Source organism: Leeuwenhoekiella aestuarii (genome assembly GCF_004104055.1).
GTDB classification, from domain to species: Bacteria; Bacteroidota; Bacteroidia; order Flavobacteriales; family Flavobacteriaceae; genus Leeuwenhoekiella; species Leeuwenhoekiella aestuarii.
Genome location: NZ_QOVJ01000006.1, coordinates 1 through 115,343 on the forward strand (window position 1 = coordinate 1; position 115,343 = coordinate 115,343).

Sequence of the window (115,343 nt, forward strand, 5' to 3'; positions counted from 1 at the left end):
CAGTTAGTACCACCTCAAAGGTCTCTGATGATTCAAATAATTCATCTTCAAGGGTGCTTACCAGGATATTAGCACTGGTGTCACCAGCAGGGATCACTACACTAAGCGGATTAGGATCGGTATAGTCCACACCTTTGGTAGCTGTCACTCCTGCAGTGGTAAAGGTTACCGTCACATCCTCACTACTAGGTCTGTTCAGGTTCACTGCAAAGACTGCATTCTCTCCTTCAGTTACAGCTGCTGCATCAGCTATACTTACTGTCAATACTTTAGAGGCATCATCTAAAATTGTTCCCACTGCCGAAAGTGTACTCTCACTTATATTTATATTATCTCCTACAGGAGTAAGATTTAAATTAAACGTCTCATCAAGTTCGTAAATATCATCTTCTAACGTTGCAATTGATATATTTTCGCTAAATAAAGAACCTGCCGGAATAGTTATTTGACTAGAGTTCTGAGAATAATCTTCTCCGGCTACAGCACTAGAAACAGTTAAAGGATCATCATCAGCAGTAGCATAATCAACAATTATATCTTCAGAACTAGCTCGAGATAAAGTAATTTTAAAATTAGCTTTCTCACCTTCATTGACAGTAACATCCTCAATTTTAATAGAAGGATCTAGAGCATCTACAAAATTGTTATTACAAGATGACTGAAGATTGATCTTTCTAATAATTTGGTTATCATTTTCACCATCTACATCTGATATAGAAAAATAAGCATCTAAATCAGTTTGAGTAATCGTATAGGTGACATCATTAAAAGCATCTAAATCTGAGGTAACATATCTATAACTACCACTAGAATCTGTAGTTAAAACCTTTGAGGCACCGTTATTCCCTTCTATCTTAATTTCGACTTTTGAAAGAGGTTTGCCGTCTTCATCAAAAACATTACCACAAATAACAGGTGCGGTAACTATAGTTGACTCAGGGTTTTTATAATTGGCATTACTAAATGCCAGCGAGTAATAACGATCTATATTTCCATTATCTTTTCCGATAATATATTTTAAAGAAGATCTTCCTTCGTAATATGTACTAAATGTATAGCGAGGATCAACAGAAATATCCCCCCCTGGAGCTGTACTTGCATTACGAGCAGTTCCTCTTACTGAGTTTGCCTTTCTCTCAATATTTATTAGGTTATTCTGGGATTTATAATAGGCATCAGAAAGTGTTAACTCTGCATATTCTCTGGTTCTTTGGCTATCTCCATCAATATCAAAAGGAGTTGCAAAGAAAGAAATTAAAACTTCATCACCATAAGAACCACCCGACTCAACAAAAGTTATGTCAAATTCTATATTTTGATCTCCACTATTAGAACTTCTCAGTTGTGGCTGAAAATTATTATTAACACCTAAGCCTCCTGATCCTCCAGGCACATCAATACTTTGAAGTGTTGCCCCATTGCGAAGCGCCTCAATCCTCACTAGTGCATCAATAGTATCTGGGCTGTCAGTAAAAACATTAGAAAATCTATAAACCGCTCCCTCTTGCCCTGCTGTACCAGAAATCAAGGTTGGGTTTAAGAATCTTGTCCCTCCATACAAAGGAGCACAGTCACAACCGCGTTCTCCGGGAGGCACTACGATAACATCCTTAACATCTACCTCTACAGTTGCATCACTTTCATCTCCATCTAAATCAATGATTTTATATTTTAATGTATCTATACCAGTATAATCCTGATTTGGCGTATAGATAATCGTATCATCAGAAAAATCACTTGGAGTATCGTTATTATAAATAACCACCGACCCATTATTGGGCTGTTGTGTGATTATTAAAGGCTCACTTGCTGACGGACCATCATTACCAAAGTCATCATTAGCAAGCACATCTATATTTAAAGCTGTGTTTAAGCTAACCTGTCTAAAGTCATCTACTGCTGTTGGCGTGTAACAAGCAGAAATAACACGATCAATTACCGCCTGAGTATTTGCCTGAGGAGCCCCGGCAATAGTTGGCACTCCATTTTCATCAACTCCAGCAGGAGTATTTGCTAAATTTAAATCAGCCGTAAGATCATTTTTATTAAATGTACCCGCTCCCTCAATAGCATCAGGACAGCCATCACCATCAGAGTCTTTATCTTTTGAATCTACGACACCATCACCATCTGTATCTCTATAGGTTTCAGTAAGGACTCCAAAAATAAATCCATGTGGATCACGCCCTTTAAACTCTATTTCAAAACTCGCAGCATCTCTTGAAACATAAAAGAACGTATACCCGTTACTTCTAATAGAATATGGCGGACTGGTAGAAACAGTATTACCTATTTGATTTTTCTCAGGGGGATTCTGCCCGCTAAAATCACTATACAAACCCGTTGCATAGACATCCACATTTCCAATTACTCGTAACGGGACACTTGAAATATCAACTCCAAACTCACCTCCCTGCGATTGATATTCATACCCTCCAAGGCCAGCAATACCTATGATATAAGTGTATTCTTCCGTAGAATCACTGGATAAATCTTGTGCCGCTAAACCATAATCAATTTTTATCTTTCGCTCATAGGCTCCCCGAGGAACCCCTCTGAGGTCTAAATATTTGGTAGCAAACTCAACATCTCCTCCGTTTATATTAATAGTACTATTAACAACCGGTGGCGGCTGATAAATTCTCCACTGTTGCTCATCTCTACTAGACGTGGTAGGTTTAAAGCCTTCAAGCATACTTAAAGTAACTCCTCCATTTGGCAGGCTTTTACTACCATTTGGTTTTAATGGAAAAACACCCATTCCGGTTTGGTTCAGACCATCAACTGTTCGCTGGCTAGGATTTGCCAAAACAGCCGTAGATGCATTACCTTCATCTGCATCAAGTATTCCGTCATTATCATCGTCATCATCACAATTATCTGGAATCCCATCACCATCTGTATCTACACCAGAACAAAAATTATTTAAAAATACATCAGAACTATCTGAGTCAGTCACTTCATTATTTAAGTCATCAACACCACGCACTGTAGCCTTATTAGAGACATAACCTGCTACCAGATCTGTACTTTTTACAACATAGGATCTTTCAACAGTTTTACTCTGACCTGGACTTAAACTACCAGAAACACTAATAACTCCTAACCCCAGTCTATCATCCTGAATCTTAAGAGCACTTAAAGTCTTTTTACCAGTATTTGTTATTACAAATGTATATTTTATGGTCTCGTTTAATTGAGTTCTGGAATCTCCATTTTCATCCTGAAGAATACCGGTTTTACTTAAAGAAATAGCCGGAAAATTACCTGAAAGGTCTGGACATGGAAGGCCGGAAGTTACTTTTTCAGCACTGCATTTTCCTGATTGACAATCATAAACCACTCCACTTTTATAAGTTAGAGAACGATTATTCCCGCCAAAAACAGTACCCGCATTAGAAGTCCCGGTTTTCCTTTTGAAATTTAAATTAGGACCAACGGTACCGCTATTTAAGGTAGAAGCATTACCTAATTCAAAATACCCCAACTTAGAACTATCATCAGGCCCCATTATATTTCCAGAGGACTGAAAGTTATTGTCAAGCACAACACTTCCCTCATTATAAAATCCACCATAAAGCGCATTATCTACTCCAGAAAAATTAATTTGCTCAACCTGTACCACCCCATAGTTTTCAAATCTTGAAGTCGCACTACCAAAATCTATAGAACCATTACCGGAAATAAATGAACCTGTGTTTACTACACGACCTCCACCTAAATTAAATCCTGTAATCGTTTCTATTCTACCACAGTTAACATAGACTGTTTTAGCGTTACAATTAAAACTCGCCCCAACAAAAATGTTCTTTTGATTACGAAATTCCGTATCTCCTGAAATATTGATGTTTCTATTTATAACTAAATTACCGTTGTTATCTATTGTGTTTTTAGCTGAACCATTATTAAAAGTCAATACACCAACCTTAATCGTTCCGTTATTTAAAATTTCATTTGTTCCAACCCCACCTAAACTAAAATCAGTAGTCCCAGTATTTCCTGTTTGAAAAAGACCTCCTTCAGCAATAATCATATCAACGTTAGCACTGATATTTACAGATTGATTAAATTGAAGTTCACCCTCTACATTTATTGTTATCGAGCCAGAAGAGTTGACATTATTCTGTATAATCAGTTTAACATTTGGTCCCACACAAATAGCACTTCCGTTTTCAAAGTTAACATCACCCAAGTTAACTGTCTTTGGGCTAGCGCTTTTAAAAGCGTATTTTTTTCCTGATCTAAATGTGAAGTTACCAGAGTTTGGAGCAGCATCCGTATAGCCATCGCACTGAGCATATAAATCACCGCCAGCAAACCAGCCTAAACTAAGTGAGACTAAAAACAACAAAGAGTGAATTTTACTCTTCAAATTATTCATTGTAATTTTATATTTCATATGGTATTCTATTTGAAGTTGGACTTACCAGTATTCATTTTATTTTTAAAATAAACTAAGCTTGACGGAGTTTATAAAAACTCTGAATTTGAAATCCTCTATAAATATTCTTTGTGATATTTCAAATGATTCTTCTTCACCCATAAAATAAATTGGTGTTTTCGCAGTTATAGTATTATAAAAAATTGATAAAATAGTATGTGAAAAAATCACATGACTAGCAATCGCTGCTCTAAAAATGCTAGAAAGACCTTCTAAACTAATGCTTAGCACAAATATTAAGAAGAAGTAAAAGAAGTAATTGATCATAATAGATATTTAGCTGGGTATACGTAAATGCAATTGCAAAAGTTTTAAAAACTGATACTTAAATTATATAAACTCCTAAAGAGCTAAAGCTAAATCCATTAACAATGAAAAGAACCCACTACAACTCCATTAAAAACATGTAAGCATTTTTTTTTAAATGACTTAGGGGATTATTGATGTTATAAGTTGGGGTGACAAATATATTAATCGATTAACTCTTAATTTATTGAGTTAAAGTTTTTTAGATTAAAAACAAAATAAACCGTAAAAAGGTCCTTTAAAGACATTTTTAAATCACAACCTACAAGTAAAATCCTACAATTAATCGAATTAGTAGTTTCACAAACTTTAATATAACGGGGAAACACTTTTCAAAATGACTCAATAATGTCGTTTCAAGTAAAGCATCGGAAACATTTAAACCAATAGATTCTAAAGCGCTTTACTAAAATATACTCACCCATATTTGTCTAGAAATACTCTAACAAAAAACAAACTACAAATGGTATATTTGCCGTCTTAAATTTTATGTATGAGTATCAAAAAGGAAATTGCGCGTAGACGTACTTTCGGTATCATTTCTCACCCGGATGCAGGTAAAACAACCCTTACTGAAAAGCTTTTATTATTTGGTGGCGCTATTCAAGAAGCAGGCGCAGTAAAATCTAATAAGATTAAAAAAGGAGCAACGAGTGATTTTATGGAGATTGAGCGTCAACGGGGAATTTCGGTTGCAACGTCTGTTCTTGCATTTGAATATAACGGCACCAAAATTAATATCCTTGACACTCCGGGACATAAAGATTTTGCTGAAGATACATTCAGAACACTTACTGCAGTAGATAGCGTTATTGTCGTTATCGACGTTGCTAAAGGTGTCGAAGAACAAACCGAAAAACTCGTTAAAGTGTGTAGGATGCGTAAAATTCCTATGATAGTTTTCGTCAATAAATTAGATCGGGAAGGAAAAGATGCTTTTGAACTACTTGATGAGATTGAACAAAAACTAGATTTAACAGTTACTCCTTTAAGTTTCCCTATTGGAATGGGATATGATTTCAAAGGAATCTATAATATTTGGGAGAAAAATGTAAACCTTTTTAGTGGTGATAGCCGCAAAAATATCGAAGAAACTATTGAGATTGAAGACCTCAATTCCAGCAATTTAGACCAATTAACAGGAACTAAATCTGCGGAAACCTTAAGAGAAGAACTTGAATTAGTAACAGGGGTTTATCCTGACTTCAACCAAGAAGCCTATTCAAAGGCCGAGCAACAGCCGGTATTTTTTGGCTCTGCATTGAATAATTTTGGAGTACGAGAGTTATTAGATTGCTTTATTAGTATTGCTCCTCCTCCCCGACCTAAAGAAAGCGAGGAACGAATTGTTAAGCCTGATGAAAAGGACTTTAGTGGTTTTGTTTTTAAAATTCACGCCAATATGGACCCTAAACACCGAGATAGACTGGCTTTTGTTAAGATTGTTTCCGGAGTTTTTGAACGTAATACGCCATATTTACATGTTAGAAATGGTAAGAAATTAAAGTTTTCCAGTCCTAATGCATTTTTCGCAGAGCGGAAAGAAATCGTAGATATCTCCTATCCCGGTGATATAGTAGGCTTACACGATACCGGAAACTTTAAAATTGGAGACACCCTTACACAAGGAGAAGAAATACATTATAAAGGAATTCCTGCATTTTCACCCGAACACTTTAGATACATTAATAATGCAGACCCTATGAAATCTAAGCAATTAGAAAAAGGGATTGATCAATTAATGGACGAAGGTGTTGCTCAGTTATTTACATTAGAACTTAATGGCAGAAAAGTAATTGGCACTGTTGGAGCCTTACAATATGAAGTAATTCAATATCGATTAGAACATGAATACGGGGCAAAATGTACCTACGAACCATTAAGTGTCTATAAAGCTTGTTGGGTAGAACCCAAAGATCCTAAGAGTGAGGAATTCAAAGAATTCCTGAGGGTCAAACAACGTTTTATGGCTAAAGATAAAAGAGGCCAATTAGTATACCTGGCAGATTCCCAATTTACATTACAAATGACGCAACAAAAATATCCTAATGTTAAGCTTCATTTTGTTTCAGAGTTTAATTAACTTAATAAAAGAATTTTAAAGCCACTATAGCATTAATCTCTTACTACTTGTTTAAAAATCAAAAAAAGCCCTTTAAAATAAAGATAAGAGCATTGAAAAATCAGTTGGTATTTTGATAATTTATAGAAAACCTACAACCCATAATATTTTATGATATAAAAAAACCTTGAAGTCAACTTCAAGGTTTTTTTTGTTTAAGCTTGACCTGTTGGTCCAAAATTTAGAGGAATAGGATGTTTCTCATAATCCTTAATTTCTCCGTGTGCTTTTTCAAATCGTTTTACGTTTTCTTGTAAAGCCTTAGCTAAACGTTTAGCGTGCTGTGGTGTTAAAATTATACGCGACTTGACTTTACTCTTAGGTGTACCGGGCATAATATTTATAAAATCAACCACAAATTCTGAAACTGAATGGTTTATTATAGCTAGATTAGAATACTGCCCTTGAGCTGTAGCCTCATCAAGCTCTATATTTAATTGACCATTTTGGTTCTTTTCATCTTCAGCCATATCAGTAAATATTGGGTATAAAAAAACAGCTTCATTTCTGAAGCTGTTTTATATATAATAAATTAATTAAAGTTTACTTCTTCTCGAGCTGCATTGAGTTCTTCAAGTTCTTGCTTGCTACCTACGATGATTTTATCATATCGACGCAGACCAGTACCAGCAGGAATTCTATGTCCTACAATAACATTCTCTTTAAGACCTTCTAAACTATCTACTTTACCGCTTACAGCTGCTTCGTTAAGCACCTTAGTAGTTTCCTGGAAGGAAGCCGCAGAGATAAATGATTTTGTCTGAAGCGAAGCTCTTGTAATACCTTGAAGAACCGGTGTTGCAGTAGCTGCAACTACGTCTCTTGCTGTTGCAAGATTTTTATCTTCTCTTCTTAGTATAGAGTTCTCATCACGTAAATCACGAGGTGAAATAATCTGACCAGGTTTAAGGGTCGCAGAATCACCAGCATCTTCAATAACTTTCATTCCGAAAATTGCATCATTTTCTGTAATAAAGTCATCTTTGTGAACTAGTTGATTCTCTAAGAAAATAGTATCACCTGGATCCTGAATACGCACTTTACGCATCATTTGGCGAACAACTACTTCAAAGTGCTTATCGTTAATTTTTACACCTTGTAAACGGTAAACTTCCTGAACTTCGTTTACCAAGTATTGCTGAACAGCGGCAGGTCCTTTAATTGAAAGAATATCTTCCGGAGTAACAGAACCATCAGATAATGGCATACCTGCTCTGACAAAGTCATTCTCTTGAACTAAAATCTGGTTAGACAACTTAACTAAGTACTTCTTAACCTCTCCTAATTTAGACTCAACAATAATCTCGCGGTTACCACGCTTAATTTTACCGAAAGAAACAACACCATCAATCTCACTTACAACAGCAGGATTAGAAGGATTACGTGCTTCAAACAACTCCGTTACTCGTGGAAGACCCCCTGTAATATCACCAGCCTTAGAAGACTTACGTGGTATTTTTACAAGAATCTTACCTATCTTGATTTTTTCCTCATCATCAACCATCAAGTGAGCTCCTACCGGTAAGTTATAAGAACGAATAACTTCATCCTTTTTACCCATAATATGTAATGTAGGAATCATTCGTTTGTTACGAGATTCAGAGATTACTTTTTCTTGGAAACCAGTTTGCTCATCTGTTTCAACCTGATAAGTAACACCTTGTTCTATATTTTCGTATTTGATCTTACCTGCAAATTCAGATATAATCACACCATTAAATGGATCCCAAGAACATACTGTATCACCTTTAGTTACTTTATCGCCATCCTTCATAAACAACTGAGAACCGTAAGGAATGTTATTAGTACTTAATAAAATTCCAGTCTTTGCATCTACGATTTTAGCTTCAGAAGTACGAGAAATAACTATCTCTGAGATAGAACCATCTGGTGCTTCTCCTTGAACAGTTTTAAGATCCTCAATCTCTAGACGACCATCAAATTTAGAAACAACTTTGTTTTCTTCAGAAATGTTACCTGCAATACCCCCCACGTGGAATGTACGCAATGTAAGCTGTGTACCAGGCTCACCAATTGACTGAGCAGCAACAACACCTACGGCTTCACCCATTTGGACCATTTTATTGGTTGCAAGGTTACGACCATAACATTTAGAACATATACCTTTAGGAGCTTCACACGTTAATGGTGAACGAACTTCAACACTTTCAATAGGAGCTTTAGTAATTTCTGCAGCTAATTCTTCAGAAATTTCTTCACCAGCCTTAACAATAACCTCACTGTCTAATGGGTTGATTACATCATTCAATGCAATACGACCTATTATACGTGCTTCTAGAGTTTCAACAATCTCTTCGTTTTTCTTTAATGCAGAAACTTCAACACCTCTTAAGGTATCGCAATCTTCACTGTTTACAATAACATCTTGAGAAACATCAACAAGACGACGTGTTAAGTAACCAGCATCTGCAGTTTTAAGAGCCGTATCCGCAAGACCTTTACGAGCACCGTGGGTAGAGATAAAGTATTCAAGAATTGAAAGACCTTCCTTAAAGTTAGAAAGAATCGGGTTTTCAATAATCGCTCCACCTCCATCATTAGATTTCTTAGGCTTAGCCATCAATCCACGCATACCGGTCAACTGACGAATCTGTTCTTTAGATCCACGAGCACCAGAATCAAGCATCATAAATACGGAGTTAAATCCTTGTTGGTCCTCACGAATATTCTTCATAGAAAGCTCCGTAAGTGATGCGTTAGTTGATGTCCAAACATCAATAACTTGATTATAACGCTCTGAGTTAGTAATAAGACCCATATTATAGCTAGACATAATTCCGTCTACCTGAGTATTTGCCTCATCAATCATATCGTATTTTTCAGCAGGAATAATAATATCCCCTAATGAGAAAGACAATCCACCTCTAAATGCGAATGTATATCCAAGTGTCTTAATACTGTCAAGAAACTCAGCAGTACGAGGAACACTCGTTAATTTTAAAATTCTAGCAATTACATCACGTAAAGACTTTTTAGTCAATACTTCGTTAATATAACCTGCTTCTTCAGGAACACTTTCGTTAAATAAAACACGTCCTACTGTAGTATCAACAATCTGATAAACTAATTCACCAGCTTCATTGAAATCTTTAGTACGTATCTTTATCATTGCGTTAATGTTCACACGCTTCTGGTTGTGAGCAATAACAACTTCTTCTGCACTATAAAAAGTGATTCCTTCACCCTGTATAGGATGTTCTGGAGTACTCTTACGCGCTTTAGTCATATAATAAAGACCCAATACCATATCCTGAGAAGGTACTGTAACTGGAGCACCATTTGCAGGGTTAAGAATATTGTTAGAAGCAAGCATTAGCATCTGAGCCTCTAATATAGCTTCTGGTCCTAATGGCAAATGAACCGCCATCTGGTCACCATCAAAATCGGCGTTAAATGCTGTACATACTAACGGGTGTAACTGTATCGCCTTACCTTCAATAAGTTTTGGCTGAAAAGCCTGAATACCTAATCGGTGAAGCGTAGGAGCACGGTTTAGCAATACTGGGTGTCCTTTAAGAACGTTCTCCAAAATATCCCAAACTACAGGCTCTTTTTTATCTATAATCTTTTTAGCTGACTTTACTGTTTTTACAATTCCACGTTCTATCAACTTCCTGATAACAAATGGCTTGTAAAGCTCTGCAGCCATATCCTTAGGAAGACCACATTCGTAAAGTTTTAATTCGGGCCCAACAACAATTACCGAACGTGCAGAATAATCAACACGCTTACCAAGTAAGTTTTGACGGAAACGACCTTGCTTACCTTTTAATGAATCAGAAAGTGATTTTAAAGGTCTGTTAGAGTCTGTTTTTACTGCTGAAGATTTACGTGTGTTATCAAATAATGAATCAACAGCTTCTTGAAGCATACGTTTTTCATTACGTAAAATAACCTCTGGAGCTTTGATTTCCATCAAACGCTTTAAACGGTTGTTACGTATAATAACACGACGGTATAAGTCATTTAAATCAGAAGTCGCAAAACGACCACCATCAAGAGGAACAAGAGGACGTAATTCCGGCGGAATAACTGGAACTACTTTCATTATCATCCACTCTGGTAAATTTTCGCGATTCTTATTAGCATCACGTAAAGATTCTACCACTTGAAGACGCTTTAACGCTTCAGTTTTACGTTGTTTTGAAGTCTCATTATTTGCTTTATGACGTAAGTCATAAGACAACTCATTAAGATCAATACGTCTTAATAATTCAATAAGACATTCTGCACCCATTTTAGCGATAAACTTGTTAGGATCGCTATCTTCCAGATACATATTTTCTTGTGGAATAGACTCCAGAACATTCAGATATTCTTCCTCAGTAAGAAAGTCCATCTTCTTCAATTCATCTCCTTCTTCGTTCTTAGCTATACCAGGCTGAATAACTACATAGCGCTCATAATAGATAATCATATCTAATTTCTTAGATGGAAGACCTAAAAGATACCCTATTTTATTTGGCAAACTTCTAAAGTACCAGATGTGTGCCACAGGAACAACCAGGTTGATGTGACCCACACGATCTCTACGCACTTTTTTCTCAGTAACTTCTACACCACAACGGTCACAAACAATACCCTTGTAACGTATACGCTTATATTTACCACAAGCACACTCATAATCCTTTACAGGACCAAAGATACGCTCACAGAACAAACCATCGCGCTCAGGTTTGTGCGTACGGTAGTTTATAGTTTCTGGTTTTAACACCTCTCCGCGCGATTCAGCCAAAATCGCTTCAGGAGATGCAAGACCAATAGAGATTTTATCAAATCTCTTTACTGCATTCTTATCATTATCTCTTGCCATAATACCTTATGTCGAAAATTATTCTTTTTTAACTTCTGTGATACTGTAAAATAAGGTTACGCTTCCGCAGAAGCGTAACCCATTAGTATCTATTCTTCTAGACGAATGTCTAGTCCAAGTCCTTTAAGCTCGTGCATCAATACGTTGAATGATTCTGGTAAACCTGGCTCTGGCATTGGCTCACCTTTTACGATACTTTCGTATGTTTTAGCTCTACCAATAACATCATCAGACTTCACAGTTAAGATCTCACGAAGAGTAGCTGAAGCTCCATAAGCCTCAAGTGCCCAAACCTCCATCTCACCAAAACGCTGACCACCGAACTGTGCTTTACCTCCTAATGGCTGTTGTGTAATTAATGAGTAAGGCCCTATTGAACGAGCGTGCATCTTATCATCAACCATATGTCCAAGTTTAAGCATATAGATCACACCAACAGTTGCAGGCTGATCAAAACGATCACCAGTACCACCATCGTAAAGATAGGTGTGCCCAAATCGTGGAATACCTGCTTCATCTGTAAGCTCATTAATCTGATCTAAAGTAGCACCATCAAAAATTGGAGTTGCATACTTACGACCTAATTTCTGACCAGCCCATCCAAGAACAGTCTCATAAATCTGACCAATGTTCATACGAGAAGGTACACCAAGTGGATTCAATACAATATCAACAGGAGTTCCGTCTTCTAAGAAAGGCATATCTTCTTGACGAACGATACGCGCAACAATACCTTTGTTACCGTGACGACCCGCCATTTTATCACCTACTTTCAGTTTGCGTTTTTTAGCAACATAAACTTTTGCAAGCTTGATGATACCAGCAGGAAGTTCATCCCCTACCGAGATTGTAAACTTCTCACGACGTAAATTACCTTGAAGATCGTTCTCTTTGATTCTGTAATTATGCAACAGATCTGCGATCATTACATTAGTTGCATCATCAGTCGCCCAAGTGCCTTGGTTTAAATGTGTATAATCTTCAACAGCATTAAGCATTTTTAGCGTAAACTTCTTACCTTTTGGAAGAACTTCTTCACCTAAATCATTCTTAACACCCTGAGCAGTTTTACCATTAACTAATTGAAATAATTTATCAACTAATACTGCTTTAAGATCATCAAATTTTTGATCGTATTCTGCTTCTAATGCAGAGATATCTTCTTTATCTTTTGCGCGTTTGCGCTTATCTTTAATTGCACGAGCAAAAAGTTTCTTCTGAATAACAACTCCTCTTAAAGATGGAGAAGCTTTTAAAGAAGCATCTTTTACATCACCTGCTTTATCACCAAAAATTGCGCGAAGTAATTTTTCTTCCGGAGTAGGATCAGACTCTCCTTTTGGAGTAATCTTACCAATTAATATATCGCCAGGTTTTACTTCTGCACCAATACGGATCATACCGTTTTCATCAAGGTCTTTTGTAGCCTCTTCAGAAACGTTAGGAATATCATTGGTTAATTCTTCATTACCCAATTTAGTATCACGAACATCTAATGAATATTCATCGACGTGAATAGACGTAAAGATATCGTCACGAACAACTTTTTCAGAAATCACGATCGCATCCTCAAAATTATACCCTTTCCAAGGCATAAAGGCTACTTTCATATTTCTACCCAAAGCCAGCTCCCCAGCTTCAGTTGCATAACCCTGACAAAGAACCTGACCTTTATTAACGCGATCACCTCTTCTTACAATAGGCTTCAGGTTAATAGAAGTACTTTGGTTTGTCTTACGGAATTTAATTAATTGATAGGTTTTGCTATCCCCATCAAAACTCACCATACGTTCTTCATCGGTACGGTCATATTTGATAGTAATTTCGTTAGCATCTACATATTCAACTTCACCATCACCTTCAGCATTAATCAATACACGAGAATCAGAAGCTACTTGACGCTCAAGACCTGTACCTACGATAGGTGCGTCTGCGCGTAAAAGAGGAACTGCCTGACGCATCATGTTAGACCCCATCAATGCACGGTTCGCGTCATCATGTTCTAAGAACGGAATCAAAGAAGCCGAAATAGATGCAATCTGGTTAGGTGAAACATCGGCATAATGAACTGTATTAGGCTCAACAACCGGGAAATCACCTTCCATACGTGCAATTACACGTTCTTCTTGTATCTGACCAGAATCATCCATAGGGTTGTTTGCCTGAGCAATCAACATACCTTCTTCTTCCTCTGCACTCAAATATCTTGGTTCAGTCTCTAAGTCAATTTTTCCGTCAGTAACTGTGCGGTATGGAGTTTCAATGAAGCCCATATTGTTAACTTTAGCATATACTGCTAAAGAAGATATCAAACCAATGTTTGGACCCTCAGGAGTTTCAATAGGACAAAGACGACCATAATGTGTATAGTGGACATCTCGAACCTCAAAACCTGCACGCTCACGAGAAAGACCACCAGGCCCTAATGCCGAAAGACGACGCTTATGCGTAATCTCTGCAAGAGGATTGGTTTGATCCATAAACTGAGATAACTGGTTTGTACCAAAGAAGGAGTTGATCACAGACGAAAGTGTTTTCGCGTTAATCAAATCGATCGGAGTAAACACTTCGTTATCACGAACGTTCATACGCTCACGAATGGTACGAGCCATACGAGCAAGACCTACACCAAACTGAGTAGATAACTGCTCCCCTACTGTACGTACGCGACGGTTAGAAAGGTGATCAATATCATCAATCTCAGCTTTAGAGTTTATAAGCTCAATTAGATACTTAACAATAGTGATGATATCTTGTTTGGTAAGCACTTGCTTATCCATACCGATATCAAGACCTAATTTCTTGTTCATTCTATAACGACCAACTTCACCTAAGTTATAGCGTTGATCACTAAAGAATAACTTGTCAATAATACCACGAGCAGTCTCTTCATCTGGCGGCTCTGCATTACGTAATTGACGGTATATATGTTCTACAGCCTCTTTTTCTGAGTTTGTAGGATCTTTTTGAAGTGTATTATGAATGATCGCATAATCACCAAGTTGATTATCTTCTTTATGAAGTAAAATCGTCTTAGCTCCAGCTTCTAAAATTTCTTCTATATGTTCTTTTTCTAAAACGGTATCACGATCTAAAACAATCTCGTTACGTTCTATAGAAACAACCTCCCCAGTATCTTCATCTACGAAATCCTCATGCCAAGTATTTAATACACGAGCGGCTAATTTGCGACCTAAATATTTTTTAAGTCCGGTTTTTGAAACTTTAACCTCTTCTGCAAGGTCAAATATTTCTAATATATCCTTATCACGCTCAAAACCGATTGCACGGAACAGAGTAGTAACAGGTAATTTTTTCTTACGATCGATGTATGCATACATCACACTATTGATATCTGTAGCAAACTCAATCCACGAACCTTTAAAAGGAATTACACGTGCAGAATAAAGCTTGGTACCGTTAGCGTGAAAAGACTGACCAAAGAATACACCAGGAGAACGGTGTAACTGAGAAACAACAACACGTTCTGCACCGTTGATACAAAAAGTACCGCTAGGTGTCATATAAGGAATAGTACCAAGATAAACATCTTGAACTATCGTTTCAAAATCTTCGTGCTCATCATCAGTACAGTATAATTTTAAACGGGCTTTTAAGGGTACACTATAAGTTAAGCCTCGCTCGATACACTCTTGAATAGAGTATCTAGGTGGATCTACAAAGTAGTCCAAGAATTCTAGTACAAAGTTGTTACGGGTATCCGTAATAGGGAAATTCTCTAGAAAGGTGTTGTAAAGTCCTTCATTTCCTCTTTCTTCAGACTTAGTCTCTAATTGAAAGAAATCTTGAAAGGATTTAATCTGTATATCCAAAAAGTCAGGATATTCAGGTCTGTTCTTTACCGATGAGAAATTCAGTCTTTCAGCTTGTTTTGCTTGCATCTTCAACGAACGGAATTTAATTAAAATAAATTGAGAACCAGATTTTTCAGGTTCTGAGATCTCTTAACATAAGAAATCTAAGGCAATAATAGTCGTAATAATTAAGAAAACCTTATATACGACAAATGGTTTAGGCCTATTTCGAACAAACGAACAGACCTAAACCCTTGTATTTATAGTAGCTAAGCTTACTTAAGCTCAACTTCAGCTCCAGCTTCTTCTAATTGAGATTTGATAGCCTCTGCTTCATCTTTAGCGATACCTTCTTTAATTGGGCTTGGCGCGTTATCAACAAGCTCTTTTGCATCTTTAAGACCAGCTCCAGTTAATTCTTTTACAAGTTTTACAACTGCAAGTTTAGAACCACCAGCGGCTTTAAGGATTACATCAAATTCAGTTTGCTCTTCAGCAGCGTCATCACCACCTCCAGCAGGACCAGCCATAGCTACAGCTGCTGCTGCAGGCTCGATACCATACTCATCTTTTAAAATAGTAGCTAACTCATTTACTTCTTTTACAGTTAAGTTAACTAGTTGTTCTGCGAAATCTTTTAAATCTGCCATTTTTCTATCGTTTTAAAAAAAAAATTCTTTATTATAATTATTAAGTGCGTACTATATTAACCTTCTCTTTCTTGAAGGGTTTTAACAAGGCCAGCGATTGTTGAACCTCCTGATTTAAGAGCGCTAATAACGTTCTTAGCAGGCGATTGAAGTAGACCAACGATCTCCCCAACAAGTTCTTCTTTCGACTTGATATCTACTAAAGCGTCTAATTGCTCGTCACCTATATAGATAGCCTCTTCAATAAACGCCCCTTTGAGCAAAGGCTTATCAGATTTCTTACGAAATTCTTTAATCACCTTAGCTGGTGCGTTACCAGTCTCAGAAAGCATAATTGAAGTATTACCTTTTAAAGTAGTAGGTAATTCACCAAAATCTTTATCTGAGCTCTCCATTGCCTTTGCTAGCAATGTATTTTTAACCACGGCTAGTTTTACGTTTGCTTTAAAACATGCTCTTCTCAACCTAGAAGTAGTTTCTGCATTTAAACCAGAAATGTCTGCTAAATATATATGAGCACTATCAGCCAACTGCGCAGTCAAATCTTCTATTACTTGTGATTTTTCTTCTCTTGTCATAATTTAACTTTTACTGCTCAGCAAAACGTTTTGAATCTACTTCAACGCTAGGACTCATAGTACTAGACATAAAGATGCTTTTAATATAAACACCCTTCGATGCAGTAGGCTTCAATTTTACTAATGTGGTTATCAATTCTCTTGCATTAGCTGCAATTTTATCAGCATCAAAAGACGCTTTACCAATCGCTGCGTGTACAATACCCGTCTTATCAACTTTAAAGTCAATCTTACCAGCCTTAACATCAGATACAGCCTTTGCCACATCCATAGTTACAGTACCGGTTTTAGGGTTAGGCATCAAGCCACGAGGACCTAACACACGTCCTAAAGGACCTAACTTCCCCATAACGCTTGGCATAGTGATGATCACATCAACATCTGTCCAACCGCCTTTGATTTTCTCTAAATACTCATCAAGACCTACAAAGTCAGCTCCCGCTTCTTTAGCTTCAGCTTCTTTATCTGGAGTTACCAGAGCAAGAACCTTCACATCTTTACCAGTTCCGTGAGGAAGTGTTACCACTCCACGAACCATTTGATTCGCTTTACGCGGATCTACGTTAAGACGCACAGCCAAGTCAACAGAAGGATCAAAATTTACTTTGCTTACTTCTTTTATTAAAGCAGAAGCTTCAGCCAATGTATAGGTAGAACCTGTATCTACTTTAGCCCGTGCTTCTTTTTGCTTCTTTGTTACTTTTGCCATTTTAAATTGCTTTTTTGGATGTTAAAAAGGAGCCTGCCCTTTTACAGTTATTCCCATAGACCTTGCAGTTCCCGCAACCATTCTCATCGCGCTTTCTACTGTAAACGCGTTAAGATCTGGCATTTTGTCTTCAGAGATAGCTCTAATTTGATCCCAAGTTACACTAGCAACTTTTTTACGGTTAGGCTCACCAGAACCTCCTTTGATCTTAGCTGCTTCCATTAATTGGATGGCAGCTGGTGGTGTTTTTACCACAAAGTCAAAAGACTTATCACCATAAACAGTAATAACTACAGGAAGTACTTTACCGGCTTTATCTTGAGTTCTAGCATTAAACTGCTTACAAAACTCCATAATATTAACTCCGGCAGCACCTAAAGCTGGTCCAACAGGCGGGGAAGGATTTGCTGCACCTCCCTTAACTTGCAACTTAACAACCTTACTTACTTCTTTTGCCATTTTTAAAAATTTAGTTTGATATGTTCTTTAGTGGAAGCAGAAGAACGATATCTAATATATGTGTAACACTTATACTTTCTCAACTTGCATATAACTCAACTCTAATGGAGTCTTTCTTCCAAAGATCTTAACCATTACCTCAAGCTTACGTTTTTCCTCATTGATGTTTTCAACAGTACCGTTAAAACCATTAAAAGGACCATCTATAACTTTCACCGTCTCTCCAAGAACAAAAGGTATTGCTACGTTATCTGTTTTAACAGCTAATTCATCAACCTTACCTAACATCCTATTAACCTCTGATGTTCTAAGCGGCACAGGATCTCCTCCTTTTACCTCACCTAAAAAACCAATCACACCGTTTATAGACTTAATCATATGCGTTACTTCACCTCCAAGGTTCGCATGAATCATGATATAACCAGGAAAGTAAACACGCTCTTTATTAATTTTTTTACCGTTGCGGATCTGAACAACCTTTTCAGTAGGAACAAGAACCTGCTCAATGTAATCTTCAAGATTAAAACGAGATATCTCTTGCTCGATATACCCCTTAACCTTGTTTTCTTGACCACTTACGGCCCTTACCACGTACCAGTCTTTATCTTTGGTATTGTTTGTTATAGCCATTGTGATTAATTTAAGCTCCTACCAGATTAAAATACGCCTTAATAGCTCTACTAAAAACAGTATCAACCCCCCAAATTGCTAATGAAAAAATGATAGTGAAAACCACTACAACAACAGTAAGACGTTGAGCTTCTGAAAGCGGAGTCCAAGTAACGTGATTTTTCAATTCGTTGTAAGACTCCTGAAGGTAATTAATTAATCCAGCCATATTATTTAACTCTATAAAAAGACACTTTGCCTTTTAAATTAAACCGCTAAGCAGCTTTATTATTGAAATCGAAGAAATTCGATCATTGCACGGGTTGAGAGGCTCGAACTCCCGACACCTGGTTTTGGAGACCAGTGCTCTACCAACTGAGCTAAACCCGTATAACAAGGCCTTCAAAAAAGAAAACCTTATTCTTTATTATAAAAATCAAGGCATTCGCTTACACGAACGCCTTAATTCTTTAAAACTTATAATTCGTGATTATTCAAGAATCTCAGTTACCTGCCCTGCACCTACTGTTCTACCACCTTCACGGATAGCAAAACGAAGACCTACATTCATTGCAATAGTCTGAATCAACTCAACAGTAATAGTTAAGTTATCACCCGGCATCACCATTTCTACACCATCAGGAAGAGAGATATTACCAGTTACGTCCGTTGTACGCACATAGAATTGCGGACGGTAGTTATTGTGGAATGGCGTGTGACGACCACCTTCTTCTTTCTTAAGGATATAAACCTCAGCTTTAAACTTAGAGTGAGGAGTTACAGAACCTGGCTTAGTAATAACCATACCGCGAGTGATCTGTGATTTTTCAATACCTCTCAATAAGATACCTACGTTATCCCCAGCTTCACCTCTATCTAGTATCTTACGGAACATCTCAACTCCAGTAATAGTAGAAGTAAGTTTTTCTGCCCCCATACCTATGATCTCAACAGGATCTCCAGTGTTAGCAACACCAGTTTCGATACGACCAGTAGCAACAGTACCACGACCAGTAATAGAGAATACATCTTCAATTGGCATTAAGAAAGGCTTATCAACATCACGAGCAGGCAATTCAATCCAATTATCCACAGCATCCATAAGCTCCATAATCTTATCAACCCATTTTTGCTCACCATTCAATCCACCTAAAGCAGACCCCTGAACAACAGGACCATTGTCACCATCATACTCATAGAAACTAAGAAGATCTCTAACCTCCATCTCAACTAGCTCAAGAAGCTCCTCATCATCAACCATATCCACTTTATTCATGAATACAACAATACGAGGGATACCTACCTGACGACCAAGCAGGATATGCTCACGAGTTTGCGGCATAGGACCATCAGTCGCAGCAACAACAAGAATAGCACCATCCATTTGAGCAGCACCAGTTACCATGTTTTTTACGTAATCCGCGTGACCCGGACAGTCAACGTGTGCATAGTGACGGTTAGCCGTAGCATACTCTACGTGAGAAGTGTTAATAGTAATACCTCTTTCTTTTTCTTCAGGAGCGTTGTCAATAGAGTCAAAACTTCTTAATTCAGAAAGACCTGCGTTAGCAAGTACAGTAGTAATAGCAGCAGTTAAGGTAGTTTTACCGTGGTCAACGTGCCCTATAGTACCAATATTTAAGTGAGGTTTGGAACGATCAAATGTTGCCTTTGCCATGATTTAAATAATTTTAATCTTAGTTATTATTAGTGTTTAATTTTAAACTTACCTGACACGCCAGCTATATGGTTTTACTAAAACGCACAAAAAACTGAGCGCTATAGGCACCCGTTTAAGTAGCAGCGACTGCTATTGAGCCAACGACGGGATTTGAACCCGTGGCCTCTTCCTTACCAAGGAAACGCTCTACCCCTGAGCTACGTCGGCTTATAAATTTCCCATTCAAAACGACCGAAGTCTGAATTGCCCGGGCTGACCTACTCAGCTAAAGGGCTAACAAAAGTCATAAATGACTAAAACCAAAGCCTATCAGGTTTGGTTTAAACAAATCGAAAAATCCGATTTCAAATACCCTCAACAAAAGAGGCTATTTAGAGCGGGAGACCGGGTTCGAACCGGCGACATTCAGCTTGGAAGGCTGACGCTCTACCAACTGAGCTACTCCCGCATTGCGGCGCCAAAATTAATAAAATTTATTAATTAGCACAAAAAAAAATAATTGTGGGGAGAGCAGGATTCGAACCTGCGAAGTCTAATGACAACAGAGTTACAGTCTGTCCTCGTTGGCCGCTTGAGTATCTCCCCAATATTGGTATTATCAGTATTTCAAAAAACGCTTCGACTGCGCTCCACGCAAGCTCTAGAAACAATCTTTACTTCGATCTAAAAGAACTTTAAAAAGAGCCGATGGAGGGACTCGAACCCACGACCTGCTGATTACAAATCAGCTGCTCTAGCCAGCTGAGCTACATCGGCCTTTATCACTTTTCTAAGTGTAAAAAACTCCGCTATTTCTAACGGAGTGCAAATGTAGAATAAATTTATAATCCACAAAACTTTTTTTTATTTTTTTTCAGGCTGTAGCCCTAATTTTTTGTTTTCGCTTAACCAATAATCGCTCTAAAGATTGCGCACAGCTATCTGCTCCTTCCTCAAATGATTTTGCTTGTTTTTTCACTATCAATTCGTTACCCGGAACACTTAGCAAAATTTCGACGATTTTATTCTGCCTAGTGCTTGTGTTTTCAACTTTCAAAAAAACATCTGCATAAATTACGTGATCATAAAATTGTTCAAGCTTATTCATCTTTTTCTGAATAAAATTAATCAGCTTTTGATCTGCTACAAAATGGGGTGTTTGCACATTTACTTTCATAGATCCACATATTAAAGGGTTACTAATTGGTTAAATTCTACTGTTATTTAGAATTTCTAGGATGCGCTTTTTGATAGACCCTTCCCAACTCTGCCATACTCGTATGCGTGTAAACCTGGGTAGCAGCTAAACTAGCGTGCCCTAATAATTCTTTAACAGCATTTAAATCTGCCCCATTATTAAGTAAATGAGTCGCAAAGGTATGCCGAAGCACATGCGGACTCGTTTTGGTTTTTTGGGACACCTTACTAAAATAGCGATTTATCGTTCTGTAAACAAACGTTTCATACAATTTAGCACCCTTATCTGTGAGCAATAAATTCTCTTCATTTTTATCAAAGCCTTTGTTTAAAAGCAATTCTTGGTATCGTTTTATTCCATCTTCTAACCAACTGATCATAGGAATAATTCGCTCTTTGTTACGTTTTCCTAGTACTTTTATAGTGTGCGTATTAAAATCAATATCAGAAGTTTTTAAATCAATCAACTCACTTCGTCTTATTCCCGTAGCGTAAAACAACGACACAATCAGGAAATCACGAGATTCAGAAAATTCCTGAGCATTGGCTAAATTATTTATAACTGAATCTATTTCCTTATTAGAGAAAGGAACCTGTATCTCTTTTTTAATTTTTAAAGATTTATGTTTTGCTAATGGGTCAACCTTTATACCTCCCGTTCTCTGCAAAAATTTAAAAAAAGCTTTCAAAGAAGCTATTTTTCTATTTATACTTCTATGCGTCAAACCAGAATCAGAAAGCGTCACAATCCAAGATCTCACATAGGTGTACTCTACTTCATTTGCAAGCCCTACACCAAACTCCCCTTCAAGAAAGCTGAAAAAGGATTCGAGATCATTTGCATACGCCAACAGAGTATGCTTGCTGTATTTCTTCTCCAGCTCTAAATAGTCAACAAACGATTTGATCTGCATAATTTGGTTTTAAAGAAAGATACTCATTTCCCAAGTAAAAGCATAATGACACCACACTGAAACCACAGTCCAACCACACTCCAACCACACTTTACCACAAAATCCGTAGGTGAATATGGTATGAATATGGACTGACTTTTGACTCACCAATAAGCACAACTACCTTTTAAATAGTTTATTTATAAACCCAGAGAATCACGAATAACTTTTAATAAGATGCTTTCAGAATTCGATTTAAGGAGTAAAAAATCCAGCGCTCTATTTTATACAGATTAACCAGGATATTTGCTTAAACACAACAACTAAGCTAGATTCTTTTTGAATCGATTCTAATGATTATATTCCAGCTAAACTTTATCACACAAAAAAAATCTGCTAAGATTGCTCTTAGCAGATTTAATATTTTGAAAGAGGATTAGTCTCTCTGTTAATAATCCCTGGCAAGAACTAATCTCACCGACGGAATATTAAATATTCTCTTGATCGCGAAGCCCTTGAATATAAGATGCTTTCTGAATTTCTCTTCTACGTGAAACAGAAGGTTTTGTGAAAGCTTGACGATCACGCAGCTTACGCATTGTTCCCGTTCTATCAAATTTTCTTTTGAAACGCTTCAGCGCTCTATCGATATTTTCTCCGTCTTTTACTGGTATAATTAACATAGTGGTACCTCCTTTCTTTAAAATTCTTTTCAGTTTTCAGACCGCAAAGATAGTTTAAACTTTAAAACTAACAAGCGGTTTTAAATTTAATTATTTCGCTGCAGGCTTATATTCTTTTTTATCTATCACCATCTTAGCAATAATTTCTTTTAAAATCTCAGAGGTACCGCCACCTATAGGACCTAACCTACTATCTCTAAACATTCTCGCTAGCGGATAATCTTCCATATAACCATACCCCCCTAACATCTGCAAGCATTTATAAATCACCTCATCTGCAATTTTAGTTGCAAGTAATTTAGACATGCTAGCCTCCTTAACTACATAATCGCCACTATTGAGATTATTAGCAATTGCATAGTTAAATGACTTCACCATCTCCACTTCACTTGCCATCTCAGCCACAGTATGCCTCAATGCCTGAAATTTATCTAAGGTTTTGCCAAAAGCGATACGGTCTGACATATATCCTAATGTATACTCTAAAGCATACTCAGCACGTGCGTGTGCATTTACACCCATTATCAAACGCTCTAAAGCAAAATGCTGCATAATGTAAGAGAAGCCTTTATCCTCTTCTCCCATTAGATTTTCAACAGGAATTTTCACATCAGAAAACGCTATTTCTCCGGTATCTGAAGCTCTCCAACCCAGTTTATCTAATTTTGTAGCGCTTATTCCTTCTGTGTCTCTATCTATTACAAAAATACTCAGACCTTTATTTCCCTTCTCAGGAGTTGTCTTTGCTGCAACAATTAAATAATCTGAATAGACACCGTTTGTAATAAATGTTTTTGAACCATTTAAAACATAATGATCTCCATTTAAGACAGCTGTACTACGCATTCCTGCAACATCAGAACCACCAAAGGGTTCTGTGATACATAAGCAGCCTATCTTTTCGCCAAGAATACTAGGCGTTAAAAATTTTTCTTTAATCGCTGATGAACCTTCAACTTTTAAATGCGTCATCGCTAAATAGGCGTGTGCCCACATTGCAGCAGCAAAACCACCACTATTGATGCGTTGTAATTCTTCAAGAAAAATAACAGTGTAGAAAATATCAAGATCGAGCCCACCATATTCTTCAGGAGCAGCTAAACCAAAATAGCCCATCTCCCCCATCCTTGTCCAGATAAAGCGATCTATATTACCCGTCTGCTCCCATTTTTCAATATGCGGAACAACTTCCTTTTGCAAAAATTCTCTCAGACTTTCTCTAAAGAGCTGATGCTCTTCCGAAAAAAAAACATTATTCATCTAGTATACTTTAATTTAATATAAGGCAATCGGAAAGGAAGCTTTACAAGTCAAATATGCGTAATTCTCAGTAATGCCTTCTCAATTTTGGTTGGACGACAAATATAATTTAATTCGCTCTAATTTATAGGAGGTTACTCCGTCTATTTTGAGAAGCTCATCAAGATCACTAATTCCCTCATGCAGCACACGGTAATCTATAATATCTCTTGCGATTTCAAAAGTTATAAATGGAACTGTTGAGAGATCTGATGCATTAGCGGCATTCACGTCAATCAACTGTATGTATGGTTTTGACTGAACCGTAAACTGATCTTTAATGGCGTATACCTGACTTTTTGAAATACCATAAATGTCATAAAGCTGATTATCCTCAAGAAAACCTCCCAGTTTTTTCCTATAACTCAACAGGCGTTTTACAACAACCTCATCTAAATCTTTAATAGCCATTAAAGATTTAAAATCTGCCTTATTTAAATCGCTTTTAGGTTTTTCTTCTGAATATGAAAAACTAGTTTTTGAAGCTTTAGGTTTGGAATTTGTAACCCATTCCGGAAATTTAAAGTATGGTGCGATTGTTTGTAATAAAGAATCTGAAACACCAGTTACTTTCTGAAAATCTTCAGCAGAATTAATCCACTGATCCTTTTCACGAAAGCGTAATAACTTATCTATTTCAACCATACTCATTCCTAAAGTATAGCCCTTGTAATCAGTTATGAAATTAGGATTGAATGGATAGATTTTCGGCTGGGATTCCGCTAACTTTAATTGCCTCAATGAATCTATACGCGCTTCAAATATCTGAAGCTCTTCATCGGTTAATGCTTCGGATTCATACGAAGCATTAGGAGTTATCAAAAAATAGACTCCCCAACAAGCAATTAAAACCAGTACCAAAAGCAAAATCCCACTTCTTTGTCTGCTATCCAGAAAGAAATGGGATTTTAAATTCATAAGAGAATTGTTTTGTTAAGAAGCTTCTTTAGTCTTTTTTGAATCTTTATCTATAACAGCATCCATTCGGCCAATTTTAATGGCATTAAGATATGCTTGTAATTCTTTTCTAACTTTAGGAGACAGTAATACCAAACCGATAATGTTAGGAAAAACCATCGCAAAGATCATTGCATCTGAGAATGCGATAACTGCTCCTAAACTCGATGAAGCACCTACTACTATAAAGGCTAAAAATAATACTTTGTACGTAATATCCTGAACCCTTCCTTTTCCAAATAAATATTTCCAAGATTGTAATCCGTAATAAGACCAAGAAATTGCAGTTGAAATTGCAAATAATACAACTGCAATAGTAAGAACAATAGAGAAGTATGGAATAGCAGAGTCAAATGCTACTGAAGTTAAATCCACTCCATTGATAGGTTCGTTAGTTGCATTAAGCATTACGTTACTTGCTGCATCGAGATTACCATATGTAAACAGATTGTGCTTTGCATTTGTGATAATAATAACAACCGCAGTCATTGTACAGATGATCACGGTATCTACAAAGGGACCAATTGAAGCCGTAAGGCCTTCACTAGCCGGGTAACGTGTTTTAACAGCAGAATGCGCAATTGCAGCAGAACCTACACCAGCCTCATTAGAAAACGCTGCTCTTTGAAAACCTACAATAAGAACTCCTACCACACCACCAAAGGCTGCATTAGGGTTCATTGCGCCATCCCATATCTGACCTAAAGCAAAGCCCACCATGTCTATATTAATAGCAATGATAATAAAACCTGCAAGAACATATACAATAGCCATAAATGGTACCACTTTTTCAGTAAAAGAACCAATACGCTTTATACCACCTATAATCACCAAACCAATAATTGCAGCCATTATCAAACCTAGGTACACTCCTGCGTTAGGATTATCCCAACCGGTCATTTGTATCAACTGTGACGAAGCCTGATTAGATTGAAACATATTTCCGCCACCAAAAGAACCTCCAATACAGAAAATAGCAAATACTACCGCAGTCACTTTACCAAGACCGCCTAGCCCTTTTTCCTTTAAACCTTTAGAAAGGTAATACATAGGACCACCGTAGGTTTTACCATTTTCATCTATTTCACGATATTTTACACCTAAAGTACACTCCACAAACTTAGAAGCCATACCTAAAAGCCCTGCTACGATCATCCATATCGTAGCTCCCGGACCACCCAGTGCAATTGCAACCGCAACACCAGCTATATTACCAAGACCTACCGTTGCAGAAAGAGACGCTGTTAAAGCCTGAAAATGTGTTACCTCACCTTGAACTTCGCCAGTAAGCTTAACAGTATCTTTTACTTTTCCGTCTTCAACAGTGATTTCTTCATCTGCAGGCACATAATGATCTAAATCATCATATTTCCCCCAAGCTGTTTTAATACTATCTTTAAAGTATCTAAGGTTAACACCCTTAAAATAAATTGTAAAGAATAAAGCCCCTAAAAGCAAAATAAGAATTACGATAGGTAATTCTTTTCCGGCTATAACTATAGGATACATTATGGTGTCTACAATGGGCGTCGTATATTTTTCGAAAGCTGCATTTATAGATTCCCCCATGCTCATTTCTTCTTGAGCAAATGTTAGAAAGGGAAAAATTAGACAACAAATTGAAAAAATAATTTTCTTCATAAGAATATTTTTAAAATAAAATTTGGAGTAAAAAACCTTGAGGAAAACCCACAAAGCATTAAATAAAAAACAAATTACTTCAAAGCATCAAAACGCTATCGGGATGCTTTGAAGCCATAATCTCGATTTTTCGAGTAAAGCCAGCAAGATGATAAAAAAATAGCCTTTTTCAAAGGTAAACCTCGTTAAAAAAGAAGAGAAAGTCTCCATTTACAAAGAATCATTCAACGAATCATTCAGCTTATTACTTAAAATTATTGTTTAGACACTATTGTGTAAGAATGCAAAAAAGCCCTCTTTGATACTAATCAAACAGGGCCTTAAAAATTGTAATTTTTATTAATCGAAATTAATTGATTGCTTCTTTTTTCAATTTAATTGCGGCGAGATATCTGTCTAACTGTTTCTTTACCACAGGGAATAAAAAGAATAATCCTACCATATTTGGAAAGATCATTGCAAAAACCATAGCATCAGAGAATGCCCAGATCGACCCCATATTTGCTGCAGCACCAATTACTACAAATATTAGAAATAACACCTTATATACAAGATCAGCGGCCTTACCTCTTCCGAAAAGAAATTTCCAGGACTGCAAACCATAGTACGACCAAGAGATCATGGTAGATACTGCAAATAAAACCACCGCTATTGTTAAAAATACATTTGAAAAAGGAATATACTCGTGGAAAGCTTTTGATGTAATACCAGCTCCTTCATAAGAAAGACCATCAATAATTACAGCTCCTGAGCCATCACCACCGTATTCAAAGTAACCGCCAAAATTAAAAATAATGATAACTAGCGCAGTCATTGTACAAATCACTACAGTATCAATAAACGGCTCTAATAAAGCAACTAAGCCTTCACTTGCGGAGTACTTCGTACGTACTGCTGAGTGTGCGATAGACGCAGAACCAGCTCCCGCTTCATTAGAAAATGCTGCTCTTTTAAAACCTACTAAGAGAACACCTATAAACCCACCTACACCTATTGCTGTAGGTTTGAAAGCCTCTTCCATTATTAAAGTAAAAGCATCATCTATCAATGTATAATTAGATCCCACGATATAAATACAAGCTCCTAAATACATAATTGCCATAAATGGAACTACTTTTTCAGTAACCTGTGCAATACGCTTGATCCCACCAATAACGATAACACCAACTAAAACCGCTATCACAACACCAATCCAAAAACCGGCACCTGCACTTTGCAGATTAAACAATTCTTTCAATACAATTGTTGCTTGATTACTCTGCGCGGCATTACCACCACCAAAAGAATTACCGATACAAAAAACAGCAAAAATCACTGCTGCTATTTTCCCTAAGGTCGCAAAGCCTTTTTCTTTTAATCCTTTAGTCAGATAATACATTGGCCCACCATATACTGTACCATCTTCACCTATATCACGGTATTGAACTCCCAAGGTACATTCTACAAACTTGGTTGACATCCCCATCAGTCCGCAAACAACCATCCAGAATGTTGCTCCGGGGCCTCCTAAAGCAATTGCAAGGGCTACACCCGCAATATTACCGTTACCAACTGTTCCAGAAACTGCAGTTGCCAAAGCCTGAAAGTGGCTCATTTCTCCTGCAGAAGATTCATCTCTAATGGTATCAACAATATCCCCATCAATGGCCAAATCATCATCAAGCGTTTCTATATGCTGCTCAAGATCTACTTTGTTTAAATCAACCCCGTTTGCAATACCATTTTCACCATATAAAACCTGAGCGCCATGATTTTCTATATCTTCATATTTACCACGTACTGTCTGAATTGCACGCCAGAAATATCTGAAGTTTGGAAAACCGAAACGAATAGTAAAGAAAAATGCACTAAAAACAAGAAGAATTAGCACGAAAGGAATTCCAAATACATTAAAGAAAATTATATTTGAAAAGAAATCTGAAATAGGCGCAAAAGCCTGATCAATTTTTTGATCTATTCCAACCTCAACCTCTTGAGCTGCAACCTGGAAAACCGAAAAAAAGATAAAAACGGAAGCGAATAGGTGTTTCATAAAAAAAGCAAAATCGTTAAATTAAAACTAGAATAAAGCGAAAAACGTTACATTATTTTCACCGCTTTCTTCGACAAGCTGTAAACATACTACTAAATCGCAAATTCTTTATGTAATTTTTCAATCTGTTCTGGTCTTCCTATTACAATAAGTATAGAATCTCTTTCGAGCATTAAAGAAGCTTCGGGGTTTATGATATAATTTCCGTCAGGTGACTTATAGCCTATGATAGAACAACCCGTACGATTTCTTAGGTCAATATCTCGTATAGTACGACTCTCGTGATCAGGACAAACAGCATCATAATTTATTTGTTGAACATTTACCCGCCCACCTGTCGCTACCTGCAAATGATCTATAAACTCCAGCAAATCTGGCACAACAACCAGTGAGGCCATATGATCTCCACCTATCTTATCTGGCATTATCACATTGTTTGCGCCAGCAAATTTTAGTTTTTGATACGTCGTCTCTTCAGAAGCTCTACTTATAATTTTCATTTTAGAATTAATTTGCCGTGCAGAAAGCACCACAAATAAATTATCAGAATCATTAGGCAGTGCAGATATTAAAGTTGCAGCGCGCTCCACTCCTGCTTTTATAAGAATCTCATCTTCGTTGGCATTACCGGTAACAAAATTTACTTTTTCAGATTGAAATTTATGTACCACCTCTTCATCTAACTCTATGATTACAAAAGGCTTGTGATAGGTCATTAACTTTTGTGCGGCTTGCTTACCATTACGGCCATAACCTACGATGATCACATGATTATTGAGTTTATCTATTTTCTTCTGCACACTGCGCTGTTTTATAAGTTCAAAATTACTTCGGCTTAAAATATATTCTGTTATAATAGAGATCGCATAACCCAGAACGACCACACTTACCAAAATTAATATTACTGTAAAAATTTTTGCGGTATCGTTGAGGGGCTGCACTTCTCCAAATCCTACGGTGCTAATGGTAATCATGGTCATATAAACCGCATCGGTCCAAGTATACTCTGCAAAAAACCGAAAACCAAAAACTCCCATAGCCAACATACTTACAATAAGCAGTAAGGCAATATAAATTCGGTTTTTAAAAATGGTGAGCATAGGCTTTTACAAATCAAATACAGAAGTACGTTTTGTATAAACCAAGTCTTTAAGCTTGAGCCAGAAGGCTAAAACAAGATAAAAAGCAAATCCCAAACCTGCAGTAGCAAATGAAAGATAAATGAAAAACAAACGCACATTCTTAGCACGTATCCCCATTCGGTCTGCCAGTCGAGACGAAACGTAAAATCCGTTTCTTTCAAAAAAATGACGCAATTTATGCATAACAACTACTCTTATTTACAAAACGTATATCTGCTAAAATAAAGCCTTTGGTTCATTATATCACTTCATTAAGCAAATAATTACCTATCTGACAATGCAAACATTGATTTTGATCACAATACTTTTTTTTTAGCTGAATCAACGCCTGACTGTGCAAGGCATCTTTCTTAGTTTCTCTCAATTTTGAAAAGCCATTAATTATGGAATTTTTCTCTTTCGGAAGGTTGAGCATTAATTTAACTAATTCTTCTTCTATTAATTGACCCTGAGCTTTTGCGTATGCAAACTTTATAGGTATCAGAGTATTAATTATTAAGATATCTATAAATGCCGGAGTGATTTTTTTAGATCGCTTTTTATGAATCTTGCCAAAGTTATAATGCGTTTCCCAATAGAAAGAAGTCTCTATTTTAAATAACTCTTGCAATTGGTCTCTCGTTTTTGCAGCTATAACTAAACTGAACAAATTAGTACGCTGCTCATACAATTGAGCCAGTTGAGACAATCGAATAGTAGGAAAATTAGGCGGTCGCAATTTGTAGAACTGCACTTTTTGATTAATTCCAGAAGTTAGCTGATACTTATGTTTATTGTACTCATATTCTTCCTTCCAGCTTCGTGGCTCTTGTTCTTCAGCTGTTTCCGGCAATAATCCTGCAAGTCCTAGCAGCACAGTCTCCAATTGATCTTTTTGTGAACTTAATTTTCTTATGACTTTAAAATCTAAAACTGAAGCTAAAGCTTCAAAAGCATCTGCATTGATTACTGTACCAAAGTTACGGGCAAGCATTGCAAACAAAACTGCTTCCCAATTACCATTTTTGCTAGCGATCAAGTTTTCGACCTGCAAAACCTTTCGCTCTAAGCGCTCAAAAAATAAGCGTTCTATCCAATTATCAAATAAAAAATCAGGAACTTCTTTAAATCTAGATTCACAATTGATAAAATTATAGATCTTCGATTCTAGTAAATGTTGGTAATTATTCAGCAATTCATCACTCACCTTATCGTTGAGAATAAGCGTTGGGATTTGTGCGTCAACTTTATCAAAAACAGCACAATCATCTTCCCAAACTACGTGCAGGATTACATTTTCATAAGCGGGATCCTGCTGGTGATTATGTAGATACCAATCCGAACCTTTTATGTGAATCTCAACGTTACCCGCCCATAACTGATCATCAATTCTCACCTGAGCATTAAAAAAATCAGGGCCTGCAAGTTGATTATGCATACCTGTTTTTATGATCTGAAGTTTTTTACCACAAACTGTTTGAAGCTTTGAAGTTGAAGCTGCACCGTCAAATTTTCGGTATTTCCAGAGATGATGTAAAAAGGCCTCTTTCATTAGCTTAAAGTTAAAGTAATTTTAGCATAACCTTAATAGCTTCAACGCTTAAGCCTCTGTAATTTTAAAAAAACAAAAAAAACTATGAAAAATTCAATTCTAACTTTAGCATTTGCTACAACCCTAATTTTCACATCTTGTGTAGATCGAAAAACTTCAGATAATGGGGAGGTAGAGATCAAATCACAGTCTGAACAAGTTACGCCAGAAGACATGTATCAAACCTCAGGAAAAGAAGATGCTGAGAACCCTGAAGATCTTACAGAAATCAACAGCGCTAAAAAAGTAATCAATGATTATTTTGATGCATTAAGTCGCGGAGAAACTGCCGAAGCTTACGAAGAAATGTCTCAGACAAGTGATCGCGGTACATCTTCTGAATTTGCTGAAAAGCATTCAAATATTGAAACAGTAACCTTAAGTTTTACTGAAGATCCAAAAGTAACCTCTGGAGCAGAAGGTACCGATGTAAAAATGCCCCTTAGATATACTATTAAAACCAAACAGGGAAATACTGAAACCTACAACGGCTCTGTAATGGTCGTAAAAAAGAACAAAGAAGATGCTGACTATAAAATACAAGGCATGACTATGACGCGGGAAGACAGTTAATACATTAATCTATAAATCCTTTTTCGCGCATCCAGTTGTCGTTATACATTTTGCCAACATAGCGGCTGCCATGATCGTGAAAAAGGATTACTACAACATCACCTTCTTTAAAATGTTCTTTTAACTGCAGTAAGCCTTTAATCGCTGCCCCTGCAGAATTACCTAAGAAAAAACCTTCTTCTTTTGCCAAACGCTGTGTATAGACTGCGGCATCTTTATCAGTTACTTTGGTAAAGCCATCAATGATTTTAAAATCTACATTTTTAGGTAAAATATCTTCTCCTATTCCTTCGGTTATGTATGGATAAATTTCATTCTCATCAAAAATTCTGGTTTCGTGATATTTTTTAAATACTGAACCGTAAGTATCTACCCCCCATATTTTGATATCGGGGTTTTTCATTTTTAAATACTTTCCCACACCAGATATTGTTCCTCCAGTGCCTACACCAGCTATAAAATGGGTTATTTTACCAGCTGTTTGTTCCCAAATTTCAGGTCCTGTGGATTCAAAATGTGCCTCAGCATTCGCGGGATTATCATATTGATTCACATACCAAGAGTTTGGCGTTTCTTGTGCTAAGCGCTTCGAAGTACTATAATACGATTGGGGATCATCTGGCGCTACATCTGTGGGACAAACCACAACTTCGCATCCTACCGCTTTAAGAATGTCTATTTTTTCTTTGCTCTGCTTATCAGAAATTACACAAACCATTTTATAGCCTTTTACGATAGCGACGAGTGCGAGGCCCATACCTGTGTTTCCAGAAGTCCCTTCAATAATTGTTCCGCCAGGTTTTAGATCTCCAGAAGCTTCAGCGGCTTCAACCATTTTTAAAGCCATTCTATCTTTAACAGAATTACCCGGATTAAAGGTCTCATATTTCGCCAAAACCAAACACGGTAATTCTGCGGTAAGCTTATTTAATTTTACGAGTGGAGTATTGCCTATTGTCTCTAAAATATTTTTGGCATAATGCATAAAAATGGGATTTTTAAGTAGGAATTGTTTTAAGTACTTTTTAACCAAAACGACCTTCTGTTATCTATTTTCAAAAAATAGATATTAAAAACGAAATTTTATACCGATTTAACAACATTTTGATTTTTCAACCTGAAACTCAATAAAGAGTTTCTTCCCTATTTAGAACCAAGCTTTTGCTTTGATCCTGCACTGCCTCTTCTCACTTTAATGACGTAATAAATAATAAAAGTATTTCCTATAATAGATGGCAAAATCCAAGCCCACAATCCCGGTATTCTCATACCTGCAACTAAAAATGCCGTCACTGATGCGATATAGGCACCTGTAATTTTACCTATATGCTGTGTGAGCCACGCTGTTTTTGTACGAAAAGGATTTTTCAAAAATCGATAATCCTGAAAGCATAATGCTAGAGCCAAAATCCCAAAAAAGATAAAAAGGATTTTATTACCAAAAATCTCCAGCATCCCGCTTACAATCATCAGAACTGCAAGCACTGCCATACTAATGGTTAGGCTCCAGTCAGTTTTAGACACTTTAGCTTTTCTAGATTTAAAACGCAAAGTTCTATTTCCTACCAAAACCATATAAATGGTAAACAAACCGATTAAAAATAAGAAAGAATTATAATGCCCAGGCATACTCGCTATCGGTAAAGAAAGCCCGGAACTCACTAGCATTCCAATTGTAAAAAACTTACCTGATTTTCTGTGAATTTTGCTTCCTTTCTTAGTAACTAAACTCAACGTGCCCGAAAGAAGACCTATACCGCCAAAGAATGCGTGAATATAAATAACGATGGTGATTGCTGTTTCCATAATTGAGTGGTTTGATTGTTTTCTTCAAAAATGAAAACATTTGAGGAAGCTAAATATTCAAACTAACCCAACTGTAAAATATCAATACTCAACTGTAAAATGAAAAGGTTTTCTTTTACAGAAGCTCAAAACTTAATCAAACTTAATAGTCTTTACCGGGGAAATACGGGTAATAACATAAGAAGGTACCAATAACATTACCGCACATAAAAGAAAGGTACCCATATTGAGAAGCAAAATATAATACCAATCTATATAGACCGGAGCCTCGCTTACATAATAGGTTTCAGGATTGAGGGTAATGAACCCAAAATACTTTTGAAGAAATAACAAACCAAGACCTATGACATTTCCCCAAAATAAGCCAACGCCAACTAGATAAAGTGCATTGTACATAAATATCTTGCGAATACTCCAATTATTTGCCCCCAGCGCTTTTAGAATACCTACCATAGGTGTACGTTCTAAGATCAATACCAGAAGCGCAACAATCATATTGATACCGGCAACTATTATCATTACAACAATGATCAATGCGATGTTGAAATCAAACAAAGATAACCACTCAAAAATGCTGTAGTATTTCTGTGTAATGGTCATCGTATTTAAAAATGAATCTGTGTTCTGATAGATTTCCCTGCCTATTTCATCGAGGCGATCAAAATCGTTTACAAACATCTCAAAAGCACCCACCTGATCATCTTCCCAGTTATTGAGTTTTTGAATATGACGAATATCTGCAAACAAAAAACTCTCATCAAACTCCTGAAAACCGCTATTATAAATACCAACGATATCAAATCTTCGGTTTAAAAATCCTCCATCTTCTTTTAGAAAAAACACAATGACTTTATCGCCATTTTTAAAACCTAACCGGTTGGCTAGATATTGACTAATGAGTATTTCAGTATTTAATTTATTTTTATAATCTGGGATTCTTCCTTCTACGAGAAAATCTTCCATATAATCCCAGCGGTAATCGTCACCAACCCCTTTTACAATAATGCCCTCAAAATCTGTAGGAGTTCTAATCACACCGGCTTTAGTAGCAGTAACCTGCACGTGTGTAACTTCTGGCACCGCATCAAAATCAGGATAAAAAGGTTGATCTTTAGGAATAGGATTGAGCGTGATATCGCTATTATTTCCATCAAATTGAGAGACGATCACATCTCCATTAAAGGCAGAAACCTTTTCTTTTATCTTTTGCTGGAGCCCCACACCGGTAGCAATGGTAATCATCATCATAACCATCCCCAGAATAATGGCGATAATTGCGATTTTAATTATAGGTGTCGAAGCAGTACTTTTATACTTCTTAGCGCCAATTATGCGTTTAGCTGTAAAATATTCAAAATTCAATCGTCCTATGGCGTTTCGTTTGCTCAAAAGTACCCTTTTTTTAGTTTTTGTAATTGCTATTTCCTGCGGAAACCGTACCGGGAATAAAAATCAAATTCAAAACAAGTCAAGTAAAAACTCTATACCTGGAGATTCAACTTCAGTTATAGAAAATAAAAGATTGGTCTTGGGAGCCAATCGTACCGAAGCATATTTACCACTTATAGCAGATAAACGCGTAGCGGTTGTAGGAAACCCGAGCTCACTTATCCTAAAAAAAGAATTGCCTAACGGCGAAAAGATATATGTACACTTAGTAGATTCTCTCTTAAGCTTGAATCAAAATCTGGTTAAAGTATTTTCTCCTGAACACGGTTTTAGAGGAAAAGCCGATGCCGGGGAAGCCGTTAAAGACGGTAAAGATCCTAAAACCGGACTGTCAGTAATTTCTCTTTATGGAAGTAATAAAAAACCAAAAACCGAACAATTAAAAGATGTTGACATTCTTGTTTTTGATATTCAAGATGTGGGTGTGCGTTTTTATACGTATATCGCCACACTACATTATGTAATGCAGGCTGCTGCTGAAGCTAATATACCTGTGGTTGTTTTAGATAGGCCTAACCCTAATGGAAGCTATGTTGATGGACCAGTGATGGAAGCTGCTCACACCAGTTTTCTGGGAATGCACGCCGGTGTTCCGCTTGTTCACGGAATGACACTAGGAGAATATGCACAGATGATGGCAGAAGAACACTGGTTGAAAACCGAAAAAACAGTGGGCCTTACCATTATCCCAATGAAAAACTATGTTCACGAAATGCAGTATTCGTTACCGGTACGCCCTTCTCCTAATTTACCAAATGATCAGGCTGTGATGCTTTATCCCAGTTTAGGACTTTGCGAAGGAACTACTCTAAATGCTGGTCGTGGTACCGAAATGCAATTTCAAATAATAGGTTCTCCTTATCTACCAAAGGAAACTTATAAATTGAATTATACGCCCGCTCCTAATTTTGGTTCTAAGAGTCCTAAGTTTAACGGCGAACTTTGTCACGGACTAGACCTAAGAACTGTAGAACCATTACATGAAGTTGACCTTACCTTTATCATAAATGCGTATCGTGATTATACTAAGAAAGAAGCCTTTTTTAATACAAAGAATTTTACGGCACATGCGGGTACCGCACAATTACAAAAACAAATTGAGGCCGGTGCTTCTATGGAAGAAATAAGAGCTAGCTGGCATTCAGCCACGCAAGACTTTCTAAAAATTCGATCAAAATATTTGCTTTACGACTAGATCGAGCTGTATTACTGCTTTTTTGGCAAATATGAAACTTGAGCTACACTTTTAATTCACAATCAACCATTGATAACCGTACAACTAGAAAGTACAAAATCTCCGAAAACGTTGTTCTAACTTAAATTACCTCAAATAAGTTTAAAATTAACTTTTTAAACGATTCAGTTTATTTAAATTTAACCTCCTACATTATAAACATTTAGCGCACAAAGCTGCCTTATTTTAAAATTCGATATAATGAAATCGTTTATTATACTAATTTTCGCCTTGTTTTTCACAAGTGCTTTTTATGGACAACGTTTATTTGGTACCGTAACAGATGCCAAAACTGATGAACCTATAGCCGGTGTTAATGTATTTATCAAATCAATTAAAAAAGGTGTAACCTCAAAAAATAACGGTATTTTCTATTTTGAACAGGCTCACGGTCTAACAAAACAAGACACTATACTTTTTAATATGGTAGGGTATCAAACACTTAAGCTAACACTTGAGGAATATGAGATGCTTGATAAAAAAGTAAAACTTGTTGAAGAGAACTTCACACGCAATCGTTCTAGTAACGCAACGGGTCGTATTATAACATTAGGTAAATCTAATAACAGCATAAAATAATATTGTTAACTATAGTACTGAATGCTATTTTAAACATTCCTCAGTAAATTTAAGCCTCGGTCGTACCGAGGCTTTTCATTTAAATACATCTTATGAAAATCCAATTAACTAACGCTTTTCTCTTCTTTTTCTTAAGTATTAGCTCATCACTAACTGCTCAGCAAAGTCAGGTATTACCCAAAGTAAATCCAGAAGAAGCAGGTATGAGTTCAAACCGTTTAGCTTATTTAGATAGCATTGCTATCGTAGCAATTAAAGATCAGCAAGTACCGGGTTTAGTAGCCTTAGTCGCGCGCAATGGCAAGATCGTATATCATAAAGCTTTTGGCACAGCCAATGCCAAAGGAGAACTTCTGGATTTCAATTCAATTTTTAGAATTGCTTCCCAAACCAAAGCCATTACTTCAACAGCGGTAATGATGTTATGGGAACGAGGAGAATTTCAGTTAGATGATCCTATTTCAAAATATATTCCTGAATTTGAAAACGAACAGGTTTTAGATTCCCTGCTACCTGACGGAACATACACTACTAAGCCTGCAACACGCCCTATAACGATTAGACACTTACTTACTCATACTTCAGGTTTGGGTTACGGCGAGATAGATGGAGACCCGCGTTTTAAACAAATATATAGCGATGCCGGAGTAACAGACCTCTTTACAACTGAAGGAATACAAATTGAGGAAAGTGTAAAAAAACTTGCCAAATTACCATTGCATCATAATCCCGGTGAGAAATTCACCTATAGCGAAGGACTCGATGTTTTAGGATATTTTGTAGAAATCATATCGGGTAAACCGCTTGATAAATTCTTTAAGACAGAGATTTTTGAGCCGCTTAAAATGCAAAACACCTATTTCTATTTGCCAAAAGAAAAACGTGATCAGTTGGTTTCTGTACAAACCAAAAATGAGGGCAATTGGGTAGATTTCCCCACTACTTTTTACGATCCTGATTATCCTAAAAAAGGTAAAATGACTTTCTTTTCTGGTGGTGCTGGTTTATCAAGTACTCCAGTTGATTATGCACAGTTTTTGCAAATGTACCTTAATAAAGGTACACTCAACGGACATCGCTTGTTGAGCAGAACAACGGTAGATTTTATCCTGAGTAATCAGATAGGTGACATCTGGAAAGGTAACGGATCGTATCACGGTTTAGCCTTTAGCGTAGTCGATGATTTGGGCGCTGCCAAAGGTGGGAAAGGAAGTCCCCGCACATTTGAGTGGGGTGGTTATTTCAACACTCAGTATTTCGCGGATCCTGAAGAAAACCTAATTGGTATTATTATGAAGCAGACTCAAAAAGTAAGCGGAGATGAAACCAGTTGGAAATTCAGAAATATTGTCTTTTCATCAATTGATGATTAATCCTATTTTTTCGCCTCTTTTTTTGATTACCTGATAATAATTCAATTTATAAGGGTTAAATCCACGACTTCTTTCGATACGTTTAAAATTGATACCTAATTTTAGGCCATAACTAATAAAAGCACTCAAAAACATTCAAATGAGAAAAACGTTTTACTTTTTAACCCTTTGTGCGGGTTTAAGCACCAGTATTTTTGCTCAGGATCAAAAAGAAACTGTAGAAAAAATAGTTAAAGAAGCCACTGAAAATTCACAGCTAAAAGTATTAGCTCACGAACTTCTTGATGTTGTGGGACCGCGCCTCGTTGGCACACCAGAATTAAAAGAAGCCCACGATTGGGCAGTAGAAACCTATACCGATTGGGGGATTTCTGCAGAAAACCAGCAATGGGGCGTATGGAAAGGTTGGGATCGCGGTATCACGCATATAGACCTTGTAAACCCACGTAGCGTAAGTCTTGAAGGTATGCAACTAGCCTGGAGCCCTTCAACTTCTTCTAAAGGTATTGAAGCAGAAGTGGTCATTCTCCCGAAAGCTAAAGACTCTTTAAGTTTTCAGAAAATGATCAATCAGGTTAAAGGTAAATTCGTTTTAGTATCTATGCCGCAGCCTACCGGTCGACCTGATGAAAATTGGGAAGAATGGGCAACACCAGAATCTTTTGAAAAAATGAAAAAAGATCGTGATGCACTTAATGATGCTTGGGATGCCCGAATAAAAGCTACGGGTTACTCATCTCGAGAATTACCTAAAATTTTAGAAGAAGCCGGTGCAGTAGGTATAATAACCAGCAACTGGTCTCGTGGTTTTGGCGTGAACAAAGTTTTCTCTGCGTATACCGAAGATATTCCGATGGTTGATATTGCTTTAGAAGATTATGGATTACTTTATCGTCTTGCTGAATATGGTGACAAGCCAAGCATAAAGGTTGTTGCTCAATCTAAAGATCTGGGTGAAGTACCTACATTTAATACCATAGCTCAAATTAAAGGAAGTGAAAAGCCTGACGAATATGTGATTCTTTCTGCTCATTTTGACTCTTGGGATGGTGCACAAGGTGCTACAGACAACGGTACAGGAACTTTAGTTATGATGGAAGCTATGCGCATTCTCAAAGAAGTTTATCCTAACCCAAAACGTACCATTCTAGTAGGTCACTGGAGTAGTGAGGAGCAAGGTCTTAATGGTTCTCGTGCATTTGTAAAAGACCATCCAGAAATTGTTGCAGGCGTTCAAGCTGTATTCAATCAAGATAATGGAACAGGTCGTGTTGCTAACATTTCTGGCAACGGATTCTTAAATGCATATGATTATTTAGGCAGTTGGTTAAATGCAGTACCTGATGAAGTAGCAGATATAGAAACGCATTTCCCGGGAGCTCCTGGTCGTGGGGGGTCTGACTATGCTTCTTTTGTAGCTGCCGGTGCTCCAGCTTTTAACTTAAGTTCATTAAGCTGGAATTACTGGAACTATACGTGGCACACCAATCGCGATACTTACGACAAGATAGTTTGGGATGATTTACAAAACAACGCTATTCTAACTGCTGTTCTTGCTTATATGGCTAGTGAAGATGACGAAAAAACGTCTCGCGAACAAATTGTTTTACCGGTAAATAAAAGAACCGGAGCACAAATGACCTGGCCAGAACCTCGTGATGGTAACCGTCGCGGCGGACTGGATAATTAAATCTGAATTCTCAAAATTAATGCTATAAAATGCCCTGATTGATCTCAGGGCATTTTTTATTTCAACTTAATACGTTCTTTCATTTTTTCTACAATATTATAAGCTGCAGGACAAATAGCAACATTCTTCAACGTAATATTTGTGATCTGCTGAAATTTCTTCCGGTCTGTATGTGGGAATTCTGCACAGGCTTTAGGCCGCACATCATAAATCATGCAGTAATTATCTGCTCCCAGAAAAGTGCATGGTACCTTTTGAAGTACATAATCGTTGTCTTCATCTATACGCAAATAGGTCTCAATAAACTGTGCATCTTTCATCCTAAAATGCTTTGCAATGCGGCTGACATCCCGGTCTGTAAATAAAGGTCCGGTTGTTTTACAACAATTAGCACATTTTAAACAATCTGTTTCTTCAAATTCTTCATCGTGTAATTCCTGCATCTGGTAATCCAGATCTTTAGGCGGTTTACGCTTCAGCTTTTTAAAATAGGCAGCATTCTCTTTATGCTTATCTTTGGCAAGATTAGGCAACTGCTCAATAAATTCATCCATAGCGCAAAAATACGCATTTAAATTCCCTTGATTTTATGACCAAAAGAGATTCTGAAAACCCTGATATTTTTGGTCAGGCATTACTCGATTTCTACACCGGTAATCACACCGAAGCTATTACAGTCATCTCGTCGCTTACCGAAGATGATGAGATACCAGTTCCTTATCTTTTTAGGGGGTTTGATGCTATGCCACTGGTTGAACAAGAAGCTTTAAGACTTGCCCAAGGAAAAACATTAGACATAGGCTCTTGTGCAGGAAGCCATAGTTTGTATTTACAAAATAAAGGTATCGACGTCACTGCTCTTGATGTTTCTAAAGGAGCAATTAACGTCTGCCATAATCGCGGGATATCAAAGACTATTGAATCTGATATTCTAAGCCATACCGAAAAGAATTACGATACTTTACTGCTTATGATGAATGGCAGCGGAATTTTTGAGACCTTAAAAAACACGCAAAACTATTTAAAGCATCTAAACAGTCTTTTAAAAACTGGTGGTCAAATTCTTATTGATTCTTCAGACATTGCGTTTATGTATGAGGAAGAAGATGGCAGTTACTGGCGTGATGCAAGCCGTGATTATTATGGCGAAGTAACGTTTAAAATTCAGTATAAAAATCAAACTTCTGAAGCTTTTGACTGGTTGTATATTGATTTTAAAACCCTAAAAACTGAAGCTGAAAAAGCGGGTTTTAGTTGTAAAAAAATTATTGAAGGTCCACATTACGACTATTTAGCTCAACTCATTAAACTATAATAAAACTAGAGTGCTTTAAAAACCGTACATAGTATTAAACTGCTTATCCTAAAAACATCATAAACTAAATACAACAAGACCCAAAAGTTAAACGTTTAGTTATTTTTGAAAACATTCAAATTATTTTTAATGGCACTTAATAGAATTACCCCCTACATTACTCTTTTTTTTTCATTTTTAATACTTTCCTGTTCAAGCGACAGCGATTCTTCGGGAACTAACACTACTGACCCTACCTTAGCCAATAAGCAAGCTTTGGGCGCTTCAGCAAGAGATTTTTTAAGTGCTGAAGAATTCACCTCTATGAATGTTGAGATTGCATACGTGGATGGCTTTAGACCCTCTGATGCGACCTTAAGTAATTTGAGAGCATTTTTCTCTGAACGTTTAAACAAACCTGACGGTATTACTTTTACCGAAACTGTGGTATCTGCTTCTAAAGTAGGTTCTTTAAACCGCGATGAGTACACTAAGATAGAAGAAGATAATCGAACCGTTTTTAATGTTGGAGATGAACTTGGAGTTTGGGTTTTCTTTACCAATGAAAACTCAGAAAGCGATGAAGGAAACAGCCGTATTTTAGGTACTGCTTATCGTAATACTTCTTGTATTATTTTTGGTGAAACACTTAGAGATTTTAGTAGTGGTTTCACAGGGCCAAGTCTTACCCAACTGGAAACTGTTACTACTGAGCACGAGTTTGGTCACCTTTTCGGGTTGGTAAATCTAGGCACTCCAATGGTACGCGATCACGAAGATGAAACCGCTGATGATGACGGAGAAGAAACTCCTAACAAGCATTGTGATCAAGAAAACTGCCTGATGTACTTTCAGACCGTAGCAGATGCAACAAGTACTACTATGAATGGCTTGCCTACTTTTGGAGAATTTTGTTTAGAAGACCTAAGAGCTAATGGTGGAAAATAGACTTAAGCAACCTGCTTAAAAAAACAAAAGCTTCGGGAAATCCCGAAGCTTTTTTAGTTTATAGAAAATCTTATACTAGTCTAAAACCAGATTTGTAGTAGCGATCATTTTACCACCATCAAAAATATTGATCTTATAAAGTCCTTTTGAGAAGTCTTCCCCTTTAGGTGTGATGTTTTCACAAATATCTAAAGCTGTTTTCTCGTAGTAAAATTTTGAAATTGCACTATAAGTAACACTAGTTACGCTGTCAATAGCAATAGTTTTATTTGCTCCTAAAATGTTGTTCTGAGGATCTAACACTTGGACGTATAATTCACGGTCTCCGGCATCGGCAATCCTGTTTTGTGGCACAGTATAACATGCTCTAATACGATCTACACGACGCGCTTTGTCATTTTCTACGAGTTTCCCACTGTTTCTTACAATTACCCCGGTACCTACTAATTTACTAGCAGACAAACTCGCTCCTAAAGCTACTTTTTCAGCCAATTCATCTTTTACCATATTAAGACTATCGCGTTTCATTTTAGAAACCTCTAATTCATAAGTAGTACTATCTACCTGCATAGCCAGCATCTTATTCATTCCTTTTAAGCTGTCGTTCTGAGCAAAAAGATATTCGCGTTCTTTTTTAAGCTTATAGACCTCATCACGATAACGACGTAAAACAGAAATGTTCGCATCCATTTTTTGAACAGAATCAATTAAAACCTGTATACGATCACGAGCCTGATTCAATTCTGTATCTTTAAGATTATTCTCTTCAATTACTGCGTCATATTTGGTGACCATTTGTTTAAGGTCATTAAGAACAAGTTCTTTTTCTTCGGTCAATTCTGCTTTTGTGTTCTTCTCTTGATTGTAAAGTTTAATTGCAAAAGCACCGGCTACAACAAGAAGAACGGCAAGTATTCCCGTAACTATCTTTATACCCGTATTTTTATTCTCATTTTCCATAAATAACTATTGTTTGATTAGCTTAGGCTTGTACCTATTATTATATTTTAACGTTAATGCTCATTCAAAAGTGTGTAAAAGTGTAAAAACAGCTACTATAATTTACTGTTTTTTAACGAAAAAAAGGATTTACAACTGCTCTAAAAAAGCACCCAAACATACAAAAAAGACAAACACTGCATCTTTAATTTTTTATTAATAACTCAGCCAGAAAATCACATAACCGTATCTTTGAGGTATGAAAGAAAATCACAAACGTGCAGCTATACTTTTTGGAGTGCTTGCTGTAATTGCTATTCTCATTTTATTCATCAATGCAAGTTTTGGCAAAGGTCTTTTACTAGGGTTACTTCTTGCAGCTATCATTTATATCTTACGCAGCTTTTTACCCAAACGACAATAAGAACGTTCTAGATCATTTTGATCTGCTCTATTTTTATAAGATATCTAGTAATTCTTTAGCATTAGTTAATGCCCTAAACTTAGAATGATTGATTTCATCATCTACTTGCTCATGAGTCCACGTGGTATGAAACGGAATATGAAATGCATAACCACCCATCGCCAGTACCGGTATCACATCAGATTTTAAGGAGTTACCTATCATTAAAAATTCTTGCGGTTCTATATCAAGATGTTTAACCAGTTTTTTATACTGCGTTTCTTTCTTGTCTGAAACTATCTCTACGTGGTGAAAATAATCTATTAGTCCACTTTTGATGAGTTTACGCTCTTGATCAAGCAAGTCCCCTTTTGTAGCCACAACCAACTTATATTTTTTAGAAAGCTCTTCAAGAACTTCTTCAATATGTGGTAAAACCTCAACCGGTTCTGCAAGCATCTGTTTTCCTTTATCTAGAATGAATGATGTTGTTTCGGCATTCATCTTATCTCCCATTAATCGATGTGCAGTTTCAAGCATAGAAAGCGTAAAGCCTTTTATCCCGTAACCATATGTATCAAGATTACGAATTTCGGTATCCAGAAGCATACGCACGATATCTTCTTCATCCCCATAATCTAAAAGGTGTTTTGCAAATGCAATTTCTGCATCTCTAAAAAACGTTTCATTTACCCAAAGTGTATCATCAGCGTCAAAAGCGATGACTTTAATTGTATTTAAATCCAAATTCTCAAAATTAGAAGTTGTTTAAAAATACTTAAAAAATAAGACCTCACTGTTTAAACAGTGAGGTCTTATTTTTTAAGTATTACAGAAAGATTATTTCTTTTTTTTCATTTTATTGAGCCAGATCAAAGTTCCGGTTACTGGTAAACTGGTACCTATCAAACACGCCAAGAAGTAAATTAATTTAGAAAAGAAGCCAAAAACTGCTCCTGTATGTATTGGTTTTACTAAAGATGCCACTTGCACATTAAACGGCTTATCACTAAATTTTTCAACAGCAAGCACCTCTCCTGTTTTTGAAATGTAAGCCATATCAGAAGTAGAAGGTGACCACCCGTTAGCATTACGCTTTCTTATACTAAAGAAATCATTTCGTGCTCCTGGTAAGCTTATTGAAATAGCTCCCGGATAATCAAAAATTGTGTCTGCAGTATTTAATAGTTCAGAAAGAGTAATTGTTGCTGCCTCTGAGTTTTCTGTAATTTGAAATTCCGGAGAAGAACGATTAAATATTTTGGTTCCTATAAGGTTCCCTAAACCTTCTCTATACCCTTCAAAAGACCAACATAAACCAGTGATTCCCATAATAACGATAAAGATCAACGAGTAAAAACCAAGCGTGTTATGTAGATCGTGATTTACGCGTTTCCAATTGGCTCTAGTTTTGATCTTAAAACCGCTTTTTACATTTTTCCATTTTACTTTCTTCGGAAACCATAAAACAAGACCAGTGATAGAAAGAATTAAAAAAATGATTGTAGCTACACCTACTATTGGTCTACCTATTGCTGAATCTAAAAGTAACCAACGGTGCATTTTGAAAAAGAAAAAACAAAAAGCATCTGCAGGATTTGCAGCAGGCTTTAAACTTTCACCGGTATATGGATTTACCATAAAGCTTGTACCACGACGCTCTTTAGGATTTTCTTCTATTGTAAAAACATAAGGCTCGTCTAAAGCTTCGGGGATACCTATACTGGTTAGTACTCCACTATTCTCTGTTGTGATTTTTTCTTTTAAATCTGCTATACTTATTTTTTCGCCTTTTGGTTCTACAACTAATTCATCTGAAAACACATCTTTAATTTCGTGCTCAAAAGCCAAAATGGTTCCGCTAAGACAAACCAGAAACAAAATGATCCCACTAGCTAGTCCTAGCCAAAGATGCACGTCATTAATAAATTTTCTAATGGTGTATTTTTTATTTTTCTTCATTTTTATAGATCAAGGTTTATCTAGATTTTTTTAATGCACACTAATTCACAAATAGCTGCAAATATAAAACGGAAAATGACCTTATGCTATTTAGACTTAATAAAAATTAAAATAATTTATTCTCATAAATTTGTGATGACCACATAAAGAAAAAGCCTCTTCAATATGAAAAGGCTTTTTGTGTATAAATAGACTTAGGTTCAATATCTACCTAACTAGTTTTTTGTATTTAATACGTTTTGGCATCAAGTCACCACCTAGACGTTTCTTTTTATTTTCCTCATAATCAGAGAATCCACCTTCAAAGAAATAGACTTGACTATCGCCTTCAAAGGCTAAAATGTGTGTACAAATTCTATCTAAGAACCAACGGTCGTGAGAAATAACAACAGCACAACCCGCGAAATTTTCAAGCCCTTCTTCTAGAGCACGCAGCGTGTTTACATCCAAGTCATTGGTTGGCTCATCAAGTAACAAAACGTTTCCTTCTTCTTTAAGCGTCATAGCGAGATGCAGACGGTTACGCTCACCGCCAGAAAGCATACTTACTTTTTTATTTTGCTCGCTTCCACTGAAATTAAAACGACTCAAATATGCTCTACTGTTTACCTGGCGACCACCCATCATAATCAACTCTTGCTTGTCGCTGAAGTTTTCCCAGATGGTTTTCTCAGGGTCAATATTACTATGAGACTGATCTACATATGCGATCTTAGCAGTATCACCTACTGTAAAATCACCTTTATCTGGCTCTATCTCGCCCATGATCATTTTAAAGATCGTGGTTTTACCAGCCCCGTTAGGACCTATAACACCTACAATACCTGCCTGAGGAAGCACAAAATTGAGATCTTCATATAATAACTTATCACCAAAAGCTTTACTTACACCATTAGCATCAATCACATTAGTACCCAAGCGTGGACCATTAGGAATATAAATCTCTAATTTCTCGTCTGTTTGCTTCTGGTCTTGAGATAAGAGTTTGTCGTAATTGCTCAAACGTGCTTTTTGCTTCGCTTGGCGACCTTTTGGAGCCATACGCACCCACTCTAATTCGCGTTCTAATGTTTTTTGACGTTTACTTGCTTGCTTTTGTTCCTGAGCCATACGCTTAGATTTCTGGTCTAACCAAGAAGAGTAATTTCCTTTCCAAGGAATACCTTCTCCTCGATCTAGTTCTAGAATCCAGCCTGCTACATTATCTAGAAAATAACGGTCGTGCGTTACTGCTATAACCGTTCCTTTGTATTGTGCCAGATGATGCTCTAACCAGTGTACACTTTCTGCATCTAAGTGGTTAGTAGGCTCATCCAATAATAATACATCTGGCTCTTGCAAAAGCAAACGACATAGAGCTACCCTGCGACGCTCTCCTCCAGATAGCACTCCAATTTTTTGATCTGCCGGCGGAGTGCGCAACGCATCCATTGCTACTTCTAATTTGTTATCTAATTCCCAAGCACCGCGCGCATCAATCTCATCTTGCAAGACAGCCTGACGGTTCATCAACTTTTCCATCTTATCAGGGTCGCTGTAAACTTCTTCCAGACCAAATTGATCATTTATGCTGTTGTACTCATCAAGAATAGCTACAGTGTCAGCAGCTCCTTCTTTTACAATTTCCAATACCGTTTTCTCGTCATCTAATTGAGGCTCTTGCTCTAAATACCCAACAGAGAATTCCTTATCAGAAGTAACATCCCCTTGAAAGTTCTTGTCTATCCCTGCTATGATCTTAAGTAAGGTAGATTTACCAGAACCGTTAAGTCCCAAAATACCAATCTTTGCCCCATAGAAAAAACTCAAGTAAATATTCTTTAAAACAGGCGTATTAGCACCGGGATAGGTTTTACTCACCCCGGTCATTGAAAAAATTATCTTTTTATCGTCACTCATAATGTATTCAGTATTAAAAAATTGTTCTATAAAAACACCCAAAAGAACAGGTGAATCGTTTCAAATTAAGTTAAGAGAATTTATTGGCTATATCAAGCCCAGAAGCCTAAGAATAATTGCAAGCTGACCAGCGTGATACGCATTATGTTCTATAACCAGCATTAGCTCGCGCAAAACACTTTGTTTGTCACCGTGCTTAACTACCTGTAGTAAGTCTGTTTTTTCATCTTCAATAAAAGCTATAAGAACGTTTCGATCTTCAAAAAAATCAGAAACTAAAGATTTCCATTCCTCTTTAGTTTCAGCCCTATTTTCTGTGGGCCAGTAATCTTTAGGCCAACTCGGTGTTACATACGATTCGGCTAAGCAAAAATTCAATATATCTTTTTGGGCATAAACCATATGGTAAAAAACTTCATAAAAAGAATAAGGCAAACCCACAGGACGCTCTCCACTTTTCTTATAAGAAATATCTTCAAGAAGATCTTCTACATTTTTAAAAGCCTCCCCACCTTGAAGATGTCTTAAAAGCTGTTCTTTAAGTAATGTTTGTGTCATTAAACACGTCCTTTTAGTGCATTAAAAACCCAGGCGATTGCAAAAAAACCAATCCCTACTGAGGCAAAGCCCCAACCAGCGACTTCATTGTATCTAAATGCACCCAGAAATATAAGACCGAGTCCTACCACAATCATTATAAAAGTAGCCCAACCCAATACAGTATTTTTATTCATCATAGTTTTTATTTTTTTGCGTCTTGTAAAAGCTATGAAGCTTTTACAACCAGGCTATCCGCTATATCTTTTTATATTCCTTTTCAAAAAAAGCCTCAAAAAAGGATGCCGCTGCTATCCCTTACGCATCGAAGCATAGAGCGCAAATATCGCATTTTTCATATAAATAGTAGCGTGTATTGATATAACGATTTCGTATTTTCGTTACCACACTATGCTCCGTTTTACTTATTCTGGTCTACTATCTATTTAAATAAAGACCAGTTTTTAAGAGCGTTTAAATTTTATAGATGGATATCAAATTCAATAAAAACGAAGACCATAATAAGCTTCTTGTTTCAGACTTAAAAAGAAAATTTGCTCAGGTAAAACTGGGCGGAGGTGAAAAGCGTATCGCAAAACAACATGAAAAAGGCAAGCTTACTGCTAGGGAACGCATCGATTTTTTACTCGACAAACCCGAAAAAGCTATTGAAATTGCTGCGTTTGCCGGCGAAGGCATGTATGAAGAACACGGCGGCTGCCCAAGCGGTGGTGTTGTTGTTAAAATGGGGCACATTAGCAGAAAACAATGTATTGTAGTAGCTAACGATGCCACTGTAAAAGCAGGTGCCTGGTTCCCTATAACCGGAAAGAAAAACCTGCGCGCACAAGAATTGAGTATAGAAAACAAGCTTCCTATAATTTATCTAGTTGACAGTGCAGGGGTATATCTGCCGATGCAAGATGAGATTTTTCCAGATAAAGAACATTTTGGCCGAATCTTTAGAAATAATGCGGTGATGAGTAGTATGGGAATCACACAGATCAGTGCAGTAATGGGTAGCTGTGTTGCCGGTGGCGCGTACCTGCCTATTATGAGTGATGAAGCAATGATAGTAGACAAAACCGGTAGTATTTTTCTGGCTGGTAGTTATTTAGTAAAAGCGGCAATTGGAGAAAGTGTTGACAACGAGACTTTAGGTGGTGCAACTACTCACTGTGAGATAAGCGGCGTTACAGATTATAAAGCGACTGATGATCGCGATGCTTTGACGCGAATAAAAAATATAATGGGGAAAATAGGTGATTTTGACAAAGCCGGTTTTAATCGTACTTCACCTGCTAAACCCAAAGAAAACCCTCAGGATATCTATGGAATTCTTCCTGCTAAACGCAGCGATCAATATGATATGACCGAAATCATCAAACGTCTGGTTGATGATTCTGAATTTGAAGAATACAAAAAAGGTTATGGTCAAACACTTATTACGGCTTATGCTCGTATAGACGGCTGGGCTGTGGGTATAATTGCTAATCAGCGAAAGATTGTAAAAACTAAAAAAGGGGAGATGCAGTTTGGCGGAGTGATCTATAGCGACAGTGCTGATAAGGCTACGCGTTTTATAGCCAACTGTAATCAGAAAAAAATTCCGTTAGTGTTTTTACAAGATGTTACCGGCTTTATGGTAGGTAGTAAAAGTGAGCACGGGGGTATTATAAAAGACGGAGCTAAAATGGTTAACGCTGTTAGTAATAGTGTAGTCCCTAAATTTACAATTGTGATAGGCAACTCATACGGTGCGGGCAACTATGCCATGTGTGGTAAAGCTTACGATCCGCGGTTGATTGTTGCCTGGCCATCAGCAGAATTGGCTGTGATGAGCGGTAACAGTGCCGCAAAGGTTTTGCTTCAAATAGAAACGGCTTCTTTAAAAAAGCAAGGAAAAGAAATCACTCCAGAAGTTGAAAAAGAACTTTATGACAATATCAAAGCGCGATACGATGAGCAGGTTTCTCCGTATTATGCTGCTTCTCGTATTTGGACTGATGCTGTTATAGATCCGCTTCAAACCCGTCACTATATCTCAACAGGAATCGAAGCTGCTAACCATGCTCCTATCGAGAAAAAATTCAACCTCGGAATTATACAGGTTTAATAGTTATGAATAAAACTGGCTCAATTGCTGTAGCTATAATTTCATTCTTAATATTTGGAGGAATCAGCTATTACTTGGTGTCTAAACTATTTAGACCTGATGTTCAAGAGAATCTAATTGAAGTTGCTCTTGAGCTCAATAAACAAGCTCCCATTCAAGTTGATGAAGAAACACGACTGGATAGTGCAGCTGTTACCGGAGATAGAATCTTTGATTATTACTATACGCTCATATACCGTTCTGATATGGTGAATGAAGATACTATTACTAAAAACATCAAACCAGGAATAATAGCTCAACTAAAGTCTAGTCAAGAGATGAGCTATTTTAAAGAAAATGACGTTACCCTAAATTATAATTATTATGGTTATGACGGAAAGCTTGCTGCCTCATTAAAGATTACACCAGATCTTTATATAAATTAACTTATCTTCATCACTTAACTACTCCCTACTCATATTATGTTTTCTGAAAAGAAACACTTAGACAAGACGCTCTATAACTTAGATTATTTTTTTGAATTGTCCCCAGATGTTATGTGTATTGCTGACTACGATGGATATTTTAGAAAAGTAAATCCTGCTCTTGTCAAGACACTAGGCTATAGCGAAGAAGAATTATTTTCAAAACCCATTTCTGAATTCATTCACGAAGACGACAGGTCTCTTACAAGTAAAAAACGTAAGAACTTGCTTAACGTAAATGAATTAACACAATTTGAAAATAGATATGTTCATAAGAATGGTGGCGTTGTATGGTTTCACTGGTCTTCAATTACACTAAAAGATGAACAGATCATTTATGCAGTAGCGAAAGATATCACAATAAAGAAAAATATTGAACTTGAGCGAAACAACCTTCTGAAACAATTGAATGAAAGCAATAAGGATTTAAAGCATTTTAATTATTCAAGCTCACACGATTTGCGCTCGCCACTGAGTAATCTAGTCGCTCTTCATCAACTTATTGATGAATCTAAAATTAATGATCCAGAGGTATTAGAATACATAAAGCTACTCCGCCTTTCTACCGAAAACCTGCAAGAGGTTATATCCTCTTACCTTGATAGCTGGATAAAAAAAGACCGGCTCAATTTGGAATTAAGACCTTTAAATTTTAAAGAAGTGTTAGCCACTACTCAAAACTCTATCAAGCAGCTTATCGAAAAAAACAATGCGATAGTTCAATATAATTTTGAGGCAGCTCCTACTGTTAGTTTTAATCTAAATTTTCTACAAAGTATTTTTCTCAACCTACTAACGAATAGTATAAAATATGCTAATACAGGCGTTGATCCGGTAATACGTATATATTCTTCAAGGTCTGAAGGTAGCATAAAACTCATTTTTGAAGACAATGGCTCTGGTATCGATTTAAAGAGCGCAGGCGATAAAATTTTTAAAATTCATCAGCAGTTCCACGGAAATGAAGACAGCAAAGGAATAGGACTGTATCTGGTTTACAATCACATCACTAGCCTCGGAGGTAGCATTAAACTCGAAAGCAAATTAAATGAAGGAGTCAGATTTACCTTAACATTTAAAGATTAGGCATTTAACCCGATCACTTCTTATTTACCTGTAAGTTCGATTTTAAAATCTGTGTTATATTCCCATTTAATTTAACTAAATCGGTTAAGTCTCTATAAAAGAATGCTAAAGAACTATTCTATCTTTGCATATTAATAGCAATTATAATTGCTATTATGATAAATGAAAACATATTTATATGCTTAAGAAGAGTTTGATTGCGTTAGCTATAGGAGGTTTTGGGATAGGGATGACTGAGTTTGTGATGATGGGGATTTTACCTGATGTTGCAAAAGACCTCAATATCACCATACCTCAAGCAGGTCATTTTATTTCTGCTTATGCTTTGGGTGTTGTGATTGGCGCTCCTATTTTGGTAGGTATTGCTGGGAATTATTCTCCCAAAAAAATCTTACTCTCTTTGATGATAGCATTTACGGTATTCAATTCTTTATCAGTATTTGCTTCTTCTTATGGTTTTATGCTTATATCCAGATTACTATCTGGTCTTCCGCACGGGGCATTCTTTGGGGTTGGTGCTGTAGTTGCCAGCAGATTAGTTCCTAAAGAAAAAGCGGCGAGTGCTGTTGCCATGATGTTTAGTGGTCTTACAATTGCTAATATAATAGGGATTCCACTAGGAACTTATGTGGGGCATAATATTTCTTGGCGCTATACTTTTATGATTGTGGTAGCTGTAGGTTTGATAACCGTTTTAGCTATTAAATTCTGGCTTCCGAAAATTGAAAAATCAGAACCTATACCTTTAAAACAGGCGCTTAAGATATTTAAACGCACTGAACTATGGCTAATCCTCGCAATAACAGCTGTAGGTACCGGTGGGTTTTTCGCGTGGTATAGCTACATAACCCCACTTTTAACAGATGTTAGTGGTTTTGAAAGCGACATGGTTATTTTTATCCTGATGCTTGCGGGTCTGGGAATGACCTTTGGTAACATTTTAGGAGGAAAGTTAGCTGATAAATTTTCTCCTATTAAAGCCACTGCACTACTTTTGAGTATGATGAGTATTTGCCTGCTCACCATATTTGTAATCGCCCCTATACAATGGGCAATGTTACTAATGGTTTTTGTAACCGGTGCTTTTGCTTTTTCAACAGCACCCTCTATACAAATGCTAATGATTAAATCTGCGAAAGAATCTGAGATGTTAGCTTCATCAGTAAATCAGGCGGCATTTAATATTGCCAATGCCGTAGGTGCTTTTTTAGGTGGCTTACCTATTGCTGCAGGATATGGTTACACTTCTCCAGAGCTTGTAGGAGCTTCTCTAGCTTTTGGAGGTGTGATGCTCTCTATAAGTGTAATTGCATTACGTAAGAAAAGAGCAAAGCTCATTCTAGAGCAGGCTTAACTTTTTATTTAATCAACTAGAATGAGTTCTTCCTGACGCTTGTTAATGTATTCAAAGCCTTTAGGTCCCCAAAATCCATCTTCTTCAAGCATTATCCGTATGTCTTTATTCCACTCAGGGATGTTTACCGTGGTGTTAAGTTCTATAGCATAAGCCGTATTCTCAAAGAGTTTATAATCTCCTGTACCCGGAACGCCTTCTTGAGAATCCCACATCCCAATTGTAGGACCGGCAGAATGCCCGTAAAGCCCTAACGGGTGCGTATAAATAGATGGACGCAAACCTTCTGACCTTGCTTCAGTTAGCGCCTCTTTTAAGATGGTGTTTCCGGTTTTTCCAGTTTCAAAATGAGAAGTAAATATATCTTGTACCTGATTACCTTTCGCGAAAGCATCAACTAAAAATTGTGGAGCTTGGGTTTCACCCTTTTTTAAAACATATGCGTGCTCTTGCACATCTGTATTCAGTCTTAAATATGTGATTCCGAAATCACAATGCAGCAAATCTCCCGGTAAAATTATCTGACCTTCATTATGATTTGTAAAAGCCGTGATATGACTTTCTAAAGGCTCGTCTGACCGCTGAATATCTATAGTAGGATGAAACCAGGTTTCAAGCCCAAGATCAGTCACCTTTTGCCTCATAAACCATACTACATCTTCTGTAGTTGTTTTTCCCGGTGTTATTACTTTAGAACTGAAAGCCTCGTTTATGATATCGTGAGTAACACCCACTAACTCTTCAAAAAGTTGCATCTCAACTGCGCTTCGTGTCTCTATCCAAGCTACAGCAAGTGGTTCTGCGGAAACAACTCTAGATTTATAAGAAGCAGGTAAGACATTCAAAAAAAGATCATAATCAGTTTTAGAAATACCATCAGCAATGCCATAATCATCTGAATAATTCAGCGCTATCTTTTTAGGATTACGAACTTCAATAATCTTTAGCAAAGCCTGCCATTGATCAGGTTCTTCTTCTTTATTCCAAGCTGATGTGATATTGTCTCCAATATTGTAACGTGCCACGGCCAGTTTTTCTACTTTAAACTTATCAGAATCATAATTAAAAACCAGAATAGTACGTCTTCGTGCGTTTAACCATGTTGAAGGCAGCATGGTTTTAACAACAGGGTCTTCATTATATTCTCGGGTAATTAAAACCCACATATCTATACCAGTGCGATCCATAATATCCGGCAAGACGTGATCAAAGCGTTCTGCTAAAATCTTATCGATTAAAGACGCCCGATCGCGTTCGGGTAAAATCTGACTTTGTACAGAATGGATAGTTGTAATTAAGGCTAGAGAAAGTAGGAGAATATAACGCATGAATCAATTTTAAGTACACCCGAAATTACGCATTAACCCCTAATAAAAAAAGATGCTCAGAGCACCTTTTAATTCAGAATTGATATTAAATCATTTAAGACTTTTATTTAGAGATCAACTTACACTTGATCAAGACCTTGAAAATAGATTTACAGTCAGGTTATTCATTGTCCCGTTTCTTTTTCCGTTTTCTAACTGCACTACTAGAAAAGTCCATTTCCATAAACTTAGTAAGTTCTTCTTCAGTAAGAATAGATCTCAAATCGGTTTTAAATTCTTCCTGCATACGCTCAAAATCTTTACGCATAGTCTCTTGATCTTTAATCTTATCTTTCTGTAATGCCATCACTTCGTTATAGTAATCTTCAAGATAAGTACGCAGTACTTCAGTCTGAAACGGGTCTAGTTCAAATTCTGCTACATAATCTGGCAAACGCTCCTCTGCAATTTCTGCAGCTGTAGGCGGCTCCTCTGTGGGGCCTTGTGGAGTTTGACTTGCTCCCATTCTACTAGCTCCCATCCCCATACGACTGCGGCCATAACCACCATACCCACGCCCGTAACCATATTGAGCTGATAAAGATTGAATTGATAAAAGTGTAATTGCGATTATAGCTATGTAGCGCATAATTAAAATTTTAGCCAAAGATAATAAGTTTAAATCGAAAAGAAATGTTTCTCTTCTTTTAGAATGTTTTAAGCACAAACTATGCCTAAATTTCTTCTGCAGCTGTAAGACTCTTCAAAATAGCACCTCGCTTCATTTTTCCGTTCTCTGTACGTATAAATTTAGGCGTACAATAAATACGTTTTGGAGTTTCATATTTACCCAAAACCTCAAAATTAAGTCTTGAAGCATCAAAACTATCGCACTCAATAACCAGGATTAAACGTTCACCCAATGCATCATCAGGCTCACTACCTATTATAAAAGGGATATCTATCTGGTGAGCTAATTTTTGCTCTATAGTTTCGGGATACAATTTTATACCACCACTGTTTATCACATTATCTACACGACCAAGCCACAAAAATTTCTTGTAAGAAATCAAATCTACCAAGTCATTTGTGATTATAGGGTCTGTTGCTACTTTTGGAGCTTTTATCACCAGACAACCGCGCTCGTCTTTGCTTACAGTGACTTTGTTAAGTGTTTTAAAAGGTGTACCTGTATCTTTATTCTTTTTTGAATTGATACGCCTCACGGCGATATGGGTAACCGTTTCAGTCATCCCGTAAGTTTCATAAATCTTAGCCGAACTATCTTTTACCAACTCCTTTAAGGTTTGAGAGAATGGACCACCCCCTATGATCAATTTGCCTAAAAGATGTAAGCGAGCAACACTGTTATCAAGCTGAAACGGGGTCATTGCCGAAAAATCATAACGCTTCAAAACCTGATCTAAAGGATTAGATTTAGGCGGGACCAAATCTAGCTTCCACCCTAATGTAACAGCTCTTACAAACATCATCTTACCAGCGATATAACGTGTAGGCAAGCAATGTAAAGCTGTAGAACCAGCTTCTAATTTGAATCTTCTTCCTGTTGCTTTTGCACTGTTTACCATGTGTCGTTTAAGCAACTTGATACTTTTTGGTGCGCCGGTAGAGCCCGAAGTATTCACCAAAACATAATCTTTATCGTTAAGCCAATCTAATATGAACTCACCCAATTCTTGCTCATAAAGCTCTCCTGTTTTCTGAATTTCAAGAGCAAACTCCTTTAGGCCAGAGACTTTAAGAGACATTCCATTTAATTGAAATTCTGAGTGTACAGGATATTTAGACATCACTTTATGATTTAATCTGCAACCAAACTATCTTCAAGTTTTGTTGATTCTGGCTCTTTTACAGAACCGAATAATTTTTCTTTCCAGTCGGTCCATTTGTATTTATATGCTAAAATCCCTAAAAAGATAGGATAAATTATAAGAACAGGAAAGATTATTTCTAACGTACTTGAACTATCTGCTGTAGATTTAAAAATAGCATCAGTTTGTAACGCAGAATAATCTGTAGTTACTAAAACTGCTGCTAAAAAGTTATTTCCTAAATGAAAGCCTAAGGCCATTTCTAAACCTTCGTCCATTAAGGTCATAATGCCAAGCAAAAGTCCAGTTCCTATATAAAACACCATTGTTATTGCTCCCATCTCAGCAACTTCTGGATTTGCAGAATGAAACACCCCAAAGAGCACACTGGTTACAATTAACGGAAACCATTTTGATTTTGAAGCGACCCCTAACTGTTGCATTAAATAGCCTCTAAACAACCACTCTTCGAGACCTATTTGGAAAGGGAACATCAACAAACTAATTATAAATAATATTATAAAATTGGTAAGGTCAAATTGAAGAATGTAATCCTCAGGAGTCAAATAATAGGAAATTAAAAATCCGACTATTGTGAATATCAAAATTAAACTTAACGAAAAGGAAAATCTCTTAAAATCAAATTTAGACCTTGATGTTGTTAGTGAAAGTATACTTCTATTATGCAAGTATTTAACTAGGATAAAAAGCAAAATTAGAATAGGAATAAAGACCACTAAATTCAATACCAGACTGATATTAGTAGGGATACTTTTCATCATTTCATACATCTTATCCATGTCTTCCTGACTAGTAAATAAGAATGCTATAAAATTTAAAATGAAAATTCCCATTACCAGAGTAGTTGTAATTAAAACTTTCCACTTGGCATTATCTCCTTTATAAGCTTGTTCTATAAACATAAATTAAAATTGAAAGCTCCAGTTTTGCTGTGCATTATACCACAACTCGCCGTGCTTAATTACCAGAGGGGAAGATACATTATTTGTATACAATGCACCAGTACCGAGACCTTGCGGGATTTTTGTACTCTTTGAATGGGTATATTGTGCAATCGCATTGAGCCCAATGTTGCTTTCTAACGCAGAAGTAACCCACCAGCCTATCCCCTGCTCTTCAGCAATTTGTATCCAGGTATCACATCCGCGAAAACCTCCTACCAAACTGGGTTTTAAAATAATATACTGTGGCTTAACTGTTTGCAATAATTCTTTTTGTTTTGCATAACCAAAAACACCTATTAATTCTTCATCTAAAGCAATGGGTAACGGAGTTTGATTACAAAGTCTCGCCATTTCTTCTTCTTGGTGTTGTCTGATAGGCTGCTCTATTGAGTGAAGGTCTAAAGCAGCTAATCTTTTTAATTTCTGCAAAGCTTTATCAGGAGCAAAAGCGCCATTTGCATCAACGCGCAAGGTTATTTTTTCTTTAGGAAACTCTTTTCTAATACCTTCTAACAACTTGATCTCGGCATCAAAATCTATTGCACCAATTTTCATTTTGATACAATCAAAACCGGTTTCTAACTTTTCATTGATCTGATCCTGCATAAACTGAGCTTCACCCATCCAAATCAAACCATTTATAGCAATCCCCTCATTTCCTTTTGTAAATTCTGAAGGAAAAAGCTCATATGTATTTTCTGCATTAAAAGACTTGAAAGCCATCTCGATCCCAAATTGGATACTAGGAAAACCCTCTAATTTATCATAGAGAACTTGCGCACCTAAATGGATATTTTCACAAGCCCAACGAAGCGTTTCTTCGTAATCCGGCCGATCGTCAATACTAAGTCCGCGTAGAATTCCACATTCTCCAAAACCTATTTTACCTAATTCTTCAATTTTAATAAACCAGGTTTCTTTTTGTGTCAAAACGCCCCGCGAAGTTCCGCTGGGGCGTTTGAAGTCTAAAACATATTTTTTATAAGTTGCTTTCAAAAGCTATTATTTAAAGTTCTAATGAACCACCAATTTCCAGAAGGGTAAGTTCTTTTTCAACTGCAGAAAATGCTTTCTCAGCGCCTTCGTGATCGATCTCTATATAGCCAAACGTATCATAATGGCAACCTACAATCTTATTACATTCTAGAAAATCACTGGCACGCACTGCATCTTTGATTCCCATTGTAAAATTATCTCCTATCGGTAAAATTGCCAGATCAAGATCAAAGTCTAATGGAATCAGTTTCATATCCATTGTCAATGCGGTGTCCCCAGCCATATAGATCGTTTTTCCATCTATACTGAATATAAAACCTCCGGGTTGCCCCCCATAGCTTCCGTCAGGAAAAGAACTGGTATGAATGGCGTTAACATATTTTACTTTCCCAAAATCAAACTCCCAGCTTCCGCCGTGGTTCATTGGGTGGGTTTCGATGCCTTTGTCAGCATAATGATTTGCGATCTCATAATTACTTACAATTACAGCATCTGCTTGTTTGGCAATCGTTTCAGCATCTAGCGTATGGTCTTGATGCGCGTGTGTCAAGAATATATAATCTGGATTTAAAGATTTTATATCTATTTTATCTTTTGCAAGATCGTTCCCTGTAATAAATGGATCAGTAAGTATTGTTGCATTTTCAGTCTCAAAACCAAAACAATTCTGACCGTAATAAGTGATTTTCATAATTCTTTCTCTTTTTTTTAATTGTCATTAAATTTCGACAAGGAAAGTCTTAACAGAAAATCTTGCGCTATAAGTTTTCGTTAAAAAACTACTCAAAAAAGAAAGCCTACAGTAAAAAGCAGTGAAAAGAAAAAGGTAGATAATGCTACTTTTTTTAGCTCAGGATCCAACAACGCCGGACTTTCATTCTTAGCCACATAAATCAAGTGCTTGAATAAAGGGATAAAGACTAAAAAAGCAACAGCAGACCATTTATAAGTCTGCGTTATCTGAAAGAAAACCAAACTGGATGTAAATGCCCCTATAATTAAAAAATAATGATAGTATTTTACGTTTTTCGCCCCCAGCGCTACCGCTAAAGTATTCTTATTTGCTCGTGCATCACTTAAGCGATCTCGCATATTGTTAAGGTTCAAAACCGCAATACTTAACAAACCTATAGTTATTGCAGGCAGCAAAACCACAGTTTTAAATTCTACAGCATAGAGATAATAGGTGCCCACAACCGAAACCAAACCAAAAAATATAAATACAAAAAAGTCGCCCAGACCTCTATACCCGTAAGCGCCTTTGCCTACGGTATATTTTATAGCTGCTAAAATTGCCAACAATCCCAGTACAAAGAACAAAACTGATTGTAAAAAGTGTGTTGAGCCAAAAGCGGTATATATTAGAGCTATACTTATTAAAAGGGTCAGCATAGTTGTAAATGCCATTCCATTTTTTAATTGCTTAGCAGTAAGCAATCCACTCTGCATTGCTCGTGCAGGACCTATGCGCTCGTGGTTATCTGTACCTTTAACTCCATCACCATAATCATTTGCAAAATTAGAAAGTATCTGAAAACCCAGAGTAGCTAACAGTGCGAGAATACAAATATCCCATCTAAAAACTCCAGCATTATAAGCCAAAGCACTTCCTACAATTATTCCGGAAATTGATAAAGGCAAGGTCCGTAAACGCGCAGCAGAAACCCACGCTTTAACTCGTGTCATAAGGTATTATTTAGCGTAAAAATAAGCTTATCTCTTCCGATAATAAAATTCTCTATTTGATTTTGCAGGCTGCCAAAAAAGAACGAAAGCGTTGTAGAGATACTGATTTTTACTATTTTCACAATCTGCAATTAGTTGTAAATCTATGAGAAATAACCATTTATACTTTTTAATTATTAGTTTTTTAGTCTTTGGATGTAAAAATGATTCTCAAACCGAAAATAAGATCATTTTAAAAAAAACATCTGAAGCGCCATTTATATGGGATGCAGCAAACGTTTACTTCTTACTCACCGATAGATTTAATAATGGAGATCTCAACAATGATTTAAACTTTAAGCGCACAGAGAAAACCGGAACCCTGCGAGGTTTTGAAGGTGGTGATCTAAGCGGGATTACTCAAAAAATTAACGAGGGGTATTTTACAAAATTGGGTATTAATGCTATTTGGTTTACTCCCATTGTAGAACAGATTCATGCATCTGTAGATGAAGGTACCGGTAATACTTATGCTTATCACGGATATTGGGCAAAAGACTGGACTGCATTAGACCCTAACTTTGGCACGTATAAAGATTTAGAAATCTTGGTGAAAACTGCACATCAGCATGGCATTCGCCTAATTATGGATGTTGTTCTAAATCACACCGGCCCTGTAACCACACAAGACCCTTTCTGGGGTGAAAACTGGGCGCGACAAGCTCCTCAATGTTCTTATGAAGATTATGAATCTACAGTTCCCTGTACTTTAGTAGCTAACCTTCCAGATATTAAAACCGAAAGTAAAGAGACCGTTGAACTTCCAGATTTCTTAATCAAAAAGTGGAAGTCAGAAAATAGATATGAACAAGAGATCGAAGAACTTAATTTATTTTTCTCAGAAAATAAACTATCCAGAACACCGCAGAACTATATCATAAAATGGCTTACAGATTATATTAGAGACTTAGGTATAGACGCCTTTAGAGTTGATACTGTCAAACATGTAGATGAAACCAGCTGGTCTGTTTTGCGTGCTCAAGCTGATCTAGCATTCTTTAAATGGAAAAAAGAAAACAAGGAATTAGTTCTTGATGACAGTCCGTTTTATATGTTAGGTGAGGTTTATGGTTATGGTATTGCTGCAGGACGCACTTATAGTTTTGGAGATAGAGAAGTAGATTATTTCAGCAATGGTTTTGATAATCTGATCAATTTTCAATTTAAGTATGACGCACAAGGTGATTATGAAACCCTATTTTCTAAATATGATTCCATCATTCACAATAAATTACAAGGAAAGAATGTACTCAACTATGTCACATCTCATGATGATGGAGAGCCTTTTGACAAAATGCGAAACAAACCTTTAGAAACCGGCACAAAATTGTTGCTAACGCCAGGACTATCTCAAGTTTATTATGGTGATGAAATCGCCAGAAATCTAAATATTCCTGACGCCAAAGGAGATGCTACTTTACGGGGCTTTATGCCTTGGAAGGATATGAATTCTGCTGAAACGAATACCATTCTCTCCCATTGGCAGAAGTTAGGAAGTTTTCGTAGAGATCACCCGGCAGTTGGTGCTGGAAAACATAAAAATCTTCAGGAAAAACCTTATGTTTTTTCGAGGAAATTATATAGAGGGAACATTGAAGATCTTGTAATCATTGGACTAGAACTTCCTTTAGGAGAAAAAGAAATCATCATAAACGGACTTTTTCCAGAAGGCACTAAACTCAAAGACCGCTATTCTGATAAAGTAGGAACAGTGCGCAAAGATAAAATTGTATTAAATACAAACCAGACTATTTTATTACTTGAAAAATTATAAACTTATGTATAAATCAGTATTCTTGATGTTTATTCTTTTGGCAACTTACAGTTGTGCCGAATCAAAAAAAGATAATAAAACGACAACAGAAACCACAAATATTGACAAAAAATGGTGGAAAGAAGCCATTGTTTACCAGATCTATCCAAGAAGTTTTCAAGATACTGATGGTGATGGCATTGGTGATTTAAAAGGAATCATTAATCGTATGGATTATATAAAGAGCCTGGGAGTAACAGCTGTCTGGCTTAACCCTATTTACAGTTCACCAAATGATGATAACGGTTATGATGTGAGCGATTACCGGAATATTATGAGTGATTTTGGCACTATGGAAGACTTTGATAAAATGCTTTCAGAAATGCACTCCCGTGACATCAAACTTGTTATGGATATTGTTGTCAATCACAGTAGTGACGAGCACGAATGGTTTAAAGAAAGTCGAAGTTCTAGAGACAATCCATATCGAGATTATTATCACTGGTGGCCGGCAGAAAAAGGAGAACCTCCGTATCGCTACAGCCTGTTTGATGCAGAAGGAAATGCTTGGAAATATGATAAGCAAACTGATTCATATTATTTGCATTATTTTTCGCAGAAACAACCCGATCTCAATTGGGAGAATCCTAAAGTGCGTCAAGAAGTAAATGATATTCTAAAATTTTGGGCAGAAAAAGGCGTTGATGGCTTTAGACTTGATGCTTTTCAATTTGCTGCAAAAGACACGACTTTCCCTAAATTCCCTGATGGATTTGAAAAGAATTTCATTCAATATTATGCGATGCAAGATGGTTTGCATAAGTATCTTAAAGAAATGAATAGCGAAGTTTTTAGTAAATACGATGTAATGACTGTTGCTGAAGGTGCAGGCAGAACTCTGGAGGAGGCGCACGAACTTGTAGATGCTGACCGAAATGAAATCAATATGGCTTATGCTTTTGACGCTGTAGATATCCCAAAAGCAGATGGTTATGATTTAGCTACTTTTAAAGAAACATTCTCAAAATGGGATAGTGCCTTTACTAAAAAAGGATGGATTTCTATATTCTTATCAAACCACGATCAGGCGCGCATGGTAAGCAGATATGCAAACGACAGCCTCGCCTACCGTGCTCCTTCAGCAAAAATGTTGAATACTTTTATATTAAGTATGCGTGGAACACCCTATTGTTATTTTGGTGATGAATTGGGAATGACAAACAACCCCAAGCTCAAAAACATAGAAGATTATAAGGATATAGCTGCCATTAATGGCTTTAAGAAAGCAAAGACCAATAATGAAGATCTGGATGAATACATGCGTAATCTAAGATTTGGCTCTCGTGATCACGGTAGAACACCAATGCAATGGGATGCTTCTGAAAATGCTGGCTTTACCACAGGAAATCCCTGGTTACCGCTAAACCCAAATTACAAATCTGTAAATGTAAATGCAGAAGAGCAAAACGAAGAATCTGTACTGAATCACTTTAAGAAAATGACTGCGCTACGCACAAATAACGACGTGTTGGTTTATGGTGACTATAAGTTAATTCAAAAGGAACACAAGCAGATTTATGCATTTACCAGAACACTTGACAAAGATGAAGTGCTGATTTTGTTAAATTTTAGTGAGAATGAAGCTTCATTCACTTTAGATAACCTGGCAGCGTATTCTGAAATTAAAATAAATAACTACCTTGAATTGGCGCACACGGAGTCAGAAATCACCCTAAAACCCTATCAGGCAGTTATTTTGGGAAAAGATTAAGCTAGCTTTAGTTATTATTTAATACCCCTAGAAATCACCCACCAAGAAGCTTTTGTATCTTAATTTTTACTAATCAATATCAGCCTAGTGGATACCTCTTACTTCTTTAAAAATAACGACTTGATAATTGAGTCACTTATTGGGACCACTATAATCTTTGTTCTTATAGTGGTCTATACGCGTCTTTTTGGTCTTAAAAGCTTCAGTAAAATGACAGGATTTGACTTTGTCATAACCGTTGCCATCGGTAGTATTTTAGGTATGACCATTAATTCAGGAAATCCTTCTATTCTATTAGGGGCAGCAATCCTTTTTATTTTATACGCACTCAATTATACAGTTACCTTATTGCGCTACAAATCTGAAAAAGCAGAAAATCTCATAGATAATGAACCTCTTATTCTGATGGAAAATGGTGAAGTGATTTGGGAGAACATGAAAGCCAGTAAAGTCACCGAAGCAGAGCTTAAATCAAAACTACGAGAAGCAAACGTTATTAGACTGAAACAGGTCAAAGCCGTCATCCTTGAAACTACAGGAGAAATAAGTGTTTTGCATACCAATGATGAATCTATCGAGATTGAAGATTACATTATGGGTGACGTTATTAGAAAAAAATAAATCTCTTAATAAATGGAAATAGGTATTAAAAAAATATCACCTGAGCGACTACTAAAATTGATACCGCTTGTTATTCAAAATCACTAAACAATTCATTTAAATTAATCTTCAAACAAAAACGGGATCTCTAGGAAATCCCGTTATATTAGTCAAGATTAACTGCTGCGACAGACTAAATAATATAATTGGCAACACCCCCATCTACACGTAAAGCCGCACCATTTGTTGCAGCCGACAACGGACTAGCAACGTAAACTACCATATTTGCTACTTCTTCGGTCTCCGCAAAACGCTGAATGAGCGACGTAGGTCTGCGCTCTTCAAAGAAATCCTCTATAACTGCATCAAGGCTCGTGTCATTTTTCTCTGCTTGCGCTTTTAAATCTTTTTCATTAGCTCTACTCATTGTAGGTCCTGGCAAGACACTGTTCACGGTCACATTGGTACCCTTGCTCAGTCTTGCAAGACCTCTTGAAATTGCAAGTTGGGCAGTTTTACTAAAACCATAATGCACCATTTCTGTGGGTATATTCAGTGCCGATTCGCTAGAAATAAATATGATTCTTCCTTCATTCTTTTTAAGCATCTTAGGAAAATAGTGTCTCGCTAGACGCACGCCACTCATCACATTGACTTCGAACATTTCAAACCATTCATCATCTGTGATATCTGCAAAATCTACCTGATTGAAAATCCCTACATTGTTCACAAGAATATCAACATCGGATATTTCTTTCAATAAATGATCTATATGATCTTTCTGTGCAAAGTCTGCAACTATACCAGTGATCGAATCATTACCCGTTTCCCTTTTAAGCTCCTCAACAACTTTAGCGATATCATCTGCTTTTCTTCCATTGATAATAACCGCTGCTCCCTCTTGGGCTAAGCCTTTTGCGATAGCTTTTCCTATTCCTGCTGTAGAACCGGTAACTAGCGCTGATTTTCCTTTCAGTTGTAAATCCATTTCATTTTTTTTTAGTTGTAATAATATATATCAAATTTACTAAACTGATTTTCAATAAAAATTTTAACGTCCTGCTAAAAAAACCCATAAATAATTTACAAACACTTTAAAAACAGCATTTTAAAATTATAATTTATGTGAAATTTTAGATTTTAAACTTAACATAGCTTAACAAATCGTGTTTTTTTTTAATAGTTCGTAGGCAATTCTACCCTACAAATACTCCTAGTTTAGCAGTAACATTTAAAATCTAAAAAGATGAAACGATTAGTTGTATATACGAGTTCTGTATTATTAACGCTAGCTATTACAGCTTGTAATACCGATGCGAAAAAGCAGGATTTAGCGGAGACTAAAACTGAAGTAAAACTTGAAAAACCTCAACCACCAGAAGAAGTTATTCCTGAAGGCTACGAACTGTATAAAAGTTCAAAATTATTAAATGACTGGAAAGTTAGCTTACTACACCCAGACCGAGCATCTGTTGATGCAACAGGAACTCAATTATCTATAAAATATTCAGGTGAAGACAACTCATTTTACGGTGGCTTAACTGATGGATTTATTATGAGCATGACAATGATGAACAATGAAGATTCTGAAAAACATATAAATAATAATACTCCTGAGAAAATGGGTGATTATGATGTTTATAAATATCAGGCTCCTAACAGTATTGGTTCTGCACAAGTAGATCATTATTTAGTTAAAATAACGCCTGAAAATGATTCAGAAGCAGTCTATGCTGATTTTGCAACAGCGGTAAAAGGTAAATCAACAAGTGAATACGAGACGATGATAAAAGAGATTTTTAAATCTATGAAATGGTATAAAACCAGTGAATAATATTCAAATTGCATAATAAAAAGGCGCCGTAATTGGCGCCTTTTTTATTATACTCCTGTGCGGCTTATAATTCTGGTAGCACGCTATTTTTATATTCTGCTATAATTTCTTCAACAATTGCAGCTGCAGGTTTGATTTCTTTAATGATACCGGCAATCTGCCCTATTTCTAACTCACCTTCTTCCAGATCGCCTTCAAACATGCCTTTTTTTGCCCTCCTCTTTCCTAAAAGATTAACCAATTCGTCTTTAGAAGGATTCTTTCGATACAATTCTTTTACATCCTCATAAAATTTATTCTTAAGCAAACGCACGGGAGCCAATTCTTTCAACGTTAGTTCTGTAGCACCTTCTTGAGCTTCAAGAACTAAATTTTTATAAGCCATATGGCTACTGGCTTCGGGAGTTGCTACAAACCTGCTGCCTATCTGAACGCCATCTGCACCTAAAATCATTGCGGCTAGCATACCTTTTCCTGTTGCAATACCTCCTGCTGCGATTAGAGGGATTTCTAATTTTTCCTTAACCATTGGTATCAAAGTGAACGTAGTCGTCTCTTCTCGTCCATTATGTCCACCCGCTTCAAAACCTTCTGCAACCACTGCGTCTACACCAGCTTCTTGAGCTTTCAACGCAAACTTTACACTACTTACTACGTGAGCTACTTTAATACCGTGACCTTTCAAATGCGAGGTCCAGGTTTTAGGGTTTCCGGCACTGGTAAACACAATTTGCACATCTTCATCAATAATGATCTGCATGAGTTTATCAATATTAGGATACAGCAAAGGCACATTCACCCCAAAAGGTTTGTCTGTTGCTTTTTTACATTTCTGAATATGCTCTCGCAGAACATCAGGATACATAGAACCGGCACCTAAAAGACCTAAACCGCCAGCATTACTTACAGCACTTGCTAATTTCCAACCACTATTCCAGACCATTCCTGCCTGAATTAAGGGATATTTGATATCAAAAAGTGCTGTGATTCTATTCAAACTAAAAATTTATGAAATTACTCCTGAGCCCAGACATTCTGCGCCATCATACCAGGCAACAAACTGCCCTTCACTAATAGCCGATTGTGGTTCATAAAAAGAAACATAAAGCCCCTCTTCTGTTTTGTGTAACAATGCTTTTTGTAAAGGTTGACGATAACGAATACGCGCTTCTACGTCGCGAATCTCTCCATTTTCTAAAGCCAGATCTTCACGAATATAATGCACCTCATCCTCCTGAACAAAAAGTGCATTTCGCAATAAACCAGGATGATTTTTACCCTGACCGGTATAAATCACATTCTCTTCCACGTCTGTATCAATAACAAAAAGTGGCTCTGGGGTACCACCAACAGCCAGACCTTTACGCTGTCCTTTTGTAAAGTAGTGTGCTCCCTGATGTTTGCCCACAACCTTTCCATCTGTGACACTATATTTTGGTTTTTTAGCAAGTGTAGCAACATCGCTTACAGCTATTGCAATACTATCATCAGTTTCAGTCTGTAAAGCTTCTATTTTCTCTTGTGCTTTTTCAGCAGCTATTTCAACAATAACCCCTTCTTTAGGCTTCAATTTTTGCTGAAGAAAGTCTGGTAATCGTACTTTTCCTATAAAACATAATCCTTGTGAATCTTTTTTTTCTGCAGTTACCAGGTCTTGGGCTTTAGCAATTTTACGAACCTCACTTTTTTGCAAATTTCCGATAGGAAATAAGGTTTTAGACAATTGCTCCTGAGAAAGCTGACATAAAAAATAAGACTGATCTTTATTAGCATCTGCTCCTGCTAGTAATTGGTAGACGGACTTGCCATTAACTTGGGTCTCCCCCTTTTGGCAATAATGACCGGTAGCTACATAGTCAGCCCCTAGCTCTAATGCGATTTTCATAAACACATCAAACTTGATCTCACGGTTACACAACACATCTGGATTAGGCGTACGTCCTTTCTCATATTCCCGAAACATATAATCTACAATACGCTCTTTATACTGCTCACTCAAATCTACAGTCTGAAACGGGATACCTAATTTTTCTGCAACAAGCATCGCATCGTTGCTATCATCAAGCCACGGGCATTCATCAGAAATGGTTACCGAATCATCGTGCCAGTTTTTCATAAACAGCCCAATCACGTTATATCCGGCTTCCTTAAGCAAATATGCAGAAACACTACTATCTACTCCGCCACTAAGACCTACCACTACGGTTTTCATATGCTATAATTTGAGTTTTAAGTCGGAAGACTTGTTGCAAAATTACGAAATTTAAAACCAGACTTCTCGCCAGTACATTTTTCAAAGTATAAGGACCAAAAACAAAAAAAGCTTCAGCGTTTAGACTGAAGCTTTTTCAATTTTAGTCGGGACAAAAAAGTATTATTTATTCTTTTGTTGCTTTTCTGCTTGCTCCATCATTTCAGAAAATTTCTTAGAGAAACGATTTTGCTTTTTAGGTTTTGCCTTAGCAGTTGCAATTTTAGCATGAATTCTATCTTCATCCAAAATAAAGTTCTTTATCACAAGCATAATCCCTATAGTAATCAAGTTTGAAATGAAATAGTACAAGCTCAAACCACTCGCATAATTGTTGAAGAAAAACAACATCATTACAGGAGATAAGTACATCAGGAACTTCATATTTGGCATTCCCGGTTGTTGGGTTTGCTGCATATTTTGCCCGGTTGTCATCGTCATATAAATGAAGATTGCAATAGACGCCAAAATAGGAAACAAACTAACGTGATCACCGTAAAACGGAATGTGGAATGGTAAATCTGCAATTTTATCATAACTCGATAAATCGTCTGCCCATAAAAAGCTTTTATGCCTTAGCGCAAATGCAGAAGGAAAAAAGGTAAATAAGGCGTAGAACACGGGTATCTGAAGCAAGCCGGGTAAACAACCACTCAGCGGACTCGCACCTGCCTTGCTGTAGACCTTCATGGTTTCCTGTTGCTTCTTCATTGGGTTATCTGCATACTTCTCGTTGATCTCATTGATTTCAGGTCTTAAAACCTTCATTTTAGCCTGAGACAAGTATTGCTTGTATTGTACTGGAGACAATAACAATTTCATAGAGATCGTCAATAAAATAATAGCGATTCCGGCAGGGAAATACGTGATCAAGAAATTAAAAAACGGAATAATAACGTATTTGTTAATCACTCCAAATATACCCCAACCTAAAGGCATCGCTTCATCGATGTCTCGATCGTAGTTGTTTAAAATCTGATAATCTGTAGGACCATAATAGAAATCCATAGCATAATTAAGCTCGCCGTTCACAGGTTTTAAAGCCATTTTAGCTCCGTACTGCTTTGTGAATAACGTATCTACTTCCTCATCTTCCACCAGATTGTTAGACGTAAACGTCACTTTTTCAAAAGGCTGATCTGTCAATAATATAGAACTGAAGAAATGCTGTCTGAAGTTGAACCAATTCACATCGGTCTCGATCGCGTCGTCATCACCGTTTTGACTCAGCTTATCGTGATCGCCATCTTCATACTCGTAAGTTAAACGTGTATACCGGTTCTCATAACTGATGCTTTTTGCGTGGCGATATCCTTTAAGCTCCCAATCCAGATTTACAGGCTGAGAAGTGTTCATCACATTCTGAAGTCCGGTTGTTTTGATACCGAAGCCCATCATATAATCATCTGGCTTCAGCGTATAGCGATACTCTAAATATTCTGAATCTGAAACTTTTAATTTCATCGAAAGCACCTGATTCTCGCCTTCTTTAGATAAAGTAGGCTCAAAATACATGTTCTCACTGTTCAGCGTACGGTTATCAGAAGTACTAAAGTTTAAATTAAAACGCGTGTTTCCGTCTTTAATTAAATAAACAGGAACCGAATCATAGCTTTTAAAATTCTTCAAACGTGCTTCGGTAATAAAACCACCTTTGTTGCTCACTTTAAGCGCCAGAACTTCATTTTCAATTTCGGTTACGTCATCTGTAGCAGAAGGCAATGTTGCAGAATATGCAAAACTTCCTAGAGTAGATTTGTAACGTTCTAATGCCAAAGAGTCATCTTGAGGAACAGCAGTCTCTGCTTTTTCTGAAGGTTCTGCGGCAAGAGGCGAAGCCTTTGCAGCTTCAACCTGCTCTTGTTTAGCTTTCTCTGCGGCAAGCTCCTCTTCTGTAGGCTGATTTTGCCAAAGCATAAATAATAATATAGCTCCTATTAAAAGGAACCCTATCATTGACTGTTTGTCAAATTTCTTTTCTTCCATAATTATTGAGGCATCACTGCCTTATTACTGTATTTGTAACTGATTTTTGTGCTGTTTTTTTCGCCTAGGCGAAAAAGTTATATGTGGGCTAGAGCAATAACAATCCCATAGATTAATCATGTGCCACATTGGCGGAACTTTTTGATTGGCTGTATTTTACTGCAGCCTGGACGTAAGCCACAAATAACGGATGTGGATTCGCAACTGTACTTTTATATTCCGGGTGGTATTGCACACCTACAAACCAGGGATGACCTTCCATCTCCACGATTTCTACCAGTCCGGTTTTAGGGTTTGTACCTGTGATTTTAAGTCCGGCTTTTTCTAACTCTGCACGGTATTTGTCATTAAATTCATAACGGTGACGGTGACGCTCAGAAATAGTTTCAGAATCATAAACACCAGCCACTATACTACCGGGTTTGAGATCACAAGCCCAACTTCCTAAACGCATTGTGCCTCCCATATTCTTAAGATCTTTTTGATCTTCCATAAGGCTGATAACAGGAGCAGAAGTATCTGCCTGCATCTCGGTAGAATTCGCATCTTTAAGTCCGGCTACGTTGCGTGCAAATTCTATAACAGCCATTTGCATTCCTAAGCAAATCCCTAAAAACGGAATCTCATGCTCACGGGCGTATTGAACAGCTTTGATCTTTCCTTCAATACCTCGCTCTCCAAAACCGGGAGCAACCAGCAGACCGTCTAATTTTGAAATTTTATTGGTGATGATATCCTGAGAAATAAATTCAGAGTGTATAGGCTCTACACGAACTTTTACTTCATTCTCTGCACCTGCATGAATAAACGCTTCTAGAATAGATTTATAAGAGTCCTGAAGCTCTACATATTTTCCAATAAGGCCTATAGTAACTTCTGCCTTTGGATTTTTATGCCTGCGCAAAAACTCATTCCATCGTGTAAGTACGGGTTCAGTTTCTGCAGATAAATTTAATTTTGAAAGGGTAATGGTGTCCAAACCTTCTTCAAGCATCAGATTAGGGACATCGTAAATAGTAGAAGCATCTATAGATTGTATCACAGCTTCTTTACGAACGTTACAGAATAAAGCCAACTTCTCACGAAGATCATCGCTCAACTCGTGCTCTGTTCTACAAACTAGAATATCAGCTTTGATACCGCTTTCCATCAAGGTTTTTACAGAGTGTTGCGTAGGCTTTGTTTTTAACTCACCTGCAGCAGAAAGATAAGGTACCAAAGTTAAGTGTATAACCAGCGCATTCTCATCACCTAACTCCCACTTCAATTGCCGTACCGATTCGATATAGGGTAAAGATTCAATATCACCTACAGTACCTCCTATTTCAGTAATAATAATATCATAATCACCGGTTTTACCCAGCTGTTTAATACGTTCTTTGATCTCGTTTGTAATATGTGGAACCACCTGTACGGTTTTCCCCAAAAACTCACCGCGACGTTCTTTTTCTATAACACTTTGGTAGATGCGACCGGTAGTCACGTTATTTGCCTGAGAGGTGTTCACATTTAAAAAACGCTCGTAATGCCCCAGATCCAGATCGGTTTCTGCTCCATCATCGGTAACATAACATTCTCCGTGCTCATAAGGGTTAAGTGTACCCGGGTCTACATTTATGTATGGGTCTAATTTTTGAATGGTTACACGGTATCCGCGTGCTTGTAACAATTTTGCCAGCGAAGCTGCGATTATACCTTTACCTAATGAAGAAGAAACCCCGCCCGTGACGAAGATGTACTTAGTATCTGCCATCTGTATCCTGATTATTTTTTAAGCTCTTTTTAACATGAAGAGCGCGTCTACGGGATGCAAAGGTAGGGATTTATTGGCGAACCTTTTAAGCTGAAAATGGTATTATTTTTAAGACTTTCTTTTGGGTTTAGGAGCCGGGTATTCACGCCTGATCTTAAAGATAAGTTCCTCTAAGCCATTGATTTTTATCTCGTGCATTTGCTCCATCATAAAACCTAGTTTTCCTTCAGGGAAGCCTTTTTGCTTAAACCAACCAAAATAATATTCAGGGATCTCAACCAGATAACGGTCTTTATACTTACCAAAAGGCATTTTATAATGCGCTAGCTCTACAAGACTTTCTGGATTCAAAATCAGACAATTTTTATTTTATACGAGGACAACAACCCTGCAATTCCTTCCTTACTAAAAACCGCACCGGCAATCTTATTTTTATCGGGATTTAAGGTGTAGTTTAATGCCGAAGAAAAATCAGTCTTTTGCAAATTTGTTTTTTCAAAAGTCGCACCTGCAAGATCACATTCACTTAAAAATACAGTACTCAGATTTGCCTCTGTAAAATCTGCTTCCTTAAACTGACATTGATAAAACTGAGACAAAGTCAAATCTAACTTATAAAAACTACTGAAATTAAGAATACAAGACTGGCAATTGATCTGAAACAGAAAATCTGAACATGCTTCAAAAGCAATACCCAGCATTTTACAGTCTATAAACTCACATTCTTGCAAAGCGGTCTGCGTCAATTTTACAGCGCTCAAGTCACAATTTTCAAAGGTGCAATTTATAAAAGTCAACTTAGATAGATTTGCTTTTGCAAAAAGACAACTCTTAAAGATGCAATCTTCAAAATCTGCAATAATTGGGTTTATAACAAAGTCAACTCCTTCATAAACTTCATCAGTTAGCAACTCGTTCATAATTCTGTTTCTATTGAAGATTCTACAGAATTTTTATGGATCAATTTTCGGCTTAAATAATTAAAACGAATATATAACAACACCGCCGAAGCACTGAGCCCGGCTAACAAACCGTACCAAATTCCCTGACTCCCCATCTGATCTGCCTGACCAAAATACCAAGCTACTGGAAAGCCTACTAACCAATAAGCAATAAAGCAAATTCCCGTCGGGATATTAACATCTTGCAAGCCACGGAGTGCACCTAAAATAACCACTTGCAAACCATCACTAAGCTGAAAAAGGGCGGCAACAATGAGCAATTGAGCTGCCAACGCAATGACCTCAATATTATCTAAATAGAACGTAGGTAGAATATCTTTGAGCAAAATAAAGCCTATTGCAAATACCGCCTCGATCAGAAAAACCTGTAAAAAGAGTGAAAATGCAATGCGGCGCATATTTTTATAATCAGATTTGCCTTTTTGATTTCCCACGCGAATGGTCGCAGTAACACCCAGCCCTACAGCTATCATAAAAGTCATTGCAGCGAGATTTAGTGCAATTTGATTGGCTGCCTGAGCATTAGTCCCTAAAATTCCTGAAAGAAAAATACATGAAGTAAATAACGAAACTTCAAACAGCATTTGCATAGCGGTAGGAAATCCCAGATCAAAAAGCTTCTTAAAAACAGGAAGTTGAAAAGCTTTGCGACGCGTCCAGATAAAATAAGGCTTGAATTTGTTTTTTCGGCTTAGAATATAATAGAGCATCCACAGCATAAAAAACCGTGAAATGAGCGTTCCGTAAGCGGCACCTACTAATTCCAGTCTTGGAAAAATCCAAAAACCATAAATAAGAATAAAGTTGAAAAACACATTCACTACATTAGAAACCAGTGTTGCATACATCGCATAGCGCGTGTTTGACAAACCGTCAGCAAACTGTTTGAATGCCTGAAAAACCATCAAAGGAATCAACGAAAATGCAACAATATCCATATACGGAATTGCAAGTTCTACAACCTCAACCGGCTGATCGAGGTAATATAAGATAGGCTTAGCAAGAAGTAACAGAACAAAAAGTAAAATTCCGTTTAAAGCACACATCACGATACCGTGGTGAAAATAATTTCTTCCGGTTTGCACATCTCCTTTACCATCTGCTTCTGCGACTAATGGCGTAATTGCAAATGAAAAACCAATCCCTAGAGAAAGTGCAATAAAAATAAGACTGTTACCCAGTGAGACAGCTGCAAGTTGTGCAGGACCCAATCGCCCAACCATCAGGTTATCTGCAAGCGCAACCAGAATATGCCCCAGTTGGCCCAACATTACCGGATAGGCGATCTTCAAATTTTGACGGAATTCTTTAGTATAATCAGCTAACAAAACAGCATTTTTTTAGGACTGCAAAAGTAATACTAAAGATTAAGACTCTTCTGATTTTAAAGGAAGCATTGCTCGTTAAGAATTTTGAATTTACAATGGCATTAACAGCGAATTTTTAGGGCGATGCATAACTTTACCTTTCTTATGAAGTACATCGAAAATCTGGAACATAAAGACATCCCTCTAAGCATAGAAAAAGAAGCCAGAATTGCACTATCATACTACCCCCAGTTGGCTGATACTAATATCTCTTTAAAATTCAAAAACGATATTAAGAAATCTACTATGCAGGCTCAGCCTGTTTTTAAATCACTTTTAAGACCTAGAAAAAAGCGTGATTATGTGATCTTTATAAGCAAAAAGGTAAAGATTGAAGATGAAGCATTTAAAATTACCGATATTCCTTCTGACGTACTAATTGGATGGATTGGTCATGAACTGGGTCACATTATGGATTACCGGGATCGCAGCAGCTTAGGCTTGATCTGGTTTGGATTAAAATACCTGTATTTCCCAAAATTTATTCGAGAAGCAGAACGTGCTGCAGATACCTTTGCTGTAGCCCACGGAATGGGAGAATATATTTTAAAGACTAAAGATTTTATTCTGAATCATGCGCACATATCAGAAATCTATAAAGCCAGAATAAAAAGGCTTTACCTATCTCCAGAAGAGATTATGATACTTATTAATGAAAATAAAATACCCGAAGAAGAGCTAGAAAATTAAGCCTGCTCTTTTACAAATGCCTCCCACTCGGCAAACTTCTCTTCGTTCATTACTTTTTCCATTTTTACTTGTCCGCCTTTTTTCTTATTGGCGCCACTCCATTCGTAAAAAACATCAGGATTTACGGTGTTTACAAAAACACCTTTAAGCGCTTTACTGCGAGCTACCGCATAATTTTTATTGGCATCTTGTAAGCTTTTATCTAAGGCGTCAGCCAGCTCTTCATTAGAAACTGAAGTTTCGGTCCCTAAATACCAATAGTGATAAAACTCATCGTCTTCCGGATTACGCTTTGCAGCAATAGTAAACTCAGGTATTTTGATATCAAACTTTTCTTCCAACTCCTGTACAGCGGCTTCCATTTTATTTACCGAGAGTTGAGAACCCACGGTGTTCAGGAAAAACTTAGTTCTACCTGTAATTTTTATTTCTGCTCTAGCTTTATCTGTAAAGGCAATCGTATCACCTATTAAATACCTCCACGATCCTGAAACCGTTGAAATGATCAAAATATAGTCTTGATCTTCTTCTACGTCAGCCAAACTAACCACCGGCGCATCTTGTACGATTGAGCCATCCTCATTAATATAGTCAGGATTCATCGGTACAAATTCAAAATAGATTCCGTTATCTGTAACCAGTTTCATAGACTGGGTTTCAGGTCTAGCCTGAAATGCAATGAAACCTTCTGAAGCCAGATAGGTATCAATTACAGTAATTGGTTTTCCTAGTAAAGCATTAAAGCTTTTTTCATAAGGCTGAAACGCCACCCCTCCTGAAGTATACACCTGAAGATTAGGCCAAATCTCATGAATATTCTTAAGATCATGGTACTCAATGACTTTCTCTAGCATCAGCTCGATCCAGCTCGGAATTCCGCTTAAAGCACCAATATCCCATTCTTCAGCTTTCTCAGCAATATGTTGCACGCGTTCATCCCAATCTTCGATCTTCGCGATATCTTCACCCGGCTTGTAATACCCTCTAAACCAAAACGGAATATTACTAGCGCTTATCCCACTAATTTCACCTTCCTCGTGACCATTTCGCTTTGCGAGATCTGTAGAACTTCCCAGCATCATAATTTCCTTTTCAAAGAAATCAGACTCCAGATCAAAATGAGCCAATGCCCCTACTTGCTTAATACCGGCTGTACGAATAGCATCAACCATCTCGTCTGTTACAGGAATACGTTTACTGCTCTTGCCCGTGGTACCGCTACTTAACGCAAAATAATCTGGCGTTCCGGGCCACGTTACATCTACCTCGCCATCGTGTAATTTAGACCACCACTCTTCATTAAGACTATTGTAATCAAAAAATGGAACTTCCTCTGCAAATGTTTTTGCTACATTCTCAGACTTTAAAATAGCATCAAAACCATAAAACAAACCAAACTGCGTATTCTTAGCTTTTTCAAGCAATTTTTTAAGTACTTCTTCTTGCTCTTCTAAAGGATTAGATTCAGGGATTACTTTATCTGATATATCTATAATACCTTTTATGAGTGCGCCTAAAATTGCCATGGTTTGGTTGTTAGTTCTGATTTCTATCAAAAATAAAAGACCTCGTGATAACGAGGTCTTTACTTAGTAGAAGTTTAACAGCAAAACTTATTTCTTAAGCGGTTGTCGGTTTGGTATTGCGGGTTTCACTCCATAAGTATCAAATAAGTAAACCAGGCTGGTCATTGTTGCAGCGCCTAATTCTAATTCTCTTTTATTTACCGCATCAAAAGTATCATTACTCGCATGATGATGATCAAAATAACGCTGAGAATCAGGTCGTAATCCTGCAAGAACTGTACCTTCTTCTTTTAATGGACCAACATCTGCACCGCTACCTCCTAATTCAAAAAAGTGGATCAAATAGGGTTTGAATAATGGAATCCAGCTTTGTACCTGAGCAAAGTTTGCCGCGTCTGCATCAAAAGAAAAACCTCTAGGTGTAAAACCACCGGCATCACTTTCTAAAGCAAAAACGTGCTTCTCCCCTTCTTCTTTAGCTACCTTAGCATATTCAGTACCGCCGCGCAGACCGTTCTCTTCATTCATAAAAAGCACCACACGAATACTGTGTTTTGGCTTATAGTTAGCTGCTTTCATCAACCTTAAAACCTCCATACTTTGTACAACACCTGCTCCATCGTCATGGCTTCCGTCTCCCAAATCCCATGAATCTAAATGACCACCTACAACCATAAATTCATTAGGTTTCTCACTGCCCGTGATCTCGCCAATCACATTAAAAGAAGGCACATCTTCTTCATAGTTTTTACAGTTCATTTTTAAATAAAACTGAGTCTTCTCATCTTTTTTAAGCATTTTACTTAAAAGCGCTGCACCATTAGTACTGATAGCAGCTGCCGGGATTCGCTGCTCGTTTGGCAAATCACCATAAGACATCGCACCCGTGTGTGGCAGGTCATCCATTCTTAAATTCATAGATCGCACGATCACGCCTACCGCTCCATATTTTGCTGCTTCTTTAGCTCCAGAATAACGCTGATCCACACAACCACCATAGGCATTAAACGTCTGAATAAGGTCTGCCTGCATGGGGCGGTTGTAAAAAACAATTTTACCTTTAATTCGATCTTCACCGTATTTAGCCAGATCATCCAGTCCTTGTACTTCGATTACTTCTGCAGTAATGCCAGAAGGTTTAGTTGCAATAGAACCTCCCAATGCGCAAATCGGCACATCTACTTTGGTGTCTACTCCTTCAATAAAAGCTTTTTCAGGAGCACCACGCTCCCATTTGGGAACCATTACAGGCTGCAACCATACTTTATCAAGGCCTATGCCCTCTAATTCTTCTTTAGCCCATTGTACAGCCTTTTCTGCTCCCGTGCTACCGCTTAGACGTGGTCCAATTTCATTAGACAAAGCATCAAGCCACTCATAACTCTGACCGTCTAAAAGTGATAAATCATAAAAATTACGCAGTTGTACCGAGTCTTTTACAGTCTGTGCAGAAAGGACGTTTAGACTTAATAAGGCTACGAGGAGTAGATAAATTCTTTTCAAAATTTGTTGTGTTTTTTAGATGAACTTTAAAATTAAGATTCTATTACGGTATATGGTTTCATTAAACAAAAAAATCGCCTCAATTGAAGCGATTTTATGTTAAAGCTGAACTTATTTATTCCGTTTCCAGTTGCTTGCGGTACGCATCAAGGTTATGCTTTGTTTTCGCATCTAGCTCCGGCTCTATAATATCTTTATATTCCGAAAGTTTTTCGAGTAATATATTAGCTAAAATCAAACGCGCAGTAGGCTTATCATCTGCAGGGATAATATACCACGGGGCGTGAAATTTTGAAGTTTTATTAAGGGCATCTTCATAGCATTTCTGATATTCATCCCAGAGTTCGCGTTCTTTTAAATCTGCTGCAGAAAACTTCCAGTTTTTATTGGGTTTATTGAGACGACGCAGCAACCTGTTCTTTTGCTCTTCTTTAGAGAGATGCAAGAAGAATTTAAAGATGATGGTCCCGTTTTCAGCAATGTGCTTTTCAAAATTATTGATCTGCTCAAAACGCTTTTCCCAGAATGCTTCATCAATATCTGAAACACTATCAATTCCCGGAATGTTTTCGTTCAAAACATATTCCGGATGTACCCGTGTCACCAAGACGTTCTCATAATGGGTACGGTTAAAAATACCAAACTTGCCCCGAGCTGGTAATGCAATATAATGACGCCATAAATAATCGTGGCCCAACTCTAAACTTGTAGGAACTTTAAAACTATGAACAACAACACCGCGAGCGTTGAAGTTTTTAAAAACCTCCCGAATCAAACTATCCTTCCCGGCAGTATCCATGCCTTGAATACAGATCAACGCGGCATATTTACCTTGCGCATACATGGCGTTTTGAATTTCTGCAATCTTTTTACTAACCGAATCCAGCTCTTTTTCAAGTTCTTTTTTCTTACCGAAATCCTGATGGGTTTCCCGGTCTTTTAACTGAATAGGTTGTGTAATTTGATAATCTGAAGCTTTCATAGTTGGTTATTTATGCGGTAATAGATATTAAAATTTTCAGAGGTTTTCATCAAAACTATTTACTGGCAAAAAGTTTTACATCTTCTTCAGAGACTTCACTTCCACCCAAAATAATTAAGCGCTCCACAACATTACGCAACTCTCTAATATTACCGGTCCAGTCGTACTCTTGTAATTTACTGATTGCCTTATCAGTGAAGTTTTTAACAGCAGTCCCTTGCTCTGTTGCTACCTTATTAGAAAAATGAGTTACTAGTAACGGAATATCGTCTCTACGATCATTTAATGCAGGAACAGGTACTAAAATCACAGCCAGGCGATGGTATAAATCTTCTCTAAATTTACCCTCTGCTATTTCTTTCTTAAGGTCTTTATTGGTTGCCGCTAAAACACGAACATCTACTTTAATATCTTTATCACTACCCACACGAGAAACTCTATTCTCCTGAAGTGCACGTAGCACTTTGGCTTGCGCCGAAAGACTCATATCGCCTATCTCATCTAGAAATATTGTTCCGCCATTAGCAGCTTCAAATTTACCGGCGCGATCTTTATTTGCTGAAGTAAAAGCGCCTTTCACATGACCAAAAAGTTCACTCTCTATCAATTCTGAAGGTATCGCAGCACAATTCACCTCAATCATAGGGCCTTTTGCGCGATCACTTTTCTCGTGAAGCCAATGCGCTACGAGTTCTTTCCCCGTTCCATTAGGCCCGGTAATGAGTACACGCGCTTCGGTGGGAGCTACTTTTTCTATAATATCTTTGATCTTGATAATGGCTTCGCTCTCACCAATCATCTCATACTGCTTACTGACCTTCTTCTTGAGACGGGTATTTTCAACAACCAGATTCTTTCGGTCTAAAGCATTTCGAACCGTGTTTAAAAGTCTGTTGAGATCCGGTGGCTTTGAAATATAATCAAAGGCGCCCAAACGCATCGTATTTACAGCGGTATCCAGATCTCCGTGCCCCGAAATCATGACCATGGGTATTTCAGGCTTTATCTTTTTTGTAGCTTCCAGTACCTCTACGCCATCCATCTTTGGCATTTTAATATCACAGAGAACAAGATCATAATCATTGTCTTTAATTTTCTCCATCCCTGCCAGACCGTCCTCAGCTTCCTCTACCTGATATTCTTTACTTTCCTCTGTAAGAATTTTAGTTAAAACCCTGCGGATGGCCGCTTCATCTTCTATGATTAATATTTTTGACATCTCTAAAATTTAAATTTGACACCGGTTCTAAAATAAAACGTATTGTCGCTATTTATCTTGTAAATATCGTCCCGGTTATTATTACGCAATCTAAAGTCATTATTTATTGAATGTGTTGCGTATGCATAATATAGCAAATGCTTTGTGAAAAAATGCTCATATCCTAAACCACCCAGAATAATCGTCATCGAAATATTTTCTGCTGTTTGATCATTTATAGTCATGTTGTTCTGAATGTTAGCAAAAAAGTTATCAAGTGTAACAAAAGCCTGTAAAGCATCTTTATGATCATCGTTTAAATAATGCCGAATATTTGTTTTAGGTACACCGAGGGTATAGGTCCAGTTGGGATGAAATTCCCGGTAATAATTAACTAACGGAAGCGGAAAGTTACGTCCCGGAGTAGTTGAATAATCAAGCCCAAAAATCCAGCGATATGGCTTTGTGGTAGAAGCATCTTTCATATCGTTTATTGCGTAAATCGAAGCCGTGTAAATCCAGTCATCACTAACCAAACTTCCGGCTAGATTTGAGTTTATACGTGCACCCGCTTTTACTCCAAAACGCCAGTTTTCTTTGGGCTTCCAAACATAACCCACGTAGCCAGAAATACGGTGTAATGAACTTACATCTTGAATGTTGAATCCTGCAGGAACCGCATCCTTTATATCAACGTTTACATTTCGGTATTCAAACCCGGCAACGATTATTTTATTCAAGTCTTTATCCAACGGAATAGGCACCTGCAACAAGGCCCTAAAACGTCCAACCGCATTATCAGAATTACTAAAAGGGATATGCATATACTCTACCCGAGCGATATCTGTTGATTGTGCCTGAGCACTTAGTGCAAAAAGCACGGTAATACTAAAAATGAGTTTCTTGATCATATATATTTTAGGAGTCTGAAGAGTTTGTGCGGTAAAAATGTACATCTCGCTGTGGAAACGGAATTGTAATATTGTTTTTCCTGAATTCTTGATCTATTCGAAACCGAATTTCACTTTTAATTCTAGGGTCTGAGAAGCTATCGTTAATAAAGAAATAAACACCAAACATTAAAGCTGAATCACCAAAATCTTCAAAAAGCACCGTAGGTTTAGGAGTTTTGAGAACCCCATTTTGTTGACCTGCACATTCTAATAAAATTTTACGAACCAAATTCGTATCGCTACCATAAGCTACGCCAACTTTTACCGTTTCTCGCGTTGTGCGATGGTTCTGGGTGTAGTTGTAAACGATGTCACTTATGAAATGATGATTAGGCACAATGATTACTTTATCATCGCGAGTAAGCGCTCTTGTAGTACGCAGCTTAATTTCAAATATGCGACCGACCTTACCATCAATTTCAACTACATCTCCTACAGATAAAGACTTGTCGATCATTATAAAAATTCCGCCAATAATATCAGTAAAAAGATCTTGCAACGCCAGACCAAGACCTACGAACAATGCTGCCGATGCGGTGAGCAAAACAGTCACATCAATACCCGATGCGCTCAGGGTGATAACAACAACGATAACATAAACGATGTAACGTATGAATTTGAAAATACTCTTAAACTTGAGCTCATTCTCAAGATCCATTTTACGAGTAATCAAGCTTCGTATAAGCCTTAAGGCCGCTGTTGCAACTATAAATGACAACACAACCAGTAACAAATGGCCTACAGTAAAATCTATAGGTGTATTACCTGTTTTAAAATGAATACCGAGCTCGAGAAAATCCTGTATGGTTCCCCATATATTTTCTTCGAGGACGTCCTTTACCTTTTCGGCACTTTCCTTAACGGTTTCTTTTACTTCGTCTTGAATCATCTTAGTACTTAATCCACTTTAAAATTTCTTTATAAGTAGGTTTTTTACCATACATTAAAATCCCCACCCTATATATTTTTGAACCAAACCAAACGGTAAAAATAAAACTAGCTACCAGTATACTTACCGATAAAGCGAGTTGCCACCACGGTACTCCAAAAGGAATACGCATCAACATAACAATAGGCGAGGTGAGCGGTATCATAGAAAATATTGTTGCTACAGAACCATCAGGATTCTCGATTACTGCAAAAAAGCCCACATAAATCGCCAACATTAACGGCATAATGATAGGAAGCATAAACTGTTGCGTATCGGTCTCACTATCTACCGCCGCACCTATTGCCGCATAAATAGAGCTATACAAGAAGTATCCTCCTATAAAATAAACCAGAAAGAACCCGGCTAATTTGAGCAAGGGTAAATTGAGAATATCAAGAACGATAAGTTCTATTTTATCAAGATCTGTAGTTGCCATATTACCCACAGGTGTATTGGGAGCTGTTGCATCTAAACCCAGATAAAGCGTCAAAAAAGTTAACAAACCTCCACCTATAATCAACCAAATCATAAACTGCGTGATACCAGCCAATGTCGTTCCCATAATTTTACCCATCATGAGTTTAAAAGGCTTCACTGATGAAATGATTACCTCAATAATCCGATTCGTTTTTTCTTCGATTACAGAGCGCATAACCATATTACCATAAATGATGATAAACATCATCAACAAATACCCGGCACCACCCCCAAAACCGGCTTTGATCCAGCTTGATATTTTTGAAGTCCGTTCTCCTTGAAAGTCCTCAATGTTTATTGAAACCAGGGTTTTTGCTTCATCAATTAAATCTAGATCGACTCCGCGATCCAGCAACTTTTCATTGGTGATTTTAGTCTGAATTTGCTCCTCTATACTTTCTAAGGTAGAAATCCCCGGAGCTTCGTTTCCGAAGAAAATTACACCAGATGTATTTTTCTTTACGTTTTCAGGAATATAAAGTAATCCAAAATAGTTGTTCTTTTCAACCTCTGTTTTAGCCACTTCGAGTCCGGCAGGAGAGAGATCCAAATAATCTATACTCTCTGTATTCTCAAACTCTTTATAAAACATTGCGCTTTCATCAACCACAACAATGGTTTGTTTCCCGGCTTGATTGAGCTGTGTCAAATAGGTAATAAGCATTATCATCCCCACTACAATCAACGGACTCAAAAAGGTCATGATTATAAATGAGCGATTACTTACCCGTGCTCTATATTCTCTTCTGATTATTAAACCTAAAGCTCCCATTAATTTGCGTTGATGGTTTGAATAAATATATCATTTACTGTAGGCACTACTTCAACAAAATGATTGATAGTCCCTTTTGCTGCTAAAAAGTTCAGCAACTCGTTAGGTTTTAAATCTTCAGGAATTTTAACTTGTATTTTGAGATCATTTTCATTAATAGTTTTAAAATGAGCTTCATGCATTTCCCAATTAGAAGGAATTGAATTTAAAACTTCAGTTTGTAAAAGCTGTAAACCTGATAAACTATCGTTTGCTGTTTCTAAACCTATTTCAAAAGTATTGGTGCGGTATGCCCGTTTGATATCTACCAAACGACCATCTAATATTTTATTGCTTTTATGCATTAGGGCAATGTGATCACACATTTGTTCAACAGATTCCATACGGTGTGTTGAAAAAAGTATGGTAGCTCCTTCTTCACGTAACTTAAGAATTTCGTCTTTGATCAACGATGCATTAATTGGATCAAAACCACTGAAAGGTTCATCAAAAATTAAAAGCTTAGGCCTATGAAGCACCGTAACAATAAACTGTACTTTTTGCGCCTGACCCTTAGACAATTCTTGTATTTTTTTATTCCACCAACTCATCATACCTAAACGCTCAAACCAGTAGGTACTGCGTTCTTTTGCTTCTGCTTTAGTGAGTCCTTTTAGTCTGGCTAAATAAATCACCTGCTCCCCTACTTTCATAGACTTGTAAAGGCCGCGTTCTTCTGGCATATACCCTATATTGATAATATGCTTTTGATCAAGAGGTTCCCCATCTAAAAAAACCGTGCCGGTATCTGGCATGGTAATCTGATTAATAATGCGAATCAATGTAGTTTTACCAGCCCCGTTGGGACCTAGTAATCCAAAAATACTTCCTTTTGGAACAGTAATAGAAAGATCATTGAGTGCGGTATAATTGCCGTATTTTTTATGAATATGGTCAGCGACTAAGAGGTCTGTCATAGAATGTAAATCACCTTGAGCAAGCCCATAAGGTATTATAATGAAACAACTTTTTAATTCGAGGCAAGCCCCATAATATTTAAATCTCGATTATCGAGTAAAAATAAAAGCTAAAGATATGAAAAGCTTACAGCCTATAGGCCAGTTAAGAATTATTTAGTACCTAAACGATACGCTAAAGTCCTAAAAAACAAAAACCCACCCTTAATTTGCATCAAGGATGGGAAAAAAATTGCTATGAAAAAGAAAAATATCACTAACTAGTGATTAGTGATATTCAAATATACACTTTTTTCTTAATATCATCTTAAAATCTAAGAAAACATGTCTTTAACCTTCTCGAAAAAAGACTTATCCTCTCGCTGTGGTTGTGGAGAGAAATGCTCATCATCAAGCATATTTTCAAAGAAAGTTTTTTGTTCTTTATTGAGGTTTTTAGGCGTCCACACATTCACGTGTACCAATAAATCTCCTTTACCATACCCGTTAATTGACGGAATACCTTTTCCGCGTAAACGTAATATCTTACCGCTTTGAGCTCCCTCTTCAATTTTGATTCGCACCTTACCGGTAACGGTATCGATCTCTTTACTTGTACCCAGAACTGCTTCAGGAATACTTATATATAAATCGTAATGTAAATTATCTCCTTCACGGCTTAATGTCTCATGCTGCGCTTCTTCAATCACAACGAGCAAGTCACCTGCAATACCATTATTACCTGGTGCTTCGTTACCTTTTCCGGTAACTTTTAACTGCATTCCGTCTACAACACCAGCCGGTATTTTGATAGAAACCGTTTCTTCTTCGGTCTTCATTCCTTGGGAATCCGCGTCTGCAGCTTTAGATTCTATAATCTGACCGCTACCGCCACATGCTGTACAAGGAGAAGCTGTTTGCATTCTACCTAAAATCGTATTCGTAACTCGAGTAACTTGACCACTACCACCACAAGTTGTACAGGTTTTATAAGTTGTACCGCTTGCTTGCTTTTTACGCTTTACTTTGATCTTTTTCTCTGCACCATTGGCAATTTCTTCTAAAGTAAGTTTTACACGTATACGTAAGTTACTCCCTTTGGTTCTTCGCTGACCGCCAAAGCCGCCACCGAAACCTCCAAAACCGCCTCCGCCGCCGCCAAAGGCGCTACCGAAAATATCACCAAACTGGCTAAAGATGTCGTCCATATTCATGCCGCCACCGCCGCCAAAGCCACCGCCTTCAAAGGCTTGATGACCGTATTGATCGTAACGCGCACGTTTATTTTCATCACCTAGTACTTCATATGCTTCTGCAGCTTTCTTAAAGAGTTCTTCAGCTTCAGAATCCCCCGGATTTTTATCTGGGTGATACTTGATCGCCTTCTTCCTATATGCCTTCTTTATCTCTGCAGCCGTTGCATTTTTGCTTAAGCCTAGTATGTCGTAATAATCTTCTTTCATCCCTGTCTCTGCTTCAATTTATTAGTAGTAACTCTTACTTCTTACTGCCCAACTACAACCTTTGGGTAGCGAATGATTTTTTCTCCTAACTGATATCCGTTCTCAACTACATCAACAATTTTGCCTTTCAAGCTATCTTTAGGAGCCGGAATCTGTGTGATTGCTTCATGTAAGTCAGCATCAAAAGCGTCACCGGTTTTTACTTCCATTTGCTTTAAACCTTTTGCCTTAAGTGTCTCTCTCAACTTATTACTGATAAGCTCTACACCTTTTTGCAGGTTTTTGTCTTTTGCTTTTTGAATTTCTGTCATCGCTCTGTCAAAATCGTCCAGAACTGGCAGCATAGCCTGCATAACTTCCTGACCTGCGGTCTTAAACATTTCTACACGCTCTTTACTTGTGCGACGTTTATAGTTTTCAAATTCAGCAAAAAGACGTAAAAACTTATCTTTTTCCTTTTCTAAGTCAGCTTTATATTTAGCCAATTCATCTTCGCTATCTTCAATTTCAACAGCATCACTTTGTGACTCTGCATCAGCCTGTTGCACATCTTGCGCTTTATTTTCTTCGTTCTCGTGAAGGATCTCTTCTTTATTTTCTGAACTCATTGTATATCTTATTTGCTTTGCAATTGGCAAAAGTACTGCCATTGTTGTAAAAATGTCAAAATGTCACCAATATATTTTATAGTTTATTTAAGAGCAAATGTTATTGTTTCTTCTATTTTTGAACTCTCAATTAACACTAAAAAAGTATTTAAAATGAAAATTAAATTTTTAACGTTATTTACTATGGCTGCGCTACTTACAGCTGCAGTATCTTGTAAAAATGAAGCTAAGAATGAAACGGAAGCTGCAGATGCTGAAACTGCTGCTGAAGTAACTGCTGAAGCTTCAAAATTTATGCTTGATAAAGAAGAATCAGAAATTAGCTGGGAAGGTGCAAAACCAACTGGTACTCATACAGGTACTTTAGGTCTTGAATCTGGAGTTGTTCGCCTTGAAGATGAAATGCTTAGTGGTAGTTTCCTAATCGATATGACTTCTATAGTTGTTACAGATCTTGAAGGAGATCAAAAAGCAAGTCTTGAAGATCACCTTAAAGGAACAGTTGAAGGTAAAGAAGGTGACTTTTTTAACGTAAATAAATACCCTACTGCTGCTTTTGAAATTACTGGAGTAACAGAAAAAGATGGTAAGAAAATAATGGCTGGTAACCTTACACTTAAGGAAACTAAGAAAAACATCGAGTTCCCTGTAACTTATGAAGTTGCTGGTAACACGTTAACTTTAAAATCTGAGCCATTTACAATAGACCGTACCGACTGGAATGTAAACTACGGTTCTAAATCGGTATTTGATAACTTAGGTGATAAATTCATCAACGATGAGATTGAATTAGAATTTACAATTGTTGCTAACCAACAAATGTAATCTCATTCAATACTATTGAATTATAAAACCGGCTCAAGGCCGGTTTTTTTATGCATAAACTTTTACGGTTTTAAATGACCCGACTAGCCTAAAAGATCTTTTAAAGCATTGTGTAAGTGTTTGTATTTAAAACTATAAATCGTTTCGGTCTTTTCTGAACTCACTTTCTGACTTTCTAAAACTACAGCAGCCATCTCACCTAGCAAAAGCTTTAAAGCAAACTCTGGAACATTAGGTAAGATCAAAGGCTTATCTAACAATGCAGCAACCTCTTTAGTCAACGTCTTATTGGTTACCGGATTTGGAGCTACTGCGTTATAAATCCCGTCGAGATTCTCTTCAATAACCGTTTTAAATATTCCTGCTAAATCTTCTAAATGAACCCACGATTGCCATTGCTTACCATCTCCCAAAGGAGCGCCTACATATGCTTTTATTGGCTGTGCTAATTTTTCTAATGCACCACCATCTTTTGCCAAAACAACACCCACACGTACTTTTGCAACTTTTAGCCCCAATTCTTGGAACTGATTTGCTGCTTTTTCCCAAGCTTCAACAACAGTTCCTAAAAATCCTTTATTATAGGTCTTAAAAGCTTCGGTATAAATACTGGTTTTTGAAGAAGGATATGCACCTATAGCACTAGCAGAAACAAACTGTTTTACCTCGTTAGGCGTATTCTGTAACGTTTTAAAAAGAAGAGCTGCGGTATTTGTACGACTTTCTAAAATGGTTTTCTTGTAGCTATCTGTCCAGCGTTCTGCAATGCTCGCACCTGCCAAGTGAACAACGCTGGTGACACCATCTAAGCAAGCTGTATCAATCTCTCCGGTTTTGGCATTCCACACAAAACCATGATAGTTTGTTTTAGTCTCTACTTTCTCTGGACTTGTAGTTAAATAATTTACTGCAATCCCGGCATCTAATAGTTGTTTACACAATTCTTGTCCCACTAGACCTGTGGCACCTGTAATTAAAATTCGCATCGCTTGTTTTTGCACTAAGTTAGCCACTAAGCGCTTAGTGATAGCCTATTTGATAGATGTTTAACAATCCTTTAATCTATAATGCGTTATTGTACTTTAGACTTAAATATGCTTATAGTAACTTGCAGTCCTTACTAGGTTATGTATTTATGAAAAATCTGATTTTAGCAATCACTACCGGACTTTTACTGGCATTAGCCTGGCCTACTTATGGTTTTCCTTTATTACTCTTTTTCTGCTTCGTTCCGTTGCTTTGGGTAACACAGAAATCCATTTTAAAACCGGTTAAAAAATCGGGACTTAAACTTTTCGGCCTTGCCTATTTAGTCTTTTTTATATTCAATATCATAACCACTTGGTGGCTGTATAATTCCACAGGATTTGGGATGTGTTTTGCTGTTTTGGCAAATTCCCTTTTAATGACAGTTGTATGGATGCTCTATAGACGAGTTAGCAAGAGTCTTTCTGTAAACTTAAGTCTGGTTTTTCTCATTTCACTATGGATGCTTTTTGAGTTCATGCATCTTAACTGGGAATTTTCTTGGCCCTGGCTCAATCTGGGCAATGGTTTTGCTACGTACACCGGCTGGATTCAATGGTATGAATTCACGGGGACTTTTGGCGGAACACTTTGGGTTTGGGTTGTTAATGCTTTAATTTTTAAAGGAGTTTTGGCTTTCGCCGAAACAAAAAATCAAAGAAAGCTGTTTATAAAATTAGCAGTTGCTGCCGGAGTAATTCTTATTCCTATTGGTGCTAGTCAAATTATTTATCACAACTATACAGAAACTCAAGATCCTGTTGAAGTTGTTTTGCTTCAACCGAATATTGACCCCTATACTGAAAAATACAATACTACAAATGAGCGTATTGCAGATTTACTTTTTGAAGAAGCTTCTAAGAGTCTAACCGATTCAACAGATTTCTTAATCGCTCCCGAAACCGTATTGGCTGAAGGTGCCGGTGTAGATATTCGCAATTTTGAATACAGTGCCGAAAAGGAAAAAGTAAAAGATTTTTTAAATACTTATCCTGACTTAAACTACCTGGCGGGAATTCAATTTTACAGGTTGTATACCAACGAGGAAGATATTTTATCTACAACAAACTACGTTGGTAAAGACCGGATTGGGAATCCGATTTGGGCAGACTTTTTCAACTCTGCTTTTTTACTGAATCAATCAGACACCTCACAGATTTACCACAAAAGTAAATTGGTCGTTGGGGTTGAAAATTTCCCGTATCAAAGTATTTTAAAACCGATATTGGGTGATGTAATGATCGATCTGGGCGGTACGGTTTCGATGAAAACGACTCAAAAAAACAGAGTCGCATTTACAGGGATTAATGAAACTAAAGTTGCTCCTATTATTTGTTACGAGTCGGTTTACGGAGATTTTGTAACTGATTATGTTAAAGCTGGAGCAGAATTTTTAGCCATCATAACTAATGATGCGTGGTGGGGAGACACTCAAGGTCATAAACAACACCTCAACTACGCCAGACTTCGGGCTATAGAAAACCGAAGAAGTATCGCGCGTAGCGCAAACACGGGTATTTCAGCAATAATCAATCAGAAAGGAGAAATTGAGAAAGAATTAGGGTATGGCTTACGAGGAACTTTAAAAGGCAATGTAAACAAAAACAGCAAGCTTACCGTTTACAGCAAGCACGGGGATTATCTTGCTAAACTGGCCTTTATTCCAGCAATTGGCCTTTTAATTTTTTCATTCTTCCAAAGAAAAAAGCACTAGAAACTTACCTGAAAACTACTGACCGCGATAGTAAATTATCGTACTTATTGTTTTTAGTAAAATATTGAGATCGAGAAACACATTACGGTGCTTAATGTAGAACAAATCGTATTGTAATTTTTCTAAGGTATCATCTACAGATTCGGCATAGCGTCCGCGCACCTGAGCCCAACCTGTTAAACCAGGCTTCACAACGTGTCGTATTTCATAAAATGGGATCTTTTCTGAAAGCTCCTTTACAAAAACAGGACGCTCTGGACGAGGACCTATAAGGCTCATTTCCCCTTTTAAAACATTAATACATTGTGGAATTTCATCAACACGTGTGTTTCGAAGAAACTTACCAAAAGGGGTTATGCGCGTATCCTTTTTCTGAGCCCATTGAGCTCCACCAGATTCTGCATCAATCACCATCGTTCTAAACTTTATAATCTTAAAATGCTTTCCGTTTTGACCAACGCGTACCTGCGTATAGAACAGAGGCCCTCTATTTGCTATAAGATTTCCTAAAAGGATCAAAGGGAGTACAATAAGTGTCAAAAACAACACGAATGCCGCAAAAATTACATTAAAAAAACTACTGACAAATAAGTAAAACCGATTCTTATTACTTCGGCTAAATGGAAAATATTTATAAAAATCACGTTCTACATGCTGCACGGGGACCCGTTGCGTAATTTCTTCATAAACCTGAGTATATTCTCTAATAGGGAATCCTTGTTCTAAAAGTGTAATCAATTTATTATACAAATCAACTCCTACACCTTGTGATGGACTCGCCACAACGATTTCTGAAACAGAATAACGCTTTATGGCTTTCAGTAAATTATCAACTTCAATGGCCCTTAATCTTCGATCAAAAGAATCTGGTTTTATATTATCTGTATTTACAAAACCTATCACACGATAATTAGGATCTGCAACATGAAGGTTTTCTGCAATTAAATTGATATCAAAGCTATTTCCTACAACCAGTATTCGTTTATTGAATCGCGGTGCAGAAATAAGGTTAATATAAGTATAGCGCCACAGCAACAATCCTACAACTAAAGAACCAAAGAAAAATAAGATTTGTAAGCGGTTCTCTGGTAACACCGGAGTAAAAAACGGCGTTAACACAAAAAACAAAACGGTCATAGAAACCGTTAATAAGACATTTTTAAGTGTAGTCTGAAATGAAGCTGCTTTCTGCAGGTCATACATCTCAAAGATTGCCGCAAAAAGTGTGTAATACAGTATGAGAATAAATACCCACTTCCAGCTATTAGGTTTAAATTTCAAATAATCAAAATCAAAACCATTATAGACCAATGCAATCATCAAAAAGATGAATACAAGGTCAAATATACGCAGTAGTATTTTGCGCTCTGAGATTTCGAAGTGAATGTTCGGTATCCAAGACATTTAGGGCTGTTTGGGCATTCAAATATAACGTATTTTAAGTCAAAATGTTAGACCACTGCTCCTTAACGGTATTCCAGTCATAGCGCTTAGCATACTCTTGAGCGTTTTGCGCTATATTCTGAGCTTTTTCTTTGTTATCAACTAAAGATATTATTGCTTTTACAAATTCATCACGATCCCCATCAGCGACCAATAAACCAGTTTCTTTATTCTTGATTATATAGGGGACTCCTCCTACTCTTGTACTAACTACAGGCAGACCTAAAGCCATAGCTTCTAAAAGGCTTACTGGTGTATTATCAATATGAGTAGTATTTATAAAAATAGCATAATCTGCAGCAAGATCTAGCCATTCTGTTTTTTCCTGTTTCCCTGTAAAAGTCACAGGCAAACCTTTTTTAAGCGCATACATTTTACAAGCTTCTAAACTACCATCTTTATCAGGGCCTACCATACACAAATGAGCGTCTGGATAGTAATCACGTAATTTTTCTAAAACTTCAAGAGCTAACATTGGATTGTAAATTGCTGCAAAAGAACGTACCCATAATAATTTAGGTTGAATATCTTTTCGAAATTTAAATCTATAATCAGTAAGATCTAACATATTAGGAATAACCTCAATACCTGTGTAACCTGTATTCTCAAAGTGATGGGCTAAATATGCTGAAGGAGCAACTAACCTATAGGCATTTTTAAATAAAAAATCTGAAGCTTTTTGACTTCTTTTTAAGCGTTTTGGTAAGTTACCACCATGTAATATGGGGATATAGTTTAACCGAAATAAATTACATATTCGAGCTGCAGCATAAGCAAACCAAAAATTCTGAGTGCTATACGTATCTATTAGCACATAATCTGTTTGCTTTCTATATCGAAGAATAAGCTGAACCATATCTAGTAGACGAACTGGCTTCGAGCGTTTAGAACTCGCGTAAAAAACAGTAAATCCTAAAGCTTCTAATTTAGGTCCTAGTGTATCAATACCTGTTGGAGTAAATCCCTTAATGGCTAATTTGTTTCCGAGGTAGAGTATCGTTTTTTTCATAAACTACATTCAATAAAGCTAAAGCATACAGAAATGCCGGTGCCGCCACACGCATAGACGAGTGGTTAATGGTCAGAAACCAAAAGCCAAAAAAAGAATAAAACAGGTAGTTTCTTCGGTTTCCAATTCTATAGAACAAAGGTGTACAAAATAATATCAATAAAGCGATCAATCCAAAAACCCCATGTTCAGAAAGTAGTCTGCTTATTTCATTGTGTGAGGCAGCAAGGATATCTAATTTTTCTTCTCGGTATTCTTTGGTTTTACCCACTCCAATCCCCATTATGGGGTTATTTATAAAAAAGGTAAGTTCAGAAGTAATAAGTTCTTGTCTTCCGGTTGAAAGGTCTTCTTTAATACGACCTGCTGCATCTTTATTGGCATACCTCAAATCAATAAGTCCCATTGTTCTTACTGATGTAATCAACCATGTTATGGCTATTGCACTTCCTAAAATCACCATATAAAATGAAATGGAGTTTCGTTTTCTAGAGGAAACTCCCTGAAAGTACATCACCATAAAGGCTATACTGATTAAAGCAGCGGTAAACATTCCTCCTCTGGAAAAGGTTATAATTCCCCGATAGGTTAAAAACATCAGTAGCCCTATATTTAAAAAAAAAATCAGCTTATTCTTCCCATTGACAAAAATCTGTATAACCAAAGCGAACATTCCGATTCCAAGGGCAGTAGCCACTTGATTGGGTCCATAACCTCCAGATAGTGCAAAATTAGATTGTGTACCGTTAAGCACATCACGGGTGTCTGGCGTAAAAAAGAAAAGATAAACTCCCATTGCAATCACAGGCATCAATAAACACCAAACTATATTATGAAGTTGCTGGCGCGTTATACGTCGATCAAAACAATATAATGCTGCTATTCCCAGACAAAAAGGTCCACTTAAATTGAAAATCACAGCTTTTCGCACATTGGTGTCGAAATTGAGTGTCTCGGCTGCGTAAATCACTCCCGGAATAAGTAAGAGTAAATACAACCAATACGGAGCTGATCTACGGGAGGTTCCGCTGAAAAACAATCCCAACAGAATAAAACAAATTACCGAATATTTACCGGCCTCCCAGGGAATCAAACTTCCGCCGGTCATCCTAAAAAACACTTCTCCTGCGGTCATGTAAGCCGCTGCATATAAGACCTGATTTTGCTTATTGCCACTTTGAAAAACCCACAACGTAAAGAAAACTATAGAACCTAAAAAATATATTAAGCCGAAAAATCGAAACAAATAGATCACAAAACCTATCGCAATGTGAAGTGCGATAAATTGCAAGTATCTTTTATTATAGTTCTTAAATAATTTCAGCATACAAGGTTATTACGTGCTCAATAATTTCAGACTCCCCAAATTCACAAAGAACCTTTTCTCTAAAGCCTGCTGCATTAGCCCTGAATTCACTATCTGCAGAACTAGATTTCAAAACAGCTTCTGCAAGAGCCTCTTTATCTCTAGGAGGAATGATTTTGCCATAATGCCCTAATACTACTTTGCACTGCCCCACGTCAGTTGCTACTGCATCAAGACCTGCCTGACCGTACTCCAAAAGGGCCAAAGGTAAACCTTCAGAATCTGAAGATAGAACGCCTACATCAAAATGCGGTAAAATGGCAGACATTTTTAAGTGTGTTCCGTAATAAAAAACGCTTTTCGTGAAAGGTTCGGCTTTCATCCGCTCAAAAAGTGAATCAGCATAAAAACGATCTGCTGCCTGCCCAAAAAGGTGCAAGGTAAAAGCGGCGTCCTGTTCTAAAACCCATTTAAAAGCATCCAGCAGCAACTGGTGGTTTTTTTGTGGCCGTAAATTGGCAACACAAACAATGCGTTTACCTTTGGCTCCAAAAACTTCAAAATCTGAATCCATGGGTAAAGCTTCCGCAATAAAATTTTTAATGTAGAAGGCATTCTCAACCTTCAATTTTTCTATAGACCAATGAGCGAGTTTTTCATTGACTGCAAAAACAGCATCAAAAAAGACACTTAGCATTCTTAATGAGGTTGCTTTTCGCTCTGCCAGAAATTCACTTTTCCCGTAATGATCGTGCCATATTAATTTCAGACCGGGTGTAACCAGCTTGACCAAAACACTTACAAAACAGCTGCTTCCATGCGCCTGAATGACATCAATATTGTGTTTCTTGATAAATTGCTGCAGTCGAAATACCGCTGCAAAATCCAGTCGACGCTTTCGCTCCAAATACAAATAAGGAATTTCCGGATCGATCAATGCTTTTAAAGCACCTTCCTTTCGCGTGACGCAAAAGGCAGAAACTGCTATACGCTTATGCAAGGCATTTGCATAATTCACGGCCATACGTTCGGCGCCACCAATTTCTAAACTATCTATAAGTTGCAAGACGCGCACGCTATAAAAGGTTTTCTATTTCAGAATTAAAGCGTTCTAAAGTATAGTTTCTGGACCAAATTGACGCTTCTGCAGCCATAGTTTTAAGCTTAGTTTTATCAACCAAATGCTCCTGAAGTTTTTTGACATCGCTATCTAAGTCCATTTGTAAAAGCACTCCGCGTTTTCCGAAATCCAGCATCCACAGCACACATGAAACCGGAGTAGCGATAGGAATCACACCCCACCACATGGCTTCAGCCACCACTTTTGGCCAGCCTTCACTTTTTGACGGAAGCATCAAAAAATGACTCTTTTTGTAGGCTTCTTTTACGGCTTCCGCAGGCTGATTCCCGTGCAAAAATAACTGGTGCTCCACATTCAATTCCTTTGCAACTTTATTCAAATGTTTGCGTTCCGGGCCTTCCCCATACACGTGCAATTCTGAAGGAAAGCCTTGTTCAATCAATTCGGCTACCAATTCTAAAGCATAAACCGGTTGCTTACCGGGTGAAAGGCTGCCTACAAAAAGAAAACGCAAGGGTAAATCGTACTTGCGCCTGGGTATTTCCATTTTATCCTTTTCAGTATACGTAGCCGTAAAAAAAGCTTTGACATTAGCGCTTTGCTTCGGCCAGTCGCCATAGACGATTACCTGCATATTTTTGGTCAAGAAGGTATTGCTTAGTATCCATTTTTGAAAGCGATAGCTCCTGGGCTGTTTCACCCCGGGTTTCCAGTTGCCGGCATATTTTGCAGTTTTGGATTTATGCGGAAAAAAAATCTGAACCAATGCACCTAGTAAGCCCACGTTTCCGGGACAACGGAGATGAATATGATCTGCCTCTTGCATCGTTCTGTAAATAATCTTTAAAACTGAAGGAAGCAGCCTCAGCGTTTTGAAAACAGATTTTAAGCCCAGGATATCAAAATCCGGTACCGCTTTGAATTCAAGGTTTTTCGCTTTATAAGGCAAGTCAATTGCACCCGGTTTTTCTGAACTAAAAGTACCCACAACCAAAACCTCATCGACGTGCTGAAACCAAAGATTCATCTCCCGCACATAAGGCGCATAGGAATAATATTCGCCGCTTTTTTTGAAATGCTTAATATGGGTGATAACTGCAAACTTCACCTGCGTTTAGGCTTATTAAATAATAAACTCCACCAACCTGCCACTCTTCCTGCAGCTTCTTTAAATGCCCCTTTTTTATCTTCCGCAGTAATAACGTTGCTAAACCGAATCATGGTTAGCACCAATGCTGTTGCGTTCCATTTGAATCGAGCCTTTAAATTCGGACTGGGGTATTTTACGCGCCACACGTACCAACCGTTGCGGATGACCATTTTGCCGTATTTAAAGAGATCTGGTCTTCCCGCCGGATTGTGATGGTGTTCAAGTCTGGCTTTTGTATTAATCCATAATGATTCCAATTTAGAAGCCCGTAAACTGAAATCGGCATCTTCATATAAACTATACCCTTCAAAATAGTTTGAAAAATTTAGATGTTTAAATAAGCTAGTTTTATATGCAGCTACACCTCCCATAAGTTGTTCTACGGGATAAATTTTTCCGCTGGGAGGTAAAAAGCTAATAGATCGTCCGTGTCCAAAATCAGGCATAAAACCCGGTGCAGCATCAGGCTCTAATCCAAATAACGCACGCAATTGAAACCGACTCCCCTCTTTACGTTGATACCCATCAAAAACAAACCAATCTTTCCTTGGCTCATTTTGATCGAATTCCCAAGCTACTTCATTGGTAATATAACCACCAACCCCAACAGCATTGGGTTTTTCATGAAAAGTTCGAAGAATTTGCTCAAAATAATCGGGTTCTAAAATGACATCATCATCTAAAAAACATACAATTTCAGACTGAGGATTTAATTTTTCAATACCAAAATTCCGCTGACGCGTAAGTCCGCGATCCTGCTCTTCAACTTTAAAATACTTAAGCTTAGGAATTGCCTTTTGATTAAGAACTTCGGCTGTTTGATCATCTAAAGAAGCATCAATAACCAAAATCTCATCCGGATAAAGCCTTTGCTTTTCTACTGATTTTAAAAGTGTCACCAACGCTTGTGGACGCTGATACGTACAAATGATTAAGGAAAAACTACGCATAAAGTACAGGCTTATTTATAACGTTCACCAAGTGCGATCAAGCGTTGGGCATACCATTTTGAAAGTCTATATTGCCTCAACTTCTTTGGAATATGAAGCAACCGCTTCAACACCAAATACGACTTACCGCGCACCAAATTCAATATAAAATGCTTGTATTTATATTCTTTTTGCTGACTGGGAGTGAAATGCTTTAGGGTGTAATACATAATAGTCGGGCTTGGCACTGGTTGTAACGCTCCTACAGGAGCATCTAGTTCCCAAGGTTTGGATGTTGGCTCCTCTTGTCCCCAAAACCGATAGCCTCCGGCTGGTGGCTTTAAGTGCAAATTAACGGAAAACGGATTATACAACACTATTGCTCCAGCTTTTAAAAGTCGTAATCCAAAGTCACTATCTTCCCCATAGCCGCCATCAAAATTAACATCATTCCCAATCAACTTCCGTACAAAGCTCATACGCACACAACTATTAGCATTGCTAAACTGATGGGCTACTCCAGACTTTTGTGTGCCAATTGGGTTACTTCTCAAGTAAGCTTCTAAATCGTTCAAATCATTGGTATAATGCTTTGCTCTAACATCCCTCCCATTACAAGCATCTGCTTTATAGGTTTCTAAAAAACGAATATGATTTTCAATAAAATTTGAAGGTATTCGTATATCATCATCTCCAAAAATGATATAATCACCTTTACATTTCATTATAGCCTCATTACGCGCACGGCAACTGCCGGAGGTCTCCTGCCAGATCAATTGAAACCTATAAGGTAAATCCAATTCATAAACAGTAGCGTCTCTATTTGCAACCGGAGTTGCATCTACAACGATAACCTCTAAAGGTAGTACACTTTGAGCGGCATAATCCTTTAAAAGCTTAACAGTATATTCCTGCCGAAACATCGTAGGAATAACTACAGAAACCTTAACATCTTGAAAAGATTTTAAGGCTTTTAAGGGTAAATACTTAGTAGACCGAATCAATCTAACATGCTGCTTTGCTTTAAGCAGATTAATCAATTCCGAAAGCCAAGCGCTTATTGGTTGACGTACTAACATATACAGACTATGTCCAACCTTAAAATGTTTCCGGTAAAAAATATAGCGCTCTAAAGCACTAATTTCGATAGTGCTTACCACGGACGGAAAAAGTCCTTTGACATATAGGGGGACTCCACCAGCCTCTCTTAATAACCTATAGCCCAGTTCAATTCCAGAAATCGCCTGGTTTTTAAAGCTTTCATCAAATCCTTTAAGAAAATCCCATACTTGCTCCCGAATTACAAAATGATCAGGATTCACACGCCAATTAACGCATTGCGTAGTGTTCTCAAAATCATTGATAAACCACCAGAAGGTTGCGGTTTGATAAACCAATTCAGGAAAGCAATTCTTAAATCCTTGATCATAACTGGAGTGCCATAGATCTCCTGGCCCCTTAGCCAGTTGGTCTAGCATTTTTAAATCAGGGGTACCCGTGTATAATAAGATTTCTCCTGTATCGGTTATATAGCGAGTCATTCGTTTATAACAGTTTTATAAAATGCTAAATTTTGTTCTACCACAACCGCGGTCGCAAATTTCAATTTCACATGCGCTCGTGCTTTCTTACCCATGCTTGAGCGAAGATTGGAATTTTCTAACAGTTCCTGAATGCTATCAGCAAACTGTTGATGTTCTTTTGGATTTACCGTATAGCCAGTCTCTCCATCGATCATCACCTCGTTAGCCCAACCAATATCAGAAGTTACCAAAGCCTTTTCCATCGCCATGGCTTCTATCCAGGTCATCGGCAGTGCCTCTGCAAAACTGGGCAACACTACAACACTTGCCTTCGCCAATTGGTGCTGAACTTCAGTATAAGGTAGCACTCCCATAAATTCGACCTGTTTATGAAATTCAGGCTTTAACGCTTCCAAAAAGAGTTCTTGTGTAGATCGACCGGTGAATATATCGATCACATCAGTTCCAACTAAAATAAGTTTGGCTTCTTTGTGCGCTGTAAAAACCAAATTGCAAATTTGAGTAAGTTCTAGAACACCTTTTTTTCGGATGATAGTCCCAAAGTAAAGTATTCGACCTTCCTCCGGCAGAACTTCAGCCGGCTGAAAAGCCTCCACGTTGATGGAATTGGGGATAACTCCAATTTCTTTTTCTAAGCCAAAAATTTGTTTAGTGAGCTTTGCTGTAAAAGCACTCACCGCAAGAATATGATCGGCATTTTTAAGCGCTTGGTGTTCAAACCAACGATTTTTAGTTTTTTGTTTGCGCTGCTCCAAATGACAAAAATAGGCATCGGTCCCATGAAGTCGAATTACCAATGGACATTTAAAACGCATCAAAGCCGTAATTCCGGTCCAATCCGGCGCTTCAACAATGTCTATGTTCTCAAGAAGAATAAATTTATTGATATACCGCTGTAAAAACTTGCGGTGCAAATACCAGCCGGCAAAGCTATACTTCCGCTTGGCGATGCTGTGAATTTTGATTCTCTGATCTTCAAACACCCTATCCTCCGCCTGACTATACACAAAAACCGTAACCCGTTCCCCGGCCTGAACCAGGCTTGATGCCAAATTTTTAATACTGGTCCCTAATCCTCCACTACGGTTTAATTGAGCATGTGGATATTCCGGAGTTAAAAAAGCAATATGCATCAGTCCAGTAGATTTATATGTTCTGCGACCATACGGTCTAGAGAATATTCGTTTTCAATTAAAATCGAAGTATCTTCATTTATTTTGAGATCCCCGGCTACAATATCAGTTAAAATCAAAGAAAGCTTCATTTTATCTTTAGCTGAAAACAAAAATCCATTCGCACCATCCCTAATAATCTCAGGATTGCCGCCAACAGTTGTGGTGATCACAGGAACATTTGCCGATAGACTTTCAAGAATTGAAAGACTGAAGCATTCCATATACGTAGGTTGAATCAGATACTCATAATCGGCTAGAATCTTCGGAATCTCTGAAGAACTGCCTCTAAATGTTAATAAATGATCAACCGCTTTGTCTATTGCCTGTTGTTTAAGCCCATCTTCCAGCGGACCTTCACCGTAAACTGTTATGTGTAACTCATTTTGCACCTCAGGCTTTAGCATCGACAAGGCATCGATTAAATCCTGCAAACCTTTCGACTCCCTCAGATGGGAAACCACGACGAACTGAACTTTACCTTCCAGTTTCTGGTCGTTACTTTTTCTCTTTTTAAAGACTGAAGTATCAATCCCGTTGTAAATCACCCCGGTTTTACGGGCCACTACTTTGCCCAGATCCTTTACAATATGCCGGGCCGTATAGCTGCTCACCCCGATAAACCGGTCTGTAGCCTTATGATTTAAATAACCTTTAAGTCTATTCTTGAGCCGTTTTTTAATAGGAAAACCATTTAAAGGGCGCGGATTATGATCTACTGCGATTACTGTTTTGATCATTCCAGCCTGTTTGGCTTTTTTATAAAATGGTGTGCAGAGTTCGGTGAAATGCGTAACCAGTGCGGTATATAGCTTGCCCTTTTCTTGAAGGTGTTTTAGAAAAAAAGCTTCAACACTCAAGTTTCCTTCCGCCGAAAACACATTAACATCCGTATAAAAATCCAACTCGTGTAAATCCGGAAAAAACCAGTCAACGTCATAGCCTTTAGCCTTTACAGCCCGATCATAGGCTACAAAAAAACGATCCATCCCACCAATACGGTCCGGACGTAAAACATAATTACAAACTACCGCTAGTCTTTTGGTACTCATAGAATCGCTTTTAATGCTTCAACACAAGCCCTGGTGGTTTTTTCGAGGGGTTTACCTATTTGCATTGCGATAAGCTTTTTTCGGTTTTCCAGATCAAGTTCAGGATTTTCCAGGTAGGTGTTTACCGCGTTAAAAAGTTCATCTTCGTTCTTGGCAATCTTCACCGCCCCACTTTTAACCACGTTACCATAGTGCTCGTAGTGTAAAAACCGCTGGTCGTTGTAGAGTCCGTTATTCCCATTCCCAAAGGCCGTGTTGACAACCGGCTTCTCAAACAACATAAAATCAAGGCTCATAGTAGATAGCATATTGACGTTGAGATCGCAAAATTTAAGTATTGCTTTAAGCATACTCAGATCCTCGAGGGTAGGTACGCGTTGCGACCATGGCTCGGGGTGCCCCTCACGGGTAAGTTCCCATTTGGGGTGATTCCATTTGATTTCCGGGTACTTCGCTTTGGTTTCTGCGAATCGGCTCTCGTCTTCCGCTGGCGAAGTACGTACCAGGAGCTGGCAGGATTCAATCGCTCCGTTGCGAATACCCTCGGCCAGGGTTGCGATCACCAAAGGATCGTTGGGTCCAATGGTTGCGTCGGCACAGCTGTAACACAGGATTTTTTCTTCGGAATTTAGGCCGAAAGTTTCATAAAACTCAGCCTTTGAAATATCAAATTGAGGTAACACATAGGGTTCAAATTGCGGCGTACCTACTATGGAAACGGCTTCGGGTTTTGTAAAGGAGTAAAACCGAAGCAACTCGTTTTTCATCAATTCACTCCAAACTAAAAAATAGTCAAAGCTTGCCGCCATCCTGCCTTTTGAAGCCAGATTATCCCACGAAAAAATAAAGGATGCGGTGGGTATTTTTAATTTTTTCGCCCAAAATACCAACGTAGCAATAAATGGGGGGCGCTGATGAGTGAAAAACAATAAATCGGGTTGGTGTTCCTGCACGAATTGCCCGTATTGTTTTACGACAGCATCAGCAGCAAAGCTTTGTTCCTGAAATTGCTCATACTTAAGAATGCTCTTTTCGCTATGAAAAACCGAACTGACCGCATAAACTGCACGAACCAGCAAACCATGCGGACTCCAGCTTTTAGCCTTATTCATCTCGTAATTATCTGCGATTCCCGGATTGGTTTTATGCTTTTGAAGGTGCGCGACTTCTTTGAGTTTACGCCAAAACCAGTTCTTCTTAGTCTCGGTAAATACCGGAAGTTCAACAATCGTAAATTTCGCTGCATCCAGCTCAGGAAAAGCAGAATAAGGAAGCCCGGAAAAGATGATTATTTTATAAAAAGAGCGTGCCGCCTCGTCAAGAAATGTACTTAAAACGAAGTTGCGAAAACCAACACCATCTGTAATGACAATTCCTAAAGTTTTTGGGGATTCAGAATTCAAAATTGAAGATTTGAAGATTAGGGTTATTGAAAAGTAGTTCTGCTTTTGTATTTCTATTTTTCAGGCTAAAGATCCCGGAATTGCTTCTGATGATCAATTTGCCAAAATGTTTCGGTTCTTAATGCTTCCAGAAATCCGCAGGCGGCTGTTTTAGCCGATTTTTTGCCTTTTGGTTTTACGCTTACTGCTTTCGCGGAAGCAATACCAGCGGAAATAGCTGCTTTTGTATTATCTACGTGAATAATACTATCAGTCTTTAAATCCCGGTTTTCCTGGCGTCTGCCCACATTAACAGTGGGTATCCCTAAATAGGGTGCCTCGTGAATCCCGGCACTGCTGTTTCCTATCAAAAAATCTGCGTTTTTGAGCAAGGTAATAAAATATTCAAACCGCAAGGACGGAAAAAGCCTGAATCTGGGGTGGCCTTCAAATTGCTGATAAGTCTCTAAAATAGCCGTGGACCCGAGGTCGTTGTTGGGGTAAATCACAATATAATTCTGATCATCATCCAAAAGGGCTTCAACAAAATCAGCTGCATGAGCAGCTGTTTCCTGATGCGCGGTGGTCACCGAATGAAATAAGACTACTGCATAATTCTTAAAAGGAATGTCGTAGTAGGCTTTTGCAGTTTTTAAAGGCGGTAGGCTATCACTAAATAAAACATCTAAATCAGCTGAACCGATATTGAAAATACTGCTCTCGAGTTCACCCATTTGCACAAGACGTTTAGCTGCTGTCTCGTGAGAGACAAAATGAATGTGACTCAATTTACTCACTGAATGCCGAATGAGTTCGTCAACGGTCCCCGAAAGTTCGCCGCCTTCAATATGCCCCACCAAAACATTATTCAACGAACCCACAATCGCTCCTGCCAGAGCTTCAACCCGGTCGCCGTGAACGATAATCAAGTCCGGTTGAAAAGTCTTTACATAGGTTGAAAAACCTTCAATAGTTTTAGCCAGGGTCAGGTCCATCGTTGCCTCAGAGGTATGATTGGTAAAGCGATAGATATTTTGAAAACCGGCCTTTTCGATCTCAATAACGGTAAGACCGTATTGCTCAAGCAAATGCATTCCGGTAGCGAAAATACCATACTCAAAATCTGAGGCATCGTTTACCGCTTGTATGAGGGATTTCAGTTTCCCAAAATCTGCCCGCGTACCGCTAAGGAAGGCTATTTTTTTCAAAGCTATTTTGATTTTAAAAAGAACTTTTCCGGAAAAAAACGGTAGTTAGCGTAAGGCTCATTCAGCATTTCGACTTCCAAATTTGGATTAAAAATCACAGAACAACCACTTAAAATAGAGGCTGTTTTAATTAGTTTATTACACTCAGAAAGAATTAGACAGTCAATTAAAGCCTCCCGATTGATTTCCCTTAGATTCTTTGAAGTTATATGAATTGGCTTCCCATTTTTAGACCGGTTAACCGAACGGGTTAGGATATACTCGTTTCCAAAATGAGTGGTCATATAATCGATAAAATTATGATCATCACTAGCCAAAAAAAATTGAGTGATCTCAGAGTTCTTTGATAATTCGGTATGCATGATTTCTTTTACCAGCTCGTATGATACTGCAGGAGCTTCGCTTACCTTGTCTGTGCCTCTATAATGCACGCCGATAATACGGTTTGTTTCAAAATGATCTACAATATAGTTTTGCACATATTCAATTACACCCGTATCGATTTCTAAATACTTTCTGATTAAATAATTAGCTCGATCCAAATTTAGACGTGAATTGTAATTCCAGGCCCTGGACAAGCCTAAATCCTTAAAAGAGCGCATCGCAGCATAGCTTAGAAAAAAAGATTTTTTACCCCCCTTTTTTAACTGTATTAATTCCGAAAAGCTCTTTGATCCTATTCGCTTAGATGGATTTCTAAAAACCACAAAAGGTTTTAAACCCTCGGATTCACAATATTCAAGGATTTCAAGCAACCATATAAAATTTGCACCAAATCCCATTATAGAAAAAATCTCAACAGCAAATATCCCTTTAGATTTATTCTCTAAAATGATTCTTTTATTGCGCTGTAGGCGAAGGTTAAAATAATAATCCATTCCTCGTTGATACGCCGAGCTCAGGAATAATTTTATGGAACTCATTGAATATCGCTGGCTTTCAATTGTTCATCTTCAGCAATTGCGCGTGTTGCTATTTTTCCAAGGATATCTTCAAAATGTTCGGCCAAAATCTCACCGGTTCCCGGTCGTTTTACCCATATATTTTCTTCCGTAAAGACTTCTCCCTTTTCGATCGGAGCGATGGTACAAAGGGTTGCGAATGCAAAATCAATAGTTACCTGTTCTTCCTTTGCCGGAGCTTTTTCGCCCCCGCGCATCTGCCAGATTTCATTACTGGATTTTATGAGTTCACCGCAAGCTTTCTCATCCATACTACACACAATATCCGGACCCGTACGCTGCATATGATCTGTAAAATGACGTTCTAAAATGGAGGCGCCTAAAGCAATTGCACCCAGACAAGCATTGTTATTCAACGTATGATCTGATAACCCAAAAGGTACATCAGGAAATGCCTCGTGCACTTGAGTCATTGCGCCCAGTCTGACTAAATGGGTGGGCGTTGGATATAAATTGGTGGTATGCAGCAAAGCGAAAGGGGTACCGGCTTCTTTAAAAATTTGAACTGCCTTAGAAATACTTTCAATAGTATTCATACCTGTACTAAGGATGACCGGTTTGCCAAAACCTGCAATGTGTTTTAGCAGGGGATAATTATTGCATTCTCCCGAACCTATTTTATAGGCCGCGACACTCATGGCCTGAAGCCGGTTTGCTGCAGCACGAGAAAATGGTGTGGAAATGAAAATCATTCCTTTTTCTTCCACATAGTTTTTTAAGGCAATTTCATCGGATTCATCAAGCGCGCAACGCTTCATAATCTCGTAAATAGAAACAGCTGCATTCCCCGGAATTACCTTTTTGGCAGCACCACTCATTTCATCTTCCACAATGTGTGTCTGGTGTTTGACGACCTCAGCTCCGGCCCGGTAAGCTGCATCAACCATCTCCTTAGCCACCTGCAGCGAACCTTCGTGACTGATGCCGATTTCGGCTATGACAAGTGGTGGATAATCCCTTCCTATTTTACGATTTTCGATTTGGATGTATGGGTTCAAAAGTTTGGATTTTATTCTTAGTTATAAAATTTCAGGTACAACTCCGCTTTCTTAAAATCAGCTTCTGTATCAATATCGATATCGGCAAAAGGGTGCTCCACAATTAAGGGATAATTATTTTCCCCGAGAAGTTTCCCCTCTTTTAACAATTCCGTTTTAAAAATATAGAGCAGTCCATTTTCATAATACAAAGGCTCAAGATCCTGACTGCGTTGCCCCATTTGATAATTGTAGGGGATAAACCGATTATTTGAAATGGTTCCCACTTTATGTTCATTTCGGGAAACCGTCATCAGACTGTCGCAATCCTCTTGCTCAAAAATCGCGATGGCTTCTTTAAGAAGACCTTTCGGCCTTAATGGGTTTGTAGGTTGTAATAAGATAACAGCATCGTGTTGCTTCTGGAGTTGACTTACTGCGTGTTGCAAGGCGGTAACTACTGGGGCTTCGTCACCGGCTAAGGCATCGGGCCTTTTAACAACCTCAACACCTACTTTTTTTGCATATTCAAGAACACATTTATCATTCGAGGTAACCACCACATTGCTAAAACCATTATCTTGAGCATAGGCTATACTATGGCCCACTAGCGGTTTGCCTCCAAATTGTCGCATATTCTTTCCGTGAAGGCGCTGTGAACCGGCACGAGCGGGGATTAAGACAAGGTAATTGTTCATTTAAAATCTAATAAACATTTAGTTTTTTGAGCAACTTATCCCAAGGAAGGAAATTAATATCGAATAATTTATTACTGTTTATCATTATGCCTAAAATGTGAGAGGCCATTTTTCCTCTTCGAGTAGCTTTTAAATTATCTTTAAGCCCTCTATAAATAACTTCAACATTGCTACTATGATTGTTAGCTATTGCTTTATGTAATAAGTTAATCAACAAACGATAAGCACTATTTGCTACTTTAATATTCGAAATCCTTACTGATCTTTCTAAGTTGACTAAGATAGCAAATGCTTCAGACTCTTTAAACGCTTGATTATAGCCTTGATTTAAAGATGTCTTAGATGAAGGGTGCGATCTGTATAAAAATAATTCTGTTTCTATTATGCTATAAGCTTTGGGACTAATGTCAACAAAAAGCCTTGTAAAGAATTCAAACTCCTGACTTTTTTTTAAGGTATTATCAAAAAGCGATCTACCATTTAAAAAGTCTCTTTTAAAAGCTACGGAACCTGTGATTAATTTTAAGTTCCATAAAAAATAATCTGTATATAATTCTTGGGTTTTGAATACCTGCATCGGCTTTTTATTTTCTAATAGTTCATTAGTAAAAAAGCCAGAACTTATTACAAGTTGTACATCATTTTTAAAAGCATGTATTTTAGTTTCGATAAATTGAGGTAGCATATAATCATCAGCATCAAACCAGTTAACAATAGCTCCGGAAATTTGATCAAAACCAAAATTTCGGCAACTATTCGCTCCTTTAGGCAAGCTATTTGGCCGTTGAAAAATTTTAAATCGGCCATCGTAAAAAGCAATATGCTCCGCAATAGTTACACTTGAATCCGTAGAGCCATCATCAACAACGATACACTCCCAGTTTGAATAACTTTGCCTTTGTATACTGAGTAATGTTTCTTTCAAATACTTTTCACCATTGTATACAGGAATAATTATAGAGAACTTTGCATCTGAAATCATTTGGATATAAGTTCACTTAAAGTTGCTCTTAAATATGAAGGTGAAAAATAACCTTGAAGTTTTAGTTCATATAAATTAGCAACTGTATTATTTTTCCATTGATGATACAACTCTTCAAGTCTAAATGTTATAAGGTTAACGTCATCAGCCTCAGCAACAAATGAATAATTTTCACCTAAAAGTCTACGCACTTCACTATGTTTTGGCCCCAAATGTAATATAGGATTGTTGGCTTGTACGAGATTAGGAAATTTTGCCGGTAAAAACGGACTCACCTCAGCTGCTGCTTCTAATACAATAGTTACCGCACTATGCTGCTCCAACCAACGCACCTGTTCATAAACCATAGATCCGGTATACCGATAAATAGCTTCTACTTCATTACAAACTTTAGAGAGTTTAGGTTCATGATAAGCTCCCGGACCTATCAATAAGAGTTTGGCATGCGTTTGAGCTTCAGAATACTGTGCTAAAAACAAATTCCAGGCTTGTATTAATGGATAGGGATCCCGTTGCTTTAGTAAATTCCCGGCATGCAAAACATTAAAATGCTCCGGATTAAAAAACTCAGGAAATATTGCATCTACAACTACGACTTCGCTGGGTTGGTGCGGTAATAGGATCCCTTTGGTTTTAAAATTAACATCAAAAGTTCCCATCCAGTCTTGCAAACCTTTGGAGGGGTAGCTCAACCATTGCGCCTTATGAGCTACTTTCTTAAAAAAAGCTTCCTTTTGAACGCTCCCGGGTTGCATCCAATCATAGGGTTTGGGATACCAATGGAAGGGATAGGGATCATGTATATAGGCCAACCACTTTGCATGCCATTCAGGTAGTTTTAGTAAAGCAGCATGCGTACGATAACTTGCTCCTTTACTCAATGTGAGTACAATATCATAGTCAGCTAATCGTAAAGGCTTTAAAGCCGACACCATACTATTGACATCATTAAAGAAGGTAAAAGAAAATCCAAACTGTTGCTCTAAAGACTTAGAAAAATCTGTTTTGGTAATGCGCTGCAAGACCCGCTGTCCTCTACTCAACCAGTAATTGATATCGGTTTTCTTTTCTTGAATTAAGACGGCTTGAACACCAGGTAAGTGTATCTCTTTATGGGAATAATGATAGACAGTGATTTCAAACCCGGCTGATAATAATGCACGTATCAAGGCATAATTAGCCTTTCCGGCACTACTTGCATTAATATCTATCGTTTCGGATAAAATTAGAATATTCACAAATTAGTAATGGTAGGTCTTTGGAATATAAAACTTAAAAATCTTCTTAATGATCTTTTTCTTAAGCTTAAAAACCCAACTATTTCTCAACTTGGGATATTCCATAGTATCAATCAGGTTCAAAGTTAGGTTTTCAGATTCACCTGATAACGCATCCAACATATCGTACATCCATTGTTCTGGAGAATTACCCATATGAAAAGCGCTGTACCTGCTAAGAGACAATCTAAAATATCCTGAAATATCAATTGGAAAATCGACATAATTTTCTTCTGAGTGATTTCCAACTTTTATGAAAGAGGGTTCAAACGGAACTGAACTAAACAATATATCCCTACGTAAAGTAAGCACTTGGTGATCGCTCCCAACTATGGCTTTTACACTTCCTTTATTTAATATGGGCCAAAGTGCATTTTGATTTATTTCTTTATGCCAATTTATACTCTCTAAAAACTTGTTATAATTTTCAAAATTTTCTGGAATTGGCTCAAATTCTAATTTATACTTTCCTTTAAGAATTGCTTTCTGAACAGAAAATGTTGCATAAGTTAATGAGCGACGACTTGGGTAAGGCGCGACCGAACCAGTCTCTGGAATTGAATTAAATATCTTGAAAGTATCTTGAACCCAATTTGTACCAAACAATATATCGCAATCAGTAAGTGTTATTAATGGCTCTCTAGACATTCGGGCTGCACCTATTTGAGCATCAATTTTACCAATATTATCTGCTAATAAAACTAAGCTTTCTATTTTTCCATCTTTGTGCAATTCAATCTGATACTCCTGTACTCTTTTACAAGAACTATTATCTACTACTGTAATTGCCGATGTTTTAGGTAGGGTTTTTATAAGAGATTTTATTGAAAGTTTGAAAACCTCAAACATTTCTGCATAGTAACCTTCAAGCTGAGGAATGTACACAACTGTGATAACCCTATGATTATAGGTGCTTTTAACCCTAGCATTCCTCTTTTGAGGGTTCAACCCATCACGCATCTTTTTTTATTATATATTCACTCTCTACCAAAGAAACTAATTGGGTTGATATATTTGCATATGAATGATTCTGCATATATAGGTTTCTATAATCATTTGATATCAAATTGACTTCGACATTTGTAAGCTTTTTTATGTAGGCACATATATTTTGAAAGTCTTCTTCATTTGAAAATTGAAAATCATGTTGAAGACTATTAAGCCTAGAAGTCATAGCTCCTACTCCATTGTGTATAATTATTCTTCCTGCAGCCATAGCCTCAACCCCGACTAATGGACCTGTCTCCCATTTAGATGCGATAATTACACAATGAATTTTTCTGTAAAATTGAATTAACTCATCATAATTTAAATGTCCTGTAAAGATAATTTTATTGTAACAAGCATATTGTTTTTTGAGCCTATTCAAATCAGGTCCTCTTCCAATAACATATAATTGATCATTCTTTGTTGATGATTTTAAAAACATCTTGATAACTAACTCTGTCTGTTTTATATGATAAACAGCTCCTATCACTGCAAATGTTTTTACAGTTGAGTTAAGTATCTCTAGTTTTAAAAAATCATTTTCTCTTGCTGTTGTCTGATCAAGATATCTTAATCCGACACCCAATTCTTGAACACTTTCCGTACAATTCTCTATAGAATGCAAAACTAATCCATCTACTTTTTTAAAAACAGGATTTAAAGCTTCTTCATTAATTTTATTAACTATTCTTACTAAACAAATTTTATTATATCGGTCAGTTAATTGTACAAAAGTCTGTTCATAATTTGAATGAAAGGATCCCATATAGATTAGAATATCACAGGAAACAAGCATCCTTTGTATTAATGCCTCAACTCGCTCACGATACCTAAAATGCTTTTTAATTACTTTATTTGCGACATAAAAGTAGGGACTTCCTTTAAAACCATTTTTGAGCCAAGCAAATAATGAGAAAAGTCGTATTGCTAAAGTTTCTTTATAGACCTCCAAATACAAAGACGTTACATTGGTTTTAAAAAAATCAAATACTTGGGATTTATTATCCAAATAAGAAGTAGAAAGTAATTGGACTTCATACCCCGCCTCTTCTAGGGCTTTTGCAAAAATACCTGATTCGATTTCTCTTCCTCCAACTTGGCCTATAGGACCAGCAATTAAAATTTTCATTTAAAAAACTTTCGACTATGTAGGTAAATTACAAACAAGAAACTGAAATAATACTTAAACTTAGTAATGACTTTTGTTTGCAAATCAACCGATGAATAAGATTCTAAATGATAATACAGAGACTTACTTTTTAACAATACAGCCATCCAACCAAAATATTTATAAAGTCGAGGAGTCATAAGCCCTTTTCTATTGAGTAAATCAATAATGCTTTTTGAGGCTTTTATTTTTGATTGAACCCGTATAGGGTTGCCTGTATAAAACTCCCCAGTATTGGAATGATTATGTTTTCGCCCATAATAAAGCGTTTTATCAATTGAGATACCGTTATTCCTCTCGGTAAGTATATTAGTATAGCATTCCCACTCTTCAGCATACAAGAGTTCTTCCTTGAAACGAATATCGTTAAAGCACTCTTTTCGCCATAATACTGAACAAGAATTAAAGGGTAATTCCTGAGTAATTAACTTACTATAATGTTTTAAGCCTTGAATAGGAAAACTATCTAATTTCTCAGAAGTGTCAAAAACCTTATCAAACTTCCCTTCGAAAACTTCCCGTCTATACCTACAAAACTTTAAATCTGGACGAGAGTGTATTTGATCTACGCAAAGTTTCAAATTTTGCGGATGAACAATATCATCATCATCAAAAAAAATAACGTATTCACCCTTAGCATGGTCTAGTCCTTTATTTCTGCAACCCGGAAGTCCCTTTTTATAGTTATGGTTTCTTTGAAAATAACGTATTCTGGAATCTCGCAAATAAGGCATTAAAACTTGTAAAGTATTATCCTCGCTTCCGTCATCTACTATTAATAATTCCCAACTTTTATAAACTTGATTAAGTATACTCTGTATAGTTTCCTCAATGAAATGGGCTCTATTATAGGTAGCCATTATGATAGAAACCATACTATACAAAGTTTCCTTTTAAACATTTTATTAGAATGTTTAAGGTTGTTTTATTGCTAAAATTCACTCCAAATAAGATTTCTGGTGTTCGAAATATTATTCGGAAAAGATTAGGTATATTTTGCAATTCTTTTTTAGAAAGTATTATTTCTCTAATTCTTTTGATCAAAAAGTATTTTACCATTTCAAAATCTTGGTTACTTTTATTACAATATGTCCTAAAGGTTTTTAGTATTACAGTTTTATTATCCCAGTAGAAAAAAAAACAGCGACTATTAGCTTTTGACAAAGAAGCTAAAAACTCTGCGATATTAGAAGGCCAGTCTTGTAATTTTGCTAAACTTAAGAACATCTTTAAAAGATTATTCTCATACTCAGATGAATAATCTTCATTGTACTGAATTGTGCTACTCAGACTTCTATTATGAATTCTATATTTATATAGATTTTGATTAACATGACCCATTTTAAAACTTGCAGAAGCTCTCAACCAAAAATCATAATCCTCTAGTAGAAAAAGAGATTCGTCATAAGGCTCTAAGTACTTATAGCTTGTATGCTTATAAAGGAACGAGCAACCAACAACATTTCCAAATAAAAGATTTTCAATAGGTCCTGCTTTCATGTATCTTACATTATCACCTTCTTGATCTATTATATCATAATCTGAAAAGATAATGTCTAAATCTTTTTCCTTTAATTCCGTCAGCAAAACCTCTAAGCAGTTAGTTTTTAAAATGTTATCGTGAGAGGTCCATGTTAAGTAGCTACCCTGAGCTATTTTATGACCTAGGTTTAAAGAGGCTGGTAATTTGAGATTTGCACTGTTATTTATAATTTTAATTCTACTATCTTCTTTAGAATTTACCTCTAAAATATCTTTAGTTTTATCTGAAGAAAAATCATTTACACAAATCAACTCAAAATTTTCATATGACTGCATAATAACACTGTTAAGAGCTTCCTGCAAATAGCTTTCCCCATTATATATGGGCATTATTACACTTATTAAATCTGCTTGTTTTATAACTTAATTCTTCTGCGTTAACTTTAATTCTTTAATTACCTTTAAAAAAGAAATACCAAACTCTTGATCAGGCTCCAAATAATTACCTTCTGCCCATTCGTTCCAAGATTTAATAATAATTATTTGTGGATTTTCTGGTTTGCTTTTTAAAATCCGTATCATATGATCCAAATGTTCTTTCCAGGCATTTGGTGTCGCATTCTTAAATATAAGGGACTTCTTTCCTGATCTTGGAGAGTTGTCCCAATTTGGAAAAGCGCAGGGAATATATTTTTTATGAGGTATATCTTGAGACAATAATTTCACCCCTTTTTTGTAATCAAATATTAAGGGGCGTCTTCGCTCGCCTATTTTATTGGTATAACCAATGAGGCTTTTATACTTCATTTCAATTCTATTTAAAAACGAGCCATTTTTAAACCAAGTGTCTTGGTTGTATCTCATCCTTCTAAATATATCAATACCTACTTGACCAAAAATAAATTCATTAGATTTAATGAAATCTATATTATTAACAATCGTAGCTACAAAATAAACTCCATTAAATCCTTCTTGAATAGCCCAAAAATTAAAAAGTTCTAGAAAATGCTCAAGATTTGGGATATCGTCTATTCGGTAAATATGAAACATGGGTTTGTTTCCTACTTTTATGTAGCGTTCATCCTTAAAAAAAGGTAATAAATAATCAAAATATTGTCTATAATCTAAGTCTTCCCCGTACTCCTGTTCTATGAGGATATCCGGACTTTCAACTCCATGCCATATTCCTTTCCAAGTTTCATTTGCCCAACAAAAACAAAAAGGAATCTTAACCTTTTTGTTTTCCAACATTTGCTCTGCTGGACGTTCAAGCAAATATTTATCACCTCCAAACCAATACTGGTAATAGATAAAACCATCTATACCATAATCCAACGCTAGCTCTGATTGTTTCTCTTGAATTTCCGGGAGTCTTAAATCATAAAAGCCAAAATCTGCAGGTAATTTAGGTTGCTTATGTCTTCGAAATAATGGTTTTGCTTTAGCTACATTTGTCCACTCAGTGAAACCTTTACCCCACCACTCATCATTTTCAGGAATTGGATGATATTGAGGTAAATAATAAGCTAGAAATCTTATTTCACTCATTTTTATGTAATTCGTCATACTTCGAAAATAGTGATAAGTGCAAAAATTTTCTAAAAAACAGATCTAGTACAAATTTCTTACTGTTAAACAACTTAAACTGTCGATCTTTTAAATAGAACATCGTTTCTTCAAGGTGTTTAAAAGATCCGTAATGTTTTACAAAAAAATCAGCATGTTTTATACTTAAATAGTTTAACGAATATTCCACTTGCTCTTTCGTCATTGCATTCAACATAGAGTTTGCTTTTTTTCTATAATAAAACAAAGCTTCCTTAATTTGAAAAACTTTACCTCCTCCTTTCAGTAAACCTATCCAGAAATCCCAATCTTCCCAGCCATAAATTAGATTTTTGTCATATCCTCCAACTTCAATCCAATCCACCTTTTTGAAAATTGCAGTACAGGGAATAATATTATTTCTACTTAATTTTCTTTGAGAGTATGAAGGTAATTCCCACATACCTTGATCATCTCCAAAAAACTCAGTTAACGTATAAACCAATTTAATGTCTAAATCATTGGAGAGGATTTCAAATGATCTGGATATAAAATTTTTATTAATCCGATCATCCGCATCTAATGGTAATATATATTTCCTCGTTGCAAAAGTAATACCTGTATTACGTGCAGTACTTAGCCCCTTATTTTCTTGATTTATGAGAAAAAAACGATTATCATTGGCAATTAACTCTTCAATAATAATTTTAGAATGATCAGTGCTTCCGTCATTGACTACAATACACTCCCAATCTGTATAATACTGATTTTTAACAGACTTTATGCAATCACTTATAAACTCTCCTTGATTATAACAAGGTATTATTATACTTACCACTTTTATATATGCACCTTAAAAGGTTTCAGATAAACATTTTTTTTTGTAATCGTTCCTAAAATCCATTTAACTGAGGCTAAAATTTTGGACTTTAACGAGTTATTAAAATAAACTAAGCTCATTATCAGATACAAATATGTTTTCATTCGAGTCTTGAAATCTTGAGTGTTAACACTCTTTAAAAGATATTGGTAAAGCAGTGTAAAGAGATAATATTTAGTTTCATTACTTATTAGGTGATTATAGTTCTTTAGTACCCAAAACCTCACAATTACGTTTGATAAAAATTTTTTAGGATTGTCCATTATACTATTTGACATGTTCCTTTCATGTTCACGAATTACAACTCCAATTCTATCAGAGGTTTTATATGACTCACCTAATGCTAGAATTCGAATATGATAATCATAATCCTGAGATTGGTATAACTGTTCATTGAAATAAATTCTATTCTTTTTTAAAAATTTTTTTTTCCAAAGAGGTGCCCCTGTTAACCAAAAGATTTTAAATTGGATATAATCATCAAGTGGATTTTGAGACACTAATTTTTGACATCTTAATCCTTGCGTTCTGTTTTCTTTCAAACTATAAATTTCTGATTGGCAAATCATAAAATTGGGCAGTCCTTTTTCTAATTCCTTTACGCCTTCTTGTAATTTATGACTTAACATCAAATCATCATCATCAAACCAATTCACATATTCCCCCTTACTCAACTCAAATCCATAATTCCTGCACGCATTAGCGCCTTTAGGGCGATCTTTGGGACGGTGATGGTATTGACATCGAGAGTCTTTCGCTACATATTCAGCCAGTAGCTTATCCGTACCATCCGTACTCCCATCATCCACAACGATACACTCCCAGTTAGTATAAGTTTGCGCTAATATCGAATCAAGAGTCTCCCTAATCAGATTCGCCCGATTATAAGTAGGGATTATTATGGAGACTAGACTTTTATTATTTTTCTTGTCTTTTTCCATAAATCTTTCATTAATTGATCTCTGAAAAAAAGAGAATTTAAAAAAATCACCTCTTTAAAACCTCCCTCTTTCAAACTACTGTAAGAGTAATTTTTACCTAAATTAATATAATGCTTAACATATTTCTTCTTGTAATTTTTAGTAATCAATTTTTTAATTA

At 37.1% G+C, this 115,343-nt stretch carries 101 protein-coding genes and 5 tRNA genes (1 of these 106 running past the window's edge); 20 read left to right on the top strand and 86 right to left on the bottom strand.

Annotated features, from left to right (window positions below; genetic code table 11):
- Window positions 1-4,399, bottom strand: a 4,399-nt coding sequence (locus DSM03_RS14070; protein ID WP_236643954.1) for a DUF7507 domain-containing protein, incomplete at its 3' end; no start/stop codon positions are given.
- Between the two features lie 841 nt (window positions 4,400-5,240).
- Here DSM03_RS14070 and DSM03_RS14075 point away from each other — a divergent pair.
- Entirely contained in the window at window positions 5,241-6,830 is a 1,590-nt protein-coding gene (locus tag DSM03_RS14075; protein ID WP_128762393.1) for a peptide chain release factor 3, read from the top strand.
- A gap of 194 nt (window positions 6,831-7,024) precedes the next feature.
- On the opposite strand, the gene DSM03_RS14080 is transcribed toward DSM03_RS14075, so the two are convergent.
- The 25 genes from DSM03_RS14080 to DSM03_RS14200 all read right to left on the bottom strand — a co-directional run bounded on the left by DSM03_RS14080 (window position 7,025) and on the right by DSM03_RS14200 (window position 31,558).
- Window positions 7,025-7,339 carry a DUF3467 domain-containing protein gene (locus tag DSM03_RS14080; protein ID WP_073099625.1) on the bottom strand — a complete coding sequence of 105 codons (315 nt, stop codon included), beginning with the start codon at window positions 7,337-7,339 and terminating at the stop codon, window positions 7,025-7,027.
- Window positions 7,340-7,401: 62 nt separating this feature from the next.
- The gene (rpoC, locus tag DSM03_RS14085) at window positions 7,402-11,703 is read right to left on the bottom strand and encodes a DNA-directed RNA polymerase subunit beta' (RefSeq protein ID WP_128762394.1); all 4,302 of its coding nucleotides are present in this window, start codon (window positions 11,701-11,703) and stop codon (window positions 7,402-7,404) included.
- An 89-nt stretch (window positions 11,704-11,792) separates the two neighbouring features.
- Entirely contained in the window at window positions 11,793-15,605 is a 3,813-nt protein-coding gene (gene rpoB, locus DSM03_RS14090; RefSeq protein ID WP_128762395.1) for a DNA-directed RNA polymerase subunit beta, read from the bottom strand.
- A 188-nt stretch (window positions 15,606-15,793) separates the two neighbouring features.
- A complete protein-coding gene (rplL, locus tag DSM03_RS14095; protein ID WP_128762396.1) occupies window positions 15,794-16,168 on the bottom strand; it encodes a 50S ribosomal protein L7/L12 in 375 nt (124 codons plus the stop codon).
- Window positions 16,169-16,224: 56 nt separating this feature from the next.
- A complete protein-coding gene (gene rplJ / locus DSM03_RS14100; protein ID WP_073099621.1) occupies window positions 16,225-16,746 on the bottom strand; it encodes a 50S ribosomal protein L10 in 522 nt (173 codons plus the stop codon).
- 10 nt (window positions 16,747-16,756) lie between these two features.
- Window positions 16,757-17,455 carry a 50S ribosomal protein L1 gene (gene rplA / locus DSM03_RS14105; protein WP_128762397.1) on the bottom strand — a complete coding sequence of 233 codons (699 nt, stop codon included), beginning with the start codon at window positions 17,453-17,455 and terminating at the stop codon, window positions 16,757-16,759.
- A gap of 21 nt (window positions 17,456-17,476) precedes the next feature.
- Window positions 17,477-17,914, bottom strand: a complete 438-nt coding sequence (gene rplK, locus DSM03_RS14110; RefSeq protein ID WP_009781168.1) for a 50S ribosomal protein L11 — start codon at window positions 17,912-17,914, stop codon at window positions 17,477-17,479.
- 69 nt (window positions 17,915-17,983) lie between these two features.
- Window positions 17,984-18,544 carry a transcription termination/antitermination protein NusG gene (gene nusG, locus DSM03_RS14115; RefSeq protein WP_128762398.1) on the bottom strand — a complete coding sequence of 187 codons (561 nt, stop codon included), beginning with the start codon at window positions 18,542-18,544 and terminating at the stop codon, window positions 17,984-17,986.
- A 10-nt stretch (window positions 18,545-18,554) separates the two neighbouring features.
- Window positions 18,555-18,752, bottom strand: a complete 198-nt coding sequence (gene secE / locus DSM03_RS14120; RefSeq protein ID WP_128762399.1) for a preprotein translocase subunit SecE — start codon at window positions 18,750-18,752, stop codon at window positions 18,555-18,557.
- Between the two features lie 88 nt (window positions 18,753-18,840).
- A tRNA-Trp gene (locus DSM03_RS14125) sits at window positions 18,841-18,913 on the bottom strand.
- Window positions 18,914-19,013: 100 nt separating this feature from the next.
- The gene (gene tuf, locus DSM03_RS14130) at window positions 19,014-20,201 is read right to left on the bottom strand and encodes an elongation factor Tu (protein ID WP_128762400.1); all 1,188 of its coding nucleotides are present in this window, start codon (window positions 20,199-20,201) and stop codon (window positions 19,014-19,016) included.
- A gap of 138 nt (window positions 20,202-20,339) precedes the next feature.
- Window positions 20,340-20,411, bottom strand: a tRNA-Thr gene (locus DSM03_RS14135).
- Window positions 20,412-20,579: 168 nt separating this feature from the next.
- Window positions 20,580-20,652 (bottom strand) — tRNA-Gly (locus tag DSM03_RS14140).
- A gap of 54 nt (window positions 20,653-20,706) precedes the next feature.
- A tRNA-Tyr gene (locus DSM03_RS14145) sits at window positions 20,707-20,789 on the bottom strand.
- Between the two features lie 97 nt (window positions 20,790-20,886).
- Window positions 20,887-20,960: transfer RNA gene (locus DSM03_RS14150), tRNA-Thr, on the bottom strand.
- A gap of 97 nt (window positions 20,961-21,057) precedes the next feature.
- Window positions 21,058-21,360 (bottom strand): ribosome hibernation-promoting factor, HPF/YfiA family, encoded by a 303-nt coding sequence (gene hpf, locus DSM03_RS14155; RefSeq protein ID WP_128762401.1) that lies wholly within the window; start codon window positions 21,358-21,360, stop codon window positions 21,058-21,060.
- 43 nt (window positions 21,361-21,403) lie between these two features.
- Complete coding sequence (locus tag DSM03_RS14160; protein ID WP_128762402.1) at window positions 21,404-22,294, bottom strand: tyrosine-type recombinase/integrase; 891 nt, start codon at window positions 22,292-22,294, stop codon at window positions 21,404-21,406.
- Between the two features lie 467 nt (window positions 22,295-22,761).
- A complete protein-coding gene (gene rpsU / locus DSM03_RS14165; protein WP_028377788.1) occupies window positions 22,762-22,956 on the bottom strand; it encodes a 30S ribosomal protein S21 in 195 nt (64 codons plus the stop codon).
- Window positions 22,957-23,046: 90 nt separating this feature from the next.
- The gene (locus tag DSM03_RS14170; protein ID WP_128762403.1) at window positions 23,047-24,216 is read right to left on the bottom strand and encodes an acyl-CoA dehydrogenase family protein; all 1,170 of its coding nucleotides are present in this window, start codon (window positions 24,214-24,216) and stop codon (window positions 23,047-23,049) included.
- An 81-nt stretch (window positions 24,217-24,297) separates the two neighbouring features.
- Window positions 24,298-25,173 (bottom strand): ComEA family DNA-binding protein, encoded by an 876-nt coding sequence (locus tag DSM03_RS14175; protein WP_128762404.1) that lies wholly within the window; start codon window positions 25,171-25,173, stop codon window positions 24,298-24,300.
- Between the two features lie 15 nt (window positions 25,174-25,188).
- Window positions 25,189-26,853, bottom strand: a complete 1,665-nt coding sequence (locus tag DSM03_RS14180) for an alanine/glycine:cation symporter family protein (RefSeq protein ID WP_128762405.1) — start codon at window positions 26,851-26,853, stop codon at window positions 25,189-25,191.
- Window positions 26,854-27,202: 349 nt separating this feature from the next.
- On the bottom strand, window positions 27,203-28,885 hold the full coding sequence (locus DSM03_RS14185; protein WP_128762406.1) for an alanine/glycine:cation symporter family protein: 1,683 nt from the start codon (window positions 28,883-28,885) through the stop codon (window positions 27,203-27,205).
- Window positions 28,886-28,977: 92 nt separating this feature from the next.
- A complete protein-coding gene (locus DSM03_RS14190; RefSeq protein WP_201740447.1) occupies window positions 28,978-29,985 on the bottom strand; it encodes a potassium channel family protein in 1,008 nt (335 codons plus the stop codon).
- A gap of 6 nt (window positions 29,986-29,991) precedes the next feature.
- On the bottom strand, window positions 29,992-30,210 hold the full coding sequence (locus DSM03_RS14195) for a PspC domain-containing protein (protein WP_128762407.1): 219 nt from the start codon (window positions 30,208-30,210) through the stop codon (window positions 29,992-29,994).
- A gap of 55 nt (window positions 30,211-30,265) precedes the next feature.
- Window positions 30,266-31,558: a DUF2851 family protein gene (locus DSM03_RS14200; protein WP_128762408.1), complete on the bottom strand. Its 1,293-nt coding sequence runs from the start codon at window positions 31,556-31,558 to the stop codon at window positions 30,266-30,268.
- 84 nt (window positions 31,559-31,642) lie between these two features.
- Between DSM03_RS14200 and DSM03_RS14205 the strand changes: the two genes are divergently transcribed.
- Window positions 31,643-32,170 (top strand): hypothetical protein, encoded by a 528-nt coding sequence (locus tag DSM03_RS14205; protein WP_128762409.1) that lies wholly within the window; start codon window positions 31,643-31,645, stop codon window positions 32,168-32,170.
- A 4-nt stretch (window positions 32,171-32,174) separates the two neighbouring features.
- Here DSM03_RS14205 and DSM03_RS14210 read toward each other — a convergent pair whose 3' ends face one another.
- The 3 genes from DSM03_RS14210 to DSM03_RS14220 form a co-directional block, all read right to left on the bottom strand.
- Entirely contained in the window at window positions 32,175-33,155 is a 981-nt protein-coding gene (locus DSM03_RS14210) for a PLP-dependent cysteine synthase family protein (protein ID WP_128762410.1), read from the bottom strand.
- A gap of 158 nt (window positions 33,156-33,313) precedes the next feature.
- Window positions 33,314-33,976, bottom strand: a complete 663-nt coding sequence (locus tag DSM03_RS14215; RefSeq protein ID WP_128762411.1) for a DUF2306 domain-containing protein — start codon at window positions 33,974-33,976, stop codon at window positions 33,314-33,316.
- Between the two features lie 132 nt (window positions 33,977-34,108).
- Window positions 34,109-35,338: an ABC transporter permease gene (locus DSM03_RS14220; protein WP_128762412.1), complete on the bottom strand. Its 1,230-nt coding sequence runs from the start codon at window positions 35,336-35,338 to the stop codon at window positions 34,109-34,111.
- Window positions 35,339-35,345: 7 nt separating this feature from the next.
- Here DSM03_RS14220 and DSM03_RS14225 point away from each other — a divergent pair, with 7 nt between their 5' ends.
- The 4 genes from DSM03_RS14225 to DSM03_RS14240 all read left to right on the top strand — a co-directional run bounded on the left by DSM03_RS14225 (window position 35,346) and on the right by DSM03_RS14240 (window position 40,301).
- The gene (locus tag DSM03_RS14225) at window positions 35,346-36,620 is read left to right on the top strand and encodes an exo-beta-N-acetylmuramidase NamZ family protein (RefSeq protein WP_236638915.1); all 1,275 of its coding nucleotides are present in this window, start codon (window positions 35,346-35,348) and stop codon (window positions 36,618-36,620) included.
- A 240-nt stretch (window positions 36,621-36,860) separates the two neighbouring features.
- A complete protein-coding gene (locus DSM03_RS14230; RefSeq protein ID WP_128762414.1) occupies window positions 36,861-37,238 on the top strand; it encodes a carboxypeptidase-like regulatory domain-containing protein in 378 nt (125 codons plus the stop codon).
- Window positions 37,239-37,330: 92 nt separating this feature from the next.
- Window positions 37,331-38,611, top strand: a complete 1,281-nt coding sequence (locus DSM03_RS14235) for a serine hydrolase domain-containing protein (RefSeq protein WP_128762415.1) — start codon at window positions 37,331-37,333, stop codon at window positions 38,609-38,611.
- Window positions 38,612-38,750: 139 nt separating this feature from the next.
- Complete coding sequence (locus tag DSM03_RS14240; protein ID WP_128762416.1) at window positions 38,751-40,301, top strand: M20/M25/M40 family metallo-hydrolase; 1,551 nt, start codon at window positions 38,751-38,753, stop codon at window positions 40,299-40,301.
- Window positions 40,302-40,357: 56 nt separating this feature from the next.
- Here DSM03_RS14240 and DSM03_RS14245 read toward each other — a convergent pair whose 3' ends face one another.
- Window positions 40,358-40,855: a YkgJ family cysteine cluster protein gene (locus DSM03_RS14245; RefSeq protein ID WP_128762417.1), complete on the bottom strand. Its 498-nt coding sequence runs from the start codon at window positions 40,853-40,855 to the stop codon at window positions 40,358-40,360.
- A gap of 35 nt (window positions 40,856-40,890) precedes the next feature.
- Between DSM03_RS14245 and DSM03_RS14250 the strand changes: the two genes are divergently transcribed.
- Window positions 40,891-41,616, top strand: coding sequence for a class I SAM-dependent methyltransferase (locus tag DSM03_RS14250; RefSeq protein WP_128762418.1), 726 nt, complete (start codon window positions 40,891-40,893; stop codon window positions 41,614-41,616).
- A gap of 129 nt (window positions 41,617-41,745) precedes the next feature.
- Complete coding sequence (locus DSM03_RS14255) at window positions 41,746-42,543, top strand: membrane metalloprotease (RefSeq protein WP_128762419.1); 798 nt, start codon at window positions 41,746-41,748, stop codon at window positions 42,541-42,543.
- Window positions 42,544-42,618: 75 nt separating this feature from the next.
- Here DSM03_RS14255 and DSM03_RS14260 read toward each other — a convergent pair whose 3' ends face one another.
- A complete protein-coding gene (locus DSM03_RS14260; RefSeq protein WP_128762420.1) occupies window positions 42,619-43,503 on the bottom strand; it encodes a hypothetical protein in 885 nt (294 codons plus the stop codon).
- A gap of 238 nt (window positions 43,504-43,741) precedes the next feature.
- On the opposite strand from DSM03_RS14260, the gene DSM03_RS18990 reads away from it, so the two are divergent.
- On the top strand, window positions 43,742-43,906 hold the full coding sequence (locus tag DSM03_RS18990) for a hypothetical protein (RefSeq protein WP_161567104.1): 165 nt from the start codon (window positions 43,742-43,744) through the stop codon (window positions 43,904-43,906).
- Between the two features lie 33 nt (window positions 43,907-43,939).
- Here the strand turns inward: DSM03_RS18990 and DSM03_RS14265 are convergent, their stop codons facing one another.
- The 5 genes from DSM03_RS14265 to DSM03_RS14285 form a co-directional block, all read right to left on the bottom strand.
- Complete coding sequence (locus tag DSM03_RS14265) at window positions 43,940-44,632, bottom strand: HAD family hydrolase (protein WP_128762421.1); 693 nt, start codon at window positions 44,630-44,632, stop codon at window positions 43,940-43,942.
- Between the two features lie 93 nt (window positions 44,633-44,725).
- Window positions 44,726-45,847 (bottom strand): PepSY-associated TM helix domain-containing protein, encoded by a 1,122-nt coding sequence (locus DSM03_RS14270; RefSeq protein ID WP_128762422.1) that lies wholly within the window; start codon window positions 45,845-45,847, stop codon window positions 44,726-44,728.
- A 207-nt stretch (window positions 45,848-46,054) separates the two neighbouring features.
- Entirely contained in the window at window positions 46,055-47,746 is a 1,692-nt protein-coding gene (ettA, locus tag DSM03_RS14275) for an energy-dependent translational throttle protein EttA (RefSeq protein ID WP_128762423.1), read from the bottom strand.
- An 87-nt stretch (window positions 47,747-47,833) separates the two neighbouring features.
- Window positions 47,834-48,304, bottom strand: a complete 471-nt coding sequence (locus DSM03_RS14280; RefSeq protein ID WP_128762424.1) for a DinB family protein — start codon at window positions 48,302-48,304, stop codon at window positions 47,834-47,836.
- A complete protein-coding gene (locus DSM03_RS14285; protein ID WP_236638925.1) occupies window positions 48,304-48,480 on the bottom strand; it encodes a CAL67264 family membrane protein in 177 nt (58 codons plus the stop codon). The genes DSM03_RS14280 and DSM03_RS14285 overlap by 1 nt, the downstream gene beginning before the upstream one ends.
- Window positions 48,481-48,770: 290 nt before the next feature.
- Here DSM03_RS14285 and DSM03_RS14290 point away from each other — a divergent pair, with 290 nt between their 5' ends.
- The 4 genes from DSM03_RS14290 (at window position 48,771) to DSM03_RS14305 (ending at window position 53,303) form a co-directional block, all read left to right on the top strand.
- Complete coding sequence (locus tag DSM03_RS14290; protein WP_128762426.1) at window positions 48,771-50,399, top strand: acyl-CoA carboxylase subunit beta; 1,629 nt, start codon at window positions 48,771-48,773, stop codon at window positions 50,397-50,399.
- Window positions 50,400-50,404: 5 nt separating this feature from the next.
- Entirely contained in the window at window positions 50,405-50,824 is a 420-nt protein-coding gene (locus tag DSM03_RS14295; protein ID WP_128762427.1) for a hypothetical protein, read from the top strand.
- Window positions 50,825-50,860: 36 nt separating this feature from the next.
- Complete coding sequence (locus DSM03_RS14300; RefSeq protein ID WP_128762428.1) at window positions 50,861-51,949, top strand: sensor histidine kinase; 1,089 nt, start codon at window positions 50,861-50,863, stop codon at window positions 51,947-51,949.
- Between the two features lie 178 nt (window positions 51,950-52,127).
- Window positions 52,128-53,303: an MFS transporter gene (locus tag DSM03_RS14305; RefSeq protein WP_128762429.1), complete on the top strand. Its 1,176-nt coding sequence runs from the start codon at window positions 52,128-52,130 to the stop codon at window positions 53,301-53,303.
- 8 nt (window positions 53,304-53,311) lie between these two features.
- Here the strand turns inward: DSM03_RS14305 and DSM03_RS14310 are convergent, their stop codons facing one another.
- From DSM03_RS14310 to DSM03_RS14340, 7 genes are all read right to left on the bottom strand, one after another.
- Window positions 53,312-54,631 carry a M24 family metallopeptidase gene (locus DSM03_RS14310; protein WP_128762430.1) on the bottom strand — a complete coding sequence of 440 codons (1,320 nt, stop codon included), beginning with the start codon at window positions 54,629-54,631 and terminating at the stop codon, window positions 53,312-53,314.
- Between the two features lie 160 nt (window positions 54,632-54,791).
- Window positions 54,792-55,259 carry a hypothetical protein gene (locus DSM03_RS14315; protein WP_128762431.1) on the bottom strand — a complete coding sequence of 156 codons (468 nt, stop codon included), beginning with the start codon at window positions 55,257-55,259 and terminating at the stop codon, window positions 54,792-54,794.
- An 85-nt stretch (window positions 55,260-55,344) separates the two neighbouring features.
- Entirely contained in the window at window positions 55,345-56,421 is a 1,077-nt protein-coding gene (locus tag DSM03_RS14320) for an AMP-binding protein (RefSeq protein ID WP_128762432.1), read from the bottom strand.
- Between the two features lie 11 nt (window positions 56,422-56,432).
- The gene (locus DSM03_RS14325; RefSeq protein WP_128762433.1) at window positions 56,433-57,365 is read right to left on the bottom strand and encodes a CPBP family intramembrane glutamic endopeptidase; all 933 of its coding nucleotides are present in this window, start codon (window positions 57,363-57,365) and stop codon (window positions 56,433-56,435) included.
- Between the two features lie 3 nt (window positions 57,366-57,368).
- The gene (gene menC, locus DSM03_RS14330) at window positions 57,369-58,403 is read right to left on the bottom strand and encodes an o-succinylbenzoate synthase (protein ID WP_128762434.1); all 1,035 of its coding nucleotides are present in this window, start codon (window positions 58,401-58,403) and stop codon (window positions 57,369-57,371) included.
- Window positions 58,404-58,413: 10 nt separating this feature from the next.
- A complete protein-coding gene (locus DSM03_RS14335; RefSeq protein ID WP_128762435.1) occupies window positions 58,414-59,094 on the bottom strand; it encodes a metal-dependent hydrolase in 681 nt (226 codons plus the stop codon).
- A 92-nt stretch (window positions 59,095-59,186) separates the two neighbouring features.
- Window positions 59,187-60,089, bottom strand: a complete 903-nt coding sequence (locus DSM03_RS14340) for a 1,4-dihydroxy-2-naphthoate polyprenyltransferase (protein ID WP_128762436.1) — start codon at window positions 60,087-60,089, stop codon at window positions 59,187-59,189.
- A 145-nt stretch (window positions 60,090-60,234) separates the two neighbouring features.
- Between DSM03_RS14340 and DSM03_RS14345 the strand changes: the two genes are divergently transcribed.
- The 3 genes from DSM03_RS14345 (at window position 60,235) to DSM03_RS14355 (ending at window position 64,273) form a co-directional block, all read left to right on the top strand.
- The gene (locus tag DSM03_RS14345; RefSeq protein ID WP_128762437.1) at window positions 60,235-61,902 is read left to right on the top strand and encodes an alpha-amylase family glycosyl hydrolase; all 1,668 of its coding nucleotides are present in this window, start codon (window positions 60,235-60,237) and stop codon (window positions 61,900-61,902) included.
- Window positions 61,903-61,906: 4 nt separating this feature from the next.
- Window positions 61,907-63,652 (top strand): glycoside hydrolase family 13 protein, encoded by a 1,746-nt coding sequence (locus tag DSM03_RS14350; RefSeq protein WP_128762438.1) that lies wholly within the window; start codon window positions 61,907-61,909, stop codon window positions 63,650-63,652.
- A gap of 87 nt (window positions 63,653-63,739) precedes the next feature.
- A complete protein-coding gene (locus tag DSM03_RS14355; RefSeq protein WP_128762439.1) occupies window positions 63,740-64,273 on the top strand; it encodes a DUF421 domain-containing protein in 534 nt (177 codons plus the stop codon).
- A 172-nt stretch (window positions 64,274-64,445) separates the two neighbouring features.
- On the opposite strand, the gene DSM03_RS14360 is transcribed toward DSM03_RS14355, so the two are convergent.
- Window positions 64,446-65,240 (bottom strand): SDR family NAD(P)-dependent oxidoreductase, encoded by a 795-nt coding sequence (locus DSM03_RS14360; protein ID WP_128762440.1) that lies wholly within the window; start codon window positions 65,238-65,240, stop codon window positions 64,446-64,448.
- A 258-nt stretch (window positions 65,241-65,498) separates the two neighbouring features.
- On the opposite strand from DSM03_RS14360, the gene DSM03_RS14365 reads away from it, so the two are divergent.
- The gene (locus DSM03_RS14365) at window positions 65,499-66,086 is read left to right on the top strand and encodes a hypothetical protein (protein WP_128762441.1); all 588 of its coding nucleotides are present in this window, start codon (window positions 65,499-65,501) and stop codon (window positions 66,084-66,086) included.
- A 64-nt stretch (window positions 66,087-66,150) separates the two neighbouring features.
- On the opposite strand, the gene DSM03_RS14370 is transcribed toward DSM03_RS14365, so the two are convergent.
- From DSM03_RS14370 to DSM03_RS14400, 7 genes are all read right to left on the bottom strand, one after another.
- On the bottom strand, window positions 66,151-67,083 hold the full coding sequence (locus DSM03_RS14370) for an NAD(P)H-dependent flavin oxidoreductase (protein ID WP_128762442.1): 933 nt from the start codon (window positions 67,081-67,083) through the stop codon (window positions 66,151-66,153).
- A gap of 9 nt (window positions 67,084-67,092) precedes the next feature.
- Complete coding sequence (mnmA, locus tag DSM03_RS14375) at window positions 67,093-68,298, bottom strand: tRNA 2-thiouridine(34) synthase MnmA (RefSeq protein ID WP_128762443.1); 1,206 nt, start codon at window positions 68,296-68,298, stop codon at window positions 67,093-67,095.
- Window positions 68,299-68,460: 162 nt separating this feature from the next.
- A complete protein-coding gene (gene yidC, locus DSM03_RS14380; protein ID WP_128762444.1) occupies window positions 68,461-70,323 on the bottom strand; it encodes a membrane protein insertase YidC in 1,863 nt (620 codons plus the stop codon).
- Between the two features lie 112 nt (window positions 70,324-70,435).
- Complete coding sequence (locus tag DSM03_RS14385; protein ID WP_128762445.1) at window positions 70,436-72,076, bottom strand: CTP synthase; 1,641 nt, start codon at window positions 72,074-72,076, stop codon at window positions 70,436-70,438.
- A gap of 108 nt (window positions 72,077-72,184) precedes the next feature.
- On the bottom strand, window positions 72,185-72,427 hold the full coding sequence (locus DSM03_RS14390; protein ID WP_128762446.1) for a DUF3820 family protein: 243 nt from the start codon (window positions 72,425-72,427) through the stop codon (window positions 72,185-72,187).
- 2 nt (window positions 72,428-72,429) lie between these two features.
- Window positions 72,430-72,996: a pentapeptide repeat-containing protein gene (locus tag DSM03_RS14395; protein WP_128762447.1), complete on the bottom strand. Its 567-nt coding sequence runs from the start codon at window positions 72,994-72,996 to the stop codon at window positions 72,430-72,432.
- On the bottom strand, window positions 72,993-74,309 hold the full coding sequence (locus DSM03_RS14400; RefSeq protein ID WP_128762559.1) for an MATE family efflux transporter: 1,317 nt from the start codon (window positions 74,307-74,309) through the stop codon (window positions 72,993-72,995). Before DSM03_RS14400 ends, DSM03_RS14395 begins: the two co-directional genes overlap by 4 nt.
- A 201-nt stretch (window positions 74,310-74,510) precedes the next feature.
- On the opposite strand from DSM03_RS14400, the gene DSM03_RS14405 reads away from it, so the two are divergent.
- Complete coding sequence (locus DSM03_RS14405; RefSeq protein ID WP_128762448.1) at window positions 74,511-75,095, top strand: hypothetical protein; 585 nt, start codon at window positions 74,511-74,513, stop codon at window positions 75,093-75,095.
- Here DSM03_RS14405 and DSM03_RS14410 read toward each other — a convergent pair.
- The 10 genes from DSM03_RS14410 to DSM03_RS14455 form a co-directional block, all read right to left on the bottom strand.
- Complete coding sequence (locus DSM03_RS14410) at window positions 75,092-76,621, bottom strand: GH3 family acyl-acid amido synthetase (RefSeq protein WP_128762449.1); 1,530 nt, start codon at window positions 76,619-76,621, stop codon at window positions 75,092-75,094. The two genes, DSM03_RS14405 and DSM03_RS14410, sit on opposite strands and share 4 nt — an antisense overlap.
- 87 nt (window positions 76,622-76,708) lie before the next feature.
- Complete coding sequence (locus DSM03_RS14415) at window positions 76,709-78,124, bottom strand: M20/M25/M40 family metallo-hydrolase (RefSeq protein WP_128762450.1); 1,416 nt, start codon at window positions 78,122-78,124, stop codon at window positions 76,709-76,711.
- A gap of 115 nt (window positions 78,125-78,239) precedes the next feature.
- On the bottom strand, window positions 78,240-79,106 hold the full coding sequence (locus DSM03_RS14420) for a PPK2 family polyphosphate kinase (protein ID WP_128762451.1): 867 nt from the start codon (window positions 79,104-79,106) through the stop codon (window positions 78,240-78,242).
- Window positions 79,107-79,161: 55 nt separating this feature from the next.
- Complete coding sequence (locus DSM03_RS14425) at window positions 79,162-80,325, bottom strand: sigma-54-dependent transcriptional regulator (RefSeq protein WP_128762452.1); 1,164 nt, start codon at window positions 80,323-80,325, stop codon at window positions 79,162-79,164.
- A 2-nt stretch (window positions 80,326-80,327) separates the two neighbouring features.
- Window positions 80,328-81,215, bottom strand: coding sequence for a hypothetical protein (locus DSM03_RS14430; RefSeq protein WP_128762453.1), 888 nt, complete (start codon window positions 81,213-81,215; stop codon window positions 80,328-80,330).
- A 7-nt stretch (window positions 81,216-81,222) separates the two neighbouring features.
- Window positions 81,223-82,146, bottom strand: a complete 924-nt coding sequence (locus tag DSM03_RS14435) for a mechanosensitive ion channel family protein (RefSeq protein WP_128762454.1) — start codon at window positions 82,144-82,146, stop codon at window positions 81,223-81,225.
- A gap of 1 nt (window position 82,147) precedes the next feature.
- Window positions 82,148-83,437, bottom strand: coding sequence for an ABC transporter permease (locus DSM03_RS14440; protein ID WP_128762455.1), 1,290 nt, complete (start codon window positions 83,435-83,437; stop codon window positions 82,148-82,150).
- Window positions 83,437-84,393 carry an ABC transporter ATP-binding protein gene (locus DSM03_RS14445; RefSeq protein ID WP_128762456.1) on the bottom strand — a complete coding sequence of 319 codons (957 nt, stop codon included), beginning with the start codon at window positions 84,391-84,393 and terminating at the stop codon, window positions 83,437-83,439. The genes DSM03_RS14440 and DSM03_RS14445 overlap by 1 nt, the downstream gene beginning before the upstream one ends.
- 314 nt (window positions 84,394-84,707) lie before the next feature.
- Window positions 84,708-85,835, bottom strand: coding sequence for a molecular chaperone DnaJ (gene dnaJ, locus DSM03_RS14450; protein WP_128762457.1), 1,128 nt, complete (start codon window positions 85,833-85,835; stop codon window positions 84,708-84,710).
- A gap of 41 nt (window positions 85,836-85,876) precedes the next feature.
- On the bottom strand, window positions 85,877-86,443 hold the full coding sequence (locus tag DSM03_RS14455) for a nucleotide exchange factor GrpE (RefSeq protein WP_128762458.1): 567 nt from the start codon (window positions 86,441-86,443) through the stop codon (window positions 85,877-85,879).
- 153 nt (window positions 86,444-86,596) lie between these two features.
- On the opposite strand from DSM03_RS14455, the gene DSM03_RS14460 reads away from it, so the two are divergent.
- Entirely contained in the window at window positions 86,597-87,268 is a 672-nt protein-coding gene (locus DSM03_RS14460; RefSeq protein ID WP_128762459.1) for a YceI family protein, read from the top strand.
- Window positions 87,269-87,351: 83 nt separating this feature from the next.
- Here the strand turns inward: DSM03_RS14460 and DSM03_RS14465 are convergent, their stop codons facing one another.
- Window positions 87,352-88,254 carry a TIGR01777 family oxidoreductase gene (locus tag DSM03_RS14465; protein ID WP_128762460.1) on the bottom strand — a complete coding sequence of 301 codons (903 nt, stop codon included), beginning with the start codon at window positions 88,252-88,254 and terminating at the stop codon, window positions 87,352-87,354.
- Window positions 88,255-88,403: 149 nt separating this feature from the next.
- Between DSM03_RS14465 and lnt the strand changes: the two genes are divergently transcribed.
- Window positions 88,404-90,008 (top strand): apolipoprotein N-acyltransferase, encoded by a 1,605-nt coding sequence (gene lnt, locus DSM03_RS14470; RefSeq protein WP_128762461.1) that lies wholly within the window; start codon window positions 88,404-88,406, stop codon window positions 90,006-90,008.
- 15 nt (window positions 90,009-90,023) lie between these two features.
- Here the strand turns inward: lnt and DSM03_RS14475 are convergent, their stop codons facing one another.
- The 24 genes from DSM03_RS14475 to DSM03_RS14590 all read right to left on the bottom strand — a co-directional run.
- Window positions 90,024-91,412 carry a sugar transferase gene (locus DSM03_RS14475; RefSeq protein WP_128762462.1) on the bottom strand — a complete coding sequence of 463 codons (1,389 nt, stop codon included), beginning with the start codon at window positions 91,410-91,412 and terminating at the stop codon, window positions 90,024-90,026.
- A 34-nt stretch (window positions 91,413-91,446) separates the two neighbouring features.
- Window positions 91,447-92,460 carry a glycosyltransferase family 4 protein gene (locus tag DSM03_RS14480; RefSeq protein ID WP_128762463.1) on the bottom strand — a complete coding sequence of 338 codons (1,014 nt, stop codon included), beginning with the start codon at window positions 92,458-92,460 and terminating at the stop codon, window positions 91,447-91,449.
- Window positions 92,417-93,787 carry an O-antigen ligase family protein gene (locus DSM03_RS14485; protein ID WP_128762464.1) on the bottom strand — a complete coding sequence of 457 codons (1,371 nt, stop codon included), beginning with the start codon at window positions 93,785-93,787 and terminating at the stop codon, window positions 92,417-92,419. The genes DSM03_RS14480 and DSM03_RS14485 overlap by 44 nt, the downstream gene beginning before the upstream one ends.
- Window positions 93,771-94,841, bottom strand: coding sequence for a glycosyltransferase (locus DSM03_RS14490; protein ID WP_128762465.1), 1,071 nt, complete (start codon window positions 94,839-94,841; stop codon window positions 93,771-93,773). Before DSM03_RS14490 ends, DSM03_RS14485 begins: the two co-directional genes overlap by 17 nt.
- 1 nt (window position 94,842) lies before the next feature.
- On the bottom strand, window positions 94,843-95,955 hold the full coding sequence (locus tag DSM03_RS14495; RefSeq protein ID WP_128762466.1) for a glycosyltransferase family 4 protein: 1,113 nt from the start codon (window positions 95,953-95,955) through the stop codon (window positions 94,843-94,845).
- Window positions 95,952-96,947 (bottom strand): glycosyltransferase family 2 protein, encoded by a 996-nt coding sequence (locus tag DSM03_RS14500; protein WP_128762467.1) that lies wholly within the window; start codon window positions 96,945-96,947, stop codon window positions 95,952-95,954. Before DSM03_RS14500 ends, DSM03_RS14495 begins: the two co-directional genes overlap by 4 nt.
- A gap of 11 nt (window positions 96,948-96,958) precedes the next feature.
- Entirely contained in the window at window positions 96,959-98,467 is a 1,509-nt protein-coding gene (locus DSM03_RS14505; RefSeq protein ID WP_128762468.1) for a glycosyltransferase family 2 protein, read from the bottom strand.
- The gene (locus DSM03_RS14510; RefSeq protein WP_128762469.1) at window positions 98,464-99,603 is read right to left on the bottom strand and encodes a glycosyltransferase family 4 protein; all 1,140 of its coding nucleotides are present in this window, start codon (window positions 99,601-99,603) and stop codon (window positions 98,464-98,466) included. The genes DSM03_RS14505 and DSM03_RS14510 overlap by 4 nt, the downstream gene beginning before the upstream one ends.
- Window positions 99,603-100,694 carry a glycosyltransferase family 4 protein gene (locus DSM03_RS14515; RefSeq protein ID WP_128762470.1) on the bottom strand — a complete coding sequence of 364 codons (1,092 nt, stop codon included), beginning with the start codon at window positions 100,692-100,694 and terminating at the stop codon, window positions 99,603-99,605. Before DSM03_RS14515 ends, DSM03_RS14510 begins: the two co-directional genes overlap by 1 nt.
- Window positions 100,691-102,097, bottom strand: a complete 1,407-nt coding sequence (locus DSM03_RS14520; protein ID WP_128763271.1) for a hypothetical protein — start codon at window positions 102,095-102,097, stop codon at window positions 100,691-100,693. The genes DSM03_RS14515 and DSM03_RS14520 overlap by 4 nt, the downstream gene beginning before the upstream one ends.
- Before the next feature lie 65 nt (window positions 102,098-102,162).
- Window positions 102,163-103,284 (bottom strand): UDP-N-acetylglucosamine 2-epimerase, encoded by a 1,122-nt coding sequence (gene neuC, locus DSM03_RS14525; protein WP_128763272.1) that lies wholly within the window; start codon window positions 103,282-103,284, stop codon window positions 102,163-102,165.
- A gap of 2 nt (window positions 103,285-103,286) precedes the next feature.
- The gene (locus DSM03_RS14530) at window positions 103,287-104,207 is read right to left on the bottom strand and encodes an O-fucosyltransferase family protein (protein WP_128763273.1); all 921 of its coding nucleotides are present in this window, start codon (window positions 104,205-104,207) and stop codon (window positions 103,287-103,289) included.
- A complete protein-coding gene (neuB, locus tag DSM03_RS14535; RefSeq protein ID WP_128763274.1) occupies window positions 104,204-105,244 on the bottom strand; it encodes an N-acetylneuraminate synthase in 1,041 nt (346 codons plus the stop codon). Before neuB ends, DSM03_RS14530 begins: the two co-directional genes overlap by 4 nt.
- Window positions 105,245-105,261: 17 nt before the next feature.
- Window positions 105,262-105,921 (bottom strand): acylneuraminate cytidylyltransferase family protein, encoded by a 660-nt coding sequence (locus DSM03_RS14540; RefSeq protein WP_128763275.1) that lies wholly within the window; start codon window positions 105,919-105,921, stop codon window positions 105,262-105,264.
- 7 nt (window positions 105,922-105,928) lie between these two features.
- On the bottom strand, window positions 105,929-106,903 hold the full coding sequence (locus DSM03_RS14545; RefSeq protein ID WP_128763276.1) for a glycosyltransferase family 2 protein: 975 nt from the start codon (window positions 106,901-106,903) through the stop codon (window positions 105,929-105,931).
- Window positions 106,900-108,141, bottom strand: coding sequence for a glycosyltransferase family protein (locus DSM03_RS14550; RefSeq protein WP_128763277.1), 1,242 nt, complete (start codon window positions 108,139-108,141; stop codon window positions 106,900-106,902). Before DSM03_RS14550 ends, DSM03_RS14545 begins: the two co-directional genes overlap by 4 nt.
- Before the next feature lie 3 nt (window positions 108,142-108,144).
- Window positions 108,145-109,140 carry a glycosyltransferase gene (locus DSM03_RS14555; RefSeq protein ID WP_128763278.1) on the bottom strand — a complete coding sequence of 332 codons (996 nt, stop codon included), beginning with the start codon at window positions 109,138-109,140 and terminating at the stop codon, window positions 108,145-108,147.
- Window positions 109,133-110,296, bottom strand: a complete 1,164-nt coding sequence (locus DSM03_RS14560; RefSeq protein WP_128763279.1) for a glycosyltransferase — start codon at window positions 110,294-110,296, stop codon at window positions 109,133-109,135. Before DSM03_RS14560 ends, DSM03_RS14555 begins: the two co-directional genes overlap by 8 nt.
- Window positions 110,293-111,210 carry a glycosyltransferase family 2 protein gene (locus tag DSM03_RS14565; protein WP_128763280.1) on the bottom strand — a complete coding sequence of 306 codons (918 nt, stop codon included), beginning with the start codon at window positions 111,208-111,210 and terminating at the stop codon, window positions 110,293-110,295. The genes DSM03_RS14560 and DSM03_RS14565 overlap by 4 nt, the downstream gene beginning before the upstream one ends.
- Before the next feature lies 1 nt (window position 111,211).
- Entirely contained in the window at window positions 111,212-112,207 is a 996-nt protein-coding gene (locus DSM03_RS14570; protein WP_128763281.1) for a glycosyltransferase family 2 protein, read from the bottom strand.
- A 33-nt stretch (window positions 112,208-112,240) separates the two neighbouring features.
- Window positions 112,241-113,365 carry a glycosyltransferase WbsX family protein gene (locus DSM03_RS14575; protein ID WP_161568066.1) on the bottom strand — a complete coding sequence of 375 codons (1,125 nt, stop codon included), beginning with the start codon at window positions 113,363-113,365 and terminating at the stop codon, window positions 112,241-112,243.
- Window positions 113,358-114,200 (bottom strand): glycosyltransferase family 2 protein, encoded by an 843-nt coding sequence (locus DSM03_RS14580; protein WP_161568067.1) that lies wholly within the window; start codon window positions 114,198-114,200, stop codon window positions 113,358-113,360. Before DSM03_RS14580 ends, DSM03_RS14575 begins: the two co-directional genes overlap by 8 nt.
- Before the next feature lie 2 nt (window positions 114,201-114,202).
- Window positions 114,203-115,183, bottom strand: a complete 981-nt coding sequence (locus DSM03_RS14585) for a glycosyltransferase family 2 protein (protein WP_128763284.1) — start codon at window positions 115,181-115,183, stop codon at window positions 114,203-114,205.
- Window positions 115,150-115,343 carry the final stretch of a glycosyltransferase family 2 protein gene (locus tag DSM03_RS14590; RefSeq protein WP_128763285.1) on the bottom strand. The gene runs 721 nt beyond the window's last position, so only the last 194 of its 915 coding nucleotides appear in the window; its start codon lies off the right edge, out of view; its stop codon occupies window positions 115,150-115,152. Before DSM03_RS14590 ends, DSM03_RS14585 begins: the two co-directional genes overlap by 34 nt.

Coding starts and splice junctions, on each gene's coding strand:
- DSM03_RS14570 (WP_128763281.1), bottom strand. CDS start 112,207: ATGCCCATATATAATGGGGAAAGCTATTTGCAGGAAGCTCTTAACAGT.
- DSM03_RS14545 (WP_128763276.1), bottom strand. CDS start 106,903: ATGATTTCAGATGCAAAGTTCTCTATAATTATTCCTGTATACAATGGT.
- DSM03_RS14515 (WP_128762470.1), bottom strand. CDS start 100,694: ATGAGTACCAAAAGACTAGCGGTAGTTTGTAATTATGTTTTACGTCCG.
- DSM03_RS14500 (WP_128762467.1), bottom strand. CDS start 96,947: ATGCGTAGTTTTTCCTTAATCATTTGTACGTATCAGCGTCCACAAGCG.
- DSM03_RS14290 (WP_128762426.1), top strand. CDS start 48,771: ATGGATATCAAATTCAATAAAAACGAAGACCATAATAAGCTTCTTGTT.
- mnmA (WP_128762443.1), bottom strand. CDS start 68,298: ATGAAAACCGTAGTGGTAGGTCTTAGTGGCGGAGTAGATAGTAGTGTT.
- DSM03_RS14175 (WP_128762404.1), bottom strand. CDS start 25,173: ATGAATTTAAAATCCCATTTCTTTCTGGATAGCAGACAAAGAAGTGGG.
- lnt (WP_128762461.1), top strand. CDS start 88,404: ATGAAAAATCTGATTTTAGCAATCACTACCGGACTTTTACTGGCATTA.
- DSM03_RS14170 (WP_128762403.1), bottom strand. CDS start 24,216: ATGAATAATGTTTTTTTTTCGGAAGAGCATCAGCTCTTTAGAGAAAGT.
- DSM03_RS14270 (WP_128762422.1), bottom strand. CDS start 45,847: ATGAAGAAAAATAAAAAATACACCATTAGAAAATTTATTAATGACGTG.
- DSM03_RS18990 (WP_161567104.1), top strand. CDS start 43,742: ATGAAAGAAAATCACAAACGTGCAGCTATACTTTTTGGAGTGCTTGCT.
- DSM03_RS14200 (WP_128762408.1), bottom strand. CDS start 31,558: ATGAAAGAGGCCTTTTTACATCATCTCTGGAAATACCGAAAATTTGAC.
- secE (WP_128762399.1), bottom strand. CDS start 18,752: ATGGCTGGATTAATTAATTACCTTCAGGAGTCTTACAACGAATTGAAA.
- DSM03_RS14530 (WP_128763273.1), bottom strand. CDS start 104,207: ATGAGTTCCATAAAATTATTCCTGAGCTCGGCGTATCAACGAGGAATG.
- rpoB (WP_128762395.1), bottom strand. CDS start 15,605: ATGCAAGCAAAACAAGCTGAAAGACTGAATTTCTCATCGGTAAAGAAC.
- DSM03_RS14555 (WP_128763278.1), bottom strand. CDS start 109,140: ATGCGTGATGGGTTGAACCCTCAAAAGAGGAATGCTAGGGTTAAAAGC.
- DSM03_RS14420 (WP_128762451.1), bottom strand. CDS start 79,106: ATGAAAGCTTCAGATTATCAAATTACACAACCTATTCAGTTAAAAGAC.
- DSM03_RS14575 (WP_161568066.1), bottom strand. CDS start 113,365: ATGAGTGAAATAAGATTTCTAGCTTATTATTTACCTCAATATCATCCA.
- rpsU (WP_028377788.1), bottom strand. CDS start 22,956: ATGTTAATTATACCAGTAAAAGACGGAGAAAATATCGATAGAGCGCTG.
- rplJ (WP_073099621.1), bottom strand. CDS start 16,746: ATGACAAGAGAAGAAAAATCACAAGTAATAGAAGATTTGACTGCGCAG.
- DSM03_RS14360 (WP_128762440.1), bottom strand. CDS start 65,240: ATGGATTTACAACTGAAAGGAAAATCAGCGCTAGTTACCGGTTCTACA.
- DSM03_RS14235 (WP_128762415.1), top strand. CDS start 37,331: ATGAAAATCCAATTAACTAACGCTTTTCTCTTCTTTTTCTTAAGTATT.
- DSM03_RS14225 (WP_236638915.1), top strand. CDS start 35,346: ATGGCGTTTCGTTTGCTCAAAAGTACCCTTTTTTTAGTTTTTGTAATT.
- DSM03_RS14430 (WP_128762453.1), bottom strand. CDS start 81,215: ATGATCAAGAAACTCATTTTTAGTATTACCGTGCTTTTTGCACTAAGT.
- DSM03_RS14395 (WP_128762447.1), bottom strand. CDS start 72,996: ATGAACGAGTTGCTAACTGATGAAGTTTATGAAGGAGTTGACTTTGTT.
- DSM03_RS14185 (WP_128762406.1), bottom strand. CDS start 28,885: ATGAAACACCTATTCGCTTCCGTTTTTATCTTTTTTTCGGTTTTCCAG.
- DSM03_RS14325 (WP_128762433.1), bottom strand. CDS start 57,365: ATGTTTATAGAACAAGCTTATAAAGGAGATAATGCCAAGTGGAAAGTT.
- DSM03_RS14365 (WP_128762441.1), top strand. CDS start 65,499: ATGAAACGATTAGTTGTATATACGAGTTCTGTATTATTAACGCTAGCT.
- yidC (WP_128762444.1), bottom strand. CDS start 70,323: ATGGAAGAAAAGAAATTTGACAAACAGTCAATGATAGGGTTCCTTTTA.
- DSM03_RS14300 (WP_128762428.1), top strand. CDS start 50,861: ATGTTTTCTGAAAAGAAACACTTAGACAAGACGCTCTATAACTTAGAT.
- DSM03_RS14340 (WP_128762436.1), bottom strand. CDS start 60,089: ATGACACGAGTTAAAGCGTGGGTTTCTGCTGCGCGTTTACGGACCTTG.
- DSM03_RS14335 (WP_128762435.1), bottom strand. CDS start 59,094: ATGAAAATCACTTATTACGGTCAGAATTGTTTTGGTTTTGAGACTGAA.
- DSM03_RS14080 (WP_073099625.1), bottom strand. CDS start 7,339: ATGGCTGAAGATGAAAAGAACCAAAATGGTCAATTAAATATAGAGCTT.
- ettA (WP_128762423.1), bottom strand. CDS start 47,746: ATGAGTGACGATAAAAAGATAATTTTTTCAATGACCGGGGTGAGTAAA.
- DSM03_RS14425 (WP_128762452.1), bottom strand. CDS start 80,325: ATGTCAAAAATATTAATCATAGAAGATGAAGCGGCCATCCGCAGGGTT.
- DSM03_RS14260 (WP_128762420.1), bottom strand. CDS start 43,503: ATGGAAAATGAGAATAAAAATACGGGTATAAAGATAGTTACGGGAATA.
- DSM03_RS14310 (WP_128762430.1), bottom strand. CDS start 54,631: ATGCGTTATATTCTCCTACTTTCTCTAGCCTTAATTACAACTATCCAT.
- DSM03_RS14280 (WP_128762424.1), bottom strand. CDS start 48,304: ATGACACAAACATTACTTAAAGAACAGCTTTTAAGACATCTTCAAGGT.
- DSM03_RS14205 (WP_128762409.1), top strand. CDS start 31,643: ATGAAAAATTCAATTCTAACTTTAGCATTTGCTACAACCCTAATTTTC.
- DSM03_RS14540 (WP_128763275.1), bottom strand. CDS start 105,921: ATGAACAATTACCTTGTCTTAATCCCCGCTCGTGCCGGTTCACAGCGC.
- DSM03_RS14510 (WP_128762469.1), bottom strand. CDS start 99,603: ATGCATATTGCTTTTTTAACTCCGGAATATCCACATGCTCAATTAAAC.
- DSM03_RS14315 (WP_128762431.1), bottom strand. CDS start 55,259: ATGCGCTACATAGCTATAATCGCAATTACACTTTTATCAATTCAATCT.
- DSM03_RS14585 (WP_128763284.1), bottom strand. CDS start 115,183: ATGGAAAAAGACAAGAAAAATAATAAAAGTCTAGTCTCCATAATAATC.
- DSM03_RS14465 (WP_128762460.1), bottom strand. CDS start 88,254: ATGCGAATTTTAATTACAGGTGCCACAGGTCTAGTGGGACAAGAATTG.
- rplA (WP_128762397.1), bottom strand. CDS start 17,455: ATGGCAAAAGTAACAAAGAAGCAAAAAGAAGCACGGGCTAAAGTAGAT.
- DSM03_RS14255 (WP_128762419.1), top strand. CDS start 41,746: ATGGCACTTAATAGAATTACCCCCTACATTACTCTTTTTTTTTCATTT.
- DSM03_RS14295 (WP_128762427.1), top strand. CDS start 50,405: ATGAATAAAACTGGCTCAATTGCTGTAGCTATAATTTCATTCTTAATA.
- DSM03_RS14405 (WP_128762448.1), top strand. CDS start 74,511: ATGAAGTACATCGAAAATCTGGAACATAAAGACATCCCTCTAAGCATA.
- DSM03_RS14320 (WP_128762432.1), bottom strand. CDS start 56,421: ATGTCTAAATATCCTGTACACTCAGAATTTCAATTAAATGGAATGTCT.
- rpoC (WP_128762394.1), bottom strand. CDS start 11,703: ATGGCAAGAGATAATGATAAGAATGCAGTAAAGAGATTTGATAAAATC.
- hpf (WP_128762401.1), bottom strand. CDS start 21,360: ATGAAAGTAAATGTGCAAACACCCCATTTTGTAGCAGATCAAAAGCTG.
- dnaJ (WP_128762457.1), bottom strand. CDS start 85,835: ATGAAAGAAGATTATTACGACATACTAGGCTTAAGCAAAAATGCAACG.
- DSM03_RS14230 (WP_128762414.1), top strand. CDS start 36,861: ATGAAATCGTTTATTATACTAATTTTCGCCTTGTTTTTCACAAGTGCT.
- DSM03_RS14240 (WP_128762416.1), top strand. CDS start 38,751: ATGAGAAAAACGTTTTACTTTTTAACCCTTTGTGCGGGTTTAAGCACC.
- DSM03_RS14410 (WP_128762449.1), bottom strand. CDS start 76,621: ATGGCAATTTTAGGCGCACTCATAAAAGGTATTATAGATATATCAGAT.
- DSM03_RS14180 (WP_128762405.1), bottom strand. CDS start 26,853: ATGAAGAAAATTATTTTTTCAATTTGTTGTCTAATTTTTCCCTTTCTA.
- DSM03_RS14440 (WP_128762455.1), bottom strand. CDS start 83,437: ATGGGAGCTTTAGGTTTAATAATCAGAAGAGAATATAGAGCACGGGTA.
- DSM03_RS14250 (WP_128762418.1), top strand. CDS start 40,891: ATGACCAAAAGAGATTCTGAAAACCCTGATATTTTTGGTCAGGCATTA.
- DSM03_RS14480 (WP_128762463.1), bottom strand. CDS start 92,460: ATGAAAAAAACGATACTCTACCTCGGAAACAAATTAGCCATTAAGGGA.
- DSM03_RS14475 (WP_128762462.1), bottom strand. CDS start 91,412: ATGTCTTGGATACCGAACATTCACTTCGAAATCTCAGAGCGCAAAATA.
- DSM03_RS14485 (WP_128762464.1), bottom strand. CDS start 93,787: ATGCTGAAATTATTTAAGAACTATAATAAAAGATACTTGCAATTTATC.
- DSM03_RS14445 (WP_128762456.1), bottom strand. CDS start 84,393: ATGACAGACCTCTTAGTCGCTGACCATATTCATAAAAAATACGGCAAT.
- DSM03_RS14560 (WP_128763279.1), bottom strand. CDS start 110,296: ATGAAAATTTTAATTGCTGGTCCTATAGGCCAAGTTGGAGGAAGAGAA.
- DSM03_RS14215 (WP_128762411.1), bottom strand. CDS start 33,976: ATGGAAACAGCAATCACCATCGTTATTTATATTCACGCATTCTTTGGC.
- DSM03_RS14190 (WP_201740447.1), bottom strand. CDS start 29,985: ATGCTCACCATTTTTAAAAACCGAATTTATATTGCCTTACTGCTTATT.
- rplK (WP_009781168.1), bottom strand. CDS start 17,914: ATGGCAAAAGAAGTAAGTAAGGTTGTTAAGTTGCAAGTTAAGGGAGGT.
- DSM03_RS14435 (WP_128762454.1), bottom strand. CDS start 82,146: ATGATTCAAGACGAAGTAAAAGAAACCGTTAAGGAAAGTGCCGAAAAG.
- DSM03_RS14350 (WP_128762438.1), top strand. CDS start 61,907: ATGTATAAATCAGTATTCTTGATGTTTATTCTTTTGGCAACTTACAGT.
- nusG (WP_128762398.1), bottom strand. CDS start 18,544: ATGGCTATAACAAACAATACCAAAGATAAAGACTGGTACGTGGTAAGG.
- DSM03_RS14565 (WP_128763280.1), bottom strand. CDS start 111,210: ATGGTTTCTATCATAATGGCTACCTATAATAGAGCCCATTTCATTGAG.
- DSM03_RS14305 (WP_128762429.1), top strand. CDS start 52,128: ATGCTTAAGAAGAGTTTGATTGCGTTAGCTATAGGAGGTTTTGGGATA.
- DSM03_RS14455 (WP_128762458.1), bottom strand. CDS start 86,443: ATGAGTTCAGAAAATAAAGAAGAGATCCTTCACGAGAACGAAGAAAAT.
- DSM03_RS14160 (WP_128762402.1), bottom strand. CDS start 22,294: ATGCAGATCAAATCGTTTGTTGACTATTTAGAGCTGGAGAAGAAATAC.
- rplL (WP_128762396.1), bottom strand. CDS start 16,168: ATGGCAGATTTAAAAGATTTCGCAGAACAACTAGTTAACTTAACTGTA.
- DSM03_RS14460 (WP_128762459.1), top strand. CDS start 86,597: ATGAAAATTAAATTTTTAACGTTATTTACTATGGCTGCGCTACTTACA.
- DSM03_RS14245 (WP_128762417.1), bottom strand. CDS start 40,855: ATGGATGAATTTATTGAGCAGTTGCCTAATCTTGCCAAAGATAAGCAT.
- DSM03_RS14505 (WP_128762468.1), bottom strand. CDS start 98,467: ATGACTCGCTATATAACCGATACAGGAGAAATCTTATTATACACGGGT.
- DSM03_RS14075 (WP_128762393.1), top strand. CDS start 5,241: ATGAGTATCAAAAAGGAAATTGCGCGTAGACGTACTTTCGGTATCATT.
- DSM03_RS14195 (WP_128762407.1), bottom strand. CDS start 30,210: ATGCATAAATTGCGTCATTTTTTTGAAAGAAACGGATTTTACGTTTCG.
- DSM03_RS14285 (WP_236638925.1), bottom strand. CDS start 48,480: ATGAATAAAAATACTGTATTGGGTTGGGCTACTTTTATAATGATTGTG.
- DSM03_RS14400 (WP_128762559.1), bottom strand. CDS start 74,309: ATGTTGGGCCAACTGGGGCATATTCTGGTTGCGCTTGCAGATAACCTG.
- DSM03_RS14345 (WP_128762437.1), top strand. CDS start 60,235: ATGAGAAATAACCATTTATACTTTTTAATTATTAGTTTTTTAGTCTTT.
- tuf (WP_128762400.1), bottom strand. CDS start 20,201: ATGGCAAAGGCAACATTTGATCGTTCCAAACCTCACTTAAATATTGGT.
- DSM03_RS14210 (WP_128762410.1), bottom strand. CDS start 33,155: ATGCATTATGCCAAAAATATTTTAGAGACAATAGGCAATACTCCACTC.
- DSM03_RS14385 (WP_128762445.1), bottom strand. CDS start 72,076: ATGGCAGATACTAAGTACATCTTCGTCACGGGCGGGGTTTCTTCTTCA.